This is a genomic window from Methanosarcina baltica (assembly GCF_055394095.1).
Window position 1 is genome coordinate 1,153,425 of the sequence record NZ_AP042463.1, and the last position, 115,343, is coordinate 1,268,767.

Below are 115,343 nucleotides of genomic sequence, written 5' to 3' on the forward strand. Positions count from 1 at the left end.
TGTGCAAAAACATGTTCATGAGGGCCAGCCTTCGGGTCCCGGCGACAATCTCGTTTCCCCCGAAGGTCTTGTTTTTCAAAAAGCGGCTCTGGTCCCGGTCCGGGCTGTGCTCTGAGGTCAGGAAGTCATAGGCTGCCAGAAAGAACCCGCCGGTCCCGCAGCAGGGATCTCCGATTGTCTTCATGGGTTCGGGTTGCAGGCACTGAACCATGGCCTTGATGAGCGGCCTCGGGGTGAAATATTGTCCGGCCCCGCTTTTTGTGTCCTCAGCGTTCTTCTGGAGAAGCCCCTCGTAGATCTCGCCCTTCGTATCGACTCCCATCATGACCCAGCTTTCCCGATCAATCATATCAATGACCTTGAACAGCATGGCCGGGTCGCTTATCTTGTTCTGGGCCTTGAGGAAAATCTGCCCGAGCATCCCCGGCTTTTTCCCGAGCTCCTCCAGAAGATTCCTGTATCGAGTATCAAGTTCAGCCCCGCGTTTCTGCTTCAACACGTCCCAGGTGTATTCCTCCGGGATACCAATATCCCTGTTATAGGGCGGCTTCCTGTACTCCTCAGCCATTTTCAGAAATATGAGATAGGTCAACTGTTCCAGATAATCGCCATAGCTCACTCCCCCGTCCCTCAGGACGTTGCAGAAGCTCCAGACTTTGGAAACGATGGATGATGTATTTTCAGACATGGTTCAAATCCTTTATATGAAAATAATATTTTTGATTCGGGCTGCTTGGTTTTTCAGGAATGGTTCTATGCAGGGTTCCATTATCTAACAGCGGTTTCAATATTTTGGAGCGGAAATATTCTCGATGTCTTAATTTCAAATGCTCCATAATTTCGCTGGTTGTTTTAGGTTCTTTGCAAAATTCGATTATCAATTCCTGCATCTCAACTTGCGCGGTAGCTTGCGCGGTAACCTGCGCGGTAGCTTGCGCGGTAGCTTGCGCGGTAGCTTGCGGGGTAGCCTGCGCGGTAGCTTGCGGGGTAACAGGAACAATGATCTTAAAAATATCCCCTTCAAGAAGCTGGGGGTCAGCTCCACCGGAATAAATCTTTGTGTAGTTGTAGAGATTCCTGACGCCTGAGCCTAACTCATCCGCTCTTCCGATTTCTTTGAAAAAGCGAGCAATTACCGGATTTTTAGGGTAGGGTGTGAAATTGGAAGGATTTATTTTGCCATGTCCATGCGGACGGTTCGCATTCTCCGCAACAACCTGATTGGTTTCAATTATGAATTTTGCAGGAAAACCGTTTATGTATTCCCTGTGGATGAGCATATTTGTAACAACTTCTCTGAAAATATGATCTCTCAGACTGATTCTCTGGTCCTTTTCCAGATAAAACGGGTCAGACAAATGTTTTGCAACAAAAGCCATCAGCCTGTCATAGCTTTCGATCAGGTTGGTGCGGATATCGTCCCTGTCGTCATACCGGTCCAGATTTACTCTGCGAAGGATGGCATCAGTCCTGAAATGGGGCAGTACGCTCTGTATAACTTCGTCTTTGCCCAGCAAAAGAATAGCGGCAAGAGTGTATCCTTCTTTCCCGGTCTGGTAATCATGCTGATACAAACGGGCACTGCTCAAAAGCTCCTCATCCGTCATTGACACCCAGGGATGGTTGGGGTTCTCGGCCCGGACCATTTTCCGAACTCTCTGGATAAGATCGGCTCTGAGGTCTTCCAGTCTGACATAGGGATAAATGCGGTTCTCTGAAAATGAACTCTGTTTTCGAATATAGAGATGGGCCACAGCATCAGGATGATTGGTGACATCCAGATCCCCGTCCTCGTTCCTGTCAAATATCTTTCCTTTACAGCGGTGGACCTGTGAACTTTCAGGAATATTGAGATAGAGAAGGATTTTCCCTTCAATGTTTACAGTATCCGGCAATATGTACAGAGGAGGGTTGATTATCTGCGGGTTATTCAGGGCAGTAACGAGGTCCTTTTTGATCTGTGGCAGAGCATCCGCATCAATTCCCGTGATGTTTCTATCATCATCAACTCCAAGAACAATATGTCCTCCATTGCGATTTAGAAAAGCACAGACACTATCGTACACATCACGATTTATTTGAGTTCTGCACTCCTTAAATTCCACGGTAAGGCCTTCACCGTCCCTTATGATGCTCTTTAATAGCTCTGAGATCATGCTTTACCCTTCTTACCGCTGGCTGTTTTTTCCGCCTTTATCCTTTCCAGCAAAACCTCGGCCGGCTCCCAATCAGGAGCATTTCGCACATATTCCAGCTCCCTTTCATTAAGCAATTTACCTTCAAACGCTTTCTTCAAAATACTCTGGCGCAGAGCTTCGGCTTTTTCGAGGTTTTCTTTGATGTCCTGTTCCACCTTATCGCAGACAGAAAGGCGGGTTTCGATTTCCTGAACTATGGCTTGTTGTTCTGAAGGTGTACAGATAGGAATTCTCATTTGTTTTATTCTATCCTGACCAATATTCCTCATTGATTCCTGATTACCTGTTGCTAACGACTTAATTTCTTTTCTACCAAAAACAGATCGCAGGTAATACAAAGAATAAAAAGTCTGATGGTCTTTAGAAAAGTCTATCTTCAGAATTTTATCACTTAACATCAAGCGTTTGCTTATAGACTTTACAATAACACAGGCTCCAACTAATTCAATTGTGTTAGCTCGACTGAATAGAAAATCATTTTCGCGAATAATATAGTCAGCATTAAAAGCCCCCTCATTGAAGCAAGTTTTACTTTCATTTTCGTTAAACTCTCCCCACGAAACTGAGCTTACTTTTACAATTCCAAGTTCATTTGATTTAGGAGGCCTTTCTTCACACTTTATGCTTTTCCCAGCTTGAATATTGTTAATTATTTCCCCCAACCTTGCCCATTTCCACCCCTTCGGCAGTCTTGACGACTCCATCAATTCCGCTTCAGTGAGAGGTATAACCTGTTTCAATTTTTTGCCGGAAACTTTTGCAGCTTCTTCTCTTTCCTTCCTTATTTGTTCCAGCAAATCCCCTGAATCTGGCAAATCAGTCTGCTGTTCCCGCCATTTTTTAGTAAGCTCCCCCTCAAAAGCCTTCTTCAGCACCGCCTGCCTGTAAACTTTGAGCTGCTCCTGTGCCAGTTTGAGATTGGCAATTCCATTATCCAGCTCGCTGAAAAGCTGCTCGATTTTAGAGACTATGGCGCGCTGTTCGGGAAGTGGAGGCAAAATAATTTCAAATTTCTTAAGTATTCTTTGATTTATTGAAGATTGATTTACAGCTCTTTGAGCTACTTCTATAAATTTTCCTTGCGCTCGTAGGAATTTAAATTGATAGTTTAAAAAATCTGCATTTATGATACAACTCGGACGCAATAAAAGTAAATTAATTCCGTGAATTAATATTTTGCACTGATTTTTAAAAATGGCTGTTTTCCCCAAATGAGTGTCACTATTTATATGACTCAATAGAATGTCGCCATACTTCAATGAATATTTCTCAATAAAATCTGCATCATTTTCAATAATATACTTCACTCTATTCAAATCAATAGTTTCATTCCATATTGTTTCAATTCTTGTAATTGGAAATCCTACTTTTTCATTGAATTGCTTAGCAGAGCTTCCATTTTTCATATTAATGATAACATCGTCTAAAAGACAATTACACCATCCAATTTTTTCTTCCATTTTTACACCGCCAGAGCCTTATCTAATTCTGTATCCAAATTTTTCACCCAACTTTTTTTCCATATTCACAACTCCGACACTTCGTCAATATTTTTATTCTAGGACTCATCTATTAATTCCCAATGCCCATTTTTATCGGCTCCGACCCTCATCAAAAGTCCTTTTTCTTTAAATTTTGTGATGTTGTTTTCAATTGCAGTAGTACTGATGCCTACTATTTGACTTAACTCTACAATTGTTATCTGGGGATTGTTACTTATTTCTTTTACAATTGCCAATTGATTTACTCCCAACTTTACACCCAACTTTACACCCAACTTTACACCCAACTTACTCTCAGGACTTGCTTTTAGCCTTCGGAAAATGACGGAAAAACCACTATCAAAGGAGAATTCCACCGAAGATTTATCATTTTCAGCCACGGCCTGTTTAATGCGGCTGATTCCGGTGCCGACCTTTTCAATATAGTTTATGCGGTTTAAGAGGGAGGCGATAAGCGGATTGCGGGCCACGCTCTTGCGTCCGAAATCAGAAGGGTTCAGGCCGCTGGGCAGGCCGCCGGGGTTTGAGATTTCTACTCTGTCGTCAAAAACTTCTATTAGCACATTGGAGCTTTTGTCGAAATAATCCCGATGGCAAACTGCATTTATAATTGCTTCTCTGAGGGCTACATCAGGAACGTCGGGGATTTCTTCCCGTTGTAGTTTTTTGATTTTGTATTGCACGTTCGTGTGCCTTTTGACGAAAAGGATGGCGTTATTGATGTTTTCAACCAGATTTTCCTTGAAATCCTTTTTATCAAGGATGTTCACTTTTTCCGTTCCCTTATACAGAACACAGACAACAATGGCATGATTTAACAGGAAATCGATATCTCTGGCAAAAAACAGAACTCCGGCATTGGTGAACTTTCCATCATCGGTGATGCAGTCCAGATTTCTCAATAAAGACATCCTGTCAATAGAATGGGTGATTCCTGCAAGGTTCAGGAAATTCTCAAAGGCCTTTTCGTCAAAATCGGTTTCAAAAACAGCTTTATCATTTTTTAACTCATCAAAACGAATTCGGCCTTCCTTAAATTCGATGTGATAGCCTTCCCCGGCTTCTATCATTTCCTGAATTGATTTATCCATTTTTACGCCACCAGAACCTCATTTAATTATGTATTCGTTATCAATTTTGAAGTACTTTTAAGATATCATATGATTAAATAATTGTCTACTTTTGTTTTTCAGGGACTATATCAAAAATTCGAACTGTATAAAGGCGTATATACCTGTAATTTCTCCGATGTGGAACTACAATGTATAGTACATAAAAGCACCCAATAGATATAATTAGTATCCAGATTATATTATATAATATCCACCATAAATGCAAAAAAAGTGCTCAATCTGCTAAAGGTATCAAGAAATACATTAAGCATCAGAAATATTTGACGAAATAATTTCAATGCTTCATTATTATTCTGTGAAACATTATAGCAAAAGAAAAGAAAAAAGGTTAGAAATCGAGGTCGAGCCAAATTGATAATTAAACGTGTTGAGCAAATCCAGTTTCATTCCAGGGAAATAGGGGATTTGTGCCATAAGTCCAAAAACCTGTACAATTTCTCTGATTATATTATCAGACAGGAGTTCTTCAATAAAGGAAAATGGATCAGGTACAATAAACTTTATGGGCTTGTGAAGGCCTCTGAGCCTTACAAAGAGCTTCCTGCTAAATCTGCTCAACAGACTCTAAAAGTACTTGACCGTAACTGGAAATCTTTTTTCGAAGCTTTAAAATCTTACAAAAAGAATCCTGAACTTTTCACAGGCAAACCGAACCCTCCAAAGTATCTGGAAAAAAACGGGGAATACCTGTTAATTTTTACAAATCAGCAGGTCAGTATCAAAGACGGGGTGCTCAAGTTTCCCAAAGTAGTTCCGTTATCCATCCAGACAAGACTTCCTGATGATACTAATTTGAGAGAAGTCAGGATCATTCCAAAACACGCAGGATACACCTGTGAAATTGTTTTTGAAAAGGAAATCGAAGACCCCATACCTCTCAATTCCGGTCGAGTCCTGGGAATTGATCTTGGAGTTGTCAACCTTGTAACTATTGCAAACAATTTTGGAGAAAACCCAATTATTGTTAAGGGCGGGGTTGCCAAGTCAGTAAACCAGTTTTACAACAAGCAGAAAGCAAAGCTCCAGAGCACTTATGAGAAGCATGGGATAAAGACCGGAAAGGGTGTAGAAGTACTTACCCATAAACGAAACTCACGGATTAAAGATGTACTCCACAAACTGAGCAGGGCAATAATCAACTATGCTCTGGAAATGAACGTGGAGAATATCATTATCGGAAGCAACCCTTTCTGGAAACAGAAAGTCAACATGGGTAAGAAAAATAACCAGAATTTTGCTCAGATTCCCCACAGTACCCTTATTTCAATGGTCGAGTACAAGGCTGGAGAGGTTGGAATTTCGGTTGAACGGATCGAAGAGTCCTATACAAGCAAATGCTCTTTCCTTGATAATGAGCTAATGGAACACCATGAAGAATATCTCGGAAAACGGGTCAAAAGAGGGCTTTTCCGAAGTGCCACGGGAGTTCTTCTTAACGCTGATGTCAATGCAGCATATAATATGATTAGAAAAGCAATCCCTAATGCCTTTGCAGAGGGGATAGAGGGTGTTGTGCTTCACCCTGTTAGTGTTAATCCACTATACAAAGAACAGTTTATATCACAAATTCATAATAGTTTGTGATACTAATTAGGACTTTTCATAGCATTAATATGGTATTATGGTAAAAGCTATTATTAACATCGATGATCACACAAACAGAATTCTGAACATAGTTAAAGCAAAGTACGGGCTAAAAGTTAAAATTACTGAAGAGTATGAAGGTGTGATTTTGGAGCCAGAGTTAAGACCTGAGTACGTTGAGAAATTGAACGAAATAGAAAAAACTGAAGCAATAGAAGTAGGCACAGTTGGAAACTTGAGAAAACGATATGGGCTTTGATTTTTATGTATAATTTGAAAATCAGAGCGGGGCTTGATTACAAATTTGAAAAGTTAGCAAAAAAAAATAAAAATCAACTTGAAATTATTTATACAAAGTCAATGAGATAATCCAGGACCCACATAGATACAAAAATTTAAGAGCTCCGATGAACCATCTCAAAAGAGTACACATTGACAAACATTTTGTTCTGATTTTTTCTGTTGATGAGGAAATAAAGACCGTAACACTCGAAGATTACGCTCATCACGATAATATTTACTAAGAAATGAGTCAAATATAATATCAAATATTTTTGTTTACCATTTCTTAACCACCCGAATTCCGCTTCGGGAGCACGAGGTCCGTTTCACTCGCTACGCTCGCTCAAGCAGACAAAAAAACGCCAGAGCAACCTTAATTTGTGTCTTCCGGGATTCTTTTTCCGTGTGTTCCGTGTGTTCCGTGGTTTGAATGCACACACAAGACATTTCCATTAACAAAAATATAACCTGTGTGGGTATAAAGTGATTTCCTACCTGAAAATATGAAGTTATTTTTCAGCTATTCCGAATTTCCTTTTTTTGCTTACGCCGCCAGAGCTTCATTTAATTCACTGATAAGCATATTCATCTCGTCCCCGAAGAGCTGGTACATTTTGCCCCGGCCGCCGAGAGCATCGAAGGGGGTGTAATCGAGGTCGTCGAGGTCCAGGTGGAAGCTGGTGCTGATGTAATCCTTTATCATTCTGAGCCAGTTCATCTGGTCTTCATTGAACTTCAGGGTTCCGGCCTGTTTTTTGAAGGCCCAGGTCTGGAAGTTTTTGTTTACGGTCTGAGGATAGGGCGTGAGGACCGGGTCTATTTCTGTAATTCTTCGGAGGAGGGATACGAGGGCTGTTAGTTCGTTTTTGGGAGAGCTGCCGTTTACCTTTTCCAGCTGTTCATAGGCCTGCCAGACCCTGAGGGGGGCAAAATGGGGTTTATCCAGAGTCAGTTTGGCCAGCACCTCTTTTATCATCGTGAAGGTTATGTCCCTGCGCCGGTAGGGCTGATTGTAGAAAATTCTCAGGGCCGTGATCTCGTCTTTGTTCGCTTCCAGATAGGCCTTGAAGTCATTAATCAGGTCGTCCGCTTTTGCCACGGCCTCTTTGTCCCATTCAGCCCTCAGGACGGTGTCGGGGTTCACGGTGTCGATTATCTGCTCATGGACTCTGCGCACGTTTTCGATATAGTCGTTTAAATCCCCGGAAAAAGTGGACCTGGCAGTATCAAGAAGGTTCTCCCGGGCTTTTTTCTGTGCATCGGGTTCCGAAAGCTCCGGCTGCCTCTGTTTTATCTCGAAGGCTTCGGAATCAATGATATCGGGGTTATATGCACTGAGCAGGTCCTTAACCGTCTGGGAAATGGTCTTTCCTCTGGCCTTTTCGGTGAAAGTAGCTCTTTCATCCTCAGTTATCTGTCTGCTCAACCTTGCCAGGCGGGAGGCCAGGGAAATATAAAGGTCCTCATCCTGAGCGCCAAAGGTTACCGCGGCCAGCAGGTCTTTAAGCGACGTATTTTTCTTTCGTTCCAGAGGTCTGCTATCGGTTTTCAGGGTCTTTGTAACCCCGATTGCATCCACGATTACAAAATGAGTCTTGGCTGAAACAGCCGAGCTTGTAACCTTTTTAAGGTCATCATAGCCCAGGGTTCGGGTCCCCCGGCCTTTCATCTGCTCAAAATAATTCAGGCTCTTAACGTCCCTCATAAAAAGCAGGCATTCCAGCGGCTTAACATCCGTCCCCGTGGCAATCATATCCACCGTAACCGCAATTCTCGGATTGAAAGCATTGCGGAAATTTGTCAGTACCGATTTCGGGGCTTCTTCCGCTTTGTAGGTCACTTTCTTGCAGAAGGCATTGCCTTCGTTGAACTCTTCCCGCAGGATGTTGATAATATCATCCGCATGGCTGTCATTCTTGGCAAAAATCAGGGTTTTAGGAACCTCCTTTCTGCCGGGGAAGATCTCAGGCAGTTTGTCCCTGAACGTCCTTATCACATTTCGTATCTGGCTCGGGTTGACCACGTCCCGGTCAAGCTTCCCGGCGGTATAGCTGAAATCCTCATCCAGCTGTTCCCAGCGTTTTTTACGGGTAAGTTTTTCCCGTTTGTCCACAAACTCCCGCGCGTTTATCTTTGCCCCGTTTTTGCCAATTTCAGTCTCGATGGTGTAAACATCGTACCCCACATTCACGCCATCCGCCACAGCTTCTTCATGGCTGTACTCGCTCACCACGTTCTCATTGAAAAAGCCGAAAGTGCGCTTATCAGGAGTTGCTGTGAGCCCTATCAAAAAAGCATCGAAATAATCCAGCACCTGCTGCCAGAGGTTGTATATGGAGCGGTGGCACTCGTCCACAACCACAAAATCAAACTCTTCAATGGGAATCTTCCCATTATACACAACCGGAAGCGGTTTCTTTGGCTGCCAGCCTTTTTCAGCCGGGTTCTCTTCCTCGGTTTTTTCGTCCAGCTCCTCGTCCTTCAAAATAGAGTAAAGCCGCTGGATTGTGGAAATGCAGACCTGGCTATCAGAAGAAATATAAGCGGACCGCAGGCGCTGCACATTGTAGAGCTCCGTAAACTTGCGGTTATCATCATTGGGAGTATAGGCCATGAACTCCTGCTCGGCCTGCTCCCCCAGGTTTCTGGTATCGACAAGGAAAAGTATCTTTTTAGCATCCGCAAATTTCAGTAAACGGTAGATGAAGGTTATAGCGGTATAGGTTTTCCCGGAACCTGTCGCCATCTGGACCAGGGCCTTTGGGCGGTTGTCCTTAAAGGATTTTTCAAGGTTTGAGATCGCTATTATCTGGCAGGCCCGCAGCCCTTCGGTCCGCAGCTCAGGCAGGTCAAGAAACCTTTCCCTCAAAGGTTTCTTATTGAGACAGTTTTCAAAAGTCTCAGGCCGGAGAAATGAAAAAACAGGTCTGGACCTTGGTTTAGGGTCCCGCTGGTCCGTGAATCGGGTAAGTTCTCCGGTACTCTCGTACACAAAAGGAAGCGGGTCATTGTTAAGGTACTTTAGCTTGCTTGCAGCATATTCGCCTGATTGTTCCTCAACAACGGTTAAGCGGTGGCCTTCTTCGTCCCTTTTCGCCTCAATGATTCCAACGGGTTTTCTATCAACAAAGAGTACATAATCAGCCGGGCCCACCTCGGTCGAATACTCCTTAACCGCAATTCCCTTAGAAGCACTCCAATCGACCCCATTTTTTTCCTGCACTACCCAGCCGGAATCATTTAGCTTTTTGTCGATTTCATTTCTGGCCTTCTGCTCCGGAGTCTGGTTATCACTCATATGTTTTTACCCGTTGAGGTTTTTTTCATTTTTTTGTCCCGGATCGGACTGTCGAGACTGGAATTTACTCATTATAATCAAGGTTGGACAGTCACAGTTGATGAAGATATTGTATTACAGTTGCTTCGCTTTGAACAAAAGTTCCGTAACCTGTTAATAATACTCCAGCCCACAATTTATAATTTTGTTTTTACAGATACTCAAACCTTAACTCTTTTCGTTTCAGCTTTTTTCTGATTAAGAGTTTTTAAAAACATTTTTTTCTGAAGCTTCAACCCAAGATTCAGGGCCGGATTATTTTCCACCTTCTACAACTTTTTCCACCGGCTGCATCCCTCCTAAAAACCCTGGCCTTCATAATGTCAAACATTATTGTGTCAACAATAATTGTTGCGCCAATAAAGAAGAACAATTCACAAAAAAAGCAACAGATGGAACAGCTTATTAATATACTCTTTTTGCATCCAGATTCCAGGTCCGTTTATTTTTCAAAGAAACCCCTGTTTTTTTATAACATTCTCTAAAATAATATTTCATGGTTTCAGAAAAAGAAAAGGCCGATCCATTCAGGGAGCTCGGGTGGAGCAACTTTCAGGCCTGGGCAGGAGATAAGGCCACCGCAAAAGGAATGAAATACCAGGACGAAGGCCGGGTAGAAGAAATAAAGCTCACTTCCGAAGGAGGGCTTGTCGCCCGGGTGAAAGGGAATGAAGCCTATTTCACGGAAGTTTCCCTGGAAAACGGGAAACTTAGCTCCACCTGCACCTGTCCGGTCGGACATGACTGCAAACACGGGGTCGCAACCGTACTTGAATATCTTGAACTCGTGGAGCAGGAAGAGGAAATTCCCGTTGCTGCCGAAGGGGATACGCTGCTTATAATGGCCAGACAGAGCCCTGCCCCAAAAGTCGGGAAGACCCGGGATTCGTCTCAGGTTTTCCGGGCAGAGCTGCGGGAGTATCTGGGGCAGCTGGAAAAAGAGGAACTTATCGAACTTTTGATGAATATCTCGGATAGGGATTCCCTGCTTTCCAGGCACCTCCGGGATACGCTGAACCTTTCCTCGGGGGATACAAAAGGGACGGTTCTGGACATATATTCCAAACTGGAAAAGCTCTGGGAGGAAGCCAGAAGCTATAATTACAGGGATTACGATTACGATTCCTCATTTCCTGATTTTTCAAATGTACGGAACCGGCTGGAAAGCCTCCTTGAAGCCGGCCATACCGAGGAAGTTGCGGACATAGGGGTAAAAATTTTGGAAGGCTATGAAGAAATAGCCCCTTATGATGAAGAAGAGGATGTCGGCATGGAAGTTGGCGACTGCATGAAGGTGGTGATCAAAGCCCTCCTGCAATCGGAACGTCCGGCCCACGAAAGAATGCTCAGAGTCCTGGACCTTGAATTAAAAGACGAACACGACCTGTTTGACGGAGAAGACCTCTGGGATTCGGATTTCCCTGCCCAGGAATGGAGCCGTTTTTCCGAAATCCTTAAAGCCAGACTGGATGCGTTTGACAGCGGAGAAGATCACTCATATTCCGACCGGGGTCGGGACCAGCTTGCTGAAAAGCGGGCTCATGCCCTGGAAAAAGCCGGGAATTATGAAGAAGCAATCTCCCTTTGCGAAGAGGAAGCGGAAACAGGAGCGGAATGGAGCTACGTCCGGCAGGTCAAAGTGCTGCTTTCCGCAGGCCAGAAAAAAAAGGCAGAAGACCGGATCTATCGAGGAATCAGGGAAACCAGAAAAACACATCCGGGAATTGCCTTTGAACTCTTTCAAATCCTCCTTGAAATCAAAGAAAAGGAAGATAACTGGCTCTATTTAGCCGCCCTGCGAGCCGAAGAGTTTTTCAGACTCAGCTTTCAAAGAAGAGCTATTTTTGCCTTGATTTGCCACAAAAATCAGTGGCAAGGAAGATCCGTTAAAAAAAATATTTGTAAGGCCTAAGTTCTAAATTACATTTAAAAAGCCTATTGTATCTGTTTTTTGAAGAAATATCTTTATATACGTAGAACCTAAATTTATATCATGGTTTTTTTAAAACAGAAAATAATCAACGGTAAAAAATACTGGTATATTATTAAAACTGGCAGAATTGATGGAAAAGTGAAAACTATATTTCAGATATATTTAGGCAATGCCGAAAAAATATTTGAAATGAAAAAACAGAGTGAATCATTGCCCTACATGAAACTGAAATCTTTTGAGTACGGCAAACTTGCCGCACTTCTTCATGTGAATGAAGAGCTTGGATTCGTTGACATAGTGAACAAGCACACTATGAAAAAATCAATCGATGGTTTAAGTGTCGGAGAGTATCTTTTACTTGATATAGTGGGGAAATCTCATGGAGTTTTAAGTGAAAACGGTATTGGGGAATGGTTCAAAAAATCGGCCTTATCTTTTAAGTGGAAATTCCCTCATAAATTAAATTGTCAGAATTTTTTGAATCATATGAATTACATTGATTCCGACACAATGAAAAATATTGAAGACGATTTGTGCCGAGTTCTCATCGAAAAAGGACTAACCCCTTCAGTACTGTTTGTGGATGAATCAAACTGGTTCACTTATGCTACCAATTATGATGAAAAAAGTGAATTGCTTCATAAAGGGTATAACAAAAAGCATCGTAAAGACAAAAATCAGGTATCTGTAGCGCTGGCTGCTAATGATTACAACTTACCTTTTATTCACGAGACATATCCAGGAAATGTGCATGATTCAGAGGAATTTTCAGGTCTGGTTGACAAAATAGTAAACCGTCTAACCGAATTGAATATTTGTTCGGAAGACCTTGTTCTTGTTTTTGATAAGGGAAACAATTCAAAGGACAACATTGAAAAAGCAACTTCAAAGATGAATTTTGTAGGGGCTGTAAAAGCAAATCAGGCAGATGATCTTCTTGAAGTGCCATTATCTAAATATCAATTTTTATATGAAAGCTCAGAAGGCCACAAAATTTATGGCTATCGGACAAAGCATCAGTTTTACGGGACAGAATTTACAACAGTAATTACTTTCAATGAAGGAACTCACAAACTTCAAAAAAGAACTTGTGAGTCAAATATGTCAAAAATAACTGAGAATCTGGAAGACCTACAGAGGAGACTGGAAAGCAACAGAGGAAAAGCAAGAAACAGGAGCAGTGTAGAAAAAGAGGTTGCAGACATTATTATCAAAAAATACAGAAGTATGGTGAAATATGAAATTACTGATGCTCCTGAAGGTAAGAAAAAACCTCAGTTAAAGTTCTGGATTGACGAAGAGAATAAAAATAAGCGCGAAAATTCATTAGGAAAAAATATACTATTTACAGATAAGCACCGTTGGCACACTAAAAAAATTGTGCAAACATACAACAATAAAGGCGCTATAGAGGATGATTTTAAGCTATTGAATGATCACCTGCTTGTCCCTGTGGGACCGGTGTACCACCACAAAGATGAAAATATCAAAGTTCACGTATTTCTGTCTATAATTGGCTTACTTTTCTACAGATATTTAGCCTGGGAGACAAAGAGATATGGTCTTTCTATGAGAAGACTAATTGAAAATTTGTCCGAAATTAGGCTGGCAGTTATCCAGGATAAAGAATCAAATAAGTGTAATATTATTCTGGAAGAGATGAGTACAAAGCAAGCATCATTATTTTCTTTCTTGAACCTGGGTAATTACCTGCCACCCCAATAAAAACGTCATCAGTAGGATTATTCATTCCTTAGGCCCACACAAACAAAGCCGCTTGATAACGGAAAAACATGCATCTTTGAAAGTAAAGTCAGATACCCTTCCCTGCAATATTACATAGCCCTGCGGGATGCAGCAAAGAAGGCAGGGGTATGGAAGAAAGTCCGGGAAGCTGTCCATGAATATCTGGAAAGCGGAGATCTGCCTGAGGACAGGGCCGTTCCCGAAGAAGAAAACTCAAGCCTGCCCGGCATCCTTCCGAAGACAGGCCTTACAGACAGAAATTCTTTCCGGAAAATCGATGCACCTGCTCTCGACCTCCTGATCGACATAACCATCGAAGAAGAAAATCCCGATGAAGTGGCCAGCTGGTACAAAGTCCTGAGAATAAGGGAAAAATGGGGAGGAGACAGGCGTTTTACCAGGAGAGATAGAATTGCCCGCGCCGTACAGGAGAAATATCCTGAAATTGCAATTGAACTCTGGAAAACGGTTGCAGAGGAACTTATATCCAGAACAAAGTCAGAAGCATACGAATCTGCTTCCATCTATCTCCGGATGGTAAGGAATGCAATGGACGCCGGGGGAGAAAAAGCCGGGTGGGAAATTTATCTCAGAGAGATAAGGGAAAAGAACAGGCTCAAAAGAAAGCTGCTTGAAATCCTTGATATGCTGGAAAAAGACCGGGGCATTGAGAATTAAAGCCAGATAATTCTGAAGAAATAAACGAAGTTTAAAGAAAAAATACGGAAAAAATAGTGAAAAGAGCGATATGTATTTATATATATTTAGGTAAGAGATAAAATTGAGAATCAGATCCATTTTTGATGTGAAGCTCAAACCAGCGTTTCAAAATTATTGGCGTAAAAACCATTAGACAAAAACGAAAAAAAGGAGTTAAAAGAATATGGCAGCAAAAGTAAACCAGGATGAATGTACAGGCTGTGGAAGCTGTGTGGAAGAATGCCCTGTAGAGGCAATTACACTCGACGACGAAGCAGGCGTTGCAGTCATTGACGCAGATGAATGCGTGGACTGCGGAGTCTGTATCGACGCATGCCCCTCTGAAGCAATCGAAGCGGAATAAACAGAATTATCCTGACTTAGAGGGTCTCTGCCCTCAGTTAAAACCCGGAGATCTCCAAAACTCCGGAAAAAACGGGATGAAGGCAGGGCAGTTTTCAAAAACTGCATTAAAATTCATCCCTCCCTACCTTTCCCGAAAACCGAGGCCCATTCTTCAGCTCTTTTCCCGGAAAATTTTCGATTGGCCCCGCTCGAAGAGAGCAGGACCTTTGTCTCAAAGCCCAGCTCCTTCAGGATAGGGGCGTATTTTCCCGCTTTTTTGCCGTTAAAACAGACCAGTTTAAGCTCCGGGGCACAGCCCTTCAATTTTGAAAAATCGTTTACTTCAGGACTCCCTGTGATCTCGGAGTCGAGGCTTCCTTCCCGCTCTGCGGCCCTGAAAACATCCCAGAGTCCTATCCGGTGTTTCCTGAGAGACCGGACCCTTTCCTCGTATTCGAGAGTTAAAAGGTCCTCCCCGATTGCCTGGCCAAGCAGCCTCCAGAAATCGTTGCCCGGGTTTCCGTAGTACTGATGCTTTCTGATAGACTCATCACTGGGAAGGGAGCCGAGGACCAGGATCCCGGTGTGCTTGTCCAAAACCGGGGGAAATCCACGCTTTTTCATCGGCTGAAAGATTGAATTTTAACCTTATTTAAAATTTCCGATTCCGGCCTCTCAGAAATGCCCCGGAAGAACCTGTTCAGCCATGTCCCTGTAATAGCAGAAAAGCTCCTGGCCCCAGAAAAAGGCGGATTCTTCAAAACTCAGCATTTCATGATTATAGTATCTGCCGTCTTTTGAGGGAAGCGAAAAGGAGGTGAAACGGTCCGTTACAAGACAGGAAGCCAGCTCTATTGCGGGGTCGCAGACAAAAAGGCTGGCGTTATCCAGAGCAAGAAAAACTTCCACATCTTTTCTAAATTCCAAGACCAGCTTATCAAAGATAAGCCGCTCCAGGACAACCGAGACCTCGATACCCCTGTTCGCAAGGTCGATATACAGGTCAGGATAACCGGGCCTGAAAATTGAAGAGACCTCCAGGACCGTCTCCGACTTATAGAGGTTCTCAATGACTTCCGGAGGATAGTCAAAGATCCGCGTCCTGTCAGGCACGACCTCCCTGCAACTGCCCAGCTCCCCGATCCTCTCAAAAAGGTGAGGAGGAATGGTCTTCAGGTCCTGTCTTGCCCAGTACTCGGGATTTTCATCGAAAACCTCGAAGGTTTCCAGGAGAGACTGCATCTTGGGGACGATCAGCTTTCCCTTAACGGAAAGCTCGTAGCAGTCCCCCTGCTGTAGCAGCAGCCCTTCCTTGAGCAGGATGCGGATCTGGGCCATGATGGGGCTGGAGCTTACCTCCAGTTCGGATTTGATTTCTTCAATGTTTTTCGGGCTATCCCTCAGGAAAAGTAGAAGATTTTTTCTTTTTTCGGAAAAGAAAATCGTGTCTATTAATTCAAGGTCCGTTGCCAACCGATTACCTCCCGGAATGTATGAAAATTAAAATATATTAAGGAAGCTGAGACCGGCAAAACCGGTATTACAGCTTGCAGGTTAAAGCTTGCAGGTTAAAGCTTGCAGGTTAAAGCTTGTAGTTTAATGTATACTGAGAAGCGACGATTTGGAAAGAAAGGAGTTTCCAATACCACCGGAAAACTCTTCCATACTCTGACCTTTCTCGATCTTCTGGGCCCTGCCTTTATAGAACTCAAAGAGGTCCTGGCCCCACTGTAGAGCCTCTTCCTCAAAGCAGAGGACATAATCGTGGTGGAACCTGCCGTTGGGAGTAAAGAGAGAAAGCAGAATACCCCGTTCAGAAACGATAAGCTCACCCAGTTTCACCCCGTCCTTGCAGACAAAGAGTTCCGTATTTTTCAGCTCAACAAACCTTTTAATTTTTCGTTCATAATTGTGCAGGGTCTTATCCAGTACGGATTCGGTAAAAATAAGAGAAACTTCTGCCCCGGCCCTTCCCAGTTTCGAATAAAGGGAAAGAAACTCCGGCCTGAAAAAGGAAGAAAATACCAGCAAAGAGCGAGACTCGGAAATAAAATCCAGCACTTCCGTCCTGGGCTCAAAAATCTGGCTCGGTTCAGACTCAACAATACGGCAGTCTTTCAGCTCCCCGATTCGGTCCTGCAGGTAGCGCGGAATCGCGCTCAGGTCATGTTCCAGCCAGAAGTCATTCTTTTCAAGCAGGGACAGGATATTGATAAGAGGCCTGACTTTTTTTACCGCAAGCTCACCCGTATCTGTAAGCTCGTATTGCCCGTTGCTCTGTATCACCAGATTGCTATCGGTAAGCTTCTTGATCTGGGGCAGGATGGACGTGGCCGAAACATCAAGCAGAGTTTTTATATTGTCGATTGTCCGGGGGCCATTTCCTAAAAGCAAAAGTAGATCTCTTCTTTTTTTCGAACGAAATACAACATCTATTAATTGAGACTGCATTACCAATCACTTCTATCTAGTTTTTAAAATATAGTAACTGACCTATCTTTTCTTGTCTATTTTTTCCGAAAACCGGTATCAAAAATTGAGTGATACACCTCGATTTCACGATAAATAAAAACCAGGGAATAAGGTTCGAGTTTTGGGTTTAAGTTTGAGGAGTTGAATCATCGGGGCATGGGGGTTAATCATGCCCGGAAAATTGAGGTTGAATCATCGGGACATGGGGGTTAATCATGCCAGGAAGATTGGGGTTGAATCATGCCGGAATATGGGGGTTAAATCATATTCCGGGTATTACGGATTCTTCCGTATATATAAAAAAATATGGATGGATAATTTTGCAGGGGAGAACACGTGAAGAAGTGGCAGACAAAATTAAGCTTAAACACCTTACTTAGGGGGAAAAACAGCCACATAAGAAGCCATAGACACCTGCATAAATTAGATTAAAAAATGAAATAAAGAACGAATGTTGGATTAAAAACTCAAACAGATGGAGCAAAATTTTTAACGTGATGTTTCTCAAAAGGCGACTACAGGATAATGATGCACCTGCACCCTCGCCCTGAAGGGGATATTTTAAGAAAGTATAAAACCCCCCTCCCAGAAGACACACATTATAAATTAATTAACACATTTTTGCAGAAATCCCCGGGAAATTTTTGAAGGCTTGAATGAATGGAAATGCCGTTGAAAAAATATACCCCCGGGAGAGGCGCAAAGACCCCAAAATTTTAGAGCCCATATTTTTCTAACAAAGCCGGGGAAAAATTCCCGTCGTTTATGGTATATTCGATGATGTCCCGTAGTTATTTGCATATACATGCAAGCAAATGCAGGCAAGCATGTCGGCATGTATTATTGTAAAAAAGTAAAAAGTTCCGAAAACGACCAGAAATGTTGCAGTACTTCGTAAAGGTTGGACCGCGAATAAGAGACGGAACGTTTCAGCTCAACATTCTGCTGTCGACCGGAACCTCATACACACCATACCGCCCGAGATTTGAGGACGTAAAGGCCTGGATGAGACCTTTTTACAAAATTCTTTCAAGGAGGTTAAAAGAATATGCTGGATTTCGACAAAGAAAACCTGAAAAACGTTTTAATCAGATACAATGTGGCTATGGAAAAGGAAATGACTCCTGAAGAAGCCGCAGAAGAACTCTATCCTAAGGACAAATTAATCTACCCGGTTGCAAAGGCAATCTTCGAAGGTGAAGAAGACGACGTTGTCGAAGCTCTCGAAGCCGCAATCGCAGCAGGTATGAACCCTATCACTCTTATCGATGATGCTCTCATGGTAGGAATGGGAGTCGTAACCAAACTCTACGATGAAGGTATCATTTTCCTCCCCAACGTCATGATGTCCGCCGACGCAATGCTCGAAGGTATAGAGTACTGCAAGGAGAACTCTGAGGAAATCCATGAAACCAAGGGAACCATTGTCTGCCACGTAGCAGAAGGTGACGTCCACGACATCGGCAAGAACATCGTAACCGCTCTCCTCAGAGCAAACGGCTACGACATTGTTGACCTCGGAAGAGACTGCCCGGTCGATGAAGTTATCGAAGCTGTCGAAGAGCACAAGCCCCTCATGGTCACCGGAACCGCTCTTATGACCACCACCATGTACGCCTTCAAGGAAGTTAACGACAAGCTTCTCGAGAAAGGTATCAAGGTGCCCTTTGCCTGTGGTGGCGGAGCTGTGAACCAGGACTTTGTTGGCCAGTTCGAGCTCGGAGTCTACGGAGAAGAAGCAGCAGACGCCCCCAAGATTGCAGACGCAATCCTTGCAGGAAATGACATCGCAGGATTAAGAGAACAGTTCCACAAGCACTAAAACGAGGTGAGACTAATGGCAGCAAACAGATACACTTCAATGGCATATGAAAGCGCAGATGAGATGGTTTTCGGAAAGACCAAGCACCCTGTAAAGGCAGGTCTCGGTCTTGAAATCGGTGCAGGATACACCATCCCTGAAATCAACTACGCCCCAAGACCCGAAGCCGGCAAATCCAAGGAAAAACTCGTCAAGGAATACGAGAAGATCACCACCGACGTCATGCAGAGAATGGTCCAGGTGGGTTTCCCAGCTATCATCCTCGAAACAGAACACGTCCAGCAGATGACCAACAACCCTGATTGGGGAGCCGAAGTCGCACACGCCCAGAAAACCATCATGGAAGAGTACCACGATGAATATGGCATCAAGTGCGCCCTTCGCCACACCATTGGGGACATCCGTGAAAACAGAGACTTCCTCCAGTTCAGAGGCGACAAGTACCCCATCTTCCTCGAAGCCTTCGAGAAATGCGCAGAAAGCGGCGCTGACCTCCTCGCCGTGGAAAGTATGGGTGGAAAGGAAATCTTCGACCACTCAATTCTCAGAAACGATATCGCAGGTATGCTCTACGGTATCGGTGTGCTCGGTTCCATCGACATGGAATATATCTGGACCGATATCGCAGCCATCGCCAAAAAGACCGGAACTGTCGCAAGTGGAGACACCGACTGTGCCCAGGCAAACACCGCAATGTTCATCGGCGGCGGCCTTCTCGACAAGAACCTGGCCCACACCCTCGCAGTCCTCGCAAGATCAATTTCCGCACCCAGGTCCCTCGTTGCATACGAAGCAGGAGCTATTGGTCCGGGTAAGGACTGCGGATACGAAAACGTTGTCATCAAGGCAATCACCGGTATGCCAATGGCTCAGGAAGGCAAGACCTCCACATGCGCTCACTCCGATGTTATGGGTAACCTCATCATGCAGTGCTGTGACGTTTGGTCCAACGAGTCCATTGAGTACCACGGGGAATTCGGCGGTACAAGTGTACAGTGCTGGTCCGAATCCCTCGCATACGACTGTGCTCTCATGAACACCGCGCTCGAAACAGGCAATGAAAAGATCCTCAGGGATATGTTCATGCTCTCCGACAGGTACAGAGACCCACAGTCCTACGTGCTTGCATACGACAACGCCTACAGACTCGGCGAAGCAATCGTCAAGGACGGAGACGACATCTACCTCCGTGCAAAGAACGCTGCAATCGAATGCTGCACCATCGTCGAAGAAGGTGTCGCAGGCGGCAAGCTCGATCTGACCAGATTCGAAACAGGCGCACTCAATGACGCAAAGGAAACCCTCGTTGCCCTCACCGACGACAAGGAACAGTTCATGAGTGACTGCCTCACCAAATACCAGAGCGAAGTTAAGGTATTCCTGCCCGAAAACTACGGGCTCTAAACCAAAAACTCCCTCTTTTACTTTTTTGTTCTTTTTTTACTATACTGATTTCTGTGGCTGTTTTTATCGGCTTATGTGGTTTTTCTCTGTTTTTTGTCCCATGGTTATTCTGTTTTGAGGCGAAAGTACTATGAGTAGTTTTATTTTTTGCGAATGTTATTCGAAAATTTCATCTGTGTTTTTTCTGCTTCAGGTTCTGCATAGGAATGGTCAATTTCAGGAAACTGATTGAACGGGAATTATCCTGTAAAAATAATACGAAAATTTCCAAAAGATAACAGAAACTGGATTAGATAGAAGCCCTTAAAAAGATACATTTTAAATTAAGTAAAGAGTCGAGGGGAAAAATAGACCAGCTAACCACCTCGTCAGAAAGGAGCCAAAAGGAGCCTGTTTTTTATGAAAATACTGCTATTCATGTGCGGAGAAGGCCTCGGACACACGAGCCGCTGCCTTGCTCTTGGAAAGGAGTTTCTGGCCGCAGGCCATGAGGTCCATTTCGGGGCATACGGTTACTCAAAGGAGCTTATTAAAAAAACAGGGTATGAGGCCCATGAAATCCCTCCTGAGCTAACCCTCGTGGGAGACCGGGGAGCCCTCAGCCTGAGGAAATCCATCGGAGCGACTTTGAAGAACGGGAAGCTTTTCGGGGGTGTGGAACTCCGAAAGCTTTTAAAAAAGCTTGAGCCTGATGTGGTGCTCTCGGACGGCTACTACCTGGGAATTCTGGCCGCAAAGGCTCAAAAAGTTCCGGTCTATGTTATTGCCCACCAGTTCAATATGATTGATTTTTTCGAGGGAAAAGGCCCCCTTATAGGCTTCCTCGGAAAATTTGTCAAAAAATTTTATACGTACATATTCAGCAGTGTTGATGGGATAATAGTCCCCGATTTTCCCCTCCCCTACTCGGTCAACAGGCGAAACTTCACCCTTTCAAGAGAGATAAACGACACGATCTTTTTCAGCGGTCCCATAGTCCGGCAGAGCTACGCCGAGATTGAGGCAAAGGCCCTGAAAAAACCAAACATCCTTTCCACTATAGGGGCCTTCGGGTACAGGGCTACCATTTTCAAAACTGTTCTGGAAGCTGCAAGGCTTGACCCCTGTATAAATTACACCTTTATTCTGGGCCCCGGAATCCGGCCGGAAGAACTACCGGAAAGGCCGGAAAATGTCGAGTTTGTAGGGTTTACGGACAACCCTTTTCCTTATTTCAAGGGTTCGGATGCCGTAATTACGGCGGGCGGGCACGGCACCCTTCTGGAAAGCCTGAGCTTCGGGCTCCCGGTCCTGTCTTTTCCCGACGAAAAGCATAACGAGCAGGAAAACAACGCTACTGTGCTTGAAGAGAACGGATACGGCAGGCGCATGAGTTACCTGACCCGGCCCGAGGTCGTCCTGGCCTGCATAAGGGAAGTCCTGGAAGACGAAAATTACAGGAAAAAGACAGAAAGGCTCAGAAAGCTTGCGGAAGAGCTTGATGGGCCGGGGGCCGTTAGAGAATTACTGGAATCCAGGATAGAAAGGCCCAAAATGTCATAAAACTCAGAAAAACATATATCTTGATAAAAACCATCTGTATAAAAAAAGAAAATAATCTGAATCGAAAAATAGGGAAGTCCGGATTCAGGCCACAAAATGTAGAGAAAATGTAGAAAAAATGTAGAGAAAATGTAGAGAAAAGGGGAGTTGTGTTTTTATGAAGATAATGATTTTCATGTGCGGTGAGGGCCTCGGGCATACAAGCCGCTGCCTTGCCCTCGGAAAAGAGTTTCTGGCCGCAGGTCATGAAACCCATTTTGGAGCCTACGGATACTCAAAAGAACTGATAGAAAAAACGGGGTACGAAGCCCATGAAATTCCTTCCGAGATAAAACTCGTGGGAAATGCTGGAAGTCTTGACTTCAAAGGTTCAGTCGAGGCAACCCTGAAAAACGCCCAGCTCCTCGGAGGCCCGAAAATCCTGAAACTTACCAGAGACCTCCGGCCTGATGTCGTGGTCTCGGACAGCTATTATCTGGGAATCTTTGCAGCCCAGGCCCTGAAAATCCCGGTTTACCTGATAATCAACCAGTCAAATATGGAAGAGTTTTTCAAGAACAGGGGGGTCACCCTTAGGCTCCTCGGGGAAGTTTCCAAAAAACTCTACACCCACATCTTTGAAAAGGTGGACGGGATCATAATCCCTGACTATCCCCTCCCCTATACGGTTTGCAGGCAGAACCTCTCCTTTTCCCAGAAGGTTAAGGATAAGGTCTTTTACAGTGGCCCTCTGGTCAGACAGGTCCCGGAGGAAGTGAAAGAAATCCCCCTGGCCAAACCTCACGTTATCTGCCTTATAGGGGGTTTCGGATACCGTGCCCCCATTTTCAAAAACGTCCTGGAGACCGCAAAGCTTGACCCGGAAATCTACTACACCCTGATCTCAGGCCCGGACTTTGACCCGGCTAGCCTTCCAACCCTTCCGGAAAATGTGCAGGTCCTTCCCTTTGTAGAGGACCCCTTTCCCTACTTCAAAAGTTCCGCGGCCGTGATTGCTCCCGGCGGACACAGCACCATGATGGAGGCCCTCAGTTTCGGGATTCCTATCCTTTCCTTCCCGGATGAAGGGCACAGCGAACAGGAAAACAACGCCGCCGTAATCGAGGAGGAAGGCTACGGGAGAAGGCTCAGTTACTCAAGCAGGCCGGAGGTTATTCTGGAATGCATCAGGGAAGTCCTGGATGAAGAGAGTTACGGGAAAAAGACTGAAAGACTCCAGAGGCTTGCAAGGAACCTGAACGGGCCAAGGGCCATCAGAGAATTGCTGGAATCCATGTTTTAATCTCAGACAGCAGAAGACCCCCTCCTCGATGTTTCTAATTGAAAATTCGAAACTCCTGTTTAAACCTATGGTTTAACACGACAGCCGAAGGCTGACAGGTGGGGGTAGTTCACTCCGAACAGATTTAACTCTAAAACTTTTCAGGATTGTTTATAAATAGACAATATAAACAGTTAAAAATCAAAATTAAGCTTTTTTATTCCTTTATAAAAGATATTATTATCTTAAATAAGATAAAATAAGAAATTGAACATTTTTTTAGCTTTTAAATACAAATAAACTTCGCAGGAAGAAGAAAATAGAGAATGATCATGAATAAGGAAACGATTGAAAGAATAGACTGGTATAAAGGGACAATATTAAGAATTATCTGATATAAAGGGACAATATTAAGAATTATCTGATATAAAGGGACAATATTAAGAATTATCTGATATAAAGGGACAATATTAAGAATTATCTGATATAAAGGGACAATATTAAGAATTATCTGATATAAAGGGACAATATTAAGAATTATCTGATATAAAGGGACAATATTAAGAATTATCTGATATAAAGGGACAATATTAAGAATTATCTGATATAAAGGGACAATATTAAGAATTATCTGATATAAAGGGACAATATTAAGAATTATCTGATATAAAGGGACAATATTAAGAATTATCTGATATAAAGGGACAATATTAAGAATTATCTGATATAAAGGGACAATATTAAGAATTATCTGATATAAAGGGACAATATTAAGAATTATCTGATATAAAAGGACAATATTAAGAATTATCTGATATAAAGGGACAATATTAAGAATTATCTGATATAAAGGGACAATTTTACGAATTATCAGATATAAAGGGACAATATTAAGAATTATCTGAAATAAAGAGACAATATTACAAATTATTTGGCATAAAAAGACAATTTTATGAATTAATTGGTTTAAAGGACTTTTTTTAAAACTTATTTTTTAAAAAAAGGACCTATTTTTACCTTAATTAACAAAAAAGTATTTAATACATGCATTTAATTTTAATATAATTGATTTAAGGCGCATTTTTTTCAAAGAAAACCGGAAATAATCCAGAATGTTGTACAATAAAACCTGAAATTTTGTACACTATTTTTCTGGGTATTTGTTTTCTGGGCGTTTGTCCCATTTTTTAGGGAGTTGTTTATTTCTTTTGGATTTATTCCCTTCTTAGGACATCTGGCCCCTAATTTTCATTCCGGCTTTTCACCAGAGGTTTATACTGTGAGATTAAAAGTAGAAGAAGTTTTTAATGTAAGTGAAGAAGAATTTTCAGACTGGAACTGGCAATACAGGCACCGGATTACGACCGTGGAAGAACTTGAGAAATTAATCCCACTCACAGGGCAAGAAAAAGAAGACATAAAAAGAGCCCTTGACGTTTTTCCGATGGCAATAACCCCTTATTATGCATCTCTTATAGACCCGAAAGACCCCGGATGTCCCATCCGGCTGCAGGCCGTGCCCCAGTTGGCCGAACTTCAGACTTTTGCATGGGAGCACGACGACCCTCTTTGTGAGGACTCGGATTCCCCTTCCAAAGAAAGCTGCATCACTCACAGGTATCCTGACAGGGTGCTTTTCTTGATCTCAAACCGCTGTGGGATGTACTGCAGACACTGTACCCGCAAGCGCAGGGTAGGCAACCGGGAATATGACTATCCTGAAAAAATAATCAGAGAAGGAATAGAGTACATAAGAACCCACCCGGAAGTAAGGGATGTCCTTCTTTCAGGAGGAGACGCTCTTCTCGTATCCGATGAAAGGCTGGACTGGATGCTTGGAGAACTTTTCGATATTCCCCATGTGGAAATCGTAAGAATAGGCACAAGAGCTCCTGTCACCATGCCCCAGCGCATAACCCCGGAACTGTGCGAAATCCTGGGGAAATACCCGGCAGTCTGGCTCAATACCCACTTCAACCATCCGAAAGAAATCACCCCTGAAGCAAAAAAAGCAATGGGAATGCTTTCAGATGCCGGAATTCCTCTGGGAAACCAGTCCGTGCTCCTCAGGAGAGTAAACGACTGCCCCACCATAATCAAAAAGCTTTGCCACGAACTGGTGAAGATAAAAACCCGGCCCTACTACCTTTACCAGTGCGACCTCTCAAACGGACTGGAACATTTCAGGACCCCGGTTGCCAAGGGCATAGAGATTATGGAAATGCTCAGGGGGCATACCTCGGGGCTTGCCATACCTACCTTTGTGATTGACGCTCCGGGAGGAGGGGGAAAAATCCCTGTCGGCCCGAATTACCTCATCTCCAGTTCGAACTCCAAAATCACCCTCCGAAATTACGAAGGGGTCATCTGCGTCTACCCCGAACCTGTTGAGTATTCAGAAACCTGTCCGAATAACTGCCGGATCTGCGACAGGTCCCCCGGACTCAAAAGCGATGTCGGACTGGCTCAACTCTATGATGATGAGAACACAATCATATCCCTGGAACCCGAAGGGCTTCAGAGGAAACAGCGTTTTTGAATAAGAGGGGCAGAAACTCTGATGGACCGGGTTCTAAAAATTGTCCCTGGTCCCAACTCGCCAGAGTCCCAAATTCTTCGCAACCCTCAAAACTCAGGAATATCATGATTCAGGAGGCCTCACGATCGAGAAAAACATACCGTTAAAGTTTGATGTTAAAGAAGAACTTCCTGACTACTGGAAAAAATTGGAGTTAAAGGCACCCGGACTGGAGACAGAGCTTGTACTTGACTACTACAACCGGAGAATAAAAGTCATGAGTTTTTCAGGGCCTTTTGAAGAACTTGCCTGCATCCTCGAAGCCCTTGCAGAACAGGAACACATGGGAAAAATAATTGTCTACACCCCCCCGCAAAAAGTCCCTGTGCTTGAAACCTGCGGATACACTGAAGAAGGAAAAATCAGGGGGTATTATTCCGGAGAAGATTGCAGAATATTCTCGAATTATCCCGAAAAATCAAGGGAGAACTCCTTACACAAAGAAAAAGAAGATGAGATAATTAAACTTTACTTTCAAAGATGCATGTTTTTCCGTTATCAAGCGGCTTTGTTTGTGTGGGCCTAAGGAATGAATAATCCTACTGATGACGTTTTTATTGGGGTGGCAGGTAATTACCCAAGTTCAAGAAAGAAAATAATGATGCTTGCTTTGTACTCATCTCTTCCAGAATAATATTACACTTATTTGATTCTTTATCCTGGATAACTGCCAGCCTAATTTCGGACAAATTTTCAATTAGTCTTCTCATAGAAAGACCATATCTCTTTGTCTCCCAGGCTAAATATCTGTAGAAAAGTAAGCCAATTATAGACAGAAATACGTGAACTTTGATATTTTCATCTTTGTGGTGGTACACCGGTCCCACAGGGACAAGCAGGTGATCATTCAATAGCTTAAAATCATCCTCTATAGCGCCTTTATTGTTGTATGTTTGCACAATTTTTTTAGTGTGCCAACGGTGCTTATCTGTAAATAGTATATTTTTTCCTAATGAATTTTCGCGCTTATTTTTATTCTCTTCGTCAATCCAGAACTTTAACTGAGGTTTTTTCTTACCTTCAGGAGCATCAGTAATTTCATATTTCACCATACTTCTGTATTTTTTGATAATAATGTCTGCAACCTCTTTTTCTACACTGCTCCTGTTTCTTGCTTTTCCTCTGTTGCTTTCCAGTCTCCTCTGTAGGTCTTCCAGATTCTCAGTTATTTTTGACATATTTGACTCACAAGTTCTTTTTTGAAGTTTGTGAGTTCCTTCATTGAAAGTAATTACTGTTGTAAATTCTGTCCCGTAAAACTGATGCTTTGTCCGATAGCCATAAATTTTGTGGCCTTCTGAGCTTTCATATAAAAATTGATATTTAGATAATGGCACTTCAAGAAGATCATCTGCCTGATTTGCTTTTACAGCCCCTACAAAATTCATCTTTGAAGTTGCTTTTTCAATGTTGTCCTTTGAATTGTTTCCCTTATCAAAAACAAGAACAAGGTCTTCCGAACAAATATTCAATTCGGTTAGACGGTTTACTATTTTGTCAACCAGACCTGAAAATTCCTCTGAATCATGCACATTTCCTGGATATGTCTCGTGAATAAAAGGTAAGTTGTAATCATTAGCAGCCAGCGCTACAGATACCTGATTTTTGTCTTTACGATGCTTTTTGTTATACCCTTTATGAAGCAATTCACTTTTTTCATCATAATTGGTAGCATAAGTGAACCAGTTTGATTCATCCACAAACAGTACTGAAGGGGTTAGTCCTTTTTCGATGAGAACTCGGCACAAATCGTCTTCAATATTTTTCATTGTGTCGGAATCAATGTAATTCATATGATTCAAAAAATTCTGACAATTTAATTTATGAGGGAATTTCCACTTAAAAGATAAGGCCGATTTTTTGAACCATTCCCCAATACCGTTTTCACTTAAAACTCCATGAGATTTCCCCACTATATCAAGTAAAAGATACTCTCCGACACTTAAACCATCGATTGATTTTTTCATAGTGTGCTTGTTCACTATGTCAACGAATCCAAGCTCTTCATTCACATGAAGAAGTGCGGCAAGTTTGCCGTACTCAAAAGATTTCAGTTTCATGTAGGGCAATGATTCACTCTGTTTTTTCATTTCAAATATTTTTTCGGCATTGCCTAAATATATCTGAAATATAGTTTTCACTTTTCCATCAATTCTGCCAGTTTTAATAATATACCAGTATTTTTTACCGTTGATTATTTTCTGTTTTAAAAAAACCATGATATAAATTTAGGTTCTACGTATATAAAGATATTTCTTCAAAAAACAGATACAATAGGCTTTTTAAATGTAATTTAGAACTTAGGCCTTACAAATATTTTTTTTAACGGATCTTCCTTGCCACTGATTTTTGTGGCAAATCAAGGCAAAAATAGCTCTTCTTTGAAAGCTGAGTTAAAAACTGTCTTCGGAAACCTGCAGCTCCTGGAAAAACAGAAGAAAAAAAGGGAAATGGGGAAAAATCTCCGGAAGTTCCGGAATTCCCGAAGATGCTGGAGAGGAAGGAAATGCAGAAAATACAGGAAATGCAGGAAGGATATGTCCTGAGGCCGGCAGTCCAGGCCGACGCCCCGGAGATGGCTTCCTTTTACATGCAGGGATTTAACCTTTACCCGACCCCTCTACACATGGAAAACTACCTGTTTGAGACCATGGAATCCTCGGTCCTTTACCTGGTCATGGAGAGAGAAGGAAAAATAGTAAGCCTTGCATCTGCGGAAATGGACCCTGAAACAAAAAGTGCGGAAATAACGGACTGCCTGACAGCTCCTTCGGAAAGGGGAAAAGGCCTGATACGCATACTTATTTCAGCCCTGGAAAAGGAACTTGCGGAAAGGAAGTTCAAGAATGCATACACCCTCTGCAGGGCCCCTATTTCCGGAATCAACAGGGCTTTTGCCTCTCTTGACTACAGCTATACCGGCAGGCTCGTGAACAACTGCAGGATAGGAGAAGGCTTTGAAGACATGAATATCTGGTGCAAGAAGCTGCCTGTATTTTGACTTCATCATACAGTCCTTTCCAAAAATAGGTCAAAGAGCTTTTGAACATAACTTTTCAAAATATTCAAAAAGCCCGGCATGTCCTTCAAACACCAGGTCCGCCTGCCCCAGCTTTTCGGCTCCAAGCGTGCTCTGGACGGCCACGCAGTAAAGCCCTGCTTTTTTTGCGGCCTCGATTCCAATGGGCGCGTTTTCAACAACGAGGCATTCCTCTTTTTCAAGGCCCAGCATTTCAACCGCTTTCAGGTAAGGGTCAGGGGCGGGTTTTCCATGTTTTACATCGGCTCCGGCAACCACAACTTCAAAGATATCCGGGAAAAAGTTGGTCAGCATTTTCTCGACCAGAGGCCGGTCCGAACCCGAGACGAGAGCGATACGGAACTTTTTTTTAAGGCTGTGCAGGCACTTGACCATGCCCTCGTAGGGCTTTATATTTTCGAACTCAACAAGTTCCCGTTTTCGCAGGTGAAGACCCTCAAAATGTTCAGGCTCCGGGATCCTGCCCTTATTCCGGAAGATTAACTCGACAACTCCCCGGTCGTTTGCGCCTTCGATTTCATAAACATCTTCCCTCCGGATAGAAAGCCCAGCCTCTCTGAAAGCTTCAACCCAGGCGTCGGCGTGGAAACGCATGGAGTCCACAAGGACCCCGTCAACATCAAAAATGATCGCTTTAAACATCTGACCCATTGACTGATGTTATGCCTGATAGAGCTTTTGATGCCAGAAGCTACGGCATTTTATTTTAGATATTTATCATAAAGGTACCCACCCAGCCAGTAACCGAGCAGGGAAAAGATCAGAGTTCCGGGGGCATATATGAGAGATTCTCCTCTTTGAAGACGGAAGAGCAGGTTGAAAACCAGCAGGAAAAGGATTAGAAAAGTGAAAAATCCGGCCAGTTCTACCTGAACCTTTGAAAGTTTCAGTTTAAATAGCCCCCTGTACCCCGATTTCTGCATTCCATCCGACAGCCCCTTTTTACCTCGGTTTCAACATTCCATCCCACTGACCTCTACACCTCTGCTTCCACATTTTTTCCGGCCCTTACTCTCTGGTTTTTTCTTCCCCGGCCACCTTCTTAAAATCAAGAGAGACCGAATTAATGCAGTAACGTGCCCCTGTGGGTTTTGGCCCGTCATCGAAGACGTGTCCGAGATGCCCTCCACAACGGGAACAGACAACCTCGGTCCTCTTCATGGAGGAACTGTTATCGGGGAGCGCCCGGACCCGCCCGCTCTCAATTGCATCCCAGAAACTGGGCCAGCCCGTCCCGGAGTCGAATTTCGTGTCCGAGGAAAAGAGTTCCTGCCCGCAGGCTGCACAGGCGTAAACCCCTTTTTCCTTATTGTGATACAGGTTCCCGGAAAAGGGAGATTCCGTCCCCTTTTTTCTCAGGACTCGGTACTGTTCCGGAGTCAGGTCTTTTTCCCATTCTTCTTCTGATTTCTCGATTTTTTGCTGCAAAGTTCTGAAAACCCCCAATCATTTGTATTATTAATTATCCTCGTGCTTTTATAATAATACTGCTGATTCCCAAAACTGTCGGGGCCCGGATTCTGCAAATTGTTTTTTACCTGATGTGGCAAATCCTGAAAAAAACAGGATCCTTTAAACGCGGGGAGGGCAGATACTCATATAAGAAAATATGAATGGGTGAAAATGAGTGAATGCAAAAAACAGAGCTTCTGAGAAGAGGAATACAGGAATAAAAAAGAATGATCTGGTCAATAACCAGATCGATATTAAACAATCCACTTAAATGAATTTACTCAACAGATCAACAACATCATTTAAGACTGCTTCTTGTACAGCACCCTCTGTATTTTGCGCCGCTGTTTCAACGCCTTCAACCATACTTTCACAATTATCAGACATGACTATTCTGGAATCAGTGAATTCTTGTTTCAATGAATAAGTATCCACATCTAACTCTTTCAAAACATCTTCATTGGTAGATATGAATGTTTCAAAGTTTGAGTTATGAGCTATAACAAAATTACATTCACTGGAATACCTTTTTGCTATATCTGACAATTCATATACTTCCTCATCTGTATAATAGTCCCCTGAAGACATATGTTCCATTGCAGAATTCCATTCACTAACAAGGGATGCTAAAGTCTCAGAATCTTCATTAAATGTATCAACATACTTGTTATATTCTTCTAGAACAGCGTCATTCTCAGAAGAATCAACACAGCCTGATAAAAATAAAGAGAATACAATTAATATTAAAACCAGTGATGATTTTTTCATTTTAGAACACCTACTATTTATAGTCAACTTATGAATTAATTGCATTTTTAAAAACTAATAAAATTATAGTTATTTGTTATTTGTTTATGAAGTGTGAATTTTTGTTGTGGGAAATATAGTTTTGGTCGTCCAGTGCTTCATGATTGATGTTTTCATGGTCAAATATCCAATGTGTCCTTTGCTTTTGCTTTTGGACCCGGGTACATGTTGATTACGGCCACAAAAGGGCTCTTCGCCATTCTCTATGGATTAGGGGATTTTCACTTCAAGCCCATGTTGGTTTTTGTGATGGCTACACACAAAACAACGAAGAGCCCATAACAAATGAACCACCCTTATCTAGTATCCCTTATTCTTCTTCTACAATAATTTCATCAATGTGTTCTAGTAGTTTTTTATTTTTCTTAGCCAATTCCTTAGTAGAATAAGCTTTAGTGACTTTTCCACTCAAATTGCTCTTAACGAGATACACTTTGTACATTATTTACCACCCATTTTTAACATTATGTATGAGTTACGCAATTGAGATGTAAAAACAATCACATGAGAGCTTGTCAAGGACATTGTGCTTTAGACAGTTTGGTGTTTCATACTACTGATTTTTTGTTCAATTGCGTAAGTCCTAATTATGTTATTCTATATTTATAACTTGTTTATTTTAGTCATCCAGTGCTTCATGGTTGATGTTTTCATGGTCAAATATCCAATGTATCCTTTGCTTTTGTTTTTGGACCCCGGGTGCATGTTGATTACGGCCACAGCAAAAAATGGAAAAAAGGAACTTAAGGCTCCATTCTGACTATTAAAAATAATATTAACATAATACAAATGAACCACCCTCGTGCTCGGACATCCGGAATACTATTCGCGTTTCGGGTTCGAACCGGCCGGAAAAGGGGGGATCGAATACCCCTTCGGAACGCCCGCAGAAGCCATCATAGCGCTGGAATTGAGGGAAGGAGCCCTTGAAGGGGCCGGCGGGCTTGTGGAGTATCCTGAAGAATTCTCCGAGGTCTGAACGGGAAAATTTCCTGATTCTTTAAACGGGAGACGTGGAGGCGAGAAAATAGGAATTCAGAAAACATGGACTGCCGAAAATGGAGTGTTCATGCCGTTATTTCCACGCACGAAAGCGCGGCCTTTTCGAGAAATCCCTTAAAAAAGAAACTTTTGAGCAAGCAATAGGGATTTGAAATGTTAGGTAGAGCAGTGCAAGACTTAACGATATATAACATACAGTTAATAAGTAAAAGAGAGAAACATGTCGTTCAATAAAACCAAAGAATGTTATGAATGTGTGAGATTTTTACAAACTGAGTATGGAATTAAACCAACTTACGTCGATGTCTACCAAGCAGTTGCTTTTAAACACAAAGATGAAGATGAGAACCTGAAACTTGAACCTTTTCGAAAACTTGTCGCAAATGTGTTAGTGAACATGGAGAAAAAAGGAAAGCTGAAAAGAGAAAAAAATGATGATGATTTGTGGGCATACTTTTTACCTGAATCAACAAACTAAGATATTATAAAGCATCCTACAAAGGATCGATTTTTAGGGTACTGTTTTTCATCTATTATTTTCCGGAATTTTTTTTTGAAAAAGGCCGGTCGCAGGCGACCGGTGAGGGGGCCGGATTCCGAGAAACATACCCATAAGGCAACTCTGCGCCACAAAAATCAGGTAAGATACAGGCCCCAAATTAATGTCAGGATGGAAAAAAGGATTACTGAAAATAGAGACAAAAAACAAAAAAATACAAATATATACAAAAGAACTTATGAAAGAGAAAAACCCTCGAAATGAGGGTTGGGAGACGGAGATCCCCCGACCTATAAACAGGAAAGAACTATTTAAAGCTTGTTCCCAATTTCTTTTGCCTTTTTCAACACTTCAACCTGCTGGAGAATGTCGTCTTTTTCACGGTTTCCGGCCGCTACAATGCTTCCCTGGACGTCGAAATGCAGGAAGCCGAAGAGCTTTTCCATGTACTCGAAGTAAGGCTTGAAGGAAACGGGGTCAGGGTTGCCCTGGGAGAAAGCAAGGACAAGCTTCTTGCTGCCGTTTAAACGGGTTGTGAAGTCAGGCTTGATGAAGGGCATGAGGCGGTCCACGAAGAGTTTGGTCTGAGCCGTGATTTCCCACATGTAGATAGGAGAGCCAATCACAATGGCATCAGCGGCCTGGATTTCGTCGTAGAGGGGCTGCATCTCATCATCGATTACGCATATACCCTCTTCCTTGCAGGTATAACAGGCCTTGCAGGGTTTGATTTCCAGTTTTGCAAGATTGATGACCTTTGTCTCGGCTCCGTTTTCTTCAGCTCCGGCAAGGATTTCCTTAACAAGCTTTTCAGTATTTCCGTTCTCTCTGGGGCTTCCGGTTAATCCTAAAACTTTCATATATGATCCTCCTGATGAGATCCCCTGAATGGGGAGTGAAACTTCAGTAAGGAAAAGAAGCTGATCCTAATAAATAATTCCCCCTGAAATCAAACTGTTCCAGAAAATTCTGTGTGTTGTGTATGGGAAAACCTGATTTTTAGAAGAAAATGGTGTCAAAAAAACAAAGTGAAAAAAGATAAAATGTAAGGTTTTACAGAGTTCTCAATTTACAGAGCATTACAGGCGGCCTCTACACAGCCCACCCCCAGTTCCCTCCCAAGGTCCCTTGCCTTTACAAGCACTTCCGGCTGGTCTGAGATTCCGGAATGGTCGGTTCCCGGCGCAATGATCGTATCCCGGACGTCAAAGCCCAGGAAATAAAAAAGGCCCGCCGTATATTCAAAATAGGGCTTGAAGGAGCCCGGATCGGAATTTCCCTGGGTAAATGCGAGAATGAGCTTTTTGTCCTTCCCAAGCCGGCTTGAGAAATCAGGATTCACAAAAGCCGTCAATCGGTCCACAAAAAGTTTGGTCTGCGCGGTCATCTGCCACATATAAACAGGCGTTCCCAGAACAAGCGCGTCGGAATCCTGAATTTCCTTATACAACTGCTGCATATCATCTTCAACTGCGCATTTTCCATCAGCCTGACAGCGGTAACAGGCGTCACAGCCTTTGATATCCAGAGCTGCAAGGTTATAGAGTCTGGTCTCGGCTCCCCTATCGGAAGCCCCCGTAAGAATTTCTTTTACAAGCTTTGCGGTATTGCCATCAGAGTTAGGACTACCAACCAATCCAAGAACTTTAATAAAAAACCCCCCGTTCCTGTGATTAACAGTATAAACAATATTAAAAGAAAGGATACAGGAGTATATATAAGAATTCACTCAAAAAATAACAAAATAGTCTGGGTTTAAAACCTCTGGAAATAAGTTACCATTAGCCCCCGAAAAAAACGAAAGTACCGGAAGAAAAGGGGGTGCGAAATAAAAAAATGGAGATAGTGAAAAAAATTATAAAGCCAGCTGTCTTCCCCCTGCAAGAGCAGAACCGAAATACGAGAACATTTAGATGTGCTTGCCAGTTCACTCAACAAGCTTCTTTCTCATTATCAGAATTGCCCCCAGAATTGCGGTTATAGCCAGTACCACCCAGAAAACCGGCTGTTTACCCGTGTAGTCTACATCTCCTTTTGTGTCCACTCCGGTTTTTGCAGACTCATCCTGGACGACGGCGTCTTCTCCATTTTCACCATCTTCGAGAACCTCAGCAGACTTTGCATCCTCCGAAGAATCATTGCTTGCGACCATGGCCGTGGATTCATTAGCATCTTTAGAATTGCCTGACCCATCAGAACTGGATGAAGAAACAATGGAATTGAGGGTATCGACCTTTATAACCGGGCCTGAAATTCCCTCCGCATTTTTAATAGCTTTCAGGTCGGATTCCTGAAATCCAAGTTCAGCTTCAGCCCCATTGATAGAGAATTCAACATTCTCAAAATCTATATAATCATTCGGAGCCAGGTTCAGTAAAATGTCAAGCTTCCCTTCAGTTTCAACCGTATATTTCCCGACAGGGTTCCCTTTGTAATAAGCCATAATCTCCGAACCTTCGGAGATCTGTTCACCATTGACAGTCAGGCTCCCCTGCAGAGTAAGTGGAAGAGAAGGTATAGAAGAGGTCTCTTCAGTCTCCTCTAGTTCTTCAGCTGAGGCCAGCCCACACGCCGCAAACGCAAAGAAGAGCTGCAGGCTTAGCACCAAAAATACAAGTTTTCGATAATTGATCAACATAGATTCCCCCTATTAATGAAAACGTATTGGCCATGAGATTAAGGCCCATGGAACAAAACCCTGAAAAGGAAAACTGATCCACTGGCCTGCCCCCAATGGCCAAAAAATAACAATTTTCCCGGGTGTCAAATTCCCGATCAGTATCCGGATTCGTCAGAAATTCCGGAACCAAAAATCCCACAATAACATTTATAGTCATAGATTATATAATTTAATATTTGGAAAAAATGTAAAATATTGGGGAAAAATAAAAAAAGGAAGAGAAGAAAAAAAGAAAAGAAAAGAAGAAGACTCTACGAAAGGTAGTCTCTCACTTCTTTTTTACCCCGAGCAAAGACAAAATTTCCAGCCCGAGCAGCGCAAAGCCAATCCCAAAACCAGGAATGGAGGATTTGGGCTCTGTGGGTTCAGGGACCTCTTCCTCTGCTTCGGCAGGCAGGGCGGAATACGCTGCATAATCGGAAACCGAGAGGCCCAGGAAAGCCGTGTCCTCGGAGTAATAGGCAGCCAGGGAAGAAAATACCTCATTCACCTCTTTTTTATCATTAAAAGCCCCTTCCACTTCAATTTCCACAACACCTTTAGAACCCATGCCCCTGATTTCCCCCATCATGGGGGCAACGGCATCAACAATCAGGGGGAGGACATTCAACCTTTCCTCCGTATCACTATAGGCCCTCAGCACAAAGAAATCAAGGAATGGAGACAATTCACGAACCTTTGAAACGGCATAGCGGGGAGGCAGGCTTGCAGACAGGGGAAGATCTCCGGAAAGGTCTTTATTTACGGCTTCAAGCAAAGCCACGTAATCCATACACCCTTCCTCGGATTCAGGATCAGGAGAAGGTTCCACATAAATGCAAATCCCGTCAAAACCTGCAAGAGACTTCTGGTTGTAGTCAAGGACCGCATTCACAGCTGCAAGGGAAACCGCCGTATCCTCACTGGCGTTACATTCAGGGTCTTCAAGAAGGACAGCATAAACCATCAGGTTTTCCGTATGAACGGATTTCACAAAGCGTTCATACTGCCATATGTTTTCCGGGTCAACATTCAAGAAAATAACATTGGCTCCTGTCGCCTTTAGGTCCTCTGCCAGGGCGGGAAGCTCAAAGCCATCAAGAGAAGAAAACCTTATTCCTGAAAAGTCCAGGCTGAGCGAAGCCAGGGAGCTCCCGGAAACGGCCCCATCTGCTTCTGTCAGACTCTCATTAGCTTCAGCGGAAGGACTGTAAACCGCGGAATCAGAAGGTTTGGAGTCTGAACTTTCGACAGGTTCCGCCTCTTCAAGCCCGGCAGTTTCTACTTCAGAGGGGACTTCCCCTACCCAGATAGTTGGCTCTTCACTTACGAACTTGCGGACCAGGGCATAGTCCACAGCCATATAACCCGTGTTTTCCGAAGCGTCGGAATAAGAGGCAGCATAAAGATAGACATGCATGGCCTGGAAGGGCACAAACTCGATTGAGTTATAGTCCATTGCAGGGACCCTGACTCCGTTTTTAAACCAGGCCACCTTACGGGAGTCGTCTTCTTCATACCAGGCAATGGCAGATTCATACCATTCCCCTTCAGAGACCCTGACATCCGTAAGGTCAAAAGAACGGAAACGGTCCTTTTTCGCAACCACTTCCCAGCGTACCTTGCTTTCATTGGCAAGTTCGGTCTCGTGCCAGATTTTGTTTTTAGTGTTGTCCAGCTGGTCAATGAAACCCTGACGCTGCACCGGGCCTCTTTCATCCTCCCCGGTAGTTACCTTCATCCGCTTTACCTCAAAAACAGAATTAATATCAAAAGAGTCCTTGGAATAGATCAGGGCAAAGTCCTGCGGATGAATCCTGGGAGCTGTAAGCCTGCATACCCCGTTTTTCACCTCAACGAACCCTTCCCCCGCATCTTCCGATTTCCAGTTGAAACTGCTCAGGGAGTTCCCATCGAAGTCATCGAAAAAATCAAAAACGGCCTTTCCGTCACTCTCGGATTCGGCTTCAGGGTTCCCGTATTTCATCTGAATCTTCGTATCCGCATTTGCATAAAGAAAAGGAATTCTAACCCATACTTCAGCAATTTTTGCCTCAGAGTCCCATTCCTTTATCCAGTAATCAAGATATCTCCCACTCATTAAGAAGCGGATATCAGACCCGTCTGGCTCGGCCTCGGAAAAATTGAAGTTGGAAGACCCAAGCGTGATGAGGACCGGATAAAAGGTAAGGTTATTTCCGGAGTTTTCCCTTGCAATAATTTCCTCGGAAAAAGTCCAGTTATTCTCTGTCTCAGCCAGAGCCGGGCCTGTGCCCAGAGCGCAAAGCAAGAGCGTAAATACAGACATACATAAAATCGTCTTAACCCTCATGTTAAAATCCCTCTTTATTTATTAAAATTAAAAAACATTAGAATGGTCAAAATATCTGATTAATATACTTTCTCAACAAAAATAAATATTTGCTATTATTAAACACAATAAAATAGTTATCTTTATCGTTGTCGGGGTTCCGGACCCCAAAGGTAGATTGCTGAAAAACCAGGGATCAGGTTCACCAAAAGCTTAGGAATGAGTCAAATATAATATTAATTATTTTTGTTTACCATTCCTTAACCACAGAAAAGCACAGAAAGACACGGAAACCGGCCTGATGGCCGGGGAGTATGCCGGTTCTTTAAATACCCGAGTTCCGCTTCGGGATCACAGGAAATCGAAGATTTCCTGGGAGTTGCACTGCAAGTGCAACAGCACGGGATCCGTTTCGCTCCGCTCAAGCGGATTATAAACCTTATTTAGGAAAAGTGAACAAAACTCCAGAGCAACCGTAATTAGCGTCTTCCTGCATTATTTTTCCGTGCTTTTCCGTGACTTTCCGTGGTTTTGAATCTATGGCGTCATTATGGGGTTGGAAATGTTGAGTTTGGAAAGCCAATTTTCAACTGAGAATCCTTCTTCAAGCTATCGTTTTTGTTACGCCGAGTAGTTGTTGTACTGCGGTTCCACTACAATACTACGGTTCCACTACAATATATCTACCACTCTGCAGTAAAAAACGCCATATTAGGCACTAGAAGTAGAATGGACTGCATTTGTCTTCGGTTAAGATACGAATTGTTATGAACGTGTTATTTTTATCGTAATTTCCATCAACTATAAAATTGGAAATCGAGATGCAGTTAAAACACGAGTAGTCAATTTAGGGTAAACTAAATCCTTAACCGAATCTAAATAGATTGAGCTTACCTTGTGATGGTTTTTTGTGTTGGACTGATAGAGGAACTTATTTTCAGGTCGATTATTTAAAACAGGCTGGAGCAAGTTTTTGGATTATACACGGGGTTGCTAATCTCATCTCTTCTCTTTGGGTTGATGCACTCGGGCTACGGTACACTATATGAAATACTATACACTGGTTTTGTCGGATCCATTATCGAGTTTATATTCCAGCAAACGAAAAGCCTTCCTCTGGTCGTGCTGATCCACGGCTCTGTAAACGTGTTTCTTTTTGGAATATACCCCATTTAACGTGACTGAGGCTTCCAGATAGAAAAAACAGGCCGGGTTTCTTTGCCCCCTGGTCGCAAAGTGTCTCTGGAAAAAACAATATCAATAATAATCCACAAAACAGTATTTTAATATTTACCTTGAAAAACATTATGTAGTTTATAGGTTTTGTGGTAACTGTGTATTTTTTTTAGATAACAGTCTGCAATTAATAAGACATATCAAATACACAAGGTGAACAGATGAACAAATATTCATATATGAAATTGGTAGGAATATTATTTGTGTTACTGATCGCAACCGCAAGCGTTGCTTCAGCCGCAACGGAAGCGCCGGACGAAGTTCCGGTTGATAAAGAATTCGTACCCATGGTCGATATGGTCATCCTGGTAGACACAACGGGGAGTATGGGAAGCCAAGACTTAGCCAGAATTCAGGATCATGCAGGCAACATAATGAAGTTTTTCAATAACATTGGGTTTAGCTGCCAGGCATCTGTAGCTGAATATAGGGACTTCCCGAAAACCCCGTGGGGTATGCCTAATAAGGACTTCGTATACAATCTGCGGCTTCCCGCAACAAGTGACTCCCGCACTGTTTTGAGCACCATCGACGGCTTAAGCTGTTACGGTGGATATGATTGGCAGGAATCCGTTAACACAGCGCTTGTTAATGCCATGAACGACGGAAATAAGAATCCCAGCTATGCTAATAACTATGGATGGAGACCAGGTGCTTATAAGATGATCTGCATCTATGGAGATGCTCCGGGCCATAACCCCGAACCCTGGATAGGAGGCTACGACTATGCACAGGTCGATAAATGGGCTACTTTGAACAACATAGCTATCCTTGACTACACGGGCAAAGCATATTCCGAGGTTTTGGATGATGCAAAGGTCGAGGATGTACTCGATTCAATCATGATTGAATACGAACCTGTAGAAGAGGTCTCATATGACGAAATCTACATTCCGGCTATACAAAACGGTTTGTTGCCAACTGCCGTTGTGATCGCTGAGAAAAGTATTGCATAATAACAATATATAAGAGGGGAACGGGGGCCTTTCCCCCCCAATAAGAAAAAGCAGGCTGGGGTTTTGCCTGTTGGATCCAGGAAGAAAAAAGGAGCCAGTGTTTTGGTCTCCCGGATCCAGGCAGACAAATGAAGGCCAGTTTTTCCAACTGCCAGACCAGCCCGCCGCCCGGAGAAAAGCGAATAAAAGTATTTAGATGGATATACTTTTTTTCACAATTATTCATACGCCGCCTTTTTACAAAATGTGCATTTTTTTTAGTCCGTATCCACCTCATGTATATGCTTAAAGAGTTTTGCATAATAATCCCTTTCATTCTTTGCAGTCAATATTCAAAACGTTCCTTATGATACGTATTTTGTAAAGGCTGACAGTGTAATAATAATATTGCGAAATGTTAAATAATTTAACCATCTCACAATTGCGTTTTTATCCAAACCGGGAATTGCTGCATCTCCACCAACAAAAACACAACCTGTATGAGTATAGGGCAATTCCCTAACTGAAAATTTGAAGTTATATTTTTACCATTCCTTAATAGGGTATGTTTCATCGAAAACGTAATAAACCCGCCCACAGTTACGGATGTTTATGGCTCTTTTATCAAGTAAGGAACTTAAAAAACTGGCGCAGGGAAATCCCCCCCTGCTTGAAAACGCTGTTGACATCAACACCCAAATCCAGCCAAACGGGCTTGAGATGACCCTGAAGGAGGTGAGGACAATCGAAGGGGCCGGAGCCGTGGACTTTGACAATTCCGAACGAGTTCTTCCGGAGAGCAAACCCCTGGATTTCGATGCAGAAGGCTGGGTCCACCTTCCGAAAGGGATATACAAGGTTCTCTTTAATGAAATCGTAAACATCCCTAAAAATCTTGCAGCTACGGCGAGACCCCGGTCCACCCTGATCCGCTGCGGGACCACCCTGGAAACCGCTGTCTGGGATGCCGGGTACAGGGGGCGGAGTGAGTCCATGCTTGTAGTCTACAACCCCGAGGGCTTCAGGCTCAAGAAAAATGCCCGCATCATGCAACTCCTTTTCTATACCCTGGACAGTGAAGTGGAAAACGGTTACTCTGGAGTCTACCAGAACGAAAACACGGAACCCTGAAAGCGAGACCGGGGCTATTTTCCTGAACTCCCGAAAGCCGTATAGTACGTAAAAGCACCCAATAGATATAATTAGTATCCAGATTTTATTATATAATATCCACCATAAATGCAAAAAAAGTGCTCAATCTGCTAAAGGTATCAAGAAATACATTAAGGACTCGTCACTGAATAACCTATGCATAATTTCTATTGAATGTATTGATTTTCAAGATCAAGGAAGACTATCAAAATTGCAATGAATGCTAAATTGCATAGGTTATTTCGTTGCGGGCACTAAGCATCAGAAATATTTGACGAAATAATTTCAATGCTCCATTGCTATTCCATGAAGCATTAAAGTAAAAGAAAAGAAGAAAGATTAGAAATCGAGGTCGAGCCAAATTGATAATTAAACGTGTTGAGCAAATCCAGTTTCATTCCAGGGAAATAGGGGATTTGTGCCATAAGTCCAAAAACCTGTACAATTTCTCTGATTATATTATCAGACAGGAGTTCTTCAATAAAGGAAAATGGATCAGGTACAATAAACTTTATGGGCTTGTGAAGGCCTCTGAGCCTTACAAAGAGCTTCCTGCTAAATCTGCTCAACAGAATCTGTAACTATTCAGCCTACCAAAATAAGGCTATTGATATTGATTTTGACGCATTAGATATGTCTTATTACTAACTGAGATAAAATGAAATAACACAATCAGCCGCCAACAATTAAAGAAAAGGCATATGCTGAAATTTGCCCATTGAATCTTACTAAAGATGGCTATTGATGTTGTTTTGCCTAGGCTGAATAGTTACCAGAATCTGAAAGTACTTGACCGTAACTGGAAATCTTTTTTCGAAGCTTTAAAATCTTACAAAAAGAATCCTGAACTTTTCACAGGCAAACCAAAGCCTCCAAAGTACCTGGAAAAAAACGGGGAATACCTGTTAATTTTTACAAATCAACAGGTCAGGATCAAAGACGGGGTGCTCAAGTTTCCCAAAGTAGTTCCGTTATCCATCCAGACAAGACTTCCTGATGATACTAATTTGAGAGAAGTCAGGATCATTCCAAAACACGCAGGATACACCTGTGAAATTGTTTTTGAAAAAGAAATCGAAGATCCCATACATCTTACTTCCGGTCGAGTCCTGGGAATTGATCTTGGAGTTGTCAACCTTGCAACTATTGCAAACAATTTTGGAGAAAACCCAATTATTGTTAAGGGCGGGGTTGCCAAGTCAGTAAACCAGTTTTACAACAAGCAGAAAGCAAAGCTCCAGAGCACTTATGAGAAACATGGGATAAAGACCGGAAAGGGTGTAGAAGTACTTACCCATAAACGAAACTCACGGATTAAAGACGTACTCCACAAACTGAGCAGGGCAATAGTCAACTATGCTCTGGAAATGAACGTGGAGAATATCATTATCGGAAGCAACCCTTTCTGGAAACAGAAAACCAACATGGGCAAGAAAAATAATCAGAATTTTGCTCAGATCCCTCACAGTACCTTTATTTCAATGGTCGAGTACAAGGCTGGAGAGGTTGGAATTTCGGTTGCACGGATCGAAGAGTCCTATACAAGCAAATGCTCTTTCCTTGATAATGAGCTAATGGAACACCATGAAGAATATCTCGGAAAACGGGTCAAAAGAGGGCTTTTCCGAAGTGCCACGGGAGTTCTTCTTAACGCTGATGTCAATGCAGCATATAATATGATTAGAAAAGCAATCCCTAATGCCTTTGCAGAGGGGATAGAGGGTGTTGTGCTTCACCCTGTTAGTGTTAATCCACTATACAAAGAACAGTTTATATCACAAATTCATAATAGTTGGTGATACTAATTAGGACTTTTCATAGCATAAATACATAGATACGAGAGAAAATACCAAAAAGGTATTGTAAATACAAACAAATGACAGATGATGTCAAAATTTATAGATAAAATATATAATATAAAACCATAATATAGGCAGCGTATGAACAGTATCGGGAAATCTATCAGGATGGAAAGGATTTTCGACCGGAACACGGGAAACGCGATCATTATCCCCATGGACCACGGCGTAGGTGCTGGCCCCATTAAAGGGCTTGAAAACCTCCAGAATGCAGTAAACAAAGTAGCCGAAGGCGGAGCAAACGCCGTACTCGGGCACATGGGCCTTGCCAAGCACGGGCACCGGGGCTATGGGCACGATGTCGGGCTTATCATCCACCTTTCGGCCTCGACCTCTCTTGCTATGGACCCGAACCACAAGGTGCTTGTCACCGCTCCGGAAGAGGCCCTTAAGGTTGGAGCCGACGGGGTGTCCGTCCATATCAACATAGGGGCAGAAGACGAGTTCGAAATGCTTCAGGACCTGGGACAAACCGCAAGAAAGTGTGATGAGTGGGGAATGCCTCTCCTTGCCATGATGTACCCGAGAGGCAAGAAGGTTGCTTCGGAATACGACGTGGATGTCGTAAAGCACGCGGCAAGGATCGGGGCCGAACTCGGAGCCGACATCATAAAGACTAACTACACGGGCAGCCCGGACACTTTCAAAGAAGTTGTAGATGGATGCCCTGTGCCGGTAATCATCGCAGGTGGCCCCAAGGTAAACTCCGAGCGGGACCTGCTGGAAATGATCCAGGGTTCCCTTGAAGCCGGAGGAAAAGGGGTTGCTATCGGAAGAAACGTCTTCCAGGCAAAAGATCCGGTGGGCCTTGTCCGCAGGATTTCAAAGATCGCACACCACGGAATGAGTGTAGAGGAAGCACTGGAAAGCAAATAAGGGGCAGGAAGAGCCCGAAAAAAATCAGTAAAATCACTAAAATCAGTAAAATCAGTAAGAAATTATGGGTAAAAACCCATAACATTTTTTTAAATATATAGTTTCCAGTGGAAATGGGAGGGGGTGTGGAATTATCCATCCTTAAGATAAAAAAGGTGCCTCAGGACTTAAAGGTCCACAAAGGGCACCAGGTCACAGCCCCCGCAGCTGAGGCACATGCTCCGGGCAAGGTCGGGGCGCAGGCCGTATTTTTCCAGGACCTCTTTTTCCATTTTAGCAAGCCTGAGCAGGCGCTCCGGGCCTGGTCTTTCCATGAAACAGTCCCCAAGTCTCAGGGGATGGGGATTTATGGGGCGCAGGATGGGGATAACCCCTCTTTTTGCCAGAGCCTCAACCCCTGCCTTGACACAGGAATCCGTTTCTCCAAGGCCGATTATGAAGTTAGAAAATACCCGGTTTTTCCCGAAAATTCCCACGGCTTCTTCAAGTTTGTCAAGGATATAGGCCTGAGAGAGGTCTCCACAGACATTTTTGAAGATTTCGGGGTCCATTGTCTCCACATTGTACTTGACCTCGGAGACCCCTTCCTCGAAAAATTTCCGGGAACAGCCTTCCGTGGGATAGACTGATATCCCTATAGGAACGCCGTATTTCCTGAGTTCGGGGAGCAGTTTCAGGACACGCTCGACCTCTCCTTCCACGGACTCATCGACCCCGGAGGTCAGGGAGATGGCTTTAAGGTTTCCGGCTTCTGCAACCGCTTCAACGATTTCCAGGACCTTCCGGTCCGTTTTAACGTCGCCCCGGAGTTTGGGAACCGGGCAGTACTTGCAGTTAAAGATACACCTTTCGCAGAGGGTGATAAAGGCCTGTTCCGGACAGTGGGCGAGAGCAGGCTCAAGGGTTCCACGAGCAAGGACCTCTCCGTCTTTCAGGATTGCGACCGTTCCGTCCATTCCGTCCGTTTTGTCCTCCTCCACCTTTTCTATTGAGAGGGGAGAAGCCTGGTTGATACTCAGCCTGACCCTCCGGGACCCGGCCCGGAAGAAAACCGAACTTGTACCTGCTCCCGGCCCGGCTGTGGAGCCAAGCGCCCGGGGGATAAGGGAAGGGTCCACGGAAACCGTGCCAATGGAAATCAGCAGAGCTTTTATTTCGGCTGTTATAATTCTGGATTGCATGAGATAGACCTGTTTTATTTTTCTGGAAGCAATTTTTCTGGAAGCAATTTTTCTGGCAGTATTTTTCCTGGCCGCTTCTGTTTCCATAATAAGTTCTCAGAAAAGCGAGGGAAAATCTGAATATCTCGGAAAATCGGTAAACCAGAAAATCGGTAAACTGGAAAGTCGGAAAGCCTGATGAATCAGGAAAACCCGAAAAACCTGATGCTTCCGGGAAACCTGAGGGAAAAACTGTTGATACTGCCTGAAGAACTCACAAGCTGGAAGTATATAATTTTTATCGTTTTTATAATTTAGATTGTGTGGAAGTTTCGGTTCTCAGACGAATCCAGAAACATATACAAAAATATATAACATATCTGGCAAGAATATTCAGGCATGGAAAAAACTGAAGAAATGGAATGGGATGTTTTTGAAACGGTAATCGCATGGTATGCATCAATACAGGACGACACCGAGATAAATCCTGATGATGTAGACGACTTTTTGAGGCGACTTGGAGTGGCCGTGACCAACCCTATATTCCATCTGGAAGTCTCCGGAGGAACAGAGGGGACAAACTACAAAAAACTCACAGGCTTCCTTGATGAGGATATAAAGGTACTGGAGCTGTTAATGAAATCCTACAACTGGATTTCAAAAGGGGCCCTGCCTGCGGAAGTCAGGAAGTATATAAACTATCTGGAAAACTACAAATCAAAAATCCTTGCCGGGGAGATAGAGGGCCTGAAGGAAATGGAAAAAACCATCAAGGAGGTTTCGGAAGAGTATTCCGTAATAATCAACGACCTGAAACTCTATTGAAAGGAAAAGACCCTGAAAGAAAAAACAGTCTGGAAAAAAAAATCAAAATCGTGATATAAAGACCCGACCAATTTATTAAAATATAATAAATAGTCACGTTTAGGAAGTATTGAAAATGGATGAAATAAAAGAAAATGAAATGGATGAAATGGATATCTTCCTTGATTCACAGGTGAAAAGCGAAGAAGAGCTCTTACAGGAAAAATGTGAAAGGACCTTTAATGCGGCATCCAACCCCACCCGCAGGGAAATTATTAAAAGTATCTGTTTCCTCGGGAAAAGCAGAGAAGAACTTCTGGAAATAACCGAGATTGACAACGCTGTCTTAGATTTCCATACGGGCATTCTCATGAACGCGGATTTTATATTCCAGGACGAGGACGGCATCTACAGGCTTACGGAAATAGGGCTGAGCGTGCTCCCGAAACTCTGATTGCCAGGGTCCAGGCCGCAGGTGGACCACAATCTGACAAAAGGCGCTCTGCAGAGTACTGCCAATAATTATTCCATCAATTATTATATATCCTGAGATATTCTCGTATTCTCACTTAATCATACCAATGAGGATAGGAAAAAATATGAGAATCATCATCATAGGGGGTTTTCTCGGAAGCGGGAAGACCACCACGATCCTGAAACTGGGCAGACACCTGAGCGAAGCCGGCAAAAAGGTTGCGATCATCGTAAACGAGATTGGAGAAATCGGGCTTGACGGGGACGCGATTTCGGATACGGGAATCGTTACGGAAGAGCTTACCAGCGGCTGTATCTGCTGTACGTTGAGGATCAGTATGCAGTACACCCTACAGAATATGAAAGAAGAGTTCGATCCTGATATTCTTGTTATAGAACCGACAGGAATCGCTTTTCCCAGGCAGATAAAAGAGGAAATAGCGATTATGGACCTGCCGGAGCTTTCCTTTGCCCCTGTGGTGACCCTTGTGGACCCCGGGCGTTTCAGTACCGAGATTAACGAGATCCCGAGGTTTATCGAGACCCAGATCAAAGAAGCCGAGATCGTCTGCATAAACAAGGTGGACGTAACGGATGAGGAAAAAGTCCTTGCGACCGAGAAAAACCTGAGGGAAATAAACCCTGAGGCAAAGATCCTCAAGTTTTCGGCAAGAATCGGAGACGAGCAGTTTGAAAGCCTGATTGACCACCTGGCAAGCGAGGGAAGAGAGATATTCGGCACAGGGGACAAAAATTCAATTGAAATGTCAGAGGTCAACACCCATTCAATCCACCTGGCCCTTTCCGAAAAAAAACTCGACCCTAACGACCTCATGGGCCTTGCCGAAGGGATACTTAAAACCATCCGGGACCGGGGGAGGGAAATAAACCCGAAATTCATAGGGCATGTAAAACTTTCCCTTAAATTCCCGAAAACAATGGTAAAAGCCAGCGTGACCTCTGCGGATGAATTTCCCCTTGTGGAACTGATCCGGGACAGACAATGCGACTGCTCTGAATTGAAATTGCTCTCGGCAGTCACAAAGGTCCCGAAAGCCGAACTTGTCCGAATAGTTGACAACTCCGTTGCGGAAAAACTCGGGGAAGCCGGGATAAGTTTTGAAAAAATGGAGCATGGGCATGAACATCATGAACATGAGCATCATGAACATGAGCATCATAGGCATGAACACCATGAAAATGAAAATCATGAAAATGAAAATCATAAACATTAACCTGATTTCGTCAATTGCCTCAAGACCTGGAAATTTTTTTAGCTCTGAATCCAACCACCCGTAAAACAGGATCTTTCAGTGCTTCTGCCCCCAGAAGAGCAAAGGTTCGGGGAAAAACGTTAACTACTCCCCCCTGAACCCTTTGCCGGAGGCTTAGGAATGAGTCAAATATAATATCAAGTATTTTTGTTTACCATTCCTTAACCACGGAAAAGCACGGAAAGACACGGAGTGCGACAAGAAGTTATATCATGAATTGCGGAAACGCTACCCCCTCCATTTGGGGTAACCCTACCAGGATGTGCGTCGCTAGTAATGGCGGGGTGCAAAGCTCTTGGGACAATGTGAAGACCTCTGAAAGTCCAATTCATAATATTTGCTAGGGTAAGGGTTCTATGGAGAATGTAATGTGAATCGTAACTATTCAGCCTACTGATAAAAAAAGCATAGTTTCAGCTAATGTTGCAACTATCGGATAATAGCGGCGCTCCATTGAGCGCCGCTCGAATAGCATCCATGACATTCAAGCTATTCTTTCTAATAGTGGATATGTATCCCCGAATTCTGCAGAAAGCTACCGCTCCTTCGATGCTTCGGAAAGTTCCCGAAATCTTCTGTTGTAGCTTCATCATTCTGATGTCTCGCTCTGCTTGATTATTATCAAATGGAACTCTCAGGTCATTGAGGAATTTCAGAATCCTATCCTTGTATTTTATGAACCTATCAAGGAGATTCTTTGCTTTTGTTTGTGCTGGTCTTCCTCTTTTTTTAACCTGTTTTGAGAGGTCAGGAGGTGGATTTTCTTCAATTCCCTCTTTAATTATTTTATCGTATATTTCCTCGAATGCCCTGACTTTTATTGGATCTATTGGAATTTCCATTTCTCTGCATTCGTCGGTATATTTTTTTACTTCACTCAGAAGTTCATTTACTTTTTTAGCCCATTGCTGCTCAAAATTCTCTTCAACTCCAGTGAGGTCCCTCTTAAGATGAGCATTGCAGAGAGCATGTTCACATCCATATTTGTTGTATGATGCCCAACCATCATGAACTACTACCCCCTTGTATTCTGGAAGAAAACCCAAAGCATTCATTGCCTCTGATCCTCTTTTTGGATGTACAAAATAGTATGTCCACAGACTGTTTGAAACAACATGGAGCCACCATTTTGTCCCTAAAACCCTCATTCCTGTTTCATCACAATGTACAGAATAGGCTACCCGTAGATGTTCGAAAACAGCTTTTTCGAAAGGTTCCAATTTCTGGAATAATTCCTTTTCAGCTCTTTTTATGGTAGCAGGGCTGATACGTATTCCATAAAAGTCCTCTGACAAATCACAAATCCGTTTATAAGGAATCAATTGAAAGTTCCTTAAATATACAAGAGAGGATAAAAGGCGAGGTCCATATTGAATAGGGAATTTTATAGAGTCTGGAAAAGTACCTTTGTTTATTTTCCCACAGTGAGGGCATTTCTTGGACTCAGCACGATGTTCGGTAAATATGATGTTCACAGGAGGAATATCAGCTTCTTGCCTGCGTTCACAGTCCCGAACTTCAGTATCTTCAAGATCATGACCACAATTTTCACAGCAGTGAGGGGAATGAAATATTATATGGTCAGGATCCCCAACCATTTCGAAAGTACTTCCAGAATGACCTTTTTGACCACCAGGTTTTTTCCCACTTCTTGTGCGGCTACTCTTAGGTTTAGGTTTTTCATTCACAAAAACGTCAGTAGAAGGAGGTTTACTGCTGTTTTGGCTGTTTTGATTTAGACGAGCCTCTAAAACCCTTACACGTTCCTCAAGTTCAGCAATTTGAGAAGCCTGTTTCTCTATGATAGTCTCAAGTCTCTGAATTACAGCAACGACTGCTTCAGGGCCTTCTTCATAGATTTCAAGAATCTCTTCACGTGTAAGCATGATACTGAAGAGATAGAGTTATTTTATATGCAATTTTTCCTCGAAACGAGGAAAAATTGCCTTTGTTCAAAGTATGGCTGAATAGTTACTGTGAATCATTGTAAGAGTCGTGATTTCCAACAAGCGAAACTGGACTGCGCTTGAACCAAAAGGTATGGAATCAGACGGTAGTGGCTTCCGTGACGCTACTGGGAATGGACAAACGGTTCTCGGCTTATAGATGGCTCCTAAGGAATCCATAATTATTTGTGATATAGAACTTGGTAAGCCCTATATGTTCCCTTAAAGGGTAGGAAATCCGCAAGGATGTACGATGACATAGAGGGTAAAGGAATCAGTAAAAAGCGAATGTCAATCTGTAATGGACTGAATAGAGGTTCAAACTTTGCCTCAATCCAAAAGGATGCAGACTTACTGAAGGTGTTTTCTTGTGAAAACGGAAACAAACTCACTAATGTAAGATACTCAAAGACACCAATAGGTGAGAGGCTTACAGACAGTCATGTTAATGAGCTGTTATCCGAAATCACAAAATCAGTTATGGATAAATAACTGATGCCCGATACAGAAAGGGTTTGAAAACGCTTGAGCCGTATGAAGGAAAACTTTCACGTACGGTTCTTAGGGGAGAAAGGAGGAGCAATCCTCCCAACTTACCTGACAACCGACCTGATGGCCGGTGAGTATTTTGGACCTTTATATAATTTGATTCAAAAACAACTCTGGATTCTTGAAAGCGGACTAAAAAACGCCAGAGCAACATTCATTGCCGTCTTCCCCGAGTTCCGTTTTGGGATCACAGGAAATCATAGATTTCCTGGGAGTTGCGATGAAATCGCAACAGCACGAGGTTCGTTTCGCTCGCTACGCCCCCTCAAGAGGACTAAAAAATGCCAGAGAAACTGTAATTATCGTCTTCCTGCATTCTTTTTCCGTGCTTTTCCGTGTCTTCCGTGGTTTGAATGCACACACACCAAACACCCCCTTACACAAAAACACAACATGTATGAGTATGAAGCAACTCCCAAAATAAAACATGAAGTTATATTTTCACCATTCCCTAAGTTTTTGAAAAGGGAATTCTGCTTGGGAAAAAGAACAGACAAAAAATGAGGACAGATGAGACTAAAAAAATCGATATTATATTAACTATATTAATGAATAAATGGAGCAATTATATGCAAGAAGAAGACGAACTCGATGTCTACATAGCTTCCGAGCAAAATCCGGGTGAAGCTGAAGCTATTAAAAAGAACCACGTCATGGCGGGAAAGGTTGCCCTGAGTTCTGAGAGGAGAAAACTTGTAAGAATTGTAGGTTTTACCGGCATAGACAAAGAAGAATTAAAAGATAAATCAGGCCTTGATGACTTCATGTACAGGTACCACATGGCCCTTTTACTCAAGGAAGGTTTCCTTAAGCTCAAAGAAGGAAAATACCACCTGACGGATCAGGGAATTACAGTACATGAGTCAGGAATCAGAATTTAACAGACAGGCGAGAAGAAGAGAGCTCTGTCCCAGGCTCTGAAAATCAAAAATGCCGCCAGCGGATAAAACTAATTCTGTCATAGAAAGTCAACTACCCCACGCTGAAGCATTGGGGCTTGTATAAGCCCTGGTTGACCAGCCTAAGTCTTAATTGACTACGTTGGAAATGTCAGTGCGACAAGAAAGCTATAATATGAATTGCGGTAACGCTATCCCTTCCATTTGGGATAATCCTACTATGACATGCGTTGATGGTAACGTCAAGGTGTGAAGCTCATATGACAATATGGAGAAGTTTAGAAATCTAATCTAAACCATCTGTTAGGATAAGAATTCTAAGAAGAACGTAATGTGAACCATTGTAAGAATCGTGACCAACAACAAGCGAAATTAGATTGATACGCTTGAACCAAAATGGTAATGAAATCAGACCAATAAGGCTTGACATACTTATTGGGAAATGGACATATGATTTTCGGTTTAAAGATGGCTTCTAAGGTATTCACAATTATTCATTTTATAGAACTTGGTAAGCCCTATATGTTCCCCTCGGGGTAGGAATCCTGCAAAGGATGACAATGACATAGAGGGTAAAGGAAAGGAGTAGAAAGCGAATGACAATTTGTAATGAACTGTATAGGGGTTCAAAATTTGCCCTAATCCAAAAGGATGCAGACTTACTCCGTGGTATCAAAACGTAAGAATGAAGGTATGACCTATGAATGTAAGTCATTCAAATACGCTGATCGAGAAATCAATCCGCGAGAAGCTTACAAACAAAACACATGTTAATAGGCTGCAAGTCATGACTTACGAAAGCAGTTATTAACCAAATAACTGCTGCCCTAACGGGTTAAGAGATGCTTGAGCTGTATGAGGTGAAAGTCTCACGTACAGTTCTTAGGCGAGAAAGAGGGAGTAATCCCTCCGACTTAGCCGACTGATACCTGTTAATGCTTCCTCAGTTTGCAGCTCTATCGTGTAGTATTAAAAGTCCTGAGAGGTAGGGACGGTGTGCTACGCATGACAAGCGTTTCCAACATTGGCGAGGGGAGACAGTTTCAAAAACTGCGTTACCTGCTATGGAAATTCGTTTCCAGCGCAGAGAGGAAAAATCCAGCATGATATTTATACTTAACAAAAACAAAGAGCCGTTAAGTCCCTGCCATGAAGCAGTTGCAAGAAAACTGCTTAAAGCGGGAAAAGCGGTTATTCACAAAAAATATCCCTTTACAATTCGACTCAAAGAGCTGAAAGAGTCTAAGGACAATTCGGCTTTTAGACTGAAAATAGATTACGGAAGCCGTCACACGGGTCTTGCTATTCTGAAAGGCTCAAATGTTGTCTGGGTTGCACAGTTGCACCACAAAACAAGCATAAAAAAGAATATGGATAGCAGAAGATCAATGCGGAGAACACGGCGAAATCGAAACACCCGTTATCGAAAACCGAGGTTTCTGAACCGGAAAAGGCGGGAAAGCTGGCTGCCTCCATCCCTGCAAAGCCGTGTAGATAACATTGAAAATTGGGTCGAAAGGCTCAGGAAACTCTGCCCATTGACACACATTTCCTATGAAAACTGCAAGTTTGATACTCAACTCATGCAAAACCCTGAGATAAGTGGAATCGAGTACCAACAGGGAGAGCTGCAAGGGTATGAGATAAGAGAATACCTGCTTGAAAAATTCGGTAGAAAATGTGTTTACTGTGGAGCTGAAAACGTTCCTTTAGAAATTGAGCACATTATTCCTAAAATAAGAGGGGGCTCAAATAGAGTCTCCAATTTAACATTGGCTTGTAGAGAATGCAACCAGAAAAAAGGAAGTCAAACTGCAGAAGAGTTTGGGCATCCAGAAGTATATAACCTGGTTAAAAAGCCGCTTAAAGATGCTGCGATTGTAACAGCTACCAGATGGAAAGTTTTCGAGGCATTGACTAAGGAATGGTGAAAATATAACTTCATGTTTTATTTTGGGAGTTGCTTCATACTCATACATGTTGTGTTTTGTGTGAGGGGGTATTTGGTGTGTGTGCATTCAAACCACGGAACACACGGAACACACGGAAAAAGAAGGCAGGAAGACGGCAATTACGGTTTTTCCAGCATTTTTCAGTCTGCTTGAGCTCGCAAAGCGAGCGAAACGGACACCGTGCTGTTGCACTTGCAGTGCAACTCCCAGGAAATCTTCGATTTCCTGTGATCCCGAAGCGGAATTCGGGGAATCCAGGGTATTTTTTGAATCCTATTGCATAAAGATCCAACTTACTCACCGGCCGCAGGCCGGTTTCCGTGTCCTTTCGTGTTTTCCGTGGTTGAAAGTCCTCTAGCTAGTGATTTTTGATCGAGAACTTCAAACGATAAAACTGAGTAAGTATAGTTCCATTTCCCTAAATAATCATTCTTGTCAACAAAAATACTTGATATTATATTTGACTCATTCCTAAAATGGGCCTTCCAGTAGAATGCGGCACGGGTGCAAGGACAAAAATGAACAGAATCAGGGCAGAGCTGCCAAAAGATCATCATTTCGATGCTATTTGTGTAGGAGAATCCACTCCAGAAAAAATCAATTTTGCAACAAACAACGTCCTGCATATCAAAGCAAAAGGAAGAGGGCAGTATAAAAGAACAAACCTTGATAAGTACGGCTTTCCTCGTTCATACCTTCCCAGGCAAAAAACCTTTTTTGGTTTTCAAACTGGCGATACAGTCAAGGCGGTTGTACCCAAAGGCAAGTACAAAGGGACATGGTTTGGTTCCGTTGCTTGTAGAAAATCGGGTAGTTTCGACATCAAAAACAAAGAGGGGAAAAGGATCTCAATTAATAAAAGATACTTCAAAGTATTACAGAGGACAGATGGTTATGAATATTCGACAGAGAAGTGCGGCATTCCTCCCGGCGCTAAAGCAACCGGGCTCCCTGCCTGAATTTTTGTGGGATTGAGCATATTCAAATACATTATCATTTTTTACTACAGATATTTGATATATTTGGAAGTGTCTTTTTACTAAAAAACGATAAGTTTTTATGTTTATTCGATCAATGCCGTTATGTATATATTTTCGATATTAATACGGAAATTCTTCAAAAACATTTTCAATTTCCAGACACGTATCGAATAAAATAAAGGAGTGTGAACAAATATGCCAGCAATAGTCGATGCAGATGCATGTTCCGGCTGTGGAACCTGTGTAGATGAATGTCCAAATGAAGCAATTACATTAAATGAAGAAGCAGGCCTCGCAGTAGTCGATCAGGAAGAATGTGTGGAATGCGGTGCATGTGAAGAAGCATGCCCGAACGAAGCAATCAAAGTAGTAGAGTAAACATTCGAAACAGAGCAAGTGGAATCAACTACCCCTTCCTGCCATTTCCGACAAATCCGAAACTGTCAAGGAAGGGGACCACTTCTGCTGTCTGAGATAAAGTTTTTATTCCATCTTTTCCTTACTCATTCTCATTCTTATTATTATCATTAATTTTCTTTTCCTTTCGGAGGTTTTTTTTAGATGGAAGCAGTAAAAGCGGGAATCTTAGGCGCAACCGGCGCTGTAGGGCAACGGTTTGTAGAAGCTCTGGCAAATCATCCCTGGTTCGAACTCACAAGCCTTGCGGCATCTGAGAGAAGTGCCGGAAAAACATATAAAAAAGCAGTGGACTGGAGGCTTGACACTCCCCTTCCTGAAAGTGTGGCCGAGCTTGAAGTGGTTCCGGTTGACCCGGAAAAGGTGGACGCGGACGTGGTCTTTTCGGCTCTTCCTGCCGACCTGGCTCTGGGTGTTGAGCCGGCATTTGCAAAGGCCGGGTTTGCGGTCGCAAGCAATGCCTCAGCTTACAGGATGGAAAAAGACGTGCCCCTGATAATCCCCGAGGTCAACCCCGAACACCTTGACCTGATCGAGGTCCAGCAGGACAACCGGGGCTGGGACGGCTATATAATCACCAACCCTAACTGCTCCACAATCGTCATGACCCCCACCCTTAAACCCCTCATGCAATTCGGGCTTGAATCTATCCAGGTCGCCACAATGCAGGCCATTTCCGGAGGCGGTTTCAGGGGAGTTTCAGGAATGGAAATCTTCGACAACGTAATCCCCTACATCGGGAACGAAGAACAGAAAATGGAAACCGAACCCCTGAAACTCCTGGGTGAATTCGACGGGGCAGAAATAACGCCCGCAAACATAAAGATCAGCGCCTCCTGCAACAGGGTCCCGGTAATTGACGGGCACACGGAAGCCATCTGGGCCTCCATGCGGGATGCCCCGACTCCAGAAGAGGTAAGGGAAGCTTTCCTCAACTTCGACCCGCAACTCGGAAACCTCCCCTCGGAGCCTGAAAGGGCCCTGATCGTAAGGGACGAGGAGAACAGGCCCCAGCCCCGCCTTGACCGCAACATGGGCAAAGGCATGAGCATCTCAGTTGGCCGGATAAGGGAAGGAATCCGCTATATCGCAATGGGCCACAACACCATCCGCGGGGCGGCCGGGGCAAGTGTCCTGAACGCCGAACTCCTGCACTCAATGGGAAAACTTTGAGTTTTCCTTTTCTTCCCTTTTTTTCGTCTATTTTTTCGTCCCTTTGACACCCGAGTTTCGCTTCGGGATCACAGGAAATCGAAGATTTCCTGGGAGTTGCACTGCAAGTGCAACAGCACGGTGTCCTTTTCACTCGCTGCGCGAGCTCAAGAGGACTAAACAACACCAGAACAACATTCAAGGCGTCTTCCTGCCGTCTTTTTCCGTGTATTCCGTGTGTTCCGTGGTTTGAATGCACACACCAAACACCACCTTACGCAAAAACACAATTCTGAATTTTTGCATCAAAATGCAAGGCAACACCCCAACATAATTCTGAAAACCAAACCTGTATGAGTATAGAAATTATTCCTGTTCACCCAAAATATCAGGAAAACCGGCCCCTTCCCTCTTCTTCGACCCTTCTCATAACCTCTTTTACCGGGAAGCCGCATTTTCTGGCAATCTGCTTGCAGTCCTCGAATTCCGCCGAGATATTGAGCAAAATCCCTTCGGTATCCCGGGCAACCTTGACGGCCGCCTCAAACTTTTCGCCACCTACCTCGATTTTCACCATCTCAAGCCTGCGGGCCGCCATCAGGCGGTGGCGAGTCGGGACCACCCTTATGCCCAGGGATCCGGTCTCGATTATGATTTTTCGGGCAAGTTTTGCACTGTCCTCGGGTTTTGCTATGACCTTGATGATGTGGCCCGGCCGACCTTTTTTCATGGTTGCGGGAATGATTACAACGTCTCTGGCCCCGAGGGCGAGCAGTTCCTCAAAGAGGTTTCCAAGGACCTCCCCGCTGACGTCGTCCGCATTGGTCTCGAGTACCTCGATATGGTCCTGAATAAGCTGCTCCTCAAGCTCACAGACCAGGCCCTGGAGCACATTCGGGGTGTCAAGCTCGGCGTCTCCCGCCCCGTACCCAATTGCCTCTACTCTACCCTGAGGAAAACTTTCCACGGGAGTTGCAAAATTGGTGAGGAGGGCTGCCCCGGTCGGGGTCAGGAGTTCTTTTTTCACGTTACTCCCCCTGAAGTGCAGGCCTCCGGCCCGGAGGATTTCGAGAGTCGCAGGAGCAGGCACGGGCACTGTACCGTGGGCGCATTCCACAGAGCCGCTTCCCACGCTGATAGGAGTGCAATAAACTGCCTCACAGTCGAGGGCGTGAATTGCCGCAGAGGAGCCTATGACGTCAGCAAGAGCATCACTCTGGCCCACCTCGTGGAAGTGCAGGCTCTCAAGGTCGGAGACCCCGTGCACCCTGGCCTCGGCCTCAGCCATGATAGCAAAGGTCGCAAGGGCGCTTTTTTCAACCCTGACGGGCAGCTTTGCGGCCTTAATGAGGTCCACAAGTTCGGGGTAATGTCGGGCCTTTTCCTTTTCAGGCACCCCTATGCGGACGTCGAGGGCCCGAATCCCTTTTTTCTTTACTTCCCGGACGTCCACGGAAACATCCACGGCGGCTTCTACCAGTTCACATATCTGCTGCCGGTCGGCCCCGAGGTCCAGGGCACACGCAAAGATCATGTCCCCGGCAGCCCCTGAAAAGGGGTTAAACACAAGTGCTTTCATCTTACCTCAGCAGGAGACCCCTTCCTCGACAGTTCCGGCTTTGGCGGAACTGGCAGGTGGGGGAGGAATGCGTTCAAACATTCACCGCCTGGATTAAAGTTGTAGTTCTCGCACTTAGGCGAGTACAGTTTTTCTTTACATTAACACTGTTTGATATTACATTGCCAAATATATCTTGAATGGCAAAGAAGCCGGTGGCTCTTTTTCCCTTCACAAACCCTTCCTCTTTAACTGTTTTTACACGATCAAATTTTCTAATTCCGTATATTTTACCGGTTGGAATCTTCTTTTCTGATCTAGCACCATTTGTCTGCTTGTAGTCCCCGGCAGAAACATGTTTTTTGTGATAAACCGTATTATCCAGCTTTACCGTTTGCCCGTCCTCGCAGCAGATAGCAACAGCATCATTATAGTGGGTTTTAGGGAGCTTTAAAAATTGTTCTCTCTTAAACTTGGTCTCAAAACCAAAATTTTCTTCAAACTCCCAGTCTGACTTTTTAAGCTGGCTTTTGATAATTCCCATGTTGGTTGCATGTTTGGTTTTTGATTGCTTTTTCTTTAACTCAAACTCTCCGGCATGGAGGGCCTGGTGGCAGGTTTTGCATAAGGTAATAAGGTTTTCCGGAGTGTCGGGGCCTCCATCAGACCTGAAAACGATGTGATGACACTGCAAATGCTTATCCTTTGATTTACCTTTGCAGTGCTGGCATGTGTACCCGTCCCGGTCCAGTACGAAAGCCCTGGCGTTGTAGAAATCCTTCAGTGAACCTTCCTGATACTCAATACCTGAAACTTCCGGATTCGTTATTTTGTGAATGTCAAAGGAAGCCGTTTCGACCTTCCACTTCGTAACCGGTAAGATGGATTCCACAAAGTTTTTTTCTCTGATATGGGACTCCAGCTTACTCCTGATTGAAGGGGCTAGCCTTCCTTCTTTCCTCGAAGCTGCCCTATTATTGAACCTTGCGGGCCTGTACCTTGTTTTCCGGCCTCTCCGGTTTCTTCGGTACATCCTCCGTTGATCCATCTTTTTAAAAACATCCTGTCTTAACTGAATCTCCGACTGGTACACAACTTTTCCGTTAACAATAGCAGCACATCCAACAACTTTCGAGACTGAGTCTATGCCTGTTATCACGGGCTGAGTGTACCCACTACTTCCGAAAAGCATTTTAATTGTAAATGGTGTGGTTCTCAAAACCTTTGCCTTACCTTCCCTCAAAAGTTTTCTGGCCTTTGAAGGTTTACAGGGCATTAGTGGTTTTCCGTTCTGGTTTTTAATGTAAACTAACATAGAGTTCACCTCCATTTTTTGGAGTTATGCGTATTGGGGTCTATGGAGTCAACCCACCAAATCCGGCTTCCTCTCGATCTGATACTGAAAGGTTTGTATGATGCAAGCACTGTCCCTACCTCTCAGGACTGTTTAACCAGCATCCTTAGAGCCTGAAACTGAGGCGGCATTCCAGGGTAACTATAATATTCTTTCGTATCGGCTGCCAGTATTACAAAGCTCCTTACTGGCGATCTGGTCAACCAGGGACTTGCCGAAACAAGCCCCGTCCTCAAAAACCTGAGCCGTTAGGCGAAGGTTTTAGGTGGGGGTAGTTGACAAAAATTCCTGCCTGCTTTCACTTTATTCAGCTAAATCGAATCATTTCGCTTTTCCAGCCTCGTACGCGGCTGCTATAAGGTTCGCAATCCGGGCCGCAAAGGCCCCGGCCACAAACCCCGCATCGATGTTTACCACGGAGATGATGGAGCAGGACTGGAGCATGGAAAGCAGGGCTGCTTCCCCTTTACCTCCGGCCCCGTAGCCTGTTGAGACAGGGAGCCCTATTACCGGCACGTCGATCATGCCCGAGACCACTGTCGGAAGAGTCCCTTCCCGCCCTGCGGCAACAACCACAGCCCCCGGATTTTTCTCCTTCAACCTCTGGAGTTCGGGAATAAGCCTGTGGATTCCGGCAACCCCCACGTCGTAGATGGCCACGGTCTCACACCCCATTTCCGAGGCCACGACCCTGGCCTCTTCCGCAACCGGCACATCCGCGGTCCCCGCGGAGATGATCCCCACGACCCCGCCTGTCCGGGGAGCCGGAGTCCCATCATGCACGACCGCCGAGCGGGCGCGAGCGTTCCATTCGAGTTCGGAGGGGGGAAACGCAGCCTGCAAGGCCTCCAGGTGTTTTTCCGAGACCCGGGTGATAAGGGCCCGGCCCGCGTCCGCCACCTGGATCTTTGCGATTTCCACAACGTCAGCGGGTTCCTTGCCCTCGGCAAGCACGGCTTCCATGATCCCGGTCCGGTGCCTCCGATGGGTGTCGATTTTTGCGATATTGGAATAGGACGTGAAACCAAAGCCTTTGAGCTGCTCTTCCGCGGCCTCAGGGTCCAGTTTTCCATCCTTAACGGCCTTTAAAATATCTTTTAGATCCATATGCCACCTGAAAATTAAAATAAAAGAAATTAAATGAATTTTTAAAGGAAATAAAAAGAATCCTCATGCTTTGTGGGGCTTTAGGTTTTCTGCTTATTTGGAATTTTCGTTTAGCCCGAAAGGTTAACATTAACTTCCACAGCGATAATTTTAAAAACCAGCTATCTTAATGCTTACAGATCACAATGCTCATAGTACTATCCTTAGGCGGTTCAATTCTTGCTAAAAACCTTGACCCGAAACGCTTTTTAAAATACGCTGAAGCGCTTCGAACACTTTCGAAAAAACACCGTATCCTGGTGGTAACCGGGGGCGGGGAAGCTGCTCGAAACTACATAACAGCCGCCCGTGGAGTGGGGGCGGACGAGGTGACCTGCGACATGATAGGCATCGAAGTCACAAGGCTCAATGCGAGGCTTCTGATCTCGGCCCTGGGCAGGGACGCTTACCCCGGGATCCCGACCGACTACCTGGGAGCCGCAAAGGCCCTTTCCTCCGGGAAAGTGGTGGTCATGGGCGGAGTCACCCCGGGCCAGACAACAGACGCGGTCTCGGCAATCCTAGCCGAGTTTTTGCAGGCTGACCTGCTCTCGATTGCAACCTCCATTGACGGAGTTTACTCCGCAGACCCGAACAGCGACCCCGAGGCCATAAAATACGACATCATCTCCCCGGCCGAGCTTGTTAAAATCGTAATGTCAATCGAGATGAAGGCAGGCTCAAAGTCTCCGGTGGACCCGGTCGCCGCAAAGATCATCGAACGTTGCGGGCTGGACGTGCTGGTTATGGACGGATGGGATCCGGTTCTCCTGGAAGAGGTACTCAACTCCGAAACAGGCGAAAAAACCCCCATTGCCTGCGGGACCCGGATTACGACAAAAATTTGAGAGGCCATAATCCGGCCCACCCCTTTTCTTAAAATATCTGTTAAAGAATATAGATACCGCTCTATACAAATCAAAAAATAAACATACAGGTTCTAACATACACTCTTTATGCAAAAAGCCGAGGAGATCCAAAAGCTGGCTGCATGAGGAGGAAAGGGACTTGAAACTGCCTGAAAACCTAGAAATTCTGAAAGCTATACTGAAAATTACTCCAAAAATAACTCCAAAAACTGTTCTCAAAAACATTCAAGGAACATGTTCATTTTTTCCCATCATTCTTGCTTTACTTTTCTGTTTTACCTTCCTGTGTTTCAGTTTCCTAACTCTTCCGGCCGCCGGGGCCGAAATAAACGGAAACGTAGCAGGTGGACAGGTTATTGAAAATGCCTCAATCACTGACTTTTTTTCCGACCATGAACTCTGCGATACCACGATCTATTTTGAAAAACCAGTTGAAAACGTGTCCCTGAACCTCTCCTTAAGTTCCGGAAAAGAAGTCCTGAAGGCAAAAACCCTGCCCCTGGGTTCCGTGGAAGCAGGAGAAGAAATCACAAAAATCCACTTCTGGGGACTGGAAGAGGTCGCCGGGGAGAAAAAAGACTCCTATACCGCCCGGATTTCCGTGGAAGCTGAAGGAAAAAACCTTGCAAGCAAAAAGTATTCCTTTTCTTACAGAAACCCGACCCTCTCGACCCTTAAAGTTGTGGACTTTTCCGCGGACGCCGAGAAGGCCTCGGCCCTCATAAGCCCGCGAGAACTCAGTTTTATTCAGATGCCCCAGCCAGGCATTGTGGACCTGGAGCTCCGGCTGCTTTCGGGCACGGAAATCCTGTATTCCGAGGATATGAAAAATATCCCTGTCCTTGAAGCTCATTATCAGGCGATGTACTGGCCCTTCCTGCTCGAAAAAGGAAAGGACTACACAGCCTTTCTGAAAATCAGGGCGCATTCCCCGGCCCTGACTTCTATTTACCTCTCGGACTTCAGAGCGGGCGAGGACGTGGAAATTCTCGACAGGGACGTGGACGTGGACGAATACGGGGCAAGTGTCACACTTGTCGGAAAGTCCCAGGTCCCCTTTGACGGAGTCGTGCGGGTCGTGCTGACTTCCGGGGCTGGAGAGGAATGGGTCTTTGAAGAGCCCGCGGATATCCTGCCCGCAGGCAGAGAGGACACTTTAGGGATTATCTGGCAGGGAGTCCCACGAGGGGACTATAACGTCAAAATCTATGCCCTGAATCTGGAAGGGGAGGTGCTTGACTCCCATGAGACCGTGCTCAGGGTCTTTGAACCTGTTTCAATGGCTACGCCTGTTGAGGAATCCCCGGGGCCGGGGGCGGCTGTGGGGCTCGGGGTTTTTCTGGTCGTCTGCCTCTGCCTCTTCTCCGGGAGAAAAAAGAATGTTTGACCTGATAATCCGAAACATCACGAGCCGGAAGGTCCGGAGCACCCTTACCATCTGCGGAATAGCCCTCGGAATTTTCGCGGTTATAGTCATGGGAGCCATGTCCGAGAACTTCCACCAGACCTTTGAGCGCTCAATGGATGTTACCAGCGACAAAATAAGGGTTTTTGCGGAAAGCGGGGTTTTTGGAGGTGGGCTTACCGACGATAAGGTCAGCGACGTCCTGAGGGTGGCCGGGGTAAAGGACGCATACGGGCTTTTGATGACCACGTTTGACGAGGACAAGATGGGCATGACCGGAAAACAGATCCTGGGAGTACCCCCGGAAAAGTCTTCGGTGGCCCTCTCTCCCGTGGAGCTGAAAGCAGGACGTTTTCTGAACCCCGGCGACTCCTACCATGTCGTGGTCGGGAGCAACATCAAGCGAGAGTACGGACTTGGGGTCGGGAGCAGGTTTGAAATCCATGACAAGTATTTTAACGTGGTCGGAATCCTGGACTATACAGGTTCGATCTTTGATAACGCAGTAATAATCCCCCTTGAGACCGCCCAGGACCTTTACAATGTGGGGGACTCCATCTCTTACATCTTTGCCGTACCCGACGAGCGCCTGGATGCCGAGATGCTTTCAAAAAGGATCGAACTGAGCGTGAAGGGGACGAGCACGCTTTCCCCCGGAGAACTCCGGACCCAGGCCCGACAGTCCTTCATGATCTTCAGCGTGATTACTATCAGTTCCGGACTCCTGGCAGCCATTATCGGAGGGCTCTGCGTGATGAATACGATGCTCATGTCCGTTGCGGAAAGGACCCGCGAGTTCGGGATTCTCAAGGCCATTGGAGCCGAAACAAAGGACATCCTCCTTCTCACTCTCGGAGAGGCCTGCTGCATGGGCCTGATGGGGGGAGTGCTGGGGATCCTGGTGGGGGTCGGAGCCGTAGGGGTTATTAATGCCTGGCTCGAAAAGACTCGGATAGTGCTCTTTTTGATAACCCCGAGGTTGCTGATAATCGCAATGATCTTCGCCCTTTTCATAGGGGCCCTTTCGGGGCTTTACCCGGCCTACAGAGCTTCAAAAATGAGCCCCATGGAGGCTTTGAAACATGCGTGATTTTGGAGGAGCAGGGACGGAAAAAGAAGTAATCCTCAGGGTAGAAAACCTTTCCCGGACCTACACACAGGGCAAAGTCCCGGTATATGCCCTGCGGTCGGCCTGCCTGGAGGTGAGAAAAGGAGAACTCCTTGCGATCATGGGCCCGAGCGGCTCGGGCAAATCCACTCTCCTGGCCCTCCTGGGCACGCTGGAAGAAGCAAGTGGAGGAAAGGCCATCCTTGACGGGGTCGAGCTTACGGAAGTGCCTGACAAACTGCTGCCCCGGATCAGGAGGGAAAAAATTGGGTTTATTTTCCAGCACTACAACCTGATCCCGACCCTTTCGGCCCTGGAGAATGTGGAGCTTGCTATGCGTTTTTCAGGAGTGCCTAAAAAGGAGAGGAAAAAGAGGGCAAAAGAACTCCTTGAAGAAATGGGCCTGGGCGACCGCCTGACCCATAAGCCGACCGAACTTTCCGGAGGAGAGCAGCAGCGGGTCTCGATTGCTCGGGCTCTTGCAAACAGGCCGGCCCTTATTCTGGCCGACGAGCCCACGGGAGAAGTGGACTCAAACTTTACTTTCAAAGATGCATGTTTTTCCGTTATCAAGCGGCTTTGTTTGTGTGGGCCTAAGGAATGAATAATCCTACTGATGACGTTTTTATTGGGGTGGCAGGTAATTACCCAAGTTCAAGAAAGAAAATAATGATGCTTGCTTTGTACTCATCTCTTCCAGAATAATATTACACTTATTTGATTCTTTATCCTGGATAACTGCCAGCCTAATTTCGGACAAATTTTCAATTAGTCTTCTCATAGAAAGACCATATCTCTTTGTCTCCCAGGCTAAATATCTGTAGAAAAGTAAGCCAATTATAGACAGAAATACGTGAACTTTGATATTTTCATCTTTGTGGTGGTACACCGGTCCCACAGGGACAAGCAGGTGATCATTCAATAGCTTAAAATCATCCTCTATAGCGCCTTTATTGTTGTATGTTTGCACAATTTTTTTAGTGTGCCAACGGTGCTTATCTGTAAATAGTATATTTTTTCCTAATGAATTTTCGCGCTTATTTTTATTCTCTTCGTCAATCCAGAACTTTAACTGAGGTTTTTTCTTACCTTCAGGAGCATCAGTAATTTCATATTTCACCATACTTCTGTATTTTTTGATAATAATGTCTGCAACCTCTTTTTCTACACTGCTCCTGTTTCTTGCTTTTCCTCTGTTGCTTTCCAGTCTCCTCTGTAGGTCTTCCAGATTCTCAGTTATTTTTGACATATTTGACTCACAAGTTCTTTTTTGAAGTTTGTGAGTTCCTTCATTGAAAGTAATTACTGTTGTAAATTCTGTCCCGTAAAACTGATGCTTTGTCCGATAGCCATAAATTTTGTGGCCTTCTGAGCTTTCATATAAAAATTGATATTTAGATAATGGCACTTCAAGAAGATCATCTGCCTGATTTGCTTTTACAGCCCCTACAAAATTCATCTTTGAAGTTGCTTTTTCAATGTTGTCCTTTGAATTGTTTCCCTTATCAAAAACAAGAACAAGGTCTTCCGAACAAATATTCAATTCGGTTAGACGGTTTACTATTTTGTCAACCAGACCTGAAAATTCCTCTGAATCATGCACATTTCCTGGATATGTCTCGTGAATAAAAGGTAAGTTGTAATCATTAGCAGCCAGCGCTACAGATACCTGATTTTTGTCTTTACGATGCTTTTTGTTATACCCTTTATGAAGCAATTCACTTTTTTCATCATAATTGGGTATCTATTCAGCTACCTCTGTTTCTAACTTATATTTCGTATAAACTCAACAATTACTTTTTTCATATAGATTAATATAAAAATCATCGGATTTTGGAATGAGGTTTATGAAATGTGAAGAGATTCTTACTCAATGCCGTTCAGACCCTGAATCCATTGTTTCATATATTGAGGATCTTGAGTCTCGGTATGAAGATCTTGGATCTCGGTATGAAGATCTTGGATCTCGGTATGAAGATCTTGGATCTCGACACGAAGAGCTTGAATCTCGGTATGAAGATCTTGGATCTCGACACGAAGAGCTTGAATCTCGATATGAAAATCTTGAATCCGAAAACACCGAACTTCGAGAAAGACTTAATGAGTTAGAATCTCGCCTAAAAAAGAATAACCAAAACCAAAAAAGAAATCGACTTCCCTCTACTAACAATTCTACTGATAAAATACCTCAATCAAAAGGTTCACAAAAAGGAAGTTTTAGACGTCCTGGCGGCCAAAAAGGGCATCCTGGTTCTACATTAAGGATGATTAAAAATCCTGATAAAACAATCATTTATAAGCTACATAAATGTGAACATTGTGGTTGTAACATTGAGAAGATTGAAGTTATAAATTACGAGAAGAGACAAGAATTTGAAATAATTGTAAGGCGTAAAGTGACCGAACATCGTGCTGAGATCAAAAAATGTCCTTATTGTAACCGCAAAAACAAAGCTGCTTTTCCGAAATCAATTACAAAACCTGTCCAATATGGCAATATGGTTTTAACAATTGCAATTTACCTCCGAAACTACCAATTGATTCCCTATGACCGAATCAAGAAATTATTTAAAGATGCCTTTGGATTTGATATAAGCGTTGGTACAATAATTAGGGCAGAAAATAAGTTATTTCACAAGTTGAAAGGTGCTACAAACCACATCAAGAAGCAACTGATAAAAGAAAATGTCATCCATGGTGATGAAACTGGAATCGACGTTGGTGGTCAAGGGGAATACTGCCATTTAATCTCTACAAAAAAATATACATACTATTTCCATAATAGGAGTCGAGGATCAAAAGCAATGAATAAAATGGGAGTGTTGCCTAAATATAGAGGAATTATAGTCCACGATTTCTGGAAACCCTATTTTAAATACAAATGTGAACATGCGGCATGTAATGTCCACATTCAAAGAGAACTTAAAGACATTTATAACATATTCAAGCAAGTGTGGGCTGAGGAGATGTCTGATCTCCTATATGAAATTAAAAAATGCGCAGACTTTGCCAGAAAACAGGGCATACAAATAGATGAAGATACGCTCAAGACCTTTAAAGAAAAGTATCAGTCAATACTAATGAAAGGATTTGAGGACAATCCTCCACCTGAAATCTCGAAAGACAATGGGGTTAAAAGAGGAAGAAAAGCGCAGAGCGATGCAAAAAATCTCCTTGATAGACTTTCAAAGTATGAAAAAGAAATCTTGAGGTTTGCTACGGATCTAAGAGTTCCTTTCAGTAACAACCAAGCAGAAAGAGATCTCAGAATGATAACAGTTCAGCAAAAAATATCGGGAGATTTTAGGAAACCCCATGGAGCAGATGTTTTCTTTAGAATTAGGGGATACATATCTACACTAATAAAGAATAATATACCTACTATAAGTTCACTTCATGCGGCGATTGAAAATGTGCCACCCTTACCCTGAATAGATACATAATTGGTAGCATAAGTGAACCAGTTTGATTCATCCACAAACAGTACTGAAGGGGTTAGTCCTTTTTCGATGAGAACTCGGCACAAATCGTCTTCAATATTTTTCATTGTGTCGGAATCAATGTAATTCATATGATTCAAAAAATTCTGACAATTTAATTTATGAGGGAATTTCCACTTAAAAGATAAGGCCGATTTTTTGAACCATTCCCCAATACCGTTTTCACTTAAAACTCCATGAGATTTCCCCACTATATCAAGTAAAAGATACTCTCCGACACTTAAACCATCGATTGATTTTTTCATAGTGTGCTTGTTCACTATGTCAACGAATCCAAGCTCTTCATTCACATGAAGAAGTGCGGCAAGTTTGCCGTACTCAAAAGATTTCAGTTTCATGTAGGGCAATGATTCACTCTGTTTTTTCATTTCAAATATTTTTTCGGCATTGCCTAAATATATCTGAAATATAGTTTTCACTTTTCCATCAATTCTGCCAGTTTTAATAATATACCAGTATTTTTTACCGTTGATTATTTTCTGTTTTAAAAAAACCATGATATAAATTTAGGTTCTACGTATATAAAGATATTTCTTCAAAAAACAGATACAATAGGCTTTTTAAATGTAATTTAGAACTTAGGCCTTACAAATATTTTTTTTAACGGATCTTCCTTGCCACTGATTTTTGTGGCAAATCAAGGCAAAAATAGCTCTTCTTTGAAAGCTGAGTCAAAGACGCGAGACTCCGTTGTCAGAGTGTTCAAAACCCTGAGTGAAAAGGGGCAGACCATTATTGTGGTCACCCACGACCCGGATGTGGCTAAGGAGTGTTCGAGGGTGCTCAGGATCGTGGACGGGACGATTTCGGATAGGAAAGATTTCAGACAGGAAATTTAAATTTCTCCGAGTTCCCAGCCCAGGTGCTCTTTTATGATGATATAGGCCATTGCGGGATGTATGATCCCTGCGTCGGTTACTATCATGTCGATGTACCTGGCAGGGGTAAAGTCAAAGGCCGGGTTTTTTACGCCAACATGGGGAAGCCCCGCCAGGATTTTAGGATCTATTACTTCTTCTACGGCCCTTTCTTCGATTTCTATGGGGTTTCCTATGATGGTATTCGGGCTGAACTTATAAGTCTCGGCCGCTACCATGAAACTTTTTCGGGCCTCGTGGGCGGCAAGGGCGAGCTGGGAGGTCCCGATCTTGTTTACGAGAGCCCCGTTTGCGGCTATGGCATCGGCCCCAACAACTACCCGGTCAACCTTTTTCATGTGGTAGCGTACGGCCGAGTCCACAATAAGGTCTGTGGGGATTCCAAAGTCGTTCAGGTGCTTGATGGTAAGAAGGCCCTGCCGGCGGGGGCGGCTTTCGGTTGCGAGGACTTTTATGTCTTTTCCGTCCTTAAAGGCCGTTGTGATGATGGCAAGGGCAGCGTTTGAGTTGCAGTGCGTCATGATGACGTCCCCGTCCATCAGGCGCCTGGCCCCGATTATTCCTATCCTTTCAAGAGCCAGGTCGGCGTTTTCGATAAAGCGAGAGGCGCTTTCAATGACCTCGCCCCTGGCCTCTTCCACGGACTCCGAACTGTGACGGGTCGAGAGCTTGACGGCGTTCGGGAGGGAGACTGCCGTCGGCCGGGTGCTGATCAGGAGTTGAGCTACATTTTCAATTTTTTCGTTAAACTCTTCGATGTTGCCGGCCTTCAGGTTTTCGGCATAGTCTCTGATGGCTCCAGCTACGGCTTTTGCGATTCTTCCCGCACCCCGGATTTCCATTGTCCGGATCTTTTCTGCGGTTTCCTGGACTTGTTTCATGAAATAAGATTGAAAAGATTCCGATTTATAGCTATCCTCGGGGAAAAAAGACCTGGAAGAGAAAAAGATATGTGAGAGACAAAAAAAATTATATCCGCTCAATTTTATTCTTTATGATGTATGTGTTTTCTAATCTTTTACTCCAACCCATAATGTAGTACCTTTTTTAATAAAAGTATTAATATATTTTAATGATATATTTAATACTAGTAAAATAGATATACAAAAAATTGTATAGTTAGTGATAATACTTCATGTTTTTATTTAGTGAAATTCTGAAAAATCATAGATAGTTGCTATAAAAACAATTTATATTTGGAATATTAAAAAAATAGAAAAGAGGGAGTAATTATGGTTTCGTTGGAAGAAATTATGAAAGAGGCAGCAGCCAAATTAGGAAAAGTAAAATTTGAAGGGCTTATGTTAAAAGAAGCCCGAATAAAAAATGGGGCAGGAAATTCACCAGAAGAGGTTCTGGGCTGGGACTATGTATGCAAAACTGATGATGGAGTTTGCTACAGCTTCTATGCGGCTCAATATCCATTATTCGGCATGACACAACCGGTACCAATACACTGCCCCCTTGGAATAAAGGCTTTTGACTCCTATAAAGTTGACTTCAAAAAAGCAATTGGGATCATGGATACGATGAAATGTGGAGATACCTTTGTAGCCATGGCACTCTCCTTGCCACTGACGCCTGAATGCACGGAACCATACTGGCACATCAGAACCACAATTGGAACTGATATTTCCATAGGAGCCAACAGCGGCAAATCCATTTGCAACAAGAAATAAGGGTTTCCAGAAAATCTGTATGTGTTGGTGAGTTAAAATTTATTTAATGGGGGAATCTTGGAAGCTGCAAGAAGCCGGGGAAAAAGTCGAAAATCCGAGACACTTTAAAAACTCAGAACAACGTCTTAATTCTCCAGAGAAGGATAAACAACAAAGAAAAACGATCACAAAACCATAAAAAAGCACTAAAACAACTTGCCAGACAGCACGAAAAGATAGCCAACCAGAGACGAGATTTCCAGCATAAACTAAAAGGATCATATTCCAAATATGAAATAAAACCATCAACCATTATATAGTAGGTTGTGGAGGTGAAAAATGAGCACATCCTCCGTGTTTGGGAAAAATGTAGAGAAATCTTGTTCTTATGGTTTTCAGTAATCCAACCCCACAACCCAATTTTTCAGATTTCCGTTATTTCATAAGATATTAAACGGAAATGTTCAAAGAGCTCTTCTCCCCATTTAAGGCCCCCGGATCCGGAACTGAGCACTTTTTTTCTGTGGTCAAAGATGCCGGCAGGGTAAAAAAGGGAAAGAGACAAAAAATGGTCCGTTAGCATGGATGCCAGCTGTATTTCTTTTTTACAAATGTAAAAGCGGGTGTTATCGAACTTAAGAAACTTTTCAAGCTGGGGGGCATACTCGTCCCGTACCCTTTCAAAAATAGCTTCGGTAACGATAAGCGAGACCTCGGCCCCTTTTTCCGCAAACCCCAGAAACATCTCAGGATAAAAGGGATGAAAAACGGAAGTAAGTCCTTTTATCGAAGAGGATTTATCCAGCTCTTCCACAAACTCTCTATGAGGTTCAAAAAAATGCGCATTGTCCAGCGTTCTGGAGAAAGTGCAGGGTTCCAGTTCATGAATAGTTTCCAGGAGATGGAGCGGGATAGCTTCGAGTAAATGTCCCTTCCAGTAATCAGGATTAGTTGAAAACAGGCGCATGGCCCCGATCACAGGCTCTATTCTTCCGGCAATGGCCTCTCCGAGAGGAGAAAGCCTGCATATATCGTCTTCCCGGACCAGGAGTTTTTTGTCCTTTAATTTTTTGATCTGAGGCAGGATGGCGACCTGATTGATCTCAAGAACGGCCATGAGCTCTTCAAGGCTTTTGGGCCCGTCTTTGAGGAGTAAAAGAAGCCCGGTTCGTTTTTCGGAAAGGAAAATCAACTCAAGTAGTGAACTGTTCATTTCGGGCCTTTTTTTTGAATCCGTATTTATATATAGCTTTCGAAAATTTCAATTACCTACCCTGATTTTCCAGAAAGCCGGAAAAAAAATGTTGGGCTGCACAGGGGAAACTCTGAAAATACGATAAGGGTAACATTCCTTAATAAGATCAGACCTGTTTTTGGTAACATGAAGTATAACAAAATTTATAAATAGTATTCCATAAGATACAATTGTTTATTATCATTTACTATCTTACTGCACATATATTTAAAAATTATTTATAAGGAGCTGAAAACCTGGACTTTAAAAAAGCTGTGGAATTTCATGGGCATGTTTGCCCTGGCATCTCGATCGGGTACAGAGTTGCAAAACTTGCGGAAGAGCGCTTCGGGGAACGGGCCGGAGACGAGGAACTTGTAGCGGTCATTGAAAATAAATCATGTTCTGCAGACGCAATCCAGGTGATCAACGGCTGCACCTTCGGAAAGGGGAACCTGGTCTTCAAGGATCACGGGAAACACATCTACACCTTCTTCAAAAGGGGAGACGAAAAGGCCCTGAGGATATCCATGAAACCCACGGCTTTTCCGACGGACCCCCGGCACACGGCCCTTTTTGCAAAACTCAGAGCAGGAACCGCAAGCCCTGAAGAAGCAAAAGAGTTCCGCACCCTCCACGAAGAAAAAAGCCAGAGTATTCTGGACATGCCCAAAGAAGAGCTTTTCTGGGTAAAAGAAATAGAAATTGAGCCCCCCGAAAAAGCAATAATTTACCCGACCCTTATTTGCAGCGAATGCGGAGAAGGCTTCATGGAACCCCTTGGCCGGATCAAAGCCGGAAAGATAGTCTGTATCCCCTGCTACGAGGAAAAGGAATGACCGAAAACGGAACGGATGAAAAAATCGAAATGATCCCCATAGGCTACGTGGAAAACGACTATCTTGAGCCGGTTTACAGTGAAAAGGTCTATCAGGCAGTCTCGAAAATCATCCTCAAAGAAGAATTTATAGATGGCCTCTTTCGTATAGAGGACTTTGAAAAGCTCCATATCCTCTTCAACTTCAGCAAATCAAAAAACTACGAATTGATCCACCGGCGCAGGTACGACGGAGAAATGGCCGGCCTCTTCGCCTCCCGAACCCCTCACAGGCCAAACGGGATAGGGCTTACCATTGTCGAGCTTTTGAAGGTCGAAGGCAATGTGCTCCATGTAAAAGGCCTGGACGCAATCAACGGGACCCCTGTGCTTGACATAAAGCCTTACATCAAGAAGATAGAGGAAAGAACTGAGAAAAAAGATTGAAACGAAGGACTGAAAAGGAAAAAATGAGCTGAAAAGGGATTTATCCACACTTTAGACCCTTTTTAAACTCATTTTTAATTTTTCTAAATTCTTTTTAATTTATCTAAATTCTTTTTATTTGTTTTTCAAAGTGTCTTATTTTCTTCAAAACTTCCTTCTTCTTAAACCAAGGAAAACCGCCCCGAGGGCCGAAACCACAAAAAGTGTACCTACAATATCAGACCCGGAAAAGGACATGCTTCCCCCTTCTTCGGCCTGGTCCGTATTCTCTTTCTGCATCTCGTAACCTTCAACGTAGTCAGGCTGAGACTCTGACGGCTGGGTCTTGTGAACAGGATCCGAAGCTTCCTGGCCATACCCTGCGTCAGCCTGCTCAAAAGAACTGCTCTGGTTGCTTTCGATCTGAGGCTCCACAGCATTCTTATTCGAACTACTGTGGGAGCTCTTGCTGCTTGTAACGGTCTTCGTGGTTGCCTCTTTTATTGCTTCACTGAAACCGGGAACCGAGACCAGGCCTTCCACATAACTGTTAAGGAGAGGGTTTCCACAGGTGTGGTGGCAGCAGGTGACCCCATCGTGTACAACAGACTCGGCATATTCTGTGGCAAGGTTTCTGAGGACTTCATCCGAGGCATCCCAGTTGTCCTTGCGAGCAGTTTCCAGCATCCGGGCGGTCATAGACTGGTAAGCATAGTGATTTTCTGATTTGAGCCATTTTCCGAGATCGGAATCTCCAGAGTAAGTCCCATACACCTGGTTCCAGACATCATCACTGATGAGGTCAGGGTTAGTGGCTTCCCAGCCCCAGAGGTTTTCAATGAAATCTGACATCTGACCCGCGCCTTCAAAACCACTTTCCTTCATACCTTTGATCCATTTCGGGTTAAGATACCGGGTGGTAATTTCCCTTGTGAGGTAAGCACTCAGGGTTTCTACTTCTTCAGCCCCCGGGTTCTGAAGGTTTGTGATGTAAGAATCGGGATCAATGTTGGAAATATACTTTACTGCAAGGTTCAGGCCTCCAAGATACTGATAGAAGTCATTGGTATCCAGAGCCCCGTAGGTACTGGAACTCCGACTATGGACTGTAACCCTGATGTCTTCCAGATTATCCTCAAAAACATCAGTATTTTCAAGAGAGCTTCCATCGACCTGGAACTGCTCAACAATTTCAGCCGCACTTTCGCCCCAGACATATTCACCATAGGCGTTGCTCATCCGGTCTATGTAGAGGTCGGCAAGTTCACTGTTGTTTTCCCAGGTATTGCTTGCGGAAACCGCGTTTGCCATTCCGGTCCCGTAAGACCCGTCAGCAGGCCCAAAGACCCTGAGAAGAGCTATGGTCATTGAAGCGGTCTCGTTCTGTAAGGAGGTATTCAGACCCAAGAACATGTCATTTGTGTTTTCCCGCACATAATTTGTGTTTTCAACCGGGTTATAGGGGATGTATTCGGGAGTGGGTCTCTCGTCATCTTCCCCATACTGCTTATCCGGGGCGTTGTACGCAAGGTAGACCGCCTTATCGAGCAGTTTGACCTTATGTGGGAAGGTGTCCCTGTAAAGCCCGGAAATCTGCACAAGCACGTCAATGCGGGGCCTGTTAAGTTCCGAAGAATTGATCAATTCAACGTCTTCGACTTCTCCTCCATCCTCATCCCAGACCGGTTTGACCCCGAGCAGGTAAAGAATTTCAGCCTCCATTACACCCTCGTGCCGGGTGGATTCTCCGGCCCAGAGGATTAAACCGATTTTCTTCGGGTATTCTCCGTCGTGTTCGACCTTGTAGGCTTCAATTGTCTGGTTGACCATATCCTTTCCAAGTTTCCAGGCCTGCTTTGTGGGGATCAGCTGTTCATCAAAAGCATAGAAATTTCGGCCTGAGGGAAGAGCGTCCGGCCGAAGGACAGGATCTCCTCCGAGGTTTGCCTCGATATATTTGCCATCAAGGGCCTTGAGGATCTGCTGAATCTCGTTTTTGCTTTCTCCAAGTTTTTCCGCGTATTCCTGAGCTGTGACCAGGTAATCGCTTACCTTTCCGGAACTGTTCCCGAGGACCTGCTGCTGAGCATCCGTGATGTTCTCATTTTGAAGCAAAACAAGGTCAAGGAGTTCAAGTGGAGCGACTTCGGGAGCAGTATCGTTGGCTCTTGAATTATTAAGAGCAGCTACCTCTTCAGTGAAGCCAGAGCCCAGCATTGAGTAAACCATCTGAGTAAGTTCTTCTCCTTCGGGAGAGGTCCCAAGGATGTGAAGCCCGTAAGGCATGGAAGTGGTCCTGAGTTCCCGGAGGATGTCTTCAAGCCCATCAAGGAATTCATCTTCGGTTTCGTTGCTTTCGGAGAGACTTACGTTGACCGATTCATCCAGATTGAGCTCCAGAGTCAGCTCAACTATTTCCTGCATGCGCATCTCTTTCAGATCGGATTCGATAGGCAGGGTTAGGTACTGGGAAATCTTAGAACTTAGTTCACTGTAGTTCCCGTAACTTTCGGAAAGTACGACCGGGGGAATCAGGTGGTCTATGATCACGGCGTTTCCTCTACGTTTGGCCTGCATTCCTTCCCCCATGCCGTCCATGACATAAGGGTAAATTACCGGGATGTCCCCGTTCATGATTGCGGGCCATTCGTCTCTGAAAAGTCCGAACTCCTTTCCGGGTAGCCATTCCACAGTTCCGTGCCGGCCCATGTTCACGATTGCGTCGGCTCCGTACTCATTCTGGAGCCAGAGATAGAAGGCTATGTACTGGTGGTGCGGGGGAAGTTCCGTGGAGTGATAGAGCACTTCACTGTCCTGGAGCCAGCCTCTTGTCGGCTGGGGGACAAGGATAACATTCTCACTTAGCTCAACCTTCGGAATAACAAGGAATCTATCTCCGGAAGCGTCTTCATAGACCATTATTTCGCCGGGAGCCGGGCCCCACATTTCAATTACTTCTTCCTTGCGGACTTCAGGCAGAGCCTCAAACCAGGTCAGATAGGTGGATTCGGGGAGAAGTTCGGCTTTTCCCGAATTAACAAGATTTTCAAGTTCTCCGGGAGCCCAGGTTCCTATGTTTGTGCCCTGTTTAACCATCAAGTCCGTTAATTCGGATTGGTTCGGGATCAAAGTCTCGTTTACGTCATAGTCAGCATCTGCCATTCCTTTCAGGAGGTTTCGTATACTCGGGATGACCTCAAGGTAAGACGCTCCGATGCTGTCTTTCCCACAACCATGACTGTAGTAGATGATTGCGATTTTTTTATCCGCTTCGTCCTTGCTTGAAAGTTCTGTCTGAGCAACCGCTCGATCAACAAGCCAGTCAACCTGTCCGGAAACAGGGACATACATCTCCGTACCTGTTTCAGGGTCGATTTCTTCAGAAGCGATCATCATCGGGTCGATCCAGCCCCAGGTTTCGGGCCTGTACATCCTGATCATGTAGGTGCTTGTTAAGGGGTCACTGGACTCCTGCCACTCGGTAAGGTTCATGTACCCGTTGAGAAGGCAGTTGATTACAGGAACTCCCAGTTTATCCACACTGAAATACTGGCTGCGGTAGGTTGGGGAAATTATAAGGTCCACTTTTGTAGAGTCACTGTAATTCAGGTATCCGTCAACGAATTCCTTGCTGGATCCATAGCAGGGTATAACGTTCACGTTTCTGGACTCGAACTCCTCTATAAGAGCATCAAAGGGCTGCATGTCCTGGGGATAATAAGAAAGATAGAAAAGTATCCCTACGGTGGGAACATTCGGATCGAAAGAGTGCTCAGTTTCGTTTCTACTGGTGTACCACTCAAAGTATTCAGTTATATTGGACGTGAAACAGGAGTTGTCAGAGGACCTTTCAGTCAGACCAGGGTGATAAATGGCACTAGGAGCCCCCTCCGGAGCCAGGAACTCAAGGTCATCCCGGCCATAATACTTTTGAGACAGGTAGAAAATCATGTTATCAAAGTTTGAATCATCCGTGGCCCCGTAGATCCAGTAATCCTGAAGGTAGGCCTTGAAATCCTCCACATCCGTAAAGGGAGTGGGGAGCGAAGACTCGTTTACACTTTCATTCAAATAGTGGTTATACCCGACAACAACCGCCCCGTTTGCTATCGCTTCATTGACCGTGGCTTCAAGTTTTCCGGCACTGTCGGTAAACATGTTAATATAAATTATATCCATGTTACTGAGGTCAACATCTTCCCCACTTGTGGCAGGGAGGTAATAGGAAAACGTCATATTAAGGGAGGAGTTGTTGTTGATCCTCTCAGCCAGGTTCTTTAATTTAAGATCGTAATTTGCGTATCCCGTTATTATGGAAATGTTGAGATGAGGTGCATTTGAAAGCGGGACTGATCCAGAGGCCTTTTTAAGAAGAACAAGGTCGGTTCCGACCTTTGCAGAACCACTTTTACTCAGGGTCCAGCCGGAGACGGTGGTCCTGTTAAGGTAAGAAAGAATAGAGCTGTGGTCGATTTCCTCGTGTTTTTTCATGGTATAGTTAACAAACACAGGCTGCCCATTTTCTATTGAAAATTCACTGACATTGGTTAGCCACATCCCACCCATGGCGGGGCTATGGATTACGGAAGAGAGCTGGTATTCCCCGTTGGGGATGTCCATGAAAAGATAAGAACCGGCTGCGTCACTTGTGGTGTTGGCAATGAACTCACCATCCGGTGTGGTAAGGACAAGGTCGGTACCGACCTTTGCAGAGCCGCTCTTACTCAGGGTCCAGCCGGAGACAGTGGTTCTGTTAAGGTAAGAAAGGATAGCATTATGATCGATATCTTCATGCAATCTCATGGTATAGTTAACAAACACAGGCTGCCCATCTTCTATTGAAAATTCACTGACATTGGTTAGCCACATCCCACCCATGGCAGTGCTGTGGATTACGGAAGAAAGTTTGTATCCCCCATTAGGAATATCTGTGAAAAGATAAGAACCGGCTGCGTCACTTGTGGTGTTGGCAATGAACTCGCCTTCCGGAGTGGTAAGGACAAGGTCTGCTCCGACCTTTGCAGAACCGCTCTTACTCAGGGTCCAGCCAGATACGGTGGTCCTGTTAAGGTAAGAAAGAATGGCGGAGTGGTCGATTTCCTCGTGTTTTTTCATGGTATAGTTAACAACCACAGGCTGCCTGTTTTCGACAACAAATTCACTTTCATTGGTTAGCCACATTCCACCCATGGCAGTGCTGTGGATTACGGAAGAAAGTATGTATCCCCCATTTGGAACATCGGTAAAAAGGTACTCACCATTTTCATTACTGGTAGTATTGGAAAAAAATTCGAATATATATTCGGATGTATAGTTCTGGTTTTCTTCCGGGTCTTGTGATCCTGTATCGTTCTTATCAGAATCCCCAGAATCTCTGGAATCCCCGGAATCCGATAGGTGGGGAACAGCTACAAATCCACTTCCTGACTTATTCTGAAGTAAAACAACAATGCTCATTTTTGGATGATCTAGATTCTTAACGTAGGAAATCCCCGAAACGGAAAAACCCGGACCAGAGGAGCCTGAATAAGAGGAATTATTCAATAAGTCCTGAACCCAGTAATGATCAATATTATTACTGCTGTTTATCTGCAGGTTCTGATCAATTAGATTCTTATTCACCGTAATATTTAGTGAGGCAGAGTACCATCTATTATAAGAATCAGAATAATTCGTTGTGACAATGGTATAGTTTCCATTGGAAAGATTGGAAAAAATATAATACCCATTCTCGTCACAGGTTGTATTTGCAACCAGTTCACAATCTACACCTTCGGCTGATGCAGCCTGAACTGTCGAAACCAGCAGCATAAGCAGTAAAAACATCAATCCTAAAACTTTAGCGGGTTGCACAGGATTTTTTAATTTATTATTTCGAATTATTTCCATTGTATCTCCTCGTGAAAAATCGAAATATGTAAGCCCTGGTGGGGGTTGAACACCAGGTTAAAGATTGCAAAGAAACGAGAATTTCAGGTCGAAACTTCTTTTTGAATAAGATTCCCGGAAATGGGAAAATATCGGGAAGATGCAACTCTGAAAAGATAGGATTCCAATAATTGAACACAAGTTTACTTTCTATAAGTTGAGTAAATGCCGGTAACTGTCAATAAATAATATACTGAGGAGCCGGCCATGAGGCGGATCTTGTTTATATATAAGAGGTGGTTTCACATTTTTCATAAAAAGAGTCTCCACTTAAGGGACAACTCAAGTTGAGTTTATTTAGCATATAAGCCCTATTTTTTGGCTAACGGTTGTTACCCAAAAAGATAACAAACTGTCAAAAAAGCTGGAACAAAATGAGACTTCGCCATAAAAAATAATACCCACTTAATCACAAAAAAATGTAAGTAAAAAAGAATAGGTGAATCTTCCTTCACCCCTGCTCATCAAAAACAATCCTTATACAGTTCATTGGAAACTCTTTATAGGAACTTTTTTCTCCTTAGCAGGACGGCTGATACCGCAATTCCTGCTCCTGCAAGAATCGAACAGAAGCCGGGACTGCTTTCAGTTTCCTCTTCCCCTTCATTTTCACTTTTGACAGAAGCTTTACTTTGTGTGTTTTTGGAATCTGTTTCATCAGTAGCTGAAACTTTGGTTTCGGAGTATCCTATTTTCTGTCCCGTAACGGCAAAAGGAGAAAAACCCGGGGTTTCGGCCTTGAAATAAAAGTACCCGTCGTCTTCGCCTTCATTTTCCTCTACCTTTGTGGTTGGAAGGGAACTCCACCTCTCGTCGGCAAAGTGCTGAAGAGTGATTGAAGCCACATCGATGTTGTTTTCTTTGATCCAGGCCTTGCTTACCCTGAAGCCTACAACGGCATTTCCTATGTTTTCCTGAGTTGCAAACCCTCCGTTTCCAACCCAGATATTAAGGTGCTGATAGACTTCCCCTTCAGGTTCGTTTGGGGTCAGTGTAGACTGCCCTTTCAGCTCTTCAACAATGGTGCTTATTTTTCCGGCACTCTTTTTAGCGTCAAATTCCACGTAGTCGACTGATGTGGCTCCCTGTGTAAAAGCGAACCTTACCCGGTTCCCGTTTACAACAAACTGCTGGGCAAGTTCCTTTGACTCAACGTTGCTTGCAGGTTCAGGAGAGCCGCCTCCACCACCCCCACCGCTGGAAGAACCGCCTGAGGAACCACCGTTGTTGGAATTTGAGGTGACTAAATCTATGTGAACCGGAACCCTGAGCCCGGCCATCACCTCAGTTCCGGAAGTTGGCACAACCAGGACTTTACAGTCCACATCGGCTTTAGCAGAGGAAGAGACAGTTAGTGTTACTTTAACCTCTTTGTTTTCCCCGGCCCGGAGGCTGAGAAAAGACGGAGATATGGAGAACCAGCTCTCATATGCATCAATATCGATAGAGATAGTATAGCTTGCAAGCTCGCTACCGGTATTAATCACATATAGCGATTGTTCTTCCTGAGCCCCGGGCTTAAGCTCGAAACTCAGTTTTCCGGGACTTACCCCGACTCCAATCTCTGCTGCCGAAGCAACCTAGACCGATATAAAAAAAATGGTCATGAATATTGCAATTCTTTTGAACATTTTAGAAACCTCAACACGTTATAATGAATAAATAAAAATTGACAGATGACTCGTGTTTTTTGTTTCCTGGTATTCAATAAAATGAACTTCATAGTCTAAAAGGAGAAAGGAATATAAAAACAGGAAGAAGGCACGAAAGAGAAAAATGGTTGTGCCTTTCTCCCGAAAAGTCATCAAAACTTCTTCTTCCTTAACCCGAAATAGATACCTCCCACTGATGCAAGTACAAACAAAGTGCCTATAATGTCAGACCCTGAGAAAGACATCGGACTTCCTGCCTCCGAACTATCAGCTGCCTCTTTCTGCATTTCGTAGCCTTGCACATAAGGATCGGCTTTAGCTTCAGAGGATGAAGGGCTTTCCAGAGCCTCGGGGGTATTTGTTCCGTATCCAGCTTCAGTTTCCTGAGCAGTTGTCTGGTTCGCATTCTTTACCACCGGGGTAGAACTGCCCCTGTCACCATTGCTACTACTCGTACGGGGGGAAGGGGTAGAGATAGTCTCCTGGGACCCGGTTGCTTCAGTGATCTTTTTGTTGTATGCGTCCTGAAGCTCCTGACTGACTCCCGCAACAGACATCAGGCCCTGCACGTAAGCACGAAGTGAAGGGTTTCCACAGGTGTGGTGACAGCAGGTTACTCCGTCCTCTACCACTGACTTCATATAATCGGAAATCAGCTGGTTTCTTATCTCGGTATTATCCCAGTAACCTTTACGCATGGTTTCCAGCATCCTGGCTTCTATTGACTGCATGGCGTAAGGGTTGTTCTCCTCAAACCATTCTTGCATGTCAGGATCGTTTATGTACGCTTCATAGACCATTTCCCAGTCACTGTCATCCACAAGGTCCGGGTCGCAGACCTCCCAGCCCCAGAGGTTATTAACAAACTCGGACATCATCTTGCCTCCGGCGTACCCGGATTCCTTCATGCCTCTGATCCACTGCTCATTGAGGTACCTCGACCGCAGGTTCTTTTTCAGGTACTCGTCCATCGAAACCATCCCGCAGTTTTCCGCATCCGAGCTCCGGGTATCGGAGACGTACATCTCCGGAGTTTCCCCTGAGAGGTATCTGGTTACAAGGTTCATGCCTCCGAAATACTGGAAAAAGTCATCATTGTCCAGGGTATCGTAAAGGTTTGAAGAATCCGAGTGGACAGACGCATCCACAGTCTTGAGATTTCCTTCCAGCAGGTCCCGACAATCCATGCCCCAGATATCTGTCCCATAGGCATAACCCATTTTATCGAGGTAAAGCTCTGCAATCGTTTCCTCATATTTCCAGGTCCCGCTGGCCCCAATGGCATTGGCAACCCCAATTTCATAGGTCCCGTCCATGACCGCAAAACAGCGTATTGTGGAAAGTTTTCTGGCAGTATCACTGTCATAGGTCCTGTTCAGAGCTATATAAATTGCCTGGGAATTAATATAAACATAGTTTGTATAGTTGGTATCCGGAACGGTGGATTCATTGGCAGCAAGCCTGACAGCCTCATCGACCATTTTAATCTTATCCGGGAAAGCATCCCTCATCCCTGCGGTCGCATAAACAATATCGATCCTGGGCCTGCCGATAAGGGATTCGTTTCTCAGGAGCGAACCTGCAGGCAGGAGGGCATACATCTCGGACTCATTCATGACCGCAAGCCCGTTAACCTGCTTGCTTTCATCATCCCAGGTAGGCCTTATCCCAAGCAGGTAAAGCACTTCGGCTTCAAGAGTTCCGTGGTCTCTTATGAACTCCACCCCGAACCTTGAAAACGAAACTTTTTGCGGATATTCTCCGTATTTTCCGTAATAGTCCTCAAGCAGGGAATTCGTCATGGCAATCCCCAGTTCCCAGGCAGCTTCCGAGGGGTAAAGCCTCGAGTCCACCCCGTAGAAGTTACACCCTGTAGGAATCGAATCCGGGTTCTGGATCGGGTCCCGGCCTGACTTCGGAGGGATGTAGCCGCCTTCAAGGGCTGAGAGCAAATGGTCCATTTCCTGAGTACACTGTCTGAGCCGGTCTCTGTATTCGAGCCCGGTCTCAAGGGCAAGGGTAACAGAATTTTCGCTGCTTCCGTAAACCAGGACCTGGGCTGCGTCAGGGCCGGTATTGTTGCTTACCACTTCCCAGACAAGCCTGTCCATCCTGGTATCATCCGAGGGAATCCCGAGCGGGTATTCCGTTACATTGGAATAAAAGGCAGTTTCCACATCTTCTTCAAAGCCACTTCCCAGCATCGCCCTTACCATCAGGCTCATCTCGTCCCTGTGCAGGTCCAGAACCCTGTCTTTGTATTCAAGCCCCTGTTTCAGGTCGATGTTAACAGAACTGTTATTAAAACCATAGATTGCGTCCTGAGCGTCCCGATACTTTGTACCGTTGTAGATGACATCCCTGACCAGGGCAGCTACCTTCGTATCGTCATCAGGAATACCGGTGGGGTAGAGGCTTGCGTTGGAATAAAAAGCAGAGCTGACATTCGCTTCAAAGGAAGTGCCCAGAATTGACCTTATAAGTGATGGAAGGTCTTCCAGTTCGGGTTCAAAGATCCTGTCCCTGTAAGCTTTTCCGGATTCAAGGTCCTGGGTTACGGAATCGTAACTTGAACCGTAAATATTGTTCTGGGCCTGTACCGGATCTGTCCCGTTGATTACAACTTCCCCTATCATCCGGTCTACCTCCGTATCCCCTTCCGGGATGCCTTCCAGAGAGCCGGAATAGAAGGCAGCTGTTACATTTGCCTCAAAGGAAGTACCCATTGCCGCCCTGACCAGGGAAACAAGTTCATTTCTAACGATCTCAAGGTTCTTTTCAGGAGGAACCTCTCCGAACACATGCATACCGTAAGGAATATTTTCTTCGGAAATTTCTTCGAGATATTCATGGAGGACGTTTTTCAAGAAATCATTGAAGACGGTTTCATTGGTCCTCAGTTCTTCGACCATGCTTTCGTTTACATCAAGGTCAACATCGAGATTGAGCTCGAGCATCTCATCGATTATGAGCTGCCGGTATTTTTCCTGCACCTCGGTCCCTTCCATGGCAGGGTCGTAATAGGTCTGGATGTTTCCGGCAAGTCCTGCCATTTCCCCGTGCAGTCCTCCCTTTTCAAGGGTAGGGGTCAGGTGGTCGATTATCAGGGCATTTCCGCGGTATTCCGCAGTAAGGCCTTCCCCTACGTTTGCCACGATATAGGGATAGATGTTCGGGATGTCCCGAAGCAGGAGAGGAGCCCATTCCGCTGTACGGTTCATTCCGTAAGCCTGACCCGGGAGCCACTCATGAGTCCCGTGGGTCCCGAGGTGGATCAGGGCATCGGGCTGCCATTCCTCGTTCAGGTTCAACCAGAGGTAGAAAGCGATGTACTGGTGCGGGGGTGGGAGTATGTTGCTGTGATACATGGCATTATCATTCTGCATGAAACCCCTGGCAGGCTGAGGCATTAACCAGACGTTTCCGCAGCGGACAGCCGGAAGCACGAGATATTGCCCACTTTCGTTTTCCCAGATCATGTGGCTTTTGTTTGAAGGCACATTCCCTTCCCAAGGAGCGCCCCATTCCGCAATGGTTGCGTTCCGGAGGACTTCGGGAATTTCAGCCTCAAACCACTGCCTGTAGGTCTCCATTGGCAGGAGTACCATGTCTCCACTTTCAATTCCGTCCTGAACCATGACCTCAAGTTCTCCGGGAGCCCAGTTTCCTACATTCCTGCCCCGGCTCTGAATTCTGTCCAGAAGTTCCGTTGTGTTTGCCGGGATATTCTCGATGTCATAGTTCCTTTCGCTTTCATTCATATTTTGAAGTATGGAAACCATGCTCGAGATAGAGTTAAGGTAGCTTGCCCCTACGTTGTCTTTTCCGGGAGGGTAGTTGTAATAGATAACTGCAACGTTTTTTTCATTGTTATCTTTGAGTTTCAGTTCAGCCCAGTTTATCGAGCGGTTTGCAATCCAGTCAATCTGGGAGGGGATTGGCTCATATATGTACTCGTTCCAGGAAATCTGTATGTTCTTTCCGACCACGATGTACTCAAAAATTCCGTCTCTATCCGGGGCCATGGTCTTTCGGGCGACCTCTTCGGTTGGAATCCCCCGGTTAGCATCAGCGGGATCTTCGGATTCCGAGGCCACAATGCCTTTCAGGACTGCCACATCCAGGTGTTCCAGTTCCTCGATTCCACGGGAGTAGTTGTCATAATTAAGCGCAAAACTCTTGAGAGAAATCGCAGACTGGACAAGAGGTACACCGCTTTCGTCACAGTAAAAATCGGTGATATTGTTAAACGTATCAAAACCTGCAATCACGTTGCAGTCCTTGCTTTCAAGGTCCCTGATAAGTGCGTCCACGACCCCGGTATTCCCGTCTTTGTAATCACTTTTATGGAACCAGATTCCAATTGTGGGCCGGTCCGGAGCATAGACCCTGTGCTCGCCGTTTGAGCTGTTGCCGTACCATTCAAGGTATTCGCTGTTGTTGTCGAACCAGTATTTATTGACAGGAGAATCCGGATGGTAAAGCCCGGCAGGCAGGATTATGGGGGGCTCATATTCCCAGTCATTCGTAAGGGCCATTTTGCTTGAGAAATTTTTGGCAAGGTAAGTCAGGAAGTTCCGGGAGTTTTCTTTGAGAAACTCCTCCTTTACCCCCATATTGTAAAAGTACTTCTCGACCGTACTTCCGTCTTCATCCCCGGGGTAAACATAATCATAGTCAGAGATGTTGAATTTGTCCCCGGGAAAAGAAGTAATATCGATGAGTACAGACCCATTCTCCTTTGCCCTGTTGAGGTCATCTCCAATCCCTTCAAAGACTGAACCCCAGAGCATGTAGGTAAATATGATGTCCGGGTTTCCAAGATCGATTTCAGAAAAGTTCGTGTACATTGATTCGTAATAAGTAACACTCAAATTGTCTTTGTAAGTGCTTGTATTCCAGCCCTCCTCAAAGGCATCCTGAGTCCCGTAGCTAATAACTGTTATATTGACGTGGTTTTCATCTGCCGATACCGCTGCCGGTGCAAGCAGCAAAAAAAGCAATGCACTTAATACCAATAAGTTAGGTTTAATTTTACGCATGTTATCCCCATGATAATGTGCTGGCAGGCCCGGGAGAGTTTCCTGGCGGGAGTATCCCGGGATGCCATATCACATATATTTTTATAATTTTTGTAATTTTTAATTGAAAAAGTGGTATATTTTTAGGTTCTATTCGATAAGTATAGAATCGAAATACTGAGGCGCTATTTGAGTTGATTTGAAATCAATTTTAATGGATTTCGCCTTGAAAAAAAAAATATATGGATAATAATATTCAGAAGATTAAGTTTCAGAAAATTTACTTTCGTTTTCTTCGGAACCTTCGGAATTTACAGAATCTTCGGCATCTTCAGGCACGTAGATGACCCGGCCATCAGCCAGTTTATATGCAGTCCCCAGGGCTTCGCCTGTTCCCCCTCCGATATTATCGGTCATGTTAAGGACTTCGATTGGTTTTCCCTCCTCCTTTATAATGATCTTCATATCCTGCTGCCCAGGGTTTTTCACAATGGTGATATCCTCATTCGGGTTCAGGAGTTCGGGGAGGTGGTAGGACATGACGAGGGCTACCAGCAAAGCCACGGAAAAGACCATCGCCACGTCAAAAAGGTTGGCAACCCCGGTAAGGGGACTCTGGTCATCCTGGTCGGAAAGGAGGCCGGTCCGGTGGAAGCGTCTGGTTCTTTTCATTTTTTATTCGCTCCTATTTATTTCACTAAATTTATTCACTTTATTCACTTTACTCACTTCATTCAGATCCAGGCTTCACTTAGCTCCGGCCGCAGCCGGGACTTTGTCTTCGATGGAATCCATGATATAATCGATATCCGACATATCTTCCCAGTACCATCTCCTCCGGACCTGGGTCAGGACGTAGCTGATAGTGCCCGCAAATAGCCCTACTACCGTTGTGGCAAAGGCGATCATCAGGTTGTTTGCAAGGGTTGCGATGTCTCCCTGGGAAAGCCCGATCAGAGCAGGCCCGAGAGGTATGAGGGTTCCCATGAGCCCGAGCATTGGGGCTATGGTAGAGACGATCTTTGTCTGCTCAAGGCGTTTGGCCATTCTGATCTCATATTCCTCGGCAAGTTTTTCGACTGCGGGGAAATGCCTGTCCTCAAGCTTCTCTGCAGCTTCCCCCGCAAAGGAGGTAACCAGGTAGGTTTGCTTTATTCCTCTGAGAGCTCCGGAAGCTTCCGAAAAATTGGAATTTTTGAGAGAATGCTCAATTTTTATGCAGTTCTCTTCCAGGTTATTTGTATCTCTGTGCCGTTTTGAGTATTCGGAGAGAAATTCCCCGATATGAATTAAAGAGAGAAGCACCAGCAGGACCAGGACAATTATCACCGGGTAGAGCAGTGCGGAAGAAAACGTATACATTATCTCAAATAAAGAAGCTGCCATACTCATTGATTAGACCTCACATGTTCCAGGAAAAAGCCTCCGAGGATAACGATCCCGAAGATTAGCAGAGGCATGATCCCTCCGGCATCCCCTTCAAGGGGGGCCAGGTTCAGTTGTTTTGTTTTCATGTAAGCCGGGATAAGCAGGGCTCCAAGCAAGTAGTAGATTCCAAGAAGCAACATGGCGCTTCCCAGGGTTTCCGGGGTTTTGCCCATCTTTTTGAAAAGAAAAGACGAAGCAATCACAGATATAAAAAAAGCCGTTCCCACAAGCAATCCGATTTTCAGCCCTCCGATTTCGAGACTGGAGGCAAGCAACATACAGGAAACCGCAAGTGCCGCCAGACAGACCGGACAGGGCATGGAAATTACAAGAAATGTCTTTCTGGACACGTCATGCCCACTGTTCCACTTTTTCTGAGTATAAATGCCGGCTGCTATCAGGACGAGAGACATGATAACATGGAAATTCATTCCCATAGAGGAAATTCTCTGGAAGTTATCCATATTTACATAATCGACAAAGATCCCGAGAATAAGAGACAGAATAAAATAACTGCTTGCTATCGCAAGAATTTCTTTACGTTTAAGATTTGAAAAGCCGCATCCTACGCCAGTTTTTACACCAAAAATAAGAATCCCAATAAGGACTCCTATAACAACTAATATTGTGCTGTCCATTTTTTCTTCCCTTCAGCACTTAGAGGAATTTAATATAAAAACAGCAGGATTTGGCTAATGATTGTAAGTCATCCGGGTAATATAGAATAAAAAACAAAATCATTTGCCGCTGTGAAATAAAAAAACCCGGATAAAACTCACAGAAAATCCAGAAAGTACATTTTTCTGCCAAAATGTATTTATAGAAAATGACCAGATCAAGTGTACTTGTTTTAAAGTAAACTTGTGTTTTTGTAAAAGAAATTTTAGTTATATGCGAGTGAATACCAATAAATAAAGCACGGTTCTCTTATGCTGGTAAATGTTACGAATCACGGGATGAATGCAAACAGTGGCAAACTCTTCAAAGCGATTTCAAGTGACACAAGACTGTCCATTCTTGAACGCCTGAGCGAAGGAGAGATCCATATCTCCGGCCTGGCAAGGGAACTTGGGATTTCTGTTCCTGTAGTCGCCAAGCATGTTAAAATCCTAGAAGAAGCCGAACTCGTGCAGAGAAAAAAGTTTGGAAACCTCCATATGATAGGGATCAGACTCAACAACGTCTATTCCCTGCTGGACCAGTTTGCGGAAAACAGTACTCTGGAAGTCGAAAAAGGCACAAACCTTCTGGAAGCCTTAAAGATCGTGGCCGCCATCGAGGTTACGAAAGTCGGAGATATGACAAAGGTAATCTCAACGGACGGGGAAGAAGGGCTTTATCTCTACGAGGTAAACGGGAAGTTTCCAGATAAAACCGTGGATGAATTCATTTTTGAGGATGATGCGATTGTAGAATGGAAAAAACTGATCCCGGTTACCAAAAAACGCCTTTTAGTAAACGTTAAAAAGTAAAGAGAGAAAGGTGGAAAAAAAGAAGGATAGAGAAAAAAAGGTGGAAAAAAGAAGGGATAAGAGATCCCCTCATTCCGATACCTTAATTTTCGCAATAAGCCCGAGATGGTCCTCATGGTAAGGGGTAAGCTCGTGGGCATTTAAAACCTCGAACTTCGGTTCAAAAGCCTCTTCTAGTTTTTTGACCTCGTTTTTGAAGACCTGTTTGGGAGGAGCTGCCGTGTCAATGCTTCTCGCTTTTATGGAAAGCATGAGCAGACCATCTTTTTTCAGGAACCGAGCCGCGTTTTTTGCGGCGATTTCCGCCTGATTGGGCTGAGCCACATCCTGGAAGATCACGTCCACAGGCCCCACGAGGTGGGCATAGCTTTCGGGCCTTCCGGCATCTGCCAGGATGGGGTGAATATTTTTCCTGCGGTCGGCAAGCCCCAGAAAGTCCCTCATGCTGCGGGCCGAAAACTCGACCGCGTAGACCGCGCCTTCGGATACGATATCCGAGACGTGGCTGACCGTGGTCCCGGTGGCAGCCCCCAGATAGAGGACCCGGGAGTCTTTCTTCAGAGGAATTTCAAACTTTTTCAGGACCATGGCCCCGAGTTTGCTCCGCCGGGGGTCCCAGGCCCGGTACTCGACTCCCTCCACGAAAAGCAGTTTTTCCCCGTAGACGTTATGGCCAGGGTCCAGGTTTTTAGTGGAAAGCTGCTTCTTGCCCTTTGTAATTTCAAATATTTCGTCGGAAAGTTCTCTGATTTCAGCCATTTTACCGCTCCCCACCTTTCATGGGATTACCTTCTGTTTTTGCATTTCCGGATCCTTTCCCGGATCCTTTTCCACTTCCTTTCCCACGACCGTTACCTTTTGATTTTCCTTTCCCCGAGCCTTTTCCACTCCCGGCATCAGGTTTTTTTGCGGGGGGATTCGGGTGCAGGGCCCGGATCTGCCCTACTTTTACTTCAAGCTTTTCCAGCAGTACAGGGCTCTTTTCCCCTGAATAGAGGTCCATCCTGGCCGCAAGGGAGAGTTTTGCTGAAAGGGCCCTTGCAATTTTACCTCTCTGCCACCAGGGGGCCGTGTTTATGAGAGGGTGGCTGAAAATCATGCCGTGTTTGGGGGAAGGCGCCCTTGCCCTAAGGTGTTTGAATAAGGCCTTGTTGGCCCCGATTACCTGGACGGTGCTTGAGGGGAATTTAGCAAGTTGCGGCAGACCTCCGGCAATGCTGATTAACCGGGCTCCGAGCATGGGGCCTGCGAGCATTGTGAGATTGGGGGCCCGGTTTTCCATGCTATCCTTGATGTAGGTCTCAAGCTGCCCCCTCCGCCCGTAAAGGCTGGAGAGGCTTTCCGCAAACGCTTTGATAAGGACTTCGTCTACCTCCGGGAGCTCGGCCCCGATGGATGTGGCGACCTTTTCATAATGAGGGTCATCCGGGCTTACGTTTGCACGGTTTCCGTATTTTGCGACAAAAACTGCAAGAGCTTCTCCGGTCAGCCTGGTTTCCGGGAAGTGGTTTCCGTACCACTCGAAGAGCCGCTCCGAGAGGGTGTTTGTGGTCTCATTTATATCATCTAGGGCCTCCACGGCCTGGATGATACGCTGATCCAGGGAAAGGGCTTTTGAGACCTGGAGTTTGGCTTTCCGGAGGGTCAGCTCGTGTAAAAGGGAATCATACTCGGCCCCGGACTCAAAAAATCCGCATTCCAGGCTTGCTTTTCGAAGGTCAAAGCCAGGGGGGGGAAGAAAACTCTTTTCCTCCGAGAGGGTAAAAGAACGCTCCGCAAGCTCCTGCGGGGCTTTGGAAAAAAGAAAGGATTCAAGGACCTTGCCTTCAGGGCTTATCTCAAAGGTCCCGAACCAGGCTTCTATCTTCATTTTCTGCCTCCTGAAATATCGGCTCCCCTGTTCCTGGCGCCGGTGAGGAATACGTCTCCTCCGACCGATTCATCAAGCACTTTCCGGACCTCAGCCCTCAGGGCCTCGCCTGCTTTCCGGTTCTCTACAATTCCGAAAATAACCGGGCCGAAAGAGCTGATTCCCGCACCTGAGGCCCCATTGTCTCTCATATATCGGATGGTATTCCGGACTACAGGCGGTTGAAGTTCGACTTCTCGCCTCTTGAACCCAAGGGCCTGGATACGGTTTACGGCTTTTCCGAAGGCATCCAGGTCTTCTTCCACAATTGCCGGGAGCAGCTGCATGAGGATTAAATGGGAAGTTTCCCGGACCTCGACAAGCGGGACGGGACAGAACTGTTGGAAAAGGTCCACCTCTTCCTGGTCATGGGCCCCTTCAGTTGTTCCCGGGACCGCAATAATTATGGGCCAGTCCGGGAAGTCCCGCCTGAAAAGAACGGGGCCGGGGGGGGTCCTGCTGGCTGAGGAAGGGGAATAAGAACCTTTTTCCCCAAATTTGTGCCCACCGTCCACGATAAAGCCGCCGGTTTCAAAAGCAGCTACACCAATACCGGAAGTGCCGCCTCTTCCTACCGCGACCGCCATTTCCTGCACAGTCAAGCCGAGCTCGTAGAGCTCATTTACAGCAGCCGCCGCCGAAAGAGCGGACTGGGTCCCGGATCCAAACCCCACATGGTCAGGGATGTCCGTTTCGACCCGGATGCTTATGCCCGTTCCTTCAGGGAGTATGGCCCTGGCTGCTTTTTTCATCCTTTCCACAAACACGGTATCTCCCAGGACTTCCACACAATCCGCTTTTTGCGCAGAGATTGACATTCCCGGAGATTCGAGGGTAATTCCAACACCTCCATCGACCCGGCCGAGCTCGGCGTTCATGTCGATAAGGCCCAGATGCAGTCTGGATGGAGACGTAATTCTGATCATAATGTTTTTTTTATTCTCTTTAATTATTCATAAAGCTTGGTACTGATCCGTCAGCTTGCCTCTGTAAAAAACAGAGAGGGAAAACCCTTCAGACCCTCTGCTCTGCAAGAGTTTCCGGAAAAGAGGCAAGATCCGGGCTTTCGTCCTCATACGAGATTTCCGCGCCCCTGTTTCTGGCTTTCGTCACAAACACGCTTCCTCCTGCGGACTCGTCGAGCATGTGCTGGACCTCTTTTCGAACCCTTGCGGCCTCTTTAGGGCTTTCGGCCAGGCCATAAACAAGTGGCCCGAAGGAACTCATGCCAGCTCCATAGCAGCCGAGGTCCCGCATCAAAACCATTATGTCCTGTGCGGCAGGCTGGAGGTCCACCTCACGCTTTTTGAAACCCACGGTCTGGAGCCGGTTGACTGCGGCCCCGAAAGCCTCGGGGTCATTCTCAAGAAGTGCGGGAAGCATCTGCATAAGGATCACATGCGAGACCTCCTGCACCTCGGGAAGCGGGATAGGACAGGCTTTATTGAAAATGTCCACTTCCTCGTCGTCATGGACCCCGTTACCGTTCGGGACCGCTATGACAAGCGGCCAGTCCGGGAATTCGAACCTGGAAAGGAGAAGTCCTGGGGGAACTCCTTTTACGTCATGCGAAAAGGTGTTTTTGTCGCTGAACCTGTGCCCGCCGTCGAGTAAAAAGCCGCCCCTTTCAAAAGCTGCAACCCCTACCCCGGAGGTGGTCCCCCGGTTTGCGGCAATGGCAAGTTCGTTTACGGACTTTCCAAGTCCGTAAAGCTCGTTTACGGCAACAGCTGCTGAAAGTGCCGCCTGTGTCCCGGAGCCGAACCCCACATGGTCCGGGTAGTCCTCTTCAATCCGGACACGGACGCCTTCCCCTTCGGGAAGTACGGCAAGGGCCGAACTTTTGATCTTATTCGCAAGGCCCGGTTTTCCAAGCACCTCAAGGGAATCGGCCTTCTCCGCGGAGATTTTAAGAAAAGGAGAATCGAGGGTAATTCCAACTCCGCCGTCAACCCTGCCGATTTCGGCGTTCAGGTCAATAAGGGTCAGGTGGAGCCTGGAAGGAGACGTGATCGTTATCATATATATTTTCATACATTTTGATAATTATTAAACTTTAGGCCAGACCCTTCGCAGTTCTTCTAAAAAAATTGAGAAAGCAAGCCCCAGGGTTCGCCGGTCAAAAATAAATTTCAAAAACGCAAAACAGAACCGGTAGGGTCTGACCCGGAGCTCTGCTTTCCCCCTTACCTTCAGTTCCGGCTCCAGGAAATTCGGGCTGAAATCAAGCCTGCACCGGGCACAGCGGGCCTCAAGCACCCCTTTTAACCCATATAAAAAGCCGCAGGACATCCCCGTATCCGCAGGGTTCTCAAACCCGAAGGCAAGGAAGCAGTCAAACTCCCGGAACTTTACGCCCCCCAGGACTTCAGCACAGAGTTGAAAAAGAGGCATGTAAAGGGCTCTGAAAACCTTTAAATAGAAAGAGAATTCACGGCTTTTTTTTTCCTTTCGTTTCTTATTTTTATTACTGGCTTTTCCTTTTTCGTCGCCTTTTTCTTTTTCTTTTTCTTTTCCTTTCCTGCTTTTTATTTTCTTTCCTTTACCTTTTCCTTTCTCGTCCTCAGTTGAAAAGCCGTATGAGAAAAAAAGCCATTTAAGGGTTGCCCGGCCCTTGAAATCTGTTTCGTCGAGCTTCAGGGCCAGGCCCAGGTCCAGAGGGATGACTAGCAGGAGAAAAACGGCCAACAGGAGTACAAACAGCAGGATAGTAAGCAGTGCATATAAGGAAAGCATGGGTTTCAGTTGTCAAAAAGAAACTTCGATTGTCAAAAAGAAAAAATCTGAAAAGCGGAGAAAAGCGCTATTTCCGACTCAGATCTTTTCTTCAAGACTGCATGTGGATGCAGTTTCTTCGGATCCTGTTCCTCCAACACCTGATTCTTTGGCTTCTGTTTCCCCAGCTTCAGGTTCTCCAGTTTCAGTTTTCTCGGCCTCTGATTCCCCGGTTTCAGCTTTTTCTTCAGCTACCTTTTTTTTTTTCCTGCCATGAAAATCTTTTAATTTTTCCACGACCTCAGGCACAAGTTCCGCAAGTTTTCCGAACTCATGCTTCTCGGAGATCCTGAAAATCTCGGTCTTTTCCTCGGAAACCACGATAAAGGCCAGAGGTTCGATCTTTGCCCCGGCCCCTCCGCCGCCGCCAAAACCCTCTTCATTTTCCTTCTTTCCTTCCCCGCCCCCGCTTCCGAAGCCCATGGAAATCTTCGAAATCGGGATAAGGGTCTTGCCAGCGGCAGTAATCGGTTCTCCAACAACGGTCCTTGTGCTTACAAGCTTCTCAAGCTCGTTGGCAACCTCTTTCATAAGTGCTTCTACACCCATTAATCAATCCTCCCTGGAAGTGAAAGAATCCGAGTAAGAATACAGTATTGTTAGGGGAACGGAATCCTGACCAATATTTTTCAGAATTCCGGACATCAACTTGGAATTTCCTATTTACTTACAGTATTGTCAGTTATCAGTATTATCTATTACCTTATTATCTATTACCTTATTATTTATTACCTTATTATTTATTACCTTATTATTTATTACCTTATTATTTATTACCTTATTATTTATTACCTTATTATTTATTTCCCGAATCAATTCCGGAAAAAAAACCGTCCAGTAAAGCCCTCATTTCTCCGGGCTTAACGTCAGTGAATTCTCTTCGTTCCTCTTCCGGGAAAAAGGAGAAGACCGAAAACTTACCAAGCTTTTTAGAAGAGTCCTTCTGGTAACGGGCATCCAGAAGGATCCTGGCCCCGAAATCCTCGGGAGAACGGACCACCCTCCCCATGGCCTGTCTGGCCCTCCGGATGGTGGGGACCTGAACCGCATAATCCCAGCCATCCCCGCAGCCGAATACCGCATCATAAGCCGACTCCACGGCCTTGATCCGGTCGTTTAAGGCAGGGTAGCCCACGCCCACAACAACCACGGTCCTGCCCCTGTTTTCTCTGAAGTCAACGCCCTCGCTCAGCGTGCCCCAGAGGTAGGTGAAAAGGACAGCCTTTTCTCCATTTTCCCCTATTTTGAAAAAGTCCTGCCTGACCTGCTGGGCAGAGACCCCGACCTCGTCCAGGAGAAGGGGGACGGAAATTTCGGGCTCCAGAAGTTTTGAATAACGGAGAGCCTCCGAATAGCTCTGAAAGTAAACGATAACGTTTCCGGGAGAAGCGGCAACCGCTGCCAGAAGCGCTTCTTTCATGCTTTCAAGGGTATCGTGGGAGTCCCGGTTTTTCGCAAAAAGTGGGGGCACAGAAACCGCAAGCGTAAGCCTCCTCTCCAGAGGAAATGTTGTCCCGTAGGCGATTTCTTCTGTTTCCCTGTTTATCCCGAGGGTTGCCTTAATCATTTTAAAAGGCCGGAGGGTTGCGGACATGAGTACGGCCCCATGCAGGGAGTCAAGCAGGGGTTCGGTCACGTTTTTTGGGATGCAGGTGAAAAGTTCCATCCTCCCGTAGACCCGCTCGCTTTTCCAGTCTTTCCGGACGTTCAGTATAGGGTAGTAGTTCTGCCGGTCCGAGAGTACCAGATAGGAGGAAAGAAAATCGGCAACATAGCGGAGCTGGGAACGTTTGGGAACCGCCAGCAGTCCATTTTTGTAGCTTTCAGCATAGATATCTTCAAGCCTTTCCCCTAACTTCCCGATGTCCCGGAGTTTTATGAGCACGGCATCCTCATCAACAAAACCCTGTTTTTTAGCTTCCCGCAAAATGCGGGCTTTCAAAACATCAAAACGCTCGTAAGGGTCACTGATCTGGAGGTCCTGCCAGTGTTTTCCTATCCGGTTCCGCTCCCCGAATTTCAGTTTGGAGTCGTAGGTCTCCCGGAGGGCCGCAAGCAGACAGGAAAAGAGTTTTTTTGCGTTGAACCTGACAAGATCGTCCTCGGTCATGGGAACTTTTTTCGAGGGAGGAGGAGGGGTAAAAAAAGAACTGAGGGTCCCGTCCGTTTTGTTGCCTTTCCCTGGCCTTTCCGGCCCTGAATTTTCAGAAAAATCCCCAAGATCTCCGAGATCCCCAACATCCCCAACTTCCGAGAGCGCCTTTTCCATCGTGATTTCCGTAAGGGTGAGCGAGGAATGGGACCGGGCAGAAGCCTCGATGTTGTGGGCCTCGTCAAAGATGATGATAACTTCTTCAGGGGTCCTTTCAAGCCATTTGAGAAGGGTCATGAAGATTTCTGGGCTCAGGACGTGGTGGAAGTTGCAGATCAGGAGCTCGGCTTTTTTAAGTTCTTTTTTCAGGAGCTCGTACCCGCACATGTCCCACTCCTCCGCATAGTCCCCGACCTCCTCCGGGTCCCGGATGTCGGAAAAGAGCCAGGAGGAAAACTCGCTGCCCTCGGATCTCAGGGTTTCATAGAGCTTCGTGCAGGAATGACCCCTGAGAATCCTGGCCTTTTTCCGAGCATCTTCCAGCTCTTTTTCAAGGGCGACCCGGAGTTTGTAAAGCGAGGGGTCCTTTGTCCTTTTATATCGCTCAAAAGTCTCTTTGAGTTCCTTTTCCACCCCCGCAGCTGCCCGTTCCAGTTCAAGGAGGTCATAGGTGTTCTCACTTTTGAGTTTGCACTCCTCGTAGTCAAGTTTATCCGGACACATGGCAGCCTTGCCCTTGAAGACGATGGTCTTTATGTCGTTTGTCCGGTTGATCTCTCGGACCTCCTGGATGAACTGGACCATCTGCTGGTGGACATTTGTAACGATGATCACGGTTTTGTCAAGCTTTCTCCCGACATCAAGGGCCGGGGCAAGGGCGCTCAACGTCTTCCCGGTCCCACAGGCCCCCTCAAAAAGTACGATTTTTTCCTGCAGAAGGGCCGCATGGATCCTGTCCATGGCCTCTGCCTGGTTCGGGTAGCAACTCGGTTTTGTAAAATATTTCATGTAGCTTTTTTCTTGAGTCATCTGGGACATTTCCTGGATTTTAAGAGATGCATTTTCAAACTGTGGCCCCCGGATTTGCAGTTTGCGAATTTCCGGGTTTTAAATATGGTTCCTTTTTTTGGGAAGAAGAAGAGGAAAGAGAAAAAGCCCCCATAGGATTTCGCCGACAGTTTTACCAGCAGTTTTGTTTGCGCTGGATGGAAGCAATTGAAAATATTTTTGCTCGTTGTCTGAAATAAGTACTGGCAAGTATTGTTAAAATAGCTTGTGCATCCGGCCTTCGGGATCTCAGAAATTACCGATAAAACAAAGCAGACCAATCTTAAAAAATATTAAAAATGTTCTCTGAATAGTTTAAAAAAAGATATCAGTTTTTAGACATAATATATAACCTGTTTTCGAAACAACTTCGGTACCCAAAATTGTTTTGAGAATAATATCAGGACATGTGAACTACCCCCACCTGTCAGCCTTCGGCTGTCGTGTTAAACCGTAGGTTTAACAGGAGTTTCTAATCTTCGATTAGAAACATCGAGGAAGGGGCTTCCTGCTTCGTTCTCCGGAGTAATCTCCACGAGTCCACAGGCTCTTCCCGCCGTTTCGGCGGTGTCTCTTTAATTTAGATCACAAGTGCAAACTTTTTAATATTTATAGCTGCGTTTATGTCCCTATCGTGTTCTGTTCCACATTCTGGACATTTCCAGTTTCTAACATCTAATGTTATTTCCTTATTGTGGAATCCACAGACACTACAATTTTTAGTTGAAGGTTTCCACTGGCCTATACGGATTACTGTTTTCCCTATCTTTTTGGCCTTGTACTCCAACTTACTCACAAAACCCCCCCAAGCAGCGTCACTTATAGCCTGTGCAAGTTTATGGTTCTTCTTCATGCCAGCAATGTTTAACGATTGTCGGCTAAGTCGGAGGGATTGCTCCCTCTTTCTCGCCTAAGAACTGTACGTGAGACTTTCACCTCATACAGCTCAAGCATCTCAAAACCCTGTAGGGGCAGTCGTTATAAAGTTGCATGGTGTTGTCTATGGCAATGAGCGTGTGTATATATCAGATTGGTCTGTCTGTTGTCCTTGTGATTTCCGTTTATGTGGTGTAGAGGTCTTTCCTCAGCATCATTGTTAATGTTTATCGGGAGGTCACAAAATGGACATATACCTGCCTGTTTTTTCCAAATTGTATTAAATATGCCTGACAGTCTTTTCGAGCCTTGATCTCTTTGACGTTTTATAAAGTAGTCTTTGTCAAGGTAAGGGTTTTTATCAATGGATAGGTTGGTATTTCTTACTATCCTTTTGTCGGATAGTCGTTTGAGCGTGTTATATTTGGTAGAGAATATCCAAGATCTGGTTTCGTAGGTATGCCAGTACTTATGGCGTATCCATTCTTTGTTTTTATACGGGTGTCTTCTTTTAGCCCATTTTCATAGCATCTTCCAGATTAAGTGGTCTATTGTGCTGAATGTTGCTTTTGCCACGATTCCTTGGTGGTAGTTCGACCATCCACTTATAATAGGGTTGAGGGTTTTGATTAGGGCTTCTTGTGGCCATGTTTTACCCTTTTTAATTGTGTTGCTGATTTTATCGACCACTTTCTGGATAGATTTCTTGGAGGGCTTGATAATAAGTTTCCCTTTATATTTTCTAAAGTTCCAGCCTAGGAAGTCAAAACCATCGTCAATGTGGGTGATTGTAGTTTTATCATCTGATAGTTCCAGACCTTTATCCTTTAGGAATCCTTTAATCAGTTCCTTCGCCTCTTCTGCTATTTCCTTTGTGTTTGCAGTAATTATAAAGTCATCAGCGTATCTTACAAAGTTTACTTTGTATTTTCTACGTTGATGATCAGTTATCCTTCCAGTTTTGCCCCTGTGGTATTTGTCTTCTAGGAGTTTTTCAATTCCGTCTAACGTCATGTTGGCTAGAATTGGGGAAATGATACCTCCTTGTGGGGTTCCTGCAACTGTTGGAAATAGGGTTTTGTTGAACACGTAACCTGACTTTAGGAATTGTTTTAGAACAGATTTGTCCATTGGGATATTTTCAAGTAACCACTGATGACTAATGTTGTCGAAACAGCCTTTAATATCCCCTTCTAGAATCCATTTAGCTGATCTTTTGGTGCTAAGATTTCCGAATATTATTGAACATGCATCGTGTGTGCTTCTGAATTTTCTAAACCCGAATGATCTTGCGTCTGCTATTGCTTCTGCTATAGGGTTTAGAGCCAGAGCATATAGGGATTGCATGGCTCGGTCGTGCATTGTAGGGATTCCTAGGGGTCGTTTCTTGTTTTTCCCATATTTTTCGATGTAAACACGCTTTAAGGGTTTGGATTTGTACCTTTTATCCGTTAATTAGAGAACCGCTTCCATCTTGGCTTTAGGTGTGTTCCACTGTTCGCCGTCGATTCCGGGGGTTCTCTTGCCCTTATTCTGTATTGTCTTACGGACTGCCAATAATTTGGCATAATACGAATGGGTTAACAGGTAGCTTAGCCTTTTGACAAGATTCCAGTTACCTTTTTTAACAGCTTTCGTAATTCGGACTTGCATCCAATTGACATGTTCCTCTACCTTTTTCCAGTTGATGTTGTTCCATCTGGAATAGGGTCGAACGTCTGTGAGCTTCTCATTGGTTGGTTTGGTGTGAGCAATGTTTATGCCGTTGGCTGTTTCAGGGTTTTCCCACAACAGTTTAATGGTTAATGCTTCCGCTTCTTCAATCAATGTATTTGAATGTCTCACATTCATAGGGTATGCCTTCGTTCATACGTTGAGCTACCATAGAGTAAGTCTGCATCCTTTCGGATTGGGGCAAATTTTGAACCCTTATACAATTCATTACAGATTGTCATTCGCTTTTTACTCCGTTCCTTTACCCTCTAAGTCATCGTTATCCTTTGCAGGATTTCTACCCTTGTGGGAACTTATAGGGCTTACCAAGTTCTATAACATAAATAATTGTGAGTACCTTAGAAGCCATCTATAAACCGAGAATCATATGTCCATTTCCCTCAGCGTCAATAGAACCGCTGAGGTCTAATTCTACACCTTTTGGTTCAAGCGTATCAATCTAGTTTCGCTTGTTGCTGTTAACGATTCTTACGATGGTTCAACTTACGTTTCTTCATAGCACTCTTACCTTAACAGATCGTTTGTATTAGATTTACAAACTTCTCCATATTGTCCTATGAGCTTCACACCCAGCCGTTGCCAGCCACGCATGTCATAGTAAGGTTATCTCAGATGGAGGAGATAGCATTTCTGCAATTCATGTTATAACTTCTTGTCACACCTACCGCTACAGCTTGGTTCTCGCTTATAAGGTCATTACTAACCTTGTGCTGAAAATCGTTTCTTTGATTGCTTATCTTTTCATGAATTTTTGCAAGTTTTTGTACTGCTTTCCTTCGGTTCTTTGAACCTTTTTCCTTTCTGCTTACTCTTCTTTGAAGAGTTTTGAGCCTTTTAAGAGAATTTTTAAGAAATCTTGGGTTCTCGATTTTTTCCCCGGTGGAAGTTATTGCAAAATCTTTTAGCCCTACATCTACGCCTATTGTAGTACTTTCAGAATACTCTTGAACTTCTGGATATTCTTCTCCGTCCTCGGTTAAGATGCTTACGTAGTACTTACCAGTGGGCGTTCTTCGAACTGTTGCCGTTCTAAAAAACTTCGAATTTAAGTTCTGTTCTATTATGGTTTCCCCATTGACTAGCGTTTTTTCAATGAGGTTATCCATAATTTCAGGACTTAATAGTTCCCGATGGATTTTAATTTTCATCCATCCAATTCCGGGAAAAAATATCTCTGAGGAAGTGAGATTAATCTTGTACCATTGGGGCACCTTAAATGATTTATTAGTGTCTTTTTTTGATTTCCTTTGTGGGAATCCGTTCTGGCCTTTGAAAAATCTTGTATATGCATCTTGCAGGTTCCTTCTGGCCTGCTGTAATGACTGCGAATATACGTCTTTCAACCACGGATATATTTCTTTGAGAACCGGAATTAGCTTATCAAGTTCTGTAAGAGAGATGTTGATTCTAAATTTGTCATAGAAAATTTGTTTGTACTCTAGTAACTTGTTATAGATGAATCTGGAACACCCTATATGCTTTTCAATTAGCGTTCTTTGTTCATCATTTGCCGGATAGATCCGGTACACAAGCCCCTGTTTCATGCAAACCCCATATACATTTAATATAATTTAAAAATACTCATTTACAGTTAAACATATTTAAACCGGCCCTTGTAGCCTTGCCGCATTCATCTCCCACCTGCCAGCCTCCGGCTGTCGATGAAGGAGTCTTCTGCTGTCTGAGATAAAATGGATTTGAATAAACGATCATGTATAATCAGTATAATTAATATGTAATGAAAACTTATTTAGGGGCAAAGGAAGTTCAGAAGTTGGGAGAGGGGTTAAAAAATGATTGAAGTTAATAATGAAAAATATGATAATGTAGATGCAGAAAAGCTGTATCTTAAAAGAAGATCCAGAAGGACGGGGGGAACAAATGAGGGTGGAAGACTTATTTTTATTTAGCGAGTGGGTAGTTGTCATTGCTCTGGTTGCTATGGCAATTTCCGTGTGCTGAATTTCATTTTTTGAAAAATTCAAGACCACTCAGCAGGATCCCTCCTACTTTACAGGCTGTCCGACAATTACTATCAGTAATATCTGAAATCCGTTTTTTTCGATTTAAAGGTTTTATATGCCTTCTTTTTTACCTGTTTTTGCCTTAAATTGAATTATCGGACAGCCTGTTTAGCGTGGGGTAGTTCACTAATTCCAATGGGATAACATTAGCAAAAATTAAATAATTAGTGTTACTGAAAAACTGCTTAAAATCTACTTTCGAATCTACTGTCCAAACTTGATTTTTTGAAGATTTGATGAAAACCATAAACAAAATATCCTCAATAAATTTATAAAAATATATCTAACCGACCTTCCGCAGAAGTCCACAAAAATACCACCTATTTTCTCAATATGGCCATGGGTTAAAAATCAACTCGACATAATATTGAGAATATTGGACAAATAGGCAAATTAATTATACATTTGTGTACATCTGCGGAAAGTGAGATCTAATACTCAATCACAGGAAACTCTAATTATCCACAGTAATTGTCGGACAGCTTCTTTAGCGTGGGGTAGTTCACTCCGAAACCTCCTTACTTTCAACTTTAACCTTCCCATCCCTGGAAACCTTTTCCTGGGGGATAAGCCCCTTTATATACTCAAGCACGTCATCCTTAATTTCCTCATGTTTCAGGGCAAATTCCAGGGTCGCCTTTACGTACCCAAGCCGGTCCCCGGTATCGAACCTCTTCCCCTTAAACTCATAAGCATAAACCTTCTGGCTCTGGTTCAAGATCCTTATCCCGTCTGTTAGCTGGATCTCGTTTCCAACTCCCTCGTCCGTCGCCTTAATGCAGTCAAAGATCTCAGGCGTAAAGACGTAGCGTCCGATGGCGCCCATCCTGGAAGGAGCGTCCTCAGGAGCAGGCTTTTCCACGATATCCTCAAGGATGTAAAGAGAATCGTCAACCGGCCGGCCCTTGATAATCCCGTAGCTGCTCAACTTTTCGTAGGGTACTTCCTCGACCGCTATCGTGGACCGGCCGTATTTGTTAAAGTTATCGATGAGCTGGGCCATGCAGGGTGTATCGTTCACTATGATATCATCTCCCAGAAAGACCGCGAAAGGCTCGTTCCCTATGTGCTTCTCTGCCCTGAGAATTGCGTCTCCGAGCCCGTTTGGCTCTTTCTGGCGGATGTAGTGGATATCCACCATGGATGAGACATCCTGCACGAGCTTCACAAGGTCATTTTTCCCCTTCTGCGCAAGGTGCATCTCAAGTTCGGGAGAGTCGTCAAAATAGTCTTCTATCGCTCGTTTCCCCCTCCCTGTAACAATGATCAGGTCCTCGATCCCCGAGGCTATGGCCTCCTCAACCACGTACTGGATGACAGGCGTATCGATAATCGGAAGCATTTCCTTTGGCATGGACTTGGTTGCCGGCAGGAAGCGGGTACCAAGGCCCGCGGCCGGGATGACGGCTTTTTTGACACTCAAAACTGAACACTCCATAAACTCTGAATAGCTGATAGTAAGGAATGGTTAAAATATAACTTATTATTTTATTTCAGGAACTGCTCTATGCTTATACAGGTTGTGTTTTTGTTGGTAGATACATTTGGTGTATGCACTCAAACCACGGAACACACGGAACACACGGAACACACGGAACACACGGAATAAGAACAGCCGGAAGACGCCATTGAAGGTTACTCAGGCGTTTTTCAGTCTGCTTGAGGGAGCGTAGCGAGCGAAACGGACCTCGTGCTCCCGAAGCGAAACTCGGGTGCTGAAGTGGAACTCGGGGAAGACGACAATTACGGTTTTGCTGGCATTTTTTCTTCTTCTTTCAAGAATCCAGGAGTGTTTTTGAATCCTATTGCATAAAGATCCAACTTAATCACCCGCCATCAGGCCGGTTTCCGTGTCCTTCTGTGCTTTTCCGTGGCTAAGGAATGGTAAACAAAAATACTTGATATTATATGTGACTCATTCCTTAATTAAAAAATATTGTATTGAGACTACAATATACAATATCAAAAAACGTTTTGAAATCCAAATCAAAAACTTCTCTGGATTGAAAGGAAATAGGAAAAGAAACAAATCGGAGAGCAGGCCGGCAACTCCAGCCCTAAAAACATCCTGGCACCTGTGGGATGCACGCATTCCGGTCTCTTTCGGACCCCTTTCTTCCTGTCCGGCAAATAATTTTCCTGCACTTCCGGGTCAATTCCGGATCAACTCCTCATCAACTCCTCATCAACTCCTCATCAACTCCTCATCAACTCCTCATCAACTCTTCATAATTTTTATCCCACGGGTTTTAGGATTTTTTTCAATTTCTTCTGATCAGTTATTTTTCAATATTTTTCCCGAATTTCCTGAAGATCATTTTAATTTTTATCCCAATAACCGGTCAGTTTTCCATCAAGGGCCAGTTTCCCAAGTGTATGCCGGACACTGGCACTTACTTTTGTTGGGGTAACGGAAGCGTAGGGAGTTCCGGGAAGAGGGGCCAGGTAATGCGCCCGGACTGTTCCTCCTTTTTTGCAGATCCAGCGCACGAGGTCCAGACTCATTTCCTGGTCCTCTTCGGTTTCGGTGGGGAATCCAAATATAAAATCAACGGCCGGGACGATGTCATGCTCAAGGCAGCACTCGACTGCCGAAAACGTGGCTTCGGCCGTGTGCCCCCTCCTGATCTCTTTTAAGATACGCCCACTTCCCGACTGGGCCCCCAAGCTAAGAGTTCTGTTTTCACAGTACTGGTTTATGAATTCCACGGATCTGTCGCAGACGAACTCGGGCCGTACTTCGGAAGGGAAAGTCCCGAAAAATATATTGTAACTATTCAGCCATACTTTGAACAAAGGCAATTTTTCCTCGTTTCGAGGAAAAATTGCATATAAAATAACTCTATCTCTTCAGTATCATGCTTACACGTGAAGAGATTCTTGAAATCTATGAAGAAGGCCCTGAAGCAGTCGTTGCTGTAATTCAGAGACTTGAGACTATCATAGAGAAACAGGCTTCTCAAATTGCTGAACTTGAGGAACGTGTAAGGGTTTTAGAGGCTCGTCTAAATCAAAACAGCCAAAACAGCAGTAAACCTCCTTCTACTGACGTTTTTGTGAATGAAAAACCTAAACCTAAGAGTAGCCGCACAAGAAGTGGGAAAAAACCTGGTGGTCAAAAAGGTCATTCTGGAAGTACTTTCGAAATGGTTGGGGATCCTGACCATATAATATTTCATTCCCCTCACTGCTGTGAAAATTGTGGTCATGATCTTGAAGATACTGAAGTTCGGGACTGTGAACGCAGGCAAGAAGCTGATATTCCTCCTGTGAACATCATATTTACCGAACATCGTGCTGAGTCCAAGAAATGCCCTCACTGTGGGAAAATAAACAAAGGTACTTTTCCAGACTCTATAAAATTCCCTATTCAATATGGACCTCGCCTTTTATCCTCTCTTGTATATTTAAGGAACTTTCAATTGATTCCTTATAAACGGATTTGTGATTTGTCAGAGGACTTTTATGGAATACGTATCAGCCCTGCTACCATAAAAAGAGCTGAAAAGGAATTATTCCAGAAATTGGAACCTTTCGAAAAAGCTGTTTTCGAACATCTACGGGTAGCCTATTCTGTACATTGTGATGAAACAGGAATGAGGGTTTTAGGGACAAAATGGTGGCTCCATGTTGTTTCAAACAGTCTGTGGACATACTATTTTGTACATCCAAAAAGAGGATCAGAGGCAATGAATGCTTTGGGTTTTCTTCCAGAATACAAGGGGGTAGTAGTTCATGATGGTTGGGCATCATACAACAAATATGGATGTGAACATGCTCTCTGCAATGCTCATCTTAAGAGGGACCTCACTGGAGTTGAAGAGAATTTTGAGCAGCAATGGGCTAAAAAAGTAAATGAACTTCTGAGTGAAGTAAAAAAATATACCGACGAATGCAGAGAAATGGAAATTCCAATAGATCCAATAAAAGTCAGGGCATTCGAGGAAATATACGATAAAATAATTAAAGAGGGAATTGAAGAAAATCCACCTCCTGACCTCTCAAAACAGGTTAAAAAAAGAGGAAGACCAGCACAAACAAAAGCAAAGAATCTCCTTGATAGGTTCATAAAATACAAGGATAGGATTCTGAAATTCCTCAATGACCTGAGAGTTCCATTTGATAATAATCAAGCAGAGCGAGACATCAGAATGATGAAGCTACAACAGAAGATTTCGGGAACTTTCCGAAGCATCGAAGGAGCGGTAGCTTTCTGCAGAATTCGGGGATACATATCCACTATTAGAAAGAATAGCTTGAATGTCATGGATGCTATTCGAGCGGCGCTCAATGGAGCGCCGCTATTATCCGATAGTTGCAACATTAGCTGAAACTATGCTTTTTTTATCAGTAGGCTGAATAGTTACAATATATTTTTATCAGGCAGTTCCCGGAGGGCCAGGAGCAGTTTTTCCACCTTATCAAATCGGGGGTGGACCCCGTCACTCCCGTAAGCAAAGGCGTTGGAGGCGATAAAACGCAGGTCTCTGTAATGGTGGGCGAACTTTACAATAGTGTCAATGCTCCTGTGCCGGACCCCGCTTCCGAAAATCCGGGGGGTCTGGCAGTATTTGCAACCCCAGGGACAACCACGGCTGATCTCGATAGGGGAGTGCAACTTTTTTGGATCAAAACAGGGAAAAGCGTCCAGATTAACGGGATTCTCCCTCTCCGGGCTCCGGACTGGCTTTCCGCTGCCGGGGTCCTTATACGCAATGCCGGGGACCGTGCGAGGGTCATTCCCGCCTTGAAGTGCCCTGACAAGTTCAGGCAGGGTTTCTTCCCCTTCCCCGAGGACCACATAATCAAAATACTCAAGGGTTTCTTCCGGAGCTCCCGAGGGGTGAGGGCCCCCTGCTATGAATACGGAATCCGTGTCCGCACTCTCAATTTCCTCAAAGACCTGAGGCGCCTGCCGCGTGTTAAGGCTGTAGATCATTATCCCGTCCTTCGACCTGTCCGTAAAGGGTACGTCCGGGAGCAGGGGGGCAAGGGCGGCAAAACTGTAGGAGTTTTTCTTGTTGTATCGAAAATGGACATCCATGGATGGTCACCGTTTTCCTATGGAATGAGTCAAATATAATATCAAGTATTTTTGTTTACCATTTATTAACCACGGAACACAAGGAAGGACAAGGAAACCGGCCTGAGGGTCGGTGAGTACGCCGGGACTTAAAAAATCGATTCAGACCCTACTGTGAACAAAACGCCAGAGCAGCCGTAATTGGCGTCTTCGTGCATTATTTTTCCGTGTTTTTCCACGACTTTCCGTGCTTTGGATGCACACACCAAATGTCTCAGTCAACAAAAATACACCCTGTATGGGTATAAAGTGATTTCCTGATTGAAAATATGAAGTTATTTTTCAGCCATTCCTAAAAATGTTTTTCACACCATCCCGAAAGGCACCAGGGTAAAGCAGAGCAGCCCCAGGACAAAGGTCAGCACGCCCAGAAAGAGGCGTTTTCTGTCCAAGTCCACACTGTCATGGAGGGGAGCCGGGTGTCCGGCTGCGGAAAAGAGGTGGAGGAAAAAGCCCCAGAAGATCCAGAGAAAACCGTCTTCCTTCATTACGAAAGTCACGTAAAGTCCGGTGCTGAGGAGCAAGAAAGGAATAGCTGAAGAGATTTTGGAGGCTTTTTTCCCGAGCATTGCCCGCAGGATATGCCCTCCGTCAAGCTGCCCCGCGGGCAGGAGGTTCAGAAGGGTCACAAACATCCCCACCCAGCCCGCAAAAGCTACCGGGTGTATACTGTCTCCGGCAACTCCCAGGAGTTTCTGAATCAGGATAAAGAGAGGGGGCAGGCCCAAATTAAACGAGAAAATATCCGAAATCGGAGCCACCTGAGGGACCTCAAGGGACAGGCCTATTACGGTAACCACAACCGAGACCAGCAGTCCCACAAGCGGGCCTGCGACCCCCACGTCAAAAAGGGCTTTCCGGCTGGGGATAGGCCCTCTGTATTTGATCACGGCTCCCATTGTGCCTATAAAGGTCGGAAGGGGGAGAAAATAGGGAAGAGAAGTCCGCATCCCGTGGTATCTTGCCGCCACGTAGTGGGCCATCTCATGGGAGCCAAGGACCGCCATGATGGCAAGGGTAAAGGGATAACCTCTGGTAAACTGGAGGGGGTCAAGCCGGAGGTCAACCCCGAACAATGTAGCCCCCGCAAGCATTGTGGTAAAGACGGTTGCCGCAAAGAGAGCGAGGTTGATCCAGGTTTTCTCCTTTGTCTTCTTTGCGGGTGTCACAAAGAGCACATACTCGCCCAGTTCGTATCTCAGGACAAACTGGAGCCCCAGCCGCTCGAAAGGTTCCCACAGCAGGTTGGAAACTTCTTCCGGACTGCTTTTCGGGGTCCCGTAAAAAAAGAGGGAATCCCGGGAATTCTGGATTTCGTAGATGTTAAAGACGGGGCTGATTAGCGGGTATATCCGTGAAACCGTTGCTTCGGGATCGAAGTCCCTGTTCTTCAAACGTGTTTTTCCTTCTGGATTCATCATATAAATCTCTTATGTGTGTGGGATCTTCCCCCGGGGGCCTTAAGGCCCTGGAAATTGAAATCAGGAAATCAGGAGAGCTATAAGGGCCCGATTTTTCCTGTTTCGGAGATTTGACTGTCCGGGCAGCTCTATAATAGTGTCTGATAGGGATACTTTATTATTATGCTCGATTAGATATAATTGGATACCCATAAACCATTTACATGGCTTTGAGAGCCCGATTATGATAAAGAGGAAAGGCCTTATCAGGCCTTTTCAAGGGTTTCCACGTATCCGTCATTTGCGTTTACCCGGACCAGGTCCCCGTCCTGCAGGAATTCGTAAGGGTCTTTTTCCAGCATATCGATAAGGGGGATTTCTGAGATAATCGCCCCCACGGCCACAATCGGTTCGGTTTCGAGGTTAATTATCGCAGCGGGAGCAGCCCCGTTTTTCTTCAACTGGTACATCACGTAAGACCCCACAGTTGAGCCTTTCCCGTGGGGAAAGACGAGCACCTTTCCTTTTATCGATTTTCCGGAAATGGCGTGCCCTTCCTCGACAACAATCCCGCTTTTCGGGTCAACACTGCCCAGGAAAGAGATGGGGTCGCGGGAAAGAAGTACCTCTCCTTCGGCCGAGCCCTTTGCAATTGTCCTGCCCTGAACCTTAATTGGAACCGCCTCCTACCTTTTTTTCTCCGGTTGCCGTCAGGACGCAGTCCTCAAGGCTCCCGAAAACGGCTTTTGCCCCGCACATGCCCGGCACATAGGCAAAAGCTTTTCCTGAGTTTACCATGACGCAGGAGTAGCGGTTGGTTGCGGGTGAGACCACCATGCAGGTATCGCAGACCACTTTTGCCCCGCTCTGTTCTATGGTATCCACAGATTCAGGATAGCGGGTTGCAAGTTCCCTTGAAGTAAAGACCCAGATTTCCTTTGAGACGGTTTTGCCCTTCAGGAGTTCGGCCACCTTCCGGAGTTCGGCGGCAGAGCAGTGGGGACAGCCCAGGGTTATGAGATCGGGCTCAATTCCCGCGTCCTGACTTGCATAAACCTCATCAAGCTGGCTTCTCTCGATCACGATTTTTTCTTCGGGGTCCTCAAAGGAAACTCGTCTGGCCTCAGGGGTTACCCCGGCCACATGGTAAAGGGCAACGGCTCCCGAGGCTGCCATTGCGGCTCCCAGGGCTTTCAATTCATCGGAGCCCGGCCAGGAGGGGAATTTGTCTGCTTCCTTTCCCGTTCCCTTTCCTTCATGTAGATTAAAAATGGGGACCCGGTTTCCGACCAGTTTGCCTGCCGCATAACCGAGGGCCCCGTAGTCGGAGGAACTGAGAGAGCATTCCACGGAGACCGAGACCGTAGGGACTCTTTTTTCGTCCAGGTGAAAGCCGTAGTTTGCAGTCTTTCCAAGAAGGGCTGCCGAAAGAGCGGAGGGCCCTCCTTCCCGGTTGGTCCTGGCTCCGATTACGGAGTTGGCATAGGATACGGCCGAGGACTCACTCCAGGCCAGGTGGTCCCCGTAACCCACGGTAAAGTTTTCGAGGTTATAGGGGGTGCAGGTGCATTCGCAACTGATTCCCAGCTTTTCGTAAGCTCTGACTATTTCTTTCTGTTTTTCGGCAAAATCGGGAGTTATCCGGACCCTTTCCCAGTTTTCAAGGTCCATTCCCGCAGGGTTCAGGATGGACGGGACCTTTACTTTACCCTGGAGGTCCGAAATCCATTCCAGGCCCGCGTCCCCTATGGTTTTATAGGAGACGCCTGCTATCTGGGCGCTTTTGATGGGGATCAAGCCCTCGGCCCCGAAGATATCTCCCAGAGCCACCAGGATTTCAATGGCTTTCTGGAGGGTTTCTCCGGCTTCCCCGTTCAGGATTTGTTCTTCTTCTTTTGTAAGGTGCATGAAACTTCCTTCTAAGCTTCCTTTTTTTGAAATTTCTTTTATCAGAATTCCGGATTAACTTCCAGTTTAGGAATGGTGAAAATATAATTTCAGGTTTTATTTTGGGAGTTACTTCATACTCATACATGTTGTGTTTTTGTGTGAGGGGGTGTTTGGTGTGTGTGCATTCAAACCACGGAACACACGGAATACACGGAAAAAAACGGCAGGGAGACTATATTTAAGGTTTTTCTGGTGTTTTTTAGTCCCCTTGAGGGAGCGTAGCTCCCGAAAAGGACACCTTGCTGTTGCGATTTCATCGCAACTCCCAGGAAATTTTCGATTTCCTGTGATCCCTAAACGGAACTCGGGTGCCGAAACGGAACTCGGGGAAGACGGCAATTACGGTTTTTCCAGCATTTTTTAGTTCTTTTTAAAGAAACCAGGGTATTTTTTGAATCCTATTACATAAAGATCCAACTTACTCACCGGCCATCAGGCCGGTTTCTGTGTTTTTTCGTACTTTTCCGTGGTTAAGGAATGGTAAACAAAAAGACTTGTATTATATTTGACTCTATTTGGATTCGGTTAAGGATTTAGCTTACCCTAAATTGACTACTCGTGTTTTTACTGCATATCGATTTCCAATTTTATAGTTGATGGAAATTACGATAAAAATAACACGTTTGTAACAATTAATATATTAACCGAAGACAAATGTATTTTACTCATTCCTTATTCCGGGATTTCTGCCCTTTCAAAGTTTTCCTTTTCTACAAGAACCTTCGTGGCGTCGATTCCGACTTTTGTCGTGGTCCCGTCCGTAGCTCCTCGGGGGTCGAGGGAACTTCCGCGCACGTTGGGGATGATCATGAGGTCTTTGTCTCCTTTGACCCGGGTGGCTATGGCAAACTCCACATCGTTCGGGTCGAAAATATTTATGTCCTCGTCCACAACGACCACATGCTTGAGGCTCGTGTGCGCGGCAAAAGCGGCCATGATGGCGTTTTTCCCGTCCCCTTCGGTCTGTTTTTCTATCTGGACGACCGCGTGGAGGTAGCAGCAGCCACCTTCGGTCAGCACCACGTTTTTGACTGTGGTGACTTCACCCACGGCCCGAAAGATCCGCGGCTCGTAGGGAACTCCCATCATGAGGAGGTGTTCGGGGCCTGCGGGCAGGATAGCGTGGTAGATTGGGTCTTTCCTGTGGAGCACACGGGTTATGCGGATGACTGGCTCTTTTCGGACATGGTCGTAGGTCCCGGTTATGTCCACGAAGGGGCCTTCGTCCACCCTTTCCTCGGGATCGATGTACCCTTCGAGCACGATTTCGGAATGCGGGACTTTTACCCCGTTTTCACATTCGAAGAGCTCGATTGGCCCCCCTCTGAGAGCTGCGGCGTACTCGAATTCCTTTCCTACCGGGACCCGGGTAGAGGTTGCGTATATAATAGTAGGGTCACAGCCTAGCACGATTGCCACAGGCAGAGGCTCTCCATTTTCCGCGGCTTTCCTGTGCAGGAGGTAGGTGTGGCGGGGAGGGACCAGGCGGGCTGCAAGTTTGTCTTTTCCGAGCAGCATGAGCCTGTGGATGGAAGCGTTAACGCTTCCTCCGTATTCCGAGACCACAATGCCTGCCGTGATGTAGGGGCCTCCGTCCTTTTCAAAATGAGTTAGAATAGGGAGTTTTGTCAGGTCCACCTCGGCCTCGATGACTTCGAGGGTGGGGGAGTCGGACACAGCCCGGACCTCGCCCTCGGGGGAAACTTCCGAGAGTCTGCTGATGATCTCTTCTTTAGGGACTTTCAGCATGGCTGCAAGTTCTTCCCTTGAGCCAAGCAGGTTCATGATCACTTTCGAGCCGGAAATGTCGTGGAACAGGACCGGGGCTTTTGTCTGCTTCGCAATTCTGGAAGCTTCGAATTTCGGGGAAACGGACTGCGGGATTTCGACCAGTTTCCCGTTTTCCTTTAACCGGTCAATGAATTCTCTGAAGCTCATGGTATCTGGATAGCAAAAAAGTTCTTACCTGATAAATAGCTTATCCGGGCCGGGCACCGGGACTATTTCCAAAACTGAATATCCATACAAAATTATAATAATTTATTGTAAGGATCTAAGTTTCTTAACATTTATTATAGCCTCTATCTAAATAATCATAGGAACTCAACTTATTGATATATGTTTTTTATGTGGCCGCTACTATATGTTTTTACCTTGCTTAGTGGCCAATAATAGAATAGTTTGGCATTATTAATATATGGGAGTTTGAAAGCACAGTTTAATAATCCGAGATGTGCCGGGCTTTTTCAGTTTGAAAAAGGCACCGTAGTGTGTATCTCGAAACAATATATGGATATTTTTATTGAAATTAAAAATATGGGGATAAAATATGAAGGATTATAGTGCACAGAGAAATCTCGCCGTATTTATTTCGGCGTTGATGATTTTAAGTATCTTTGCTATCATGCCGGCAACAGCGGTCACTTCATCAGGGACATATGATCTGGATGCTGACTTCAATGAAGGAACTCTTGTTGGATTGGAACATGTGACAGTAGCCGACCAGTTACAACTCTCTGAAGAATCGGTGACTTTGCCCTTTATCTGGGTTCCCAATTCAAATGAGGGGACAGTTTCCAAAGTCGATACGGAAACAGGGGATGAATTAGGTCGTTATCGAGTTGCACCTCATTCTTGCGATCCTTCCAGAACAACAGTTGACCTCCAAGGTAACTGTTGGGTCGGCAACAGAGGGGCAGGGACAGTTGTAAAAATCGGGCTCTTTGAAGCTGGGCAGTATATAGATCGAAATGGAGATGGTGCGGTTCAAACCTCTAAAGACCTGAATGGAGATGGAGACATAACAGGCGCCGAAATCCTTGACTGGGGTGAAGATGAATGTGTCCTCTACGAAGTTGTCTTAATTGAAGGCAAGGAAGGCACATATGCACCCGGTGACTACAGCGGTGGATATGACTATGAATACTGGGGTACTGCTCCAAGAGGGTTAGCTGTTGATTCTGACAACAATCTGTGGGCAGGGACCTCAATTTCACAGAAATATTATTATATTAATGGAGAAACATGCGCAATTGAAGAAACACTTGATGTATCTAGCTGGGGGCACAGTGCCTATGGAGCCGTGATAGATAAAAATGGTGTCCTTTGGTCGGCAAAACTTGGTGAACATATCCTTAGAATTAATACTGCAGATCTTACAGACATAACCCTTATCCCACTCGGTTCTACATACGGAATGGGACTTGATTATTCGAATTCTCTATTTGTGGGATCTGGTGGACAGCTTACTAAAATAGATATCAATAACAATGCGAATCCAATAGAATGGACAAAATCTGCAAGGACAACAAGAGGCGTTGTTTGTACTGCTGATAACAACGTATGGGTGGCTGGTACAGATGAGAATGGGAATTATAACAGTGTCTCCAGGTACGATAACGACGGAAATCTTATAACAACAATAAGTGATTTCAATTCGCCTTCTGGTGTAGCAGTGGATGCCGCCGGCAAAATCTGGGTGACAGATATAAACAGTGAAAATATCTATAGGATAAACCCTGTTACAAATAATGTCGACCTTACAAAAAGTATACTTGGAAGCGGAGGACATTATACTTACAGTGACATGACGGGTATTGTAGCAAGAACCATTACCACAAAAGTAGGCACCTGGACAGTTGACTTTGATAGTGAAGAAGAAGACATGCCCTGGGGCAAGGTCTCATGGAACAGTTCTGAACCTGCCGGGACATCCATTGAGGTCGAGGTCAGAAGCTCAAATGACGGTGTGAGCTGGTCTGTCTGGGAAACAGCGACAAATGGGATCCCTTTAAATTCAACAGATGACGGAAGATACCTGCAGGTTAAGACAACAATGCAGATCAGCAGCGGAGATGTATCGCCGGTTCTCTATGACCTTAGCGTTGAAGTAGGAAACCTGCCACCTGTGGCCGATGCCGGTACATATCCGGTATTTGAGCAGGACAGTCATGCCGGAGCCAGTGTAACTCTGGATGGATCAGGTTCTACCGATGACGGACTGGTGGCCCCGCTGGAATATACCTGGAGCTGGGATAATGGCTCGGCAACGGGTGTCATTCCTGAAGTTATTCTTCCTCTTGGAAATACCTCGATATGCCTTAATGTCTCCGATGGGCAGTTTTCAGATACGGATACTGTTGAAATCACAGTGCAGGACACGACCCCGCCGGAAATAGTAATCAGAAGCGAACCGATAGTGTTCTGGCCTCCAGACCACAAATATCGCACCATTACAGTATCCGATTTTGTTGAGTCTGTGGAGGACGTTTGTGATGCTTTTGTGAGTATTGAAGACGTGGTGATTATCTCGGTGAGCAGTGACGAACCTGAAGAAATCAAAGGCAATGGAGATGGAAACACTCTGGAAGATATTGTTATTCAGGACTCCCTGACAGTTGATCTGAGAGCTGAAAGAGAAGGGAAAGGAAATGGCAGAGTCTACACGATTAATTTCGAAGTAACCGATAAGTCCTTTAATAAGGCAATCGGGTCTTTCCAGGTCTGGGTCCCCCATGATCAGGGAGCGGGATGTATAGCCGTTGAAGATGAAGATGCAGGATATACAGTTTATCCTTAAATGGACTGCACCTTTATCCATCCCGTCTATCAGATAAAATAAGGGGAAAACATTACCTCTTTATTATTTTAAAAACATTGAATAATCGTGAAAAATATCTGGAATTTAAGGAGCAGCTAGAGCAGCCGATTCCGACCGAATCCTGCCTCTGAAGCCTGCCCCCATTGCTTTTTTTGGCTCCTCGTTTGGTATGAAAGTATCATGTGTACTTTCATTTATTGTACCTGTAATTCGGAGAATTTCATACGCGTTTTTTTGTGTGGTTAACCCTCTCAAAAACAGATACGGTCTTGAATTGAAACTTATCTTATCCACGAGAAATGATGAAGAACCCTTTTTCTTTGTTCATATACGATGCCCAGGCATGTTTCGAAATCCCTAGGGCCTATTAGAAAGAAATTTTGAAAATTTACATATATTTTTCCGAAAAATGGGGATTTTGGCCTCAAATATACTCAGCAGAGGCCGGGAAGAGAAGGTCACCATGAGGAGGTTCGGGGTTGATAAACCGAGGAAAATAGGCTGGAGGCCGGGGGCATTTTTCGAAGGGGGAGATGGTGCTGCATGATGCCGAGTAAACCTGCTCAAATAACTAACCTATTAAACTGAAACTTATTCAACAATATATATCAGAAACTTTGTTTCCAAAGAGACTTATTTTTAAAAATATAGTTAAATATGCATTTCCTGATGGAAATAATTTATACTTGAACCTGAGTTATCTAGGGGGCTCCGGAACTATTTTTTAACGTATAGGGCAAAGAAATAATTAATTACGTAACTAAGGCAATTTTAAGATAGAAAAATGGGGGGTTGAAAACAATGAAAGGAGTCATCCTTGCCGGGGGAAATGGTACCAGGTTGTATCCTCTTACCAAAGTTACCAACAAACACCTTTTGCCCATTTATGATAGGCCCATGATCTATTATCCACTCCAGACTCTGATCGATTCGGGAATTAAAGAAATAATGATTGTTTCCGGAAGAGGTCATGCGGGGCATTTTCTCGAACTTCTGGGCTCAGGGACAGATTTCGGAGTACGCCTGACCTATGGAATCCAGGAAGAGGCCGGGGGGATTGCCCAGGCTCTAAGAATAGCTGAAAATTTTGTTGATGGAGATGATGTCACGGTTATTTTAGGAGACAACATTTTCCAGAACAATATCAAAGAAGATATCACAAACTTTGAAGGAGGGGCCAAAATCTTCCTGAAAGAAGTACCTGATTCCAAGAGATTTGGCGTTGCGGAACTTGAAGGAAACAAAGTTGTTGGCATTGAGGAAAAACCTGAAAGCCCAAAAAGCAATCTGGCAGTTACGGGGATATACATCTACGACCCTGAGGTTTTTGAAGTAATCAGGACTATCAAACCCTCGGGGAGGGGGGAACTTGAGATCACCGATGTAAACAATTATTATGTGGACAAAAGGGACATGGAATACAGGGTTGTTGAGGGATTCTGGACAGATGCAGGCACTTTTGAGAGCCTGATGAGAGCCGGGATACTCGTAAAAGAAAGTCAACTACCCCTCCCTAAAACCTTCGCCTAAAACCTTCGCCTAATGGCTCAGGTTTTTGAGGAAGGAGCTTCCTTCGAATAGTTGAATCATCTAAGTATTGTTTCTAAGAACTCAATGCCCATCTTCAAGCCTGTTTGTCAAAGATTATTGGCAAAGTACCGATAGCCCGTCCACAAGGCATTTTGTTATAGAGAACTTACGTGCCCAAAATAACATAATAATGCCTATTGATTCTTATTTTTTATATTACCTATTTCATAGGTTAAGAATCCAATAAGCAAAACAAAGGAGGGGTTTATTATAGTCACGCCTGCATTTGATGCGACATGAATTGCTTGAATATACATCGTTTTTTGTAGCATTAATTACGCTCATGACTATATAATTCTCTAATTATGCGGCTTTCATCTCCCTCCTGCCAACCATTGGCTGTCGTGTTAAACCATAGGTTTAACAGGAGTTTCTAATCTTCGATTAGAAACATCGAGGAAGGGGACTTCCCGCCTGAAGAATTAAATAAACGATTTTTTGTTATCTGTGACCATATTTTTAAAATGTATATCGTTGCCAGAATTTTTGAGGGAGTAAGGTGTCAAAAAAAACTGTTATTGAAAACTTAGATATAATTTTCTCAGTCACAGGAATACTTGTGGGATTAGTTTTTACTTTTTTATATTTTATATCCCCTACAATACATCTATTTTCAATAGGAATATCACTGCTTTTTGCCTGCCCTGTATATCTTCTAATCCGAAATAAGCAAACAAATTTCAAAAAAAGTAAAAATTCTACAACTGAAAAATTAATATTTGAAATATTATTCTTTACTTTTTTTATATTAATGATTTACATATTGCACATTTCAAAAATGCGCCCTCCCTTATATTTTATATTGCTTTCGATTTGTTCAGGAATGCTAGCGATTTCTATATTTCTAGTTGATACGAAAATTGAAGAAATCTTACAGATAATAAAGATCTATTTAATTTCATTTACTGCAAAATACTCTATCTACAACATTGCTGGTGAAGTCCCAGGAATTGACCCCTGGACCCATGCTGCAATGAACCGGCTGCTAGCTCAGGCAGGAAACATCGATGTTCTGTGGGGAAAAGAATCTGATTTTCCAATTATGCATATACAAACCGCAATAACCCAAATTTTGACGGATACTTCAATAAAAGACGCATCAAACTTTGCAGTTATTGTTCCTTTTGTGATCCTCTCTGTTTGTATATACCTATTTGTGCAATACTTATTTGGGGCAAAAACAGGGTTACTGGCAATGCTAATTATAAATACCACAAATTTTCATGTCTATTGGGGATCGGCCCCTCAAACAACGAGTTTCGGAGTGATATTTTATTATTTGATATTATATACACTTTTGAGAAGGTATTTTTTACAATACAGAGAAAAATGGACATTCATTTCTTTGATATTTATTTTCACATTAATATACACACATGCGGTTTCTTCTTTCATACTTCTGATGACTTTAATCGGGTTGGGTGTGGGATCTATAATTTATGAAAAACTAATCAACAAAAATGAACAAGAAATAATCCAAATAACAGGCACAAAAAACGAAAGTACACACCGTACTTTCATGCCAAAAAAAGCTCC

94 protein-coding genes and 5 pseudogenes (2 of these 99 cut by a window edge) are annotated in these 115,343 nt (G+C 44.6%); 48 read left to right on the plus strand and 51 right to left on the minus strand.

Annotation, left to right across the window (positions count from 1 at the left end; all coding sequences use genetic code 11):
* The 4 genes from ACZ5QV_RS05015 to ACZ5QV_RS05030 all read right to left on the minus strand — a co-directional run.
* Positions 1 to 688: the 5' portion of a type I restriction-modification system subunit M gene (locus ACZ5QV_RS05015; protein WP_464601502.1), read on the minus strand. It extends 809 nt beyond the left edge of the window; only the first 688 of its 1,497 coding nucleotides appear in the window; its start codon is at positions 686 to 688; its stop codon lies off the left edge, out of view.
* Entirely contained in the window at positions 681 to 2,156 is a 1,476-nt protein-coding gene (locus ACZ5QV_RS05020) for an RNA-binding domain-containing protein (protein WP_464601503.1), read from the minus strand. Before ACZ5QV_RS05020 ends, ACZ5QV_RS05015 begins: the two co-directional genes overlap by 8 nt.
* A complete protein-coding gene (locus ACZ5QV_RS05025) occupies positions 2,153 to 3,658 on the minus strand; it encodes a restriction endonuclease subunit S (RefSeq protein ID WP_464601504.1) in 1,506 nt (501 codons plus the stop codon). The genes ACZ5QV_RS05020 and ACZ5QV_RS05025 overlap by 4 nt, the downstream gene beginning before the upstream one ends.
* Before the next feature lie 98 nt (positions 3,659 to 3,756).
* Complete coding sequence (locus tag ACZ5QV_RS05030) at positions 3,757 to 4,791, minus strand: ATP-binding protein (protein WP_464601505.1); 1,035 nt, start codon at positions 4,789 to 4,791, stop codon at positions 3,757 to 3,759.
* Between the two features lie 393 nt (positions 4,792 to 5,184).
* Here ACZ5QV_RS05030 and ACZ5QV_RS05035 point away from each other — a divergent pair, with 393 nt between their 5' ends.
* Together ACZ5QV_RS05035 and ACZ5QV_RS05040 are read left to right on the plus strand one after the other, a co-directional pair.
* Complete coding sequence (locus ACZ5QV_RS05035) at positions 5,185 to 6,417, plus strand: RNA-guided endonuclease InsQ/TnpB family protein (protein ID WP_464601506.1); 1,233 nt, start codon at positions 5,185 to 5,187, stop codon at positions 6,415 to 6,417.
* A gap of 37 nt (positions 6,418 to 6,454) precedes the next feature.
* Complete coding sequence (locus tag ACZ5QV_RS05040) at positions 6,455 to 6,676, plus strand: DUF2683 family protein (RefSeq protein WP_464601507.1); 222 nt, start codon at positions 6,455 to 6,457, stop codon at positions 6,674 to 6,676.
* Between the two features lie 567 nt (positions 6,677 to 7,243).
* On the opposite strand, the gene ACZ5QV_RS05045 is transcribed toward ACZ5QV_RS05040, so the two are convergent.
* Positions 7,244 to 9,997 (minus strand): type I restriction endonuclease subunit R, encoded by a 2,754-nt coding sequence (locus ACZ5QV_RS05045; RefSeq protein WP_464601508.1) that lies wholly within the window; start codon positions 9,995 to 9,997, stop codon positions 7,244 to 7,246.
* Positions 9,998 to 10,532: 535 nt separating this feature from the next.
* Between ACZ5QV_RS05045 and ACZ5QV_RS05050 the strand changes: the two genes are divergently transcribed.
* A complete protein-coding gene (locus ACZ5QV_RS05050; protein ID WP_464601509.1) occupies positions 10,533 to 11,948 on the plus strand; it encodes an SWIM zinc finger family protein in 1,416 nt (471 codons plus the stop codon).
* 81 nt (positions 11,949 to 12,029) lie between these two features.
* Entirely contained in the window at positions 12,030 to 13,694 is a 1,665-nt protein-coding gene (locus tag ACZ5QV_RS05055; protein WP_464599431.1) for an IS1634 family transposase, read from the plus strand.
* Positions 13,695 to 13,804: 110 nt separating this feature from the next.
* Here ACZ5QV_RS05055 and ACZ5QV_RS05060 read toward each other — a convergent pair whose 3' ends face one another.
* On the minus strand, positions 13,805 to 14,023 hold the full coding sequence (locus tag ACZ5QV_RS05060; protein WP_464601510.1) for a hypothetical protein: 219 nt from the start codon (positions 14,021 to 14,023) through the stop codon (positions 13,805 to 13,807).
* A gap of 28 nt (positions 14,024 to 14,051) precedes the next feature.
* On the opposite strand from ACZ5QV_RS05060, the gene ACZ5QV_RS05065 reads away from it, so the two are divergent.
* Entirely contained in the window at positions 14,052 to 14,393 is a 342-nt protein-coding gene (locus ACZ5QV_RS05065) for a hypothetical protein (RefSeq protein WP_464601511.1), read from the plus strand.
* Between the two features lie 205 nt (positions 14,394 to 14,598).
* On the plus strand, positions 14,599 to 14,778 hold the full coding sequence (locus ACZ5QV_RS05070; RefSeq protein ID WP_464601512.1) for an indolepyruvate ferredoxin oxidoreductase subunit alpha: 180 nt from the start codon (positions 14,599 to 14,601) through the stop codon (positions 14,776 to 14,778).
* Between the two features lie 113 nt (positions 14,779 to 14,891).
* On the opposite strand, the gene ACZ5QV_RS05075 is transcribed toward ACZ5QV_RS05070, so the two are convergent.
* The 3 genes from ACZ5QV_RS05075 to ACZ5QV_RS05085 all read right to left on the minus strand — a co-directional run bounded on the left by ACZ5QV_RS05075 (position 14,892) and on the right by ACZ5QV_RS05085 (position 17,210).
* Entirely contained in the window at positions 14,892 to 15,383 is a 492-nt protein-coding gene (locus ACZ5QV_RS05075; RefSeq protein ID WP_464601513.1) for a DNA-deoxyinosine glycosylase, read from the minus strand.
* 51 nt (positions 15,384 to 15,434) lie between these two features.
* Entirely contained in the window at positions 15,435 to 16,232 is a 798-nt protein-coding gene (locus ACZ5QV_RS05080; RefSeq protein ID WP_464601514.1) for a helix-turn-helix transcriptional regulator, read from the minus strand.
* A 123-nt stretch (positions 16,233 to 16,355) separates the two neighbouring features.
* Positions 16,356 to 17,210: a helix-turn-helix transcriptional regulator gene (locus ACZ5QV_RS05085; protein WP_464601515.1), complete on the minus strand. Its 855-nt coding sequence runs from the start codon at positions 17,208 to 17,210 to the stop codon at positions 16,356 to 16,358.
* A 190-nt stretch (positions 17,211 to 17,400) separates the two neighbouring features.
* Here ACZ5QV_RS05085 and ACZ5QV_RS05090 point away from each other — a divergent pair, with 190 nt between their 5' ends.
* The 7 genes from ACZ5QV_RS05090 to ACZ5QV_RS05120 all read left to right on the plus strand — a co-directional run bounded on the left by ACZ5QV_RS05090 (position 17,401) and on the right by ACZ5QV_RS05120 (position 26,364).
* On the plus strand, positions 17,401 to 17,571 hold the full coding sequence (locus ACZ5QV_RS05090; RefSeq protein WP_464601516.1) for a hypothetical protein: 171 nt from the start codon (positions 17,401 to 17,403) through the stop codon (positions 17,569 to 17,571).
* Positions 17,572 to 18,279: 708 nt separating this feature from the next.
* Positions 18,280 to 19,053, plus strand: a complete 774-nt coding sequence (mtaC, locus tag ACZ5QV_RS05095) for a methanol--corrinoid protein MtaC (RefSeq protein WP_464601517.1) — start codon at positions 18,280 to 18,282, stop codon at positions 19,051 to 19,053.
* A 15-nt stretch (positions 19,054 to 19,068) separates the two neighbouring features.
* Positions 19,069 to 20,457, plus strand: a complete 1,389-nt coding sequence (mtaB, locus tag ACZ5QV_RS05100; protein WP_464601518.1) for a methanol--corrinoid protein co-methyltransferase MtaB — start codon at positions 19,069 to 19,071, stop codon at positions 20,455 to 20,457.
* 399 nt (positions 20,458 to 20,856) lie between these two features.
* Entirely contained in the window at positions 20,857 to 21,999 is a 1,143-nt protein-coding gene (locus ACZ5QV_RS05105; protein ID WP_464601519.1) for a UDP-N-acetylglucosamine--N-acetylmuramyl-(pentapeptide) pyrophosphoryl-undecaprenol N-acetylglucosamine transferase, read from the plus strand.
* 157 nt (positions 22,000 to 22,156) lie between these two features.
* On the plus strand, positions 22,157 to 23,281 hold the full coding sequence (locus ACZ5QV_RS05110) for a UDP-N-acetylglucosamine--N-acetylmuramyl-(pentapeptide) pyrophosphoryl-undecaprenol N-acetylglucosamine transferase (RefSeq protein ID WP_464601520.1): 1,125 nt from the start codon (positions 22,157 to 22,159) through the stop codon (positions 23,279 to 23,281).
* A 1,258-nt stretch (positions 23,282 to 24,539) separates the two neighbouring features.
* Positions 24,540 to 25,799, plus strand: coding sequence for a lysine 2,3-aminomutase (kamA, locus tag ACZ5QV_RS05115; RefSeq protein WP_464601521.1), 1,260 nt, complete (start codon positions 24,540 to 24,542; stop codon positions 25,797 to 25,799).
* 40 nt (positions 25,800 to 25,839) lie between these two features.
* A complete protein-coding gene (locus ACZ5QV_RS05120) occupies positions 25,840 to 26,364 on the plus strand; it encodes a putative beta-lysine N-acetyltransferase (RefSeq protein ID WP_464601522.1) in 525 nt (174 codons plus the stop codon).
* A 28-nt stretch (positions 26,365 to 26,392) separates the two neighbouring features.
* Here the strand turns inward: ACZ5QV_RS05120 and ACZ5QV_RS05125 are convergent, their stop codons facing one another.
* Positions 26,393 to 28,057: an IS1634 family transposase gene (locus ACZ5QV_RS05125; RefSeq protein WP_464599431.1), complete on the minus strand. Its 1,665-nt coding sequence runs from the start codon at positions 28,055 to 28,057 to the stop codon at positions 26,393 to 26,395.
* A 239-nt stretch (positions 28,058 to 28,296) separates the two neighbouring features.
* Between ACZ5QV_RS05125 and ablB the strand changes: the two are divergent.
* Positions 28,297 to 28,839: pseudogene (gene ablB / locus ACZ5QV_RS05130) on the plus strand (putative beta-lysine N-acetyltransferase); the annotation flags it as partial.
* A gap of 30 nt (positions 28,840 to 28,869) precedes the next feature.
* On the opposite strand, the gene ACZ5QV_RS05135 reads toward ablB, so the two are convergent.
* The 4 genes from ACZ5QV_RS05135 to ACZ5QV_RS05150 form a co-directional block, all read right to left on the minus strand.
* On the minus strand, positions 28,870 to 29,529 hold the full coding sequence (locus ACZ5QV_RS05135; RefSeq protein WP_464601523.1) for an HAD family hydrolase: 660 nt from the start codon (positions 29,527 to 29,529) through the stop codon (positions 28,870 to 28,872).
* A gap of 357 nt (positions 29,530 to 29,886) precedes the next feature.
* Positions 29,887 to 30,306, minus strand: a complete 420-nt coding sequence (gene msrB, locus ACZ5QV_RS05140) for a peptide-methionine (R)-S-oxide reductase MsrB (RefSeq protein ID WP_464601524.1) — start codon at positions 30,304 to 30,306, stop codon at positions 29,887 to 29,889.
* 291 nt (positions 30,307 to 30,597) lie between these two features.
* Positions 30,598 to 31,098: a hypothetical protein gene (locus ACZ5QV_RS05145; RefSeq protein ID WP_464601525.1), complete on the minus strand. Its 501-nt coding sequence runs from the start codon at positions 31,096 to 31,098 to the stop codon at positions 30,598 to 30,600.
* Positions 31,099 to 31,447: 349 nt separating this feature from the next.
* A complete protein-coding gene (locus ACZ5QV_RS05150; protein WP_464601526.1) occupies positions 31,448 to 31,579 on the minus strand; it encodes a hypothetical protein in 132 nt (43 codons plus the stop codon).
* Positions 31,580 to 31,939: 360 nt separating this feature from the next.
* Between ACZ5QV_RS05150 and ACZ5QV_RS05155 the strand changes: the two genes are divergently transcribed.
* Entirely contained in the window at positions 31,940 to 32,116 is a 177-nt protein-coding gene (locus ACZ5QV_RS05155) for an N-acetyltransferase (protein WP_464601527.1), read from the plus strand.
* A gap of 243 nt (positions 32,117 to 32,359) precedes the next feature.
* Positions 32,360 to 32,617, plus strand: coding sequence for a hypothetical protein (locus ACZ5QV_RS05160; protein ID WP_464601528.1), 258 nt, complete (start codon positions 32,360 to 32,362; stop codon positions 32,615 to 32,617).
* Positions 32,618 to 32,949: 332 nt separating this feature from the next.
* On the opposite strand, the gene ACZ5QV_RS05165 is transcribed toward ACZ5QV_RS05160, so the two are convergent.
* The 4 genes from ACZ5QV_RS05165 to ACZ5QV_RS05180 all read right to left on the minus strand — a co-directional run bounded on the left by ACZ5QV_RS05165 (position 32,950) and on the right by ACZ5QV_RS05180 (position 37,605).
* Positions 32,950 to 33,498, minus strand: a complete 549-nt coding sequence (locus tag ACZ5QV_RS05165; protein ID WP_464601529.1) for a flavodoxin family protein — start codon at positions 33,496 to 33,498, stop codon at positions 32,950 to 32,952.
* A gap of 209 nt (positions 33,499 to 33,707) precedes the next feature.
* On the minus strand, positions 33,708 to 34,355 hold the full coding sequence (locus ACZ5QV_RS05170; RefSeq protein WP_464602035.1) for a flavodoxin family protein: 648 nt from the start codon (positions 34,353 to 34,355) through the stop codon (positions 33,708 to 33,710).
* A gap of 210 nt (positions 34,356 to 34,565) precedes the next feature.
* Positions 34,566 to 35,276, minus strand: coding sequence for a hypothetical protein (locus ACZ5QV_RS05175; RefSeq protein WP_464601530.1), 711 nt, complete (start codon positions 35,274 to 35,276; stop codon positions 34,566 to 34,568).
* Positions 35,277 to 35,586: 310 nt separating this feature from the next.
* Entirely contained in the window at positions 35,587 to 37,605 is a 2,019-nt protein-coding gene (locus tag ACZ5QV_RS05180; protein WP_464601531.1) for a DUF2341 domain-containing protein, read from the minus strand.
* A 1,020-nt stretch (positions 37,606 to 38,625) separates the two neighbouring features.
* Here ACZ5QV_RS05180 and ACZ5QV_RS05185 point away from each other — a divergent pair.
* The 6 genes from ACZ5QV_RS05185 (at position 38,626) to ACZ5QV_RS05210 (ending at position 43,666) form a co-directional block, all read left to right on the plus strand.
* Positions 38,626 to 38,784 (plus strand): CPBP family glutamic-type intramembrane protease, encoded by a 159-nt coding sequence (locus ACZ5QV_RS05185; RefSeq protein WP_464602036.1) that lies wholly within the window; start codon positions 38,626 to 38,628, stop codon positions 38,782 to 38,784.
* Positions 38,785 to 39,005: 221 nt separating this feature from the next.
* Positions 39,006 to 39,800 (plus strand): vWA domain-containing protein, encoded by a 795-nt coding sequence (locus tag ACZ5QV_RS05190; protein WP_464601532.1) that lies wholly within the window; start codon positions 39,006 to 39,008, stop codon positions 39,798 to 39,800.
* A gap of 591 nt (positions 39,801 to 40,391) precedes the next feature.
* Positions 40,392 to 40,910 carry a deoxyuridine 5'-triphosphate nucleotidohydrolase gene (locus ACZ5QV_RS05195; RefSeq protein WP_464601533.1) on the plus strand — a complete coding sequence of 173 codons (519 nt, stop codon included), beginning with the start codon at positions 40,392 to 40,394 and terminating at the stop codon, positions 40,908 to 40,910.
* Between the two features lie 383 nt (positions 40,911 to 41,293).
* Positions 41,294 to 41,512, plus strand: a complete 219-nt coding sequence (locus ACZ5QV_RS05200) for a hypothetical protein (RefSeq protein ID WP_464601534.1) — start codon at positions 41,294 to 41,296, stop codon at positions 41,510 to 41,512.
* A 171-nt stretch (positions 41,513 to 41,683) separates the two neighbouring features.
* Positions 41,684 to 42,730: an RNA-guided endonuclease InsQ/TnpB family protein gene (locus ACZ5QV_RS05205; protein ID WP_464601535.1), complete on the plus strand. Its 1,047-nt coding sequence runs from the start codon at positions 41,684 to 41,686 to the stop codon at positions 42,728 to 42,730.
* A gap of 141 nt (positions 42,731 to 42,871) precedes the next feature.
* The gene (locus tag ACZ5QV_RS05210; RefSeq protein WP_464601536.1) at positions 42,872 to 43,666 is read left to right on the plus strand and encodes a 2-amino-3,7-dideoxy-D-threo-hept-6-ulosonate synthase; all 795 of its coding nucleotides are present in this window, start codon (positions 42,872 to 42,874) and stop codon (positions 43,664 to 43,666) included.
* A gap of 167 nt (positions 43,667 to 43,833) precedes the next feature.
* Here ACZ5QV_RS05210 and ACZ5QV_RS05215 read toward each other — a convergent pair whose 3' ends face one another.
* Positions 43,834 to 44,847 carry a radical SAM protein gene (locus ACZ5QV_RS05215; RefSeq protein ID WP_464602037.1) on the minus strand — a complete coding sequence of 338 codons (1,014 nt, stop codon included), beginning with the start codon at positions 44,845 to 44,847 and terminating at the stop codon, positions 43,834 to 43,836.
* Positions 44,848 to 45,225: 378 nt separating this feature from the next.
* Here ACZ5QV_RS05215 and ACZ5QV_RS05220 point away from each other — a divergent pair, with 378 nt between their 5' ends.
* The 3 genes from ACZ5QV_RS05220 (at position 45,226) to ACZ5QV_RS05230 (ending at position 47,339) form a co-directional block, all read left to right on the plus strand.
* Positions 45,226 to 45,651, plus strand: a complete 426-nt coding sequence (locus tag ACZ5QV_RS05220; RefSeq protein ID WP_464601537.1) for a hypothetical protein — start codon at positions 45,226 to 45,228, stop codon at positions 45,649 to 45,651.
* Positions 45,652 to 45,766: 115 nt separating this feature from the next.
* Entirely contained in the window at positions 45,767 to 46,084 is a 318-nt protein-coding gene (locus ACZ5QV_RS05225) for a winged helix-turn-helix domain-containing protein (RefSeq protein ID WP_464601538.1), read from the plus strand.
* Positions 46,085 to 46,229: 145 nt separating this feature from the next.
* A complete protein-coding gene (locus ACZ5QV_RS05230; protein ID WP_464601539.1) occupies positions 46,230 to 47,339 on the plus strand; it encodes a GTP-binding protein in 1,110 nt (369 codons plus the stop codon).
* Positions 47,340 to 47,791: 452 nt separating this feature from the next.
* On the opposite strand, the gene tnpC (ACZ5QV_RS05235) is transcribed toward ACZ5QV_RS05230, so the two are convergent.
* A complete protein-coding gene (gene tnpC, locus ACZ5QV_RS05235; RefSeq protein ID WP_464599339.1) occupies positions 47,792 to 49,264 on the minus strand; it encodes an IS66 family transposase in 1,473 nt (490 codons plus the stop codon).
* 306 nt (positions 49,265 to 49,570) lie between these two features.
* On the opposite strand from tnpC (ACZ5QV_RS05235), the gene ACZ5QV_RS05240 reads away from it, so the two are divergent.
* The 7 genes from ACZ5QV_RS05240 (at position 49,571) to asd (ending at position 55,294) form a co-directional block, all read left to right on the plus strand.
* A complete protein-coding gene (locus ACZ5QV_RS05240) occupies positions 49,571 to 49,816 on the plus strand; it encodes a hypothetical protein (protein ID WP_464601540.1) in 246 nt (81 codons plus the stop codon).
* A 42-nt stretch (positions 49,817 to 49,858) separates the two neighbouring features.
* Positions 49,859 to 50,377 (plus strand): hypothetical protein, encoded by a 519-nt coding sequence (locus ACZ5QV_RS05245; protein WP_464601541.1) that lies wholly within the window; start codon positions 49,859 to 49,861, stop codon positions 50,375 to 50,377.
* 65 nt (positions 50,378 to 50,442) lie between these two features.
* A complete protein-coding gene (locus ACZ5QV_RS05250) occupies positions 50,443 to 50,754 on the plus strand; it encodes a hypothetical protein (RefSeq protein ID WP_464601542.1) in 312 nt (103 codons plus the stop codon).
* Positions 50,755 to 51,875: 1,121 nt separating this feature from the next.
* Positions 51,876 to 52,703: an RNA-guided endonuclease IscB gene (iscB, locus tag ACZ5QV_RS05255; protein ID WP_464601543.1), complete on the plus strand. Its 828-nt coding sequence runs from the start codon at positions 51,876 to 51,878 to the stop codon at positions 52,701 to 52,703.
* 497 nt (positions 52,704 to 53,200) lie between these two features.
* Entirely contained in the window at positions 53,201 to 53,683 is a 483-nt protein-coding gene (locus ACZ5QV_RS05260) for a hypothetical protein (protein WP_464601544.1), read from the plus strand.
* A gap of 216 nt (positions 53,684 to 53,899) precedes the next feature.
* Positions 53,900 to 54,082, plus strand: coding sequence for an indolepyruvate ferredoxin oxidoreductase subunit alpha (locus ACZ5QV_RS05265; protein ID WP_464601545.1), 183 nt, complete (start codon positions 53,900 to 53,902; stop codon positions 54,080 to 54,082).
* Positions 54,083 to 54,265: 183 nt separating this feature from the next.
* Positions 54,266 to 55,294, plus strand: a complete 1,029-nt coding sequence (gene asd / locus ACZ5QV_RS05270) for an aspartate-semialdehyde dehydrogenase (protein WP_464601546.1) — start codon at positions 54,266 to 54,268, stop codon at positions 55,292 to 55,294.
* A 367-nt stretch (positions 55,295 to 55,661) separates the two neighbouring features.
* Here asd and larC read toward each other — a convergent pair whose 3' ends face one another.
* The 3 genes from larC to larB all read right to left on the minus strand — a co-directional run bounded on the left by larC (position 55,662) and on the right by larB (position 59,292).
* Positions 55,662 to 56,852, minus strand: coding sequence for a nickel pincer cofactor biosynthesis protein LarC (gene larC / locus ACZ5QV_RS05275; protein WP_464601547.1), 1,191 nt, complete (start codon positions 56,850 to 56,852; stop codon positions 55,662 to 55,664).
* Positions 56,853 to 56,925: 73 nt separating this feature from the next.
* Complete coding sequence (gene iscB / locus ACZ5QV_RS05280) at positions 56,926 to 58,146, minus strand: RNA-guided endonuclease IscB (RefSeq protein WP_464601548.1); 1,221 nt, start codon at positions 58,144 to 58,146, stop codon at positions 56,926 to 56,928.
* Between the two features lie 360 nt (positions 58,147 to 58,506).
* Positions 58,507 to 59,292 carry a nickel pincer cofactor biosynthesis protein LarB gene (gene larB, locus ACZ5QV_RS05285; protein WP_464601549.1) on the minus strand — a complete coding sequence of 262 codons (786 nt, stop codon included), beginning with the start codon at positions 59,290 to 59,292 and terminating at the stop codon, positions 58,507 to 58,509.
* A 185-nt stretch (positions 59,293 to 59,477) separates the two neighbouring features.
* Between larB and pyrH the strand changes: the two genes are divergently transcribed.
* The 4 genes from pyrH to ACZ5QV_RS05305 all read left to right on the plus strand — a co-directional run bounded on the left by pyrH (position 59,478) and on the right by ACZ5QV_RS05305 (position 63,317).
* Positions 59,478 to 60,179, plus strand: a complete 702-nt coding sequence (gene pyrH / locus ACZ5QV_RS05290; protein ID WP_464601550.1) for a UMP kinase — start codon at positions 59,478 to 59,480, stop codon at positions 60,177 to 60,179.
* Between the two features lie 160 nt (positions 60,180 to 60,339).
* On the plus strand, positions 60,340 to 61,587 hold the full coding sequence (locus ACZ5QV_RS05295; protein ID WP_464601551.1) for a hypothetical protein: 1,248 nt from the start codon (positions 60,340 to 60,342) through the stop codon (positions 61,585 to 61,587).
* Positions 61,580 to 62,695, plus strand: a complete 1,116-nt coding sequence (locus ACZ5QV_RS05300; RefSeq protein ID WP_464601552.1) for an ABC transporter permease — start codon at positions 61,580 to 61,582, stop codon at positions 62,693 to 62,695. The genes ACZ5QV_RS05295 and ACZ5QV_RS05300 overlap by 8 nt, the downstream gene beginning before the upstream one ends.
* Positions 62,688 to 63,317: an ABC transporter ATP-binding protein gene (locus ACZ5QV_RS05305; protein ID WP_464601553.1), complete on the plus strand. Its 630-nt coding sequence runs from the start codon at positions 62,688 to 62,690 to the stop codon at positions 63,315 to 63,317. Before ACZ5QV_RS05300 ends, ACZ5QV_RS05305 begins: the two co-directional genes overlap by 8 nt.
* A gap of 21 nt (positions 63,318 to 63,338) precedes the next feature.
* Here the strand turns inward: ACZ5QV_RS05305 and ACZ5QV_RS05310 are convergent.
* Positions 63,339 to 64,451 (minus strand): annotated as a pseudogene (locus ACZ5QV_RS05310) (IS1634 family transposase); the annotation flags it as partial.
* Between the two features lie 109 nt (positions 64,452 to 64,560).
* Between ACZ5QV_RS05310 and tnpC (ACZ5QV_RS05315) the strand changes: the two are divergent.
* Complete coding sequence (gene tnpC, locus ACZ5QV_RS05315; RefSeq protein WP_464600643.1) at positions 64,561 to 66,144, plus strand: IS66 family transposase; 1,584 nt, start codon at positions 64,561 to 64,563, stop codon at positions 66,142 to 66,144.
* 8 nt (positions 66,145 to 66,152) lie between these two features.
* On the opposite strand, the pseudogene ACZ5QV_RS05320 reads toward tnpC (ACZ5QV_RS05315), so the two are convergent.
* A pseudogene (locus ACZ5QV_RS05320) lies at positions 66,153 to 66,710 on the minus strand (IS1634 family transposase); the annotation flags it as partial.
* Positions 66,711 to 66,842: 132 nt separating this feature from the next.
* Here ACZ5QV_RS05320 and ACZ5QV_RS05325 point away from each other — a divergent pair.
* Complete coding sequence (locus ACZ5QV_RS05325) at positions 66,843 to 67,052, plus strand: hypothetical protein (RefSeq protein WP_464601554.1); 210 nt, start codon at positions 66,843 to 66,845, stop codon at positions 67,050 to 67,052.
* Here the strand turns inward: ACZ5QV_RS05325 and ACZ5QV_RS05330 are convergent.
* Positions 67,049 to 67,972, minus strand: a complete 924-nt coding sequence (locus ACZ5QV_RS05330; RefSeq protein ID WP_464601555.1) for a ribose 1,5-bisphosphate isomerase — start codon at positions 67,970 to 67,972, stop codon at positions 67,049 to 67,051. The genes ACZ5QV_RS05325 and ACZ5QV_RS05330 overlap by 4 nt on opposite strands.
* A 351-nt stretch (positions 67,973 to 68,323) precedes the next feature.
* On the opposite strand from ACZ5QV_RS05330, the gene ACZ5QV_RS05335 reads away from it, so the two are divergent.
* Positions 68,324 to 68,770 carry a hypothetical protein gene (locus tag ACZ5QV_RS05335; RefSeq protein WP_464601556.1) on the plus strand — a complete coding sequence of 149 codons (447 nt, stop codon included), beginning with the start codon at positions 68,324 to 68,326 and terminating at the stop codon, positions 68,768 to 68,770.
* A 403-nt stretch (positions 68,771 to 69,173) separates the two neighbouring features.
* Here the strand turns inward: ACZ5QV_RS05335 and ACZ5QV_RS05340 are convergent, their stop codons facing one another.
* Entirely contained in the window at positions 69,174 to 69,962 is a 789-nt protein-coding gene (locus tag ACZ5QV_RS05340; RefSeq protein WP_464601557.1) for a helix-turn-helix transcriptional regulator, read from the minus strand.
* A gap of 296 nt (positions 69,963 to 70,258) precedes the next feature.
* On the opposite strand from ACZ5QV_RS05340, the gene ACZ5QV_RS05345 reads away from it, so the two are divergent.
* Both ACZ5QV_RS05345 and tsaA read left to right on the plus strand, forming a co-directional pair.
* Entirely contained in the window at positions 70,259 to 70,822 is a 564-nt protein-coding gene (locus ACZ5QV_RS05345) for an FmdE family protein (protein ID WP_464601558.1), read from the plus strand.
* A complete protein-coding gene (gene tsaA / locus ACZ5QV_RS05350) occupies positions 70,819 to 71,247 on the plus strand; it encodes a tRNA (N6-threonylcarbamoyladenosine(37)-N6)-methyltransferase TrmO (RefSeq protein WP_464601559.1) in 429 nt (142 codons plus the stop codon). Before ACZ5QV_RS05345 ends, tsaA begins: the two co-directional genes overlap by 4 nt.
* A 144-nt stretch (positions 71,248 to 71,391) precedes the next feature.
* Here the strand turns inward: tsaA and cobN are convergent, their stop codons facing one another.
* From cobN to ACZ5QV_RS05380, 6 genes are all read right to left on the minus strand, one after another.
* A complete protein-coding gene (gene cobN, locus ACZ5QV_RS05355) occupies positions 71,392 to 76,683 on the minus strand; it encodes a cobaltochelatase subunit CobN (protein ID WP_464601560.1) in 5,292 nt (1,763 codons plus the stop codon).
* Between the two features lie 971 nt (positions 76,684 to 77,654).
* Positions 77,655 to 78,641 (minus strand): PGF-pre-PGF domain-containing protein, encoded by a 987-nt coding sequence (locus ACZ5QV_RS05360; protein WP_464601561.1) that lies wholly within the window; start codon positions 78,639 to 78,641, stop codon positions 77,655 to 77,657.
* A 317-nt stretch (positions 78,642 to 78,958) separates the two neighbouring features.
* A complete protein-coding gene (locus tag ACZ5QV_RS05365) occupies positions 78,959 to 83,809 on the minus strand; it encodes a cobaltochelatase subunit CobN (RefSeq protein WP_464601562.1) in 4,851 nt (1,616 codons plus the stop codon).
* Positions 83,810 to 84,091: 282 nt separating this feature from the next.
* Entirely contained in the window at positions 84,092 to 84,499 is a 408-nt protein-coding gene (locus ACZ5QV_RS05370) for a DUF2149 domain-containing protein (RefSeq protein ID WP_464601563.1), read from the minus strand.
* 75 nt (positions 84,500 to 84,574) lie between these two features.
* Complete coding sequence (locus ACZ5QV_RS05375; RefSeq protein ID WP_464601564.1) at positions 84,575 to 85,219, minus strand: MotA/TolQ/ExbB proton channel family protein; 645 nt, start codon at positions 85,217 to 85,219, stop codon at positions 84,575 to 84,577.
* Complete coding sequence (locus ACZ5QV_RS05380) at positions 85,216 to 85,893, minus strand: DUF2162 domain-containing protein (protein ID WP_464601565.1); 678 nt, start codon at positions 85,891 to 85,893, stop codon at positions 85,216 to 85,218. Before ACZ5QV_RS05380 ends, ACZ5QV_RS05375 begins: the two co-directional genes overlap by 4 nt.
* A gap of 291 nt (positions 85,894 to 86,184) precedes the next feature.
* Between ACZ5QV_RS05380 and ACZ5QV_RS05385 the strand changes: the two genes are divergently transcribed.
* Complete coding sequence (locus tag ACZ5QV_RS05385) at positions 86,185 to 86,727, plus strand: ArsR family transcriptional regulator (RefSeq protein WP_464601566.1); 543 nt, start codon at positions 86,185 to 86,187, stop codon at positions 86,725 to 86,727.
* Between the two features lie 69 nt (positions 86,728 to 86,796).
* On the opposite strand, the gene ACZ5QV_RS05390 is transcribed toward ACZ5QV_RS05385, so the two are convergent.
* The 7 genes from ACZ5QV_RS05390 to ACZ5QV_RS05420 form a co-directional block, all read right to left on the minus strand.
* On the minus strand, positions 86,797 to 87,486 hold the full coding sequence (locus ACZ5QV_RS05390; protein ID WP_464601567.1) for a fibrillarin-like rRNA/tRNA 2'-O-methyltransferase: 690 nt from the start codon (positions 87,484 to 87,486) through the stop codon (positions 86,797 to 86,799).
* Position 87,487: 1 nt separating this feature from the next.
* Positions 87,488 to 88,597, minus strand: a complete 1,110-nt coding sequence (locus tag ACZ5QV_RS05395) for an NOP5/NOP56 family protein (protein WP_464601568.1) — start codon at positions 88,595 to 88,597, stop codon at positions 87,488 to 87,490.
* Positions 88,594 to 89,562: a beta-ribofuranosylaminobenzene 5'-phosphate synthase gene (locus tag ACZ5QV_RS05400; RefSeq protein WP_464601569.1), complete on the minus strand. Its 969-nt coding sequence runs from the start codon at positions 89,560 to 89,562 to the stop codon at positions 88,594 to 88,596. Before ACZ5QV_RS05400 ends, ACZ5QV_RS05395 begins: the two co-directional genes overlap by 4 nt.
* Before the next feature lie 88 nt (positions 89,563 to 89,650).
* Entirely contained in the window at positions 89,651 to 90,658 is a 1,008-nt protein-coding gene (locus ACZ5QV_RS05405) for a beta-ribofuranosylaminobenzene 5'-phosphate synthase (RefSeq protein WP_464601570.1), read from the minus strand.
* Between the two features lie 27 nt (positions 90,659 to 90,685).
* Positions 90,686 to 91,372 (minus strand): DUF2953 domain-containing protein, encoded by a 687-nt coding sequence (locus ACZ5QV_RS05410; protein ID WP_464601571.1) that lies wholly within the window; start codon positions 91,370 to 91,372, stop codon positions 90,686 to 90,688.
* A 78-nt stretch (positions 91,373 to 91,450) separates the two neighbouring features.
* Positions 91,451 to 91,960 carry a GerW family sporulation protein gene (locus ACZ5QV_RS05415; protein WP_464601572.1) on the minus strand — a complete coding sequence of 170 codons (510 nt, stop codon included), beginning with the start codon at positions 91,958 to 91,960 and terminating at the stop codon, positions 91,451 to 91,453.
* A 247-nt stretch (positions 91,961 to 92,207) separates the two neighbouring features.
* On the minus strand, positions 92,208 to 94,532 hold the full coding sequence (locus ACZ5QV_RS05420) for an ATP-dependent DNA helicase (RefSeq protein WP_464601573.1): 2,325 nt from the start codon (positions 94,530 to 94,532) through the stop codon (positions 92,208 to 92,210).
* 26 nt (positions 94,533 to 94,558) lie between these two features.
* Here ACZ5QV_RS05420 and ACZ5QV_RS05425 point away from each other — a divergent pair, with 26 nt between their 5' ends.
* Complete coding sequence (locus ACZ5QV_RS05425; protein WP_464601574.1) at positions 94,559 to 94,750, plus strand: hypothetical protein; 192 nt, start codon at positions 94,559 to 94,561, stop codon at positions 94,748 to 94,750.
* Between the two features lie 380 nt (positions 94,751 to 95,130).
* Here the strand turns inward: ACZ5QV_RS05425 and ACZ5QV_RS05430 are convergent.
* From ACZ5QV_RS05430 to ACZ5QV_RS05455, 6 genes and pseudogenes are all read right to left on the minus strand, one after another.
* Positions 95,131 to 95,424 (minus strand): annotated as a pseudogene (locus tag ACZ5QV_RS05430) (RNA-guided endonuclease TnpB family protein); the annotation flags it as partial.
* A gap of 524 nt (positions 95,425 to 95,948) precedes the next feature.
* Positions 95,949 to 96,869: pseudogene (gene ltrA / locus ACZ5QV_RS05435) on the minus strand (group II intron reverse transcriptase/maturase); the annotation flags it as partial.
* A gap of 12 nt (positions 96,870 to 96,881) precedes the next feature.
* Complete coding sequence (locus ACZ5QV_RS05440) at positions 96,882 to 97,277, minus strand: reverse transcriptase N-terminal domain-containing protein (protein ID WP_464599831.1); 396 nt, start codon at positions 97,275 to 97,277, stop codon at positions 96,882 to 96,884.
* Positions 97,278 to 97,768: 491 nt separating this feature from the next.
* The gene (locus ACZ5QV_RS05445; protein WP_464601575.1) at positions 97,769 to 98,704 is read right to left on the minus strand and encodes an RNA-guided endonuclease TnpB family protein; all 936 of its coding nucleotides are present in this window, start codon (positions 98,702 to 98,704) and stop codon (positions 97,769 to 97,771) included.
* A 982-nt stretch (positions 98,705 to 99,686) separates the two neighbouring features.
* A complete protein-coding gene (galU, locus tag ACZ5QV_RS05450; protein ID WP_464601576.1) occupies positions 99,687 to 100,607 on the minus strand; it encodes a UTP--glucose-1-phosphate uridylyltransferase GalU in 921 nt (306 codons plus the stop codon).
* Positions 100,608 to 101,503: 896 nt separating this feature from the next.
* Positions 101,504 to 101,980 (minus strand): radical SAM protein, encoded by a 477-nt coding sequence (locus ACZ5QV_RS05455; RefSeq protein ID WP_464601577.1) that lies wholly within the window; start codon positions 101,978 to 101,980, stop codon positions 101,504 to 101,506.
* 62 nt (positions 101,981 to 102,042) lie between these two features.
* Between ACZ5QV_RS05455 and tnpC (ACZ5QV_RS05460) the strand changes: the two genes are divergently transcribed.
* A complete protein-coding gene (gene tnpC, locus ACZ5QV_RS05460; protein ID WP_464599339.1) occupies positions 102,043 to 103,515 on the plus strand; it encodes an IS66 family transposase in 1,473 nt (490 codons plus the stop codon).
* A 32-nt stretch (positions 103,516 to 103,547) separates the two neighbouring features.
* Here tnpC (ACZ5QV_RS05460) and ACZ5QV_RS05465 read toward each other — a convergent pair whose 3' ends face one another.
* The 5 genes from ACZ5QV_RS05465 to ACZ5QV_RS05485 all read right to left on the minus strand — a co-directional run bounded on the left by ACZ5QV_RS05465 (position 103,548) and on the right by ACZ5QV_RS05485 (position 109,555).
* The gene (locus ACZ5QV_RS05465) at positions 103,548 to 104,228 is read right to left on the minus strand and encodes a cobalamin-dependent protein (protein WP_464601578.1); all 681 of its coding nucleotides are present in this window, start codon (positions 104,226 to 104,228) and stop codon (positions 103,548 to 103,550) included.
* Positions 104,229 to 104,572: 344 nt separating this feature from the next.
* Positions 104,573 to 105,688, minus strand: coding sequence for a site-2 protease family protein (locus ACZ5QV_RS05470; RefSeq protein WP_464601579.1), 1,116 nt, complete (start codon positions 105,686 to 105,688; stop codon positions 104,573 to 104,575).
* 245 nt (positions 105,689 to 105,933) lie between these two features.
* On the minus strand, positions 105,934 to 106,341 hold the full coding sequence (locus tag ACZ5QV_RS05475; RefSeq protein WP_464602038.1) for a phosphomevalonate dehydratase small subunit: 408 nt from the start codon (positions 106,339 to 106,341) through the stop codon (positions 105,934 to 105,936).
* Positions 106,337 to 107,575: a phosphomevalonate dehydratase large subunit gene (locus ACZ5QV_RS05480; protein WP_464601580.1), complete on the minus strand. Its 1,239-nt coding sequence runs from the start codon at positions 107,573 to 107,575 to the stop codon at positions 106,337 to 106,339. Before ACZ5QV_RS05480 ends, ACZ5QV_RS05475 begins: the two co-directional genes overlap by 5 nt.
* A gap of 714 nt (positions 107,576 to 108,289) precedes the next feature.
* A complete protein-coding gene (locus ACZ5QV_RS05485) occupies positions 108,290 to 109,555 on the minus strand; it encodes an anhydromevalonate phosphate decarboxylase (protein WP_464601581.1) in 1,266 nt (421 codons plus the stop codon).
* Positions 109,556 to 109,946: 391 nt separating this feature from the next.
* On the opposite strand from ACZ5QV_RS05485, the gene ACZ5QV_RS05490 reads away from it, so the two are divergent.
* From ACZ5QV_RS05490 to ACZ5QV_RS05505, 4 genes are all read left to right on the plus strand, one after another.
* Entirely contained in the window at positions 109,947 to 112,196 is a 2,250-nt protein-coding gene (locus ACZ5QV_RS05490; RefSeq protein ID WP_464601582.1) for a Vgb family protein, read from the plus strand.
* 439 nt (positions 112,197 to 112,635) lie between these two features.
* Entirely contained in the window at positions 112,636 to 112,764 is a 129-nt protein-coding gene (locus ACZ5QV_RS05495) for a hypothetical protein (RefSeq protein WP_464601583.1), read from the plus strand.
* 254 nt (positions 112,765 to 113,018) lie between these two features.
* Positions 113,019 to 113,747 (plus strand): sugar phosphate nucleotidyltransferase, encoded by a 729-nt coding sequence (locus ACZ5QV_RS05500; protein ID WP_464601584.1) that lies wholly within the window; start codon positions 113,019 to 113,021, stop codon positions 113,745 to 113,747.
* A gap of 559 nt (positions 113,748 to 114,306) precedes the next feature.
* Positions 114,307 to 115,343 carry the 5' portion of a hypothetical protein gene (locus ACZ5QV_RS05505; RefSeq protein ID WP_464601585.1) on the plus strand. It continues 916 nt past the right edge of the window, so the window shows 1,037 of its 1,953 coding nt (coding positions 1–1,037); the start codon lies at positions 114,307 to 114,309; its stop codon lies off the right edge, out of view.

Bases quoted from the DNA above. Each gene is read 5' to 3' on its own strand.
- larC (WP_464601547.1), bottom strand. From the start codon at position 56,852: ATGAAAGCACTTGTGTTTAACCCCTTTTCAGGGGCTGCCGGGGACATG.
- asd (WP_464601546.1), top strand. From the start codon at position 54,266: ATGGAAGCAGTAAAAGCGGGAATCTTAGGCGCAACCGGCGCTGTAGGG.
- ACZ5QV_RS05245 (WP_464601541.1), top strand. From the start codon at position 49,859: ATGAAGGAAAACTTTCACGTACGGTTCTTAGGGGAGAAAGGAGGAGCA.
- ACZ5QV_RS05465 (WP_464601578.1), bottom strand. From the start codon at position 104,228: ATGGATGTCCATTTTCGATACAACAAGAAAAACTCCTACAGTTTTGCC.
- ACZ5QV_RS05300 (WP_464601552.1), top strand. From the start codon at position 61,580: ATGTTTGACCTGATAATCCGAAACATCACGAGCCGGAAGGTCCGGAGC.
- tnpC (WP_464599339.1), top strand. From the start codon at position 102,043: ATGCTTACACGTGAAGAGATTCTTGAAATCTATGAAGAAGGCCCTGAA.
- ACZ5QV_RS05405 (WP_464601570.1), bottom strand. From the start codon at position 90,658: ATGATAACGATCACGTCTCCTTCCAGGCTCCACCTGACCCTTATTGAC.
- ACZ5QV_RS05150 (WP_464601526.1), bottom strand. From the start codon at position 31,579: ATGTACAAAGTGTATCTCGTTAAGAGCAATTTGAGTGGAAAAGTCACT.
- iscB (WP_464601548.1), bottom strand. From the start codon at position 58,146: ATGTTAGTTTACATTAAAAACCAGAACGGAAAACCACTAATGCCCTGT.
- ACZ5QV_RS05190 (WP_464601532.1), top strand. From the start codon at position 39,006: ATGAACAAATATTCATATATGAAATTGGTAGGAATATTATTTGTGTTA.
- mtaC (WP_464601517.1), top strand. From the start codon at position 18,280: ATGCTGGATTTCGACAAAGAAAACCTGAAAAACGTTTTAATCAGATAC.
- ACZ5QV_RS05445 (WP_464601575.1), bottom strand. From the start codon at position 98,704: ATGAAACAGGGGCTTGTGTACCGGATCTATCCGGCAAATGATGAACAA.
- ACZ5QV_RS05055 (WP_464599431.1), top strand. From the start codon at position 12,030: ATGGTTTTTTTAAAACAGAAAATAATCAACGGTAAAAAATACTGGTAT.
- ACZ5QV_RS05050 (WP_464601509.1), top strand. From the start codon at position 10,533: ATGGTTTCAGAAAAAGAAAAGGCCGATCCATTCAGGGAGCTCGGGTGG.
- ACZ5QV_RS05220 (WP_464601537.1), top strand. From the start codon at position 45,226: ATGGAAAAAACTGAAGAAATGGAATGGGATGTTTTTGAAACGGTAATC.
- ACZ5QV_RS05370 (WP_464601563.1), bottom strand. From the start codon at position 84,499: ATGAAAAGAACCAGACGCTTCCACCGGACCGGCCTCCTTTCCGACCAG.
- ACZ5QV_RS05040 (WP_464601507.1), top strand. From the start codon at position 6,455: ATGGTAAAAGCTATTATTAACATCGATGATCACACAAACAGAATTCTG.
- ACZ5QV_RS05165 (WP_464601529.1), bottom strand. From the start codon at position 33,498: ATGAAAGTTTTAGGATTAACCGGAAGCCCCAGAGAGAACGGAAATACT.
- ACZ5QV_RS05260 (WP_464601544.1), top strand. From the start codon at position 53,201: ATGGGCCTTCCAGTAGAATGCGGCACGGGTGCAAGGACAAAAATGAAC.
- ACZ5QV_RS05470 (WP_464601579.1), bottom strand. From the start codon at position 105,688: ATGATGAATCCAGAAGGAAAAACACGTTTGAAGAACAGGGACTTCGAT.
- ACZ5QV_RS05085 (WP_464601515.1), bottom strand. From the start codon at position 17,210: ATGCAGTCTCAATTAATAGATGTTGTATTTCGTTCGAAAAAAAGAAGA.
- ACZ5QV_RS05340 (WP_464601557.1), bottom strand. From the start codon at position 69,962: ATGAACAGTTCACTACTTGAGTTGATTTTCCTTTCCGAAAAACGAACC.
- ACZ5QV_RS05160 (WP_464601528.1), top strand. From the start codon at position 32,360: ATGTCGTTCAATAAAACCAAAGAATGTTATGAATGTGTGAGATTTTTA.
- ACZ5QV_RS05305 (WP_464601553.1), top strand. From the start codon at position 62,688: ATGCGTGATTTTGGAGGAGCAGGGACGGAAAAAGAAGTAATCCTCAGG.
- ACZ5QV_RS05090 (WP_464601516.1), top strand. From the start codon at position 17,401: ATGCCCGGAAAATTGAGGTTGAATCATCGGGACATGGGGGTTAATCAT.
- ACZ5QV_RS05250 (WP_464601542.1), top strand. From the start codon at position 50,443: ATGCAAGAAGAAGACGAACTCGATGTCTACATAGCTTCCGAGCAAAAT.
- ACZ5QV_RS05210 (WP_464601536.1), top strand. From the start codon at position 42,872: ATGAACAGTATCGGGAAATCTATCAGGATGGAAAGGATTTTCGACCGG.
- pyrH (WP_464601550.1), top strand. From the start codon at position 59,478: ATGCTCATAGTACTATCCTTAGGCGGTTCAATTCTTGCTAAAAACCTT.
- cobN (WP_464601560.1), bottom strand. From the start codon at position 76,683: ATGAGCATTGTTGTTTTACTTCAGAATAAGTCAGGAAGTGGATTTGTA.
- ACZ5QV_RS05240 (WP_464601540.1), top strand. From the start codon at position 49,571: ATGTACGATGACATAGAGGGTAAAGGAATCAGTAAAAAGCGAATGTCA.
- ACZ5QV_RS05145 (WP_464601525.1), bottom strand. From the start codon at position 31,098: ATGAAAAAATCATCACTGGTTTTAATATTAATTGTATTCTCTTTATTT.
- ACZ5QV_RS05020 (WP_464601503.1), bottom strand. From the start codon at position 2,156: ATGATCTCAGAGCTATTAAAGAGCATCATAAGGGACGGTGAAGGCCTT.
- ACZ5QV_RS05045 (WP_464601508.1), bottom strand. From the start codon at position 9,997: ATGAGTGATAACCAGACTCCGGAGCAGAAGGCCAGAAATGAAATCGAC.
- ACZ5QV_RS05195 (WP_464601533.1), top strand. From the start codon at position 40,392: ATGGCTCTTTTATCAAGTAAGGAACTTAAAAAACTGGCGCAGGGAAAT.
- larB (WP_464601549.1), bottom strand. From the start codon at position 59,292: ATGGATCTAAAAGATATTTTAAAGGCCGTTAAGGATGGAAAACTGGAC.
- ACZ5QV_RS05385 (WP_464601566.1), top strand. From the start codon at position 86,185: ATGCTGGTAAATGTTACGAATCACGGGATGAATGCAAACAGTGGCAAA.
- ACZ5QV_RS05375 (WP_464601564.1), bottom strand. From the start codon at position 85,219: ATGAGTATGGCAGCTTCTTTATTTGAGATAATGTATACGTTTTCTTCC.
- ACZ5QV_RS05490 (WP_464601582.1), top strand. From the start codon at position 109,947: ATGAAGGATTATAGTGCACAGAGAAATCTCGCCGTATTTATTTCGGCG.
- ACZ5QV_RS05135 (WP_464601523.1), bottom strand. From the start codon at position 29,529: ATGGGTCAGATGTTTAAAGCGATCATTTTTGATGTTGACGGGGTCCTT.
- ACZ5QV_RS05230 (WP_464601539.1), top strand. From the start codon at position 46,230: ATGAGAATCATCATCATAGGGGGTTTTCTCGGAAGCGGGAAGACCACC.
- ACZ5QV_RS05480 (WP_464601580.1), bottom strand. From the start codon at position 107,575: ATGCACCTTACAAAAGAAGAAGAACAAATCCTGAACGGGGAAGCCGGA.
- ACZ5QV_RS05330 (WP_464601555.1), bottom strand. From the start codon at position 67,972: ATGAAACAAGTCCAGGAAACCGCAGAAAAGATCCGGACAATGGAAATC.
- tsaA (WP_464601559.1), top strand. From the start codon at position 70,819: ATGACCGAAAACGGAACGGATGAAAAAATCGAAATGATCCCCATAGGC.
- ACZ5QV_RS05400 (WP_464601569.1), bottom strand. From the start codon at position 89,562: ATGATCAGAATTACGTCTCCATCCAGACTGCATCTGGGCCTTATCGAC.
- ACZ5QV_RS05390 (WP_464601567.1), bottom strand. From the start codon at position 87,486: ATGGCTGAAATCAGAGAACTTTCCGACGAAATATTTGAAATTACAAAG.
- ACZ5QV_RS05380 (WP_464601565.1), bottom strand. From the start codon at position 85,893: ATGGACAGCACAATATTAGTTGTTATAGGAGTCCTTATTGGGATTCTT.
- ACZ5QV_RS05420 (WP_464601573.1), bottom strand. From the start codon at position 94,532: ATGACTCAAGAAAAAAGCTACATGAAATATTTTACAAAACCGAGTTGC.
- ACZ5QV_RS05215 (WP_464602037.1), bottom strand. From the start codon at position 44,847: ATGCAATCCAGAATTATAACAGCCGAAATAAAAGCTCTGCTGATTTCC.
- ACZ5QV_RS05500 (WP_464601584.1), top strand. From the start codon at position 113,019: ATGAAAGGAGTCATCCTTGCCGGGGGAAATGGTACCAGGTTGTATCCT.
- ACZ5QV_RS05335 (WP_464601556.1), top strand. From the start codon at position 68,324: ATGGTTTCGTTGGAAGAAATTATGAAAGAGGCAGCAGCCAAATTAGGA.
- tnpC (WP_464600643.1), top strand. From the start codon at position 64,561: ATGAAATGTGAAGAGATTCTTACTCAATGCCGTTCAGACCCTGAATCC.
- ACZ5QV_RS05105 (WP_464601519.1), top strand. From the start codon at position 20,857: ATGAAAATACTGCTATTCATGTGCGGAGAAGGCCTCGGACACACGAGC.
- ACZ5QV_RS05425 (WP_464601574.1), top strand. From the start codon at position 94,559: ATGCATTTTCAAACTGTGGCCCCCGGATTTGCAGTTTGCGAATTTCCG.
- ACZ5QV_RS05175 (WP_464601530.1), bottom strand. From the start codon at position 35,276: ATGTTGATCAATTATCGAAAACTTGTATTTTTGGTGCTAAGCCTGCAG.
- ACZ5QV_RS05070 (WP_464601512.1), top strand. From the start codon at position 14,599: ATGGCAGCAAAAGTAAACCAGGATGAATGTACAGGCTGTGGAAGCTGT.
- ACZ5QV_RS05180 (WP_464601531.1), bottom strand. From the start codon at position 37,605: ATGTCTGTATTTACGCTCTTGCTTTGCGCTCTGGGCACAGGCCCGGCT.
- ACZ5QV_RS05030 (WP_464601505.1), bottom strand. From the start codon at position 4,791: ATGGATAAATCAATTCAGGAAATGATAGAAGCCGGGGAAGGCTATCAC.
- ACZ5QV_RS05225 (WP_464601538.1), top strand. From the start codon at position 45,767: ATGGATGAAATAAAAGAAAATGAAATGGATGAAATGGATATCTTCCTT.
- ACZ5QV_RS05075 (WP_464601513.1), bottom strand. From the start codon at position 15,383: ATGAAAAAGCGTGGATTTCCCCCGGTTTTGGACAAGCACACCGGGATC.
- ACZ5QV_RS05485 (WP_464601581.1), bottom strand. From the start codon at position 109,555: ATGAGCTTCAGAGAATTCATTGACCGGTTAAAGGAAAACGGGAAACTG.
- ACZ5QV_RS05410 (WP_464601571.1), bottom strand. From the start codon at position 91,372: ATGCTTTCCTTATATGCACTGCTTACTATCCTGCTGTTTGTACTCCTG.
- ACZ5QV_RS05415 (WP_464601572.1), bottom strand. From the start codon at position 91,960: ATGGGTGTAGAAGCACTTATGAAAGAGGTTGCCAACGAGCTTGAGAAG.
- iscB (WP_464601543.1), top strand. From the start codon at position 51,876: ATGATATTTATACTTAACAAAAACAAAGAGCCGTTAAGTCCCTGCCAT.
- ACZ5QV_RS05395 (WP_464601568.1), bottom strand. From the start codon at position 88,597: ATGAAGATAGAAGCCTGGTTCGGGACCTTTGAGATAAGCCCTGAAGGC.
- ACZ5QV_RS05025 (WP_464601504.1), bottom strand. From the start codon at position 3,658: ATGGAAGAAAAAATTGGATGGTGTAATTGTCTTTTAGACGATGTTATC.
- ACZ5QV_RS05060 (WP_464601510.1), bottom strand. From the start codon at position 14,023: ATGTCGATCAGGAGGTCGAGAGCAGGTGCATCGATTTTCCGGAAAGAA.
- ACZ5QV_RS05440 (WP_464599831.1), bottom strand. From the start codon at position 97,277: ATGAATGTGAGACATTCAAATACATTGATTGAAGAAGCGGAAGCATTA.
- ACZ5QV_RS05125 (WP_464599431.1), bottom strand. From the start codon at position 28,057: ATGGTTTTTTTAAAACAGAAAATAATCAACGGTAAAAAATACTGGTAT.
- mtaB (WP_464601518.1), top strand. From the start codon at position 19,069: ATGGCAGCAAACAGATACACTTCAATGGCATATGAAAGCGCAGATGAG.
- ACZ5QV_RS05110 (WP_464601520.1), top strand. From the start codon at position 22,157: ATGAAGATAATGATTTTCATGTGCGGTGAGGGCCTCGGGCATACAAGC.
- ACZ5QV_RS05265 (WP_464601545.1), top strand. From the start codon at position 53,900: ATGCCAGCAATAGTCGATGCAGATGCATGTTCCGGCTGTGGAACCTGT.
- tnpC (WP_464599339.1), bottom strand. From the start codon at position 49,264: ATGCTTACACGTGAAGAGATTCTTGAAATCTATGAAGAAGGCCCTGAA.